111 protein-coding genes, 1 tRNA gene, 2 pseudogenes and 1 riboswitch (2 of these 115 running past the window's edge) are annotated in these 112,413 nt (G+C 70.8%); of the genes and pseudogenes, 52 read left to right on the top strand and 62 right to left on the bottom strand.

The window, feature by feature from the left end:
• The 3 genes from ACY34M_RS27895 to ACY34M_RS27885 form a co-directional block, all read right to left on the bottom strand.
• Window positions 1-1,218 carry the 5' portion of a polyamine aminopropyltransferase gene (locus ACY34M_RS27895; RefSeq protein ID WP_462722487.1) on the bottom strand. The gene continues 306 nt to the left of window position 1, outside the view, so 1,218 of the gene's 1,524 nt are visible here — the first part of the coding sequence; the start codon lies at window positions 1,216-1,218; its stop codon lies off the left edge, out of view.
• A gap of 89 nt (window positions 1,219-1,307) precedes the next feature.
• Window positions 1,308-1,832 (bottom strand): DUF2617 family protein, encoded by a 525-nt coding sequence (locus ACY34M_RS27890; protein ID WP_462722486.1) that lies wholly within the window; start codon window positions 1,830-1,832, stop codon window positions 1,308-1,310.
• Between the two features lie 332 nt (window positions 1,833-2,164).
• On the bottom strand, window positions 2,165-2,449 hold the full coding sequence (locus ACY34M_RS27885; RefSeq protein WP_462722485.1) for a hypothetical protein: 285 nt from the start codon (window positions 2,447-2,449) through the stop codon (window positions 2,165-2,167).
• A gap of 135 nt (window positions 2,450-2,584) precedes the next feature.
• Here ACY34M_RS27885 and ACY34M_RS27880 point away from each other — a divergent pair, with 135 nt between their 5' ends.
• Window positions 2,585-3,778, top strand: coding sequence for a pyridoxal phosphate-dependent aminotransferase (locus tag ACY34M_RS27880; protein WP_462722484.1), 1,194 nt, complete (start codon window positions 2,585-2,587; stop codon window positions 3,776-3,778).
• A 104-nt stretch (window positions 3,779-3,882) separates the two neighbouring features.
• Here the strand turns inward: ACY34M_RS27880 and ACY34M_RS27875 are convergent, their stop codons facing one another.
• The 3 genes from ACY34M_RS27875 to clpB form a co-directional block, all read right to left on the bottom strand.
• The gene (locus tag ACY34M_RS27875; protein WP_462722483.1) at window positions 3,883-4,422 is read right to left on the bottom strand and encodes a YbjN domain-containing protein; all 540 of its coding nucleotides are present in this window, start codon (window positions 4,420-4,422) and stop codon (window positions 3,883-3,885) included.
• Window positions 4,423-4,550: 128 nt separating this feature from the next.
• Window positions 4,551-6,227 (bottom strand): recombinase family protein, encoded by a 1,677-nt coding sequence (locus ACY34M_RS27870; protein WP_462722482.1) that lies wholly within the window; start codon window positions 6,225-6,227, stop codon window positions 4,551-4,553.
• A 174-nt stretch (window positions 6,228-6,401) separates the two neighbouring features.
• The gene (clpB, locus tag ACY34M_RS27865) at window positions 6,402-8,999 is read right to left on the bottom strand and encodes an ATP-dependent chaperone ClpB (RefSeq protein WP_462722481.1); all 2,598 of its coding nucleotides are present in this window, start codon (window positions 8,997-8,999) and stop codon (window positions 6,402-6,404) included.
• Between the two features lie 119 nt (window positions 9,000-9,118).
• Here clpB and ACY34M_RS27860 point away from each other — a divergent pair, with 119 nt between their 5' ends.
• Window positions 9,119-9,535 carry a pyridoxamine 5'-phosphate oxidase family protein gene (locus ACY34M_RS27860; protein ID WP_462722480.1) on the top strand — a complete coding sequence of 139 codons (417 nt, stop codon included), beginning with the start codon at window positions 9,119-9,121 and terminating at the stop codon, window positions 9,533-9,535.
• Window positions 9,536-9,653: 118 nt separating this feature from the next.
• Here ACY34M_RS27860 and ACY34M_RS27855 read toward each other — a convergent pair whose 3' ends face one another.
• Window positions 9,654-9,998 (bottom strand): hypothetical protein, encoded by a 345-nt coding sequence (locus ACY34M_RS27855; RefSeq protein WP_462722479.1) that lies wholly within the window; start codon window positions 9,996-9,998, stop codon window positions 9,654-9,656.
• Window positions 9,995-10,189: a hypothetical protein gene (locus tag ACY34M_RS27850; RefSeq protein ID WP_462722478.1), complete on the bottom strand. Its 195-nt coding sequence runs from the start codon at window positions 10,187-10,189 to the stop codon at window positions 9,995-9,997. The genes ACY34M_RS27855 and ACY34M_RS27850 overlap by 4 nt, the downstream gene beginning before the upstream one ends.
• A 140-nt stretch (window positions 10,190-10,329) precedes the next feature.
• On the opposite strand from ACY34M_RS27850, the gene ACY34M_RS27845 reads away from it, so the two are divergent.
• Together ACY34M_RS27845 and ACY34M_RS27840 are read left to right on the top strand one after the other, a co-directional pair.
• Window positions 10,330-11,313 (top strand): helix-turn-helix transcriptional regulator, encoded by a 984-nt coding sequence (locus ACY34M_RS27845; RefSeq protein WP_462722477.1) that lies wholly within the window; start codon window positions 10,330-10,332, stop codon window positions 11,311-11,313.
• Window positions 11,310-12,311, top strand: a complete 1,002-nt coding sequence (locus ACY34M_RS27840) for a helix-turn-helix transcriptional regulator (RefSeq protein WP_462722476.1) — start codon at window positions 11,310-11,312, stop codon at window positions 12,309-12,311. The genes ACY34M_RS27845 and ACY34M_RS27840 overlap by 4 nt, the downstream gene beginning before the upstream one ends.
• A gap of 80 nt (window positions 12,312-12,391) precedes the next feature.
• On the opposite strand, the gene ACY34M_RS27835 is transcribed toward ACY34M_RS27840, so the two are convergent.
• Entirely contained in the window at window positions 12,392-13,516 is a 1,125-nt protein-coding gene (locus ACY34M_RS27835) for a sugar ABC transporter substrate-binding protein (RefSeq protein WP_462722475.1), read from the bottom strand.
• Window positions 13,517-13,732: 216 nt separating this feature from the next.
• On the opposite strand from ACY34M_RS27835, the gene ACY34M_RS27830 reads away from it, so the two are divergent.
• Entirely contained in the window at window positions 13,733-15,448 is a 1,716-nt protein-coding gene (locus tag ACY34M_RS27830; protein WP_462722474.1) for a fibronectin type III domain-containing protein, read from the top strand.
• Window positions 15,449-15,476: 28 nt separating this feature from the next.
• Here the strand turns inward: ACY34M_RS27830 and ACY34M_RS27825 are convergent, their stop codons facing one another.
• From ACY34M_RS27825 to ACY34M_RS27800, 6 genes are all read right to left on the bottom strand, one after another.
• The gene (locus ACY34M_RS27825) at window positions 15,477-15,995 is read right to left on the bottom strand and encodes a GNAT family N-acetyltransferase (protein WP_462722473.1); all 519 of its coding nucleotides are present in this window, start codon (window positions 15,993-15,995) and stop codon (window positions 15,477-15,479) included.
• Window positions 15,996-16,052: 57 nt separating this feature from the next.
• Window positions 16,053-16,244, bottom strand: coding sequence for a hypothetical protein (locus ACY34M_RS27820; RefSeq protein ID WP_462722472.1), 192 nt, complete (start codon window positions 16,242-16,244; stop codon window positions 16,053-16,055).
• Window positions 16,241-16,855, bottom strand: a complete 615-nt coding sequence (locus ACY34M_RS27815) for a hypothetical protein (RefSeq protein ID WP_462722471.1) — start codon at window positions 16,853-16,855, stop codon at window positions 16,241-16,243. The genes ACY34M_RS27820 and ACY34M_RS27815 overlap by 4 nt, the downstream gene beginning before the upstream one ends.
• Window positions 16,852-17,721: a hypothetical protein gene (locus ACY34M_RS27810; RefSeq protein ID WP_462722470.1), complete on the bottom strand. Its 870-nt coding sequence runs from the start codon at window positions 17,719-17,721 to the stop codon at window positions 16,852-16,854. The genes ACY34M_RS27815 and ACY34M_RS27810 overlap by 4 nt, the downstream gene beginning before the upstream one ends.
• Before the next feature lie 104 nt (window positions 17,722-17,825).
• Window positions 17,826-18,341 carry a hypothetical protein gene (locus tag ACY34M_RS27805; RefSeq protein ID WP_462722469.1) on the bottom strand — a complete coding sequence of 172 codons (516 nt, stop codon included), beginning with the start codon at window positions 18,339-18,341 and terminating at the stop codon, window positions 17,826-17,828.
• Between the two features lie 49 nt (window positions 18,342-18,390).
• Window positions 18,391-18,750: a helix-turn-helix transcriptional regulator gene (locus ACY34M_RS27800; RefSeq protein ID WP_462722501.1), complete on the bottom strand. Its 360-nt coding sequence runs from the start codon at window positions 18,748-18,750 to the stop codon at window positions 18,391-18,393.
• A 579-nt stretch (window positions 18,751-19,329) separates the two neighbouring features.
• Here ACY34M_RS27800 and ACY34M_RS27795 point away from each other — a divergent pair.
• The 7 genes from ACY34M_RS27795 (at window position 19,330) to ACY34M_RS27765 (ending at window position 22,292) form a co-directional block, all read left to right on the top strand.
• Window positions 19,330-19,467 carry a hypothetical protein gene (locus ACY34M_RS27795; RefSeq protein WP_462722468.1) on the top strand — a complete coding sequence of 46 codons (138 nt, stop codon included), beginning with the start codon at window positions 19,330-19,332 and terminating at the stop codon, window positions 19,465-19,467.
• The gene (locus ACY34M_RS27790) at window positions 19,464-20,018 is read left to right on the top strand and encodes a hypothetical protein (protein ID WP_462722467.1); all 555 of its coding nucleotides are present in this window, start codon (window positions 19,464-19,466) and stop codon (window positions 20,016-20,018) included. Before ACY34M_RS27795 ends, ACY34M_RS27790 begins: the two co-directional genes overlap by 4 nt.
• On the top strand, window positions 20,015-20,191 hold the full coding sequence (locus tag ACY34M_RS27785) for a helix-turn-helix domain-containing protein (protein ID WP_462722466.1): 177 nt from the start codon (window positions 20,015-20,017) through the stop codon (window positions 20,189-20,191). Before ACY34M_RS27790 ends, ACY34M_RS27785 begins: the two co-directional genes overlap by 4 nt.
• Window positions 20,192-20,434: 243 nt before the next feature.
• Window positions 20,435-20,836 (top strand): hypothetical protein, encoded by a 402-nt coding sequence (locus tag ACY34M_RS27780; protein ID WP_462722465.1) that lies wholly within the window; start codon window positions 20,435-20,437, stop codon window positions 20,834-20,836.
• A 43-nt stretch (window positions 20,837-20,879) separates the two neighbouring features.
• Window positions 20,880-21,485, top strand: coding sequence for a phage tail tube protein (locus ACY34M_RS27775; protein ID WP_462722464.1), 606 nt, complete (start codon window positions 20,880-20,882; stop codon window positions 21,483-21,485).
• A 115-nt stretch (window positions 21,486-21,600) separates the two neighbouring features.
• Entirely contained in the window at window positions 21,601-21,891 is a 291-nt protein-coding gene (locus ACY34M_RS27770; RefSeq protein WP_462722463.1) for a hypothetical protein, read from the top strand.
• A gap of 65 nt (window positions 21,892-21,956) precedes the next feature.
• Entirely contained in the window at window positions 21,957-22,292 is a 336-nt protein-coding gene (locus tag ACY34M_RS27765) for a hypothetical protein (RefSeq protein ID WP_462722462.1), read from the top strand.
• Window positions 22,293-22,309: 17 nt separating this feature from the next.
• Here the strand turns inward: ACY34M_RS27765 and ACY34M_RS27760 are convergent, their stop codons facing one another.
• The gene (locus ACY34M_RS27760) at window positions 22,310-22,732 is read right to left on the bottom strand and encodes a hypothetical protein (RefSeq protein WP_462722461.1); all 423 of its coding nucleotides are present in this window, start codon (window positions 22,730-22,732) and stop codon (window positions 22,310-22,312) included.
• 42 nt (window positions 22,733-22,774) lie between these two features.
• Here ACY34M_RS27760 and ACY34M_RS27755 point away from each other — a divergent pair, with 42 nt between their 5' ends.
• Genes ACY34M_RS27755 through ACY34M_RS27720 form a run of 8 tightly spaced genes read left to right on the top strand, consistent with a single transcriptional unit; the run spans window position 22,775 to window position 29,641 of the window.
• Window positions 22,775-23,365, top strand: coding sequence for a hypothetical protein (locus tag ACY34M_RS27755; protein ID WP_462722460.1), 591 nt, complete (start codon window positions 22,775-22,777; stop codon window positions 23,363-23,365).
• A 34-nt stretch (window positions 23,366-23,399) separates the two neighbouring features.
• Window positions 23,400-24,389 (top strand): hypothetical protein, encoded by a 990-nt coding sequence (locus ACY34M_RS27750; protein ID WP_462722459.1) that lies wholly within the window; start codon window positions 23,400-23,402, stop codon window positions 24,387-24,389.
• Window positions 24,390-24,428: 39 nt separating this feature from the next.
• Complete coding sequence (locus tag ACY34M_RS27745) at window positions 24,429-25,268, top strand: hypothetical protein (RefSeq protein ID WP_462722458.1); 840 nt, start codon at window positions 24,429-24,431, stop codon at window positions 25,266-25,268.
• Window positions 25,255-27,651, top strand: a complete 2,397-nt coding sequence (locus ACY34M_RS27740) for a hypothetical protein (protein ID WP_462722457.1) — start codon at window positions 25,255-25,257, stop codon at window positions 27,649-27,651. The genes ACY34M_RS27745 and ACY34M_RS27740 overlap by 14 nt, the downstream gene beginning before the upstream one ends.
• 49 nt (window positions 27,652-27,700) lie before the next feature.
• Complete coding sequence (locus ACY34M_RS27735) at window positions 27,701-27,865, top strand: hypothetical protein (protein ID WP_462722456.1); 165 nt, start codon at window positions 27,701-27,703, stop codon at window positions 27,863-27,865.
• On the top strand, window positions 27,862-28,509 hold the full coding sequence (locus ACY34M_RS27730; protein WP_462722455.1) for a hypothetical protein: 648 nt from the start codon (window positions 27,862-27,864) through the stop codon (window positions 28,507-28,509). Before ACY34M_RS27735 ends, ACY34M_RS27730 begins: the two co-directional genes overlap by 4 nt.
• An 8-nt stretch (window positions 28,510-28,517) precedes the next feature.
• Window positions 28,518-29,378 carry a peptidoglycan-binding protein gene (locus tag ACY34M_RS27725; protein WP_462722454.1) on the top strand — a complete coding sequence of 287 codons (861 nt, stop codon included), beginning with the start codon at window positions 28,518-28,520 and terminating at the stop codon, window positions 29,376-29,378.
• A 14-nt stretch (window positions 29,379-29,392) separates the two neighbouring features.
• Window positions 29,393-29,641, top strand: a complete 249-nt coding sequence (locus tag ACY34M_RS27720) for a hypothetical protein (RefSeq protein WP_462722453.1) — start codon at window positions 29,393-29,395, stop codon at window positions 29,639-29,641.
• A gap of 75 nt (window positions 29,642-29,716) precedes the next feature.
• On the opposite strand, the gene ACY34M_RS27715 is transcribed toward ACY34M_RS27720, so the two are convergent.
• From ACY34M_RS27715 to ACY34M_RS27690, 6 genes are all read right to left on the bottom strand, one after another.
• Window positions 29,717-30,178 carry a heat shock protein transcriptional repressor HspR gene (locus ACY34M_RS27715; RefSeq protein WP_462722452.1) on the bottom strand — a complete coding sequence of 154 codons (462 nt, stop codon included), beginning with the start codon at window positions 30,176-30,178 and terminating at the stop codon, window positions 29,717-29,719.
• A gap of 5 nt (window positions 30,179-30,183) precedes the next feature.
• Window positions 30,184-31,374 carry a molecular chaperone DnaJ gene (gene dnaJ / locus ACY34M_RS27710; RefSeq protein ID WP_462722451.1) on the bottom strand — a complete coding sequence of 397 codons (1,191 nt, stop codon included), beginning with the start codon at window positions 31,372-31,374 and terminating at the stop codon, window positions 30,184-30,186.
• 48 nt (window positions 31,375-31,422) lie between these two features.
• Window positions 31,423-32,100, bottom strand: coding sequence for a nucleotide exchange factor GrpE (gene grpE / locus ACY34M_RS27705; protein WP_462722450.1), 678 nt, complete (start codon window positions 32,098-32,100; stop codon window positions 31,423-31,425).
• Complete coding sequence (dnaK, locus tag ACY34M_RS27700; protein WP_462722449.1) at window positions 32,097-33,956, bottom strand: molecular chaperone DnaK; 1,860 nt, start codon at window positions 33,954-33,956, stop codon at window positions 32,097-32,099. The genes grpE and dnaK overlap by 4 nt, the downstream gene beginning before the upstream one ends.
• A 171-nt stretch (window positions 33,957-34,127) precedes the next feature.
• The gene (locus ACY34M_RS27695) at window positions 34,128-35,102 is read right to left on the bottom strand and encodes a glycosyltransferase family 4 protein (protein ID WP_462722448.1); all 975 of its coding nucleotides are present in this window, start codon (window positions 35,100-35,102) and stop codon (window positions 34,128-34,130) included.
• Window positions 35,099-35,962 (bottom strand): NAD-dependent epimerase/dehydratase family protein, encoded by an 864-nt coding sequence (locus ACY34M_RS27690; RefSeq protein WP_462722447.1) that lies wholly within the window; start codon window positions 35,960-35,962, stop codon window positions 35,099-35,101. The genes ACY34M_RS27695 and ACY34M_RS27690 overlap by 4 nt, the downstream gene beginning before the upstream one ends.
• A gap of 217 nt (window positions 35,963-36,179) precedes the next feature.
• On the opposite strand from ACY34M_RS27690, the gene ACY34M_RS27685 reads away from it, so the two are divergent.
• From ACY34M_RS27685 to ACY34M_RS27655, 7 genes are all read left to right on the top strand, one after another.
• The gene (locus tag ACY34M_RS27685) at window positions 36,180-38,462 is read left to right on the top strand and encodes a (Fe-S)-binding protein (RefSeq protein WP_462722446.1); all 2,283 of its coding nucleotides are present in this window, start codon (window positions 36,180-36,182) and stop codon (window positions 38,460-38,462) included.
• A 177-nt stretch (window positions 38,463-38,639) separates the two neighbouring features.
• Complete coding sequence (locus ACY34M_RS27680; protein WP_462722445.1) at window positions 38,640-40,202, top strand: FG-GAP repeat protein; 1,563 nt, start codon at window positions 38,640-38,642, stop codon at window positions 40,200-40,202.
• 126 nt (window positions 40,203-40,328) lie between these two features.
• Complete coding sequence (locus tag ACY34M_RS27675; RefSeq protein ID WP_462722444.1) at window positions 40,329-41,564, top strand: FG-GAP repeat domain-containing protein; 1,236 nt, start codon at window positions 40,329-40,331, stop codon at window positions 41,562-41,564.
• A 158-nt stretch (window positions 41,565-41,722) separates the two neighbouring features.
• Entirely contained in the window at window positions 41,723-43,189 is a 1,467-nt protein-coding gene (locus tag ACY34M_RS27670; RefSeq protein WP_462722443.1) for an FG-GAP-like repeat-containing protein, read from the top strand.
• Between the two features lie 41 nt (window positions 43,190-43,230).
• Window positions 43,231-44,160, top strand: a complete 930-nt coding sequence (locus ACY34M_RS27665; RefSeq protein WP_462722442.1) for a Yip1 family protein — start codon at window positions 43,231-43,233, stop codon at window positions 44,158-44,160.
• Window positions 44,161-44,310: 150 nt separating this feature from the next.
• Window positions 44,311-45,648 (top strand): DUF1254 domain-containing protein, encoded by a 1,338-nt coding sequence (locus tag ACY34M_RS27660; RefSeq protein ID WP_462722441.1) that lies wholly within the window; start codon window positions 44,311-44,313, stop codon window positions 45,646-45,648.
• A 262-nt stretch (window positions 45,649-45,910) separates the two neighbouring features.
• The gene (locus tag ACY34M_RS27655) at window positions 45,911-47,344 is read left to right on the top strand and encodes a recombinase family protein (RefSeq protein WP_462722440.1); all 1,434 of its coding nucleotides are present in this window, start codon (window positions 45,911-45,913) and stop codon (window positions 47,342-47,344) included.
• 138 nt (window positions 47,345-47,482) lie between these two features.
• On the opposite strand, the gene repSA is transcribed toward ACY34M_RS27655, so the two are convergent.
• The 12 genes from repSA to ACY34M_RS27595 form a co-directional block, all read right to left on the bottom strand.
• A complete protein-coding gene (gene repSA, locus ACY34M_RS27650; protein ID WP_462722439.1) occupies window positions 47,483-48,874 on the bottom strand; it encodes a replication initiator protein RepSA in 1,392 nt (463 codons plus the stop codon).
• A gap of 1 nt (window position 48,875) precedes the next feature.
• Window positions 48,876-49,070 (bottom strand): hypothetical protein, encoded by a 195-nt coding sequence (locus ACY34M_RS27645; protein WP_462722438.1) that lies wholly within the window; start codon window positions 49,068-49,070, stop codon window positions 48,876-48,878.
• On the bottom strand, window positions 49,070-49,255 hold the full coding sequence (locus ACY34M_RS27640) for a hypothetical protein (protein WP_462722437.1): 186 nt from the start codon (window positions 49,253-49,255) through the stop codon (window positions 49,070-49,072). The genes ACY34M_RS27645 and ACY34M_RS27640 overlap by 1 nt, the downstream gene beginning before the upstream one ends.
• A gap of 92 nt (window positions 49,256-49,347) precedes the next feature.
• The gene (locus ACY34M_RS27635) at window positions 49,348-49,530 is read right to left on the bottom strand and encodes a hypothetical protein (RefSeq protein WP_462722436.1); all 183 of its coding nucleotides are present in this window, start codon (window positions 49,528-49,530) and stop codon (window positions 49,348-49,350) included.
• 2 nt (window positions 49,531-49,532) lie between these two features.
• Window positions 49,533-49,829 (bottom strand): SpdD-like protein, encoded by a 297-nt coding sequence (locus ACY34M_RS27630; RefSeq protein ID WP_462722435.1) that lies wholly within the window; start codon window positions 49,827-49,829, stop codon window positions 49,533-49,535.
• A gap of 25 nt (window positions 49,830-49,854) precedes the next feature.
• A complete protein-coding gene (locus ACY34M_RS27625) occupies window positions 49,855-50,010 on the bottom strand; it encodes a hypothetical protein (RefSeq protein WP_462722434.1) in 156 nt (51 codons plus the stop codon).
• 10 nt (window positions 50,011-50,020) lie between these two features.
• Entirely contained in the window at window positions 50,021-50,209 is a 189-nt protein-coding gene (locus ACY34M_RS27620; RefSeq protein ID WP_462722433.1) for a mobile element transfer protein, read from the bottom strand.
• 21 nt (window positions 50,210-50,230) lie between these two features.
• A complete protein-coding gene (locus ACY34M_RS27615; protein ID WP_462722432.1) occupies window positions 50,231-50,911 on the bottom strand; it encodes a DUF2637 domain-containing protein in 681 nt (226 codons plus the stop codon).
• Between the two features lie 71 nt (window positions 50,912-50,982).
• On the bottom strand, window positions 50,983-51,153 hold the full coding sequence (locus tag ACY34M_RS27610; protein WP_462722431.1) for a hypothetical protein: 171 nt from the start codon (window positions 51,151-51,153) through the stop codon (window positions 50,983-50,985).
• Between the two features lie 5 nt (window positions 51,154-51,158).
• Window positions 51,159-51,341: a hypothetical protein gene (locus ACY34M_RS27605; RefSeq protein ID WP_462722430.1), complete on the bottom strand. Its 183-nt coding sequence runs from the start codon at window positions 51,339-51,341 to the stop codon at window positions 51,159-51,161.
• A 91-nt stretch (window positions 51,342-51,432) separates the two neighbouring features.
• Complete coding sequence (locus tag ACY34M_RS27600) at window positions 51,433-52,773, bottom strand: FtsK/SpoIIIE domain-containing protein (protein WP_462722429.1); 1,341 nt, start codon at window positions 52,771-52,773, stop codon at window positions 51,433-51,435.
• Window positions 52,774-52,775: 2 nt separating this feature from the next.
• On the bottom strand, window positions 52,776-53,105 hold the full coding sequence (locus ACY34M_RS27595; RefSeq protein ID WP_462722428.1) for an SCO3933 family regulatory protein: 330 nt from the start codon (window positions 53,103-53,105) through the stop codon (window positions 52,776-52,778).
• Between the two features lie 157 nt (window positions 53,106-53,262).
• Here ACY34M_RS27595 and ACY34M_RS27590 point away from each other — a divergent pair, with 157 nt between their 5' ends.
• Window positions 53,263-54,036 (top strand): GntR family transcriptional regulator, encoded by a 774-nt coding sequence (locus ACY34M_RS27590; RefSeq protein ID WP_462722427.1) that lies wholly within the window; start codon window positions 53,263-53,265, stop codon window positions 54,034-54,036.
• Window positions 54,033-54,596, top strand: coding sequence for a GNAT family N-acetyltransferase (locus ACY34M_RS27585; protein WP_462722426.1), 564 nt, complete (start codon window positions 54,033-54,035; stop codon window positions 54,594-54,596). The genes ACY34M_RS27590 and ACY34M_RS27585 overlap by 4 nt, the downstream gene beginning before the upstream one ends.
• Before the next feature lie 1,576 nt (window positions 54,597-56,172).
• Here the strand turns inward: ACY34M_RS27585 and ACY34M_RS27580 are convergent.
• From ACY34M_RS27580 to dcd, 3 genes are all read right to left on the bottom strand, one after another.
• Window positions 56,173-56,382 (bottom strand): hypothetical protein, encoded by a 210-nt coding sequence (locus ACY34M_RS27580; RefSeq protein ID WP_462722425.1) that lies wholly within the window; start codon window positions 56,380-56,382, stop codon window positions 56,173-56,175.
• A 143-nt stretch (window positions 56,383-56,525) separates the two neighbouring features.
• Entirely contained in the window at window positions 56,526-57,035 is a 510-nt protein-coding gene (locus ACY34M_RS27575; protein ID WP_462722424.1) for a phosphoribosyltransferase, read from the bottom strand.
• An 11-nt stretch (window positions 57,036-57,046) separates the two neighbouring features.
• Window positions 57,047-57,622 carry a dCTP deaminase gene (gene dcd, locus ACY34M_RS27570; RefSeq protein WP_462722423.1) on the bottom strand — a complete coding sequence of 192 codons (576 nt, stop codon included), beginning with the start codon at window positions 57,620-57,622 and terminating at the stop codon, window positions 57,047-57,049.
• Window positions 57,623-58,132: 510 nt separating this feature from the next.
• Between dcd and ACY34M_RS27565 the strand changes: the two genes are divergently transcribed.
• Window positions 58,133-58,206: transfer RNA gene (locus tag ACY34M_RS27565), tRNA-Gly, on the top strand.
• Window positions 58,207-58,256: 50 nt separating this feature from the next.
• Here ACY34M_RS27565 and ACY34M_RS27560 read toward each other — a convergent pair.
• A pseudogene (locus ACY34M_RS27560) lies at window positions 58,257-58,541 on the bottom strand (tyrosine-type recombinase/integrase); the annotation flags it as partial.
• On the opposite strand from ACY34M_RS27560, the pseudogene ACY34M_RS27555 reads away from it, so the two are divergent.
• The 3 genes and pseudogenes from ACY34M_RS27555 to ACY34M_RS27545 all read left to right on the top strand — a co-directional run.
• Window positions 58,539-58,857: pseudogene (locus ACY34M_RS27555) on the top strand (UTRA domain-containing protein); the annotation flags it as partial. The pseudogenes ACY34M_RS27560 and ACY34M_RS27555 overlap by 3 nt on opposite strands.
• On the top strand, window positions 58,857-59,531 hold the full coding sequence (locus ACY34M_RS27550) for a YdcF family protein (RefSeq protein WP_462722422.1): 675 nt from the start codon (window positions 58,857-58,859) through the stop codon (window positions 59,529-59,531). The pseudogene ACY34M_RS27555 and the gene ACY34M_RS27550, both read left to right, overlap by 1 nt.
• Before the next feature lie 58 nt (window positions 59,532-59,589).
• Window positions 59,590-59,898, top strand: a complete 309-nt coding sequence (locus ACY34M_RS27545) for an ankyrin repeat domain-containing protein (protein WP_462722421.1) — start codon at window positions 59,590-59,592, stop codon at window positions 59,896-59,898.
• A 433-nt stretch (window positions 59,899-60,331) separates the two neighbouring features.
• Here ACY34M_RS27545 and ACY34M_RS27540 read toward each other — a convergent pair whose 3' ends face one another.
• Window positions 60,332-60,718 carry a hypothetical protein gene (locus ACY34M_RS27540; RefSeq protein WP_462722420.1) on the bottom strand — a complete coding sequence of 129 codons (387 nt, stop codon included), beginning with the start codon at window positions 60,716-60,718 and terminating at the stop codon, window positions 60,332-60,334.
• Window positions 60,719-61,052: 334 nt separating this feature from the next.
• On the opposite strand from ACY34M_RS27540, the gene ACY34M_RS27535 reads away from it, so the two are divergent.
• Window positions 61,053-61,781, top strand: coding sequence for a hypothetical protein (locus ACY34M_RS27535; protein WP_462722419.1), 729 nt, complete (start codon window positions 61,053-61,055; stop codon window positions 61,779-61,781).
• A 21-nt stretch (window positions 61,782-61,802) separates the two neighbouring features.
• Here ACY34M_RS27535 and ACY34M_RS27530 read toward each other — a convergent pair whose 3' ends face one another.
• The 5 genes from ACY34M_RS27530 to ACY34M_RS27510 all read right to left on the bottom strand — a co-directional run bounded on the left by ACY34M_RS27530 (window position 61,803) and on the right by ACY34M_RS27510 (window position 71,376).
• On the bottom strand, window positions 61,803-62,405 hold the full coding sequence (locus tag ACY34M_RS27530; RefSeq protein ID WP_462722418.1) for a hypothetical protein: 603 nt from the start codon (window positions 62,403-62,405) through the stop codon (window positions 61,803-61,805).
• Between the two features lie 164 nt (window positions 62,406-62,569).
• Window positions 62,570-63,892, bottom strand: coding sequence for an MFS transporter (locus ACY34M_RS27525; protein WP_462722417.1), 1,323 nt, complete (start codon window positions 63,890-63,892; stop codon window positions 62,570-62,572).
• A gap of 170 nt (window positions 63,893-64,062) precedes the next feature.
• Window positions 64,063-65,811 (bottom strand): PucR family transcriptional regulator, encoded by a 1,749-nt coding sequence (locus ACY34M_RS27520; protein ID WP_462722416.1) that lies wholly within the window; start codon window positions 65,809-65,811, stop codon window positions 64,063-64,065.
• A gap of 113 nt (window positions 65,812-65,924) precedes the next feature.
• Window positions 65,925-71,003 carry a DUF5979 domain-containing protein gene (locus ACY34M_RS27515; protein ID WP_462722415.1) on the bottom strand — a complete coding sequence of 1,693 codons (5,079 nt, stop codon included), beginning with the start codon at window positions 71,001-71,003 and terminating at the stop codon, window positions 65,925-65,927.
• 121 nt (window positions 71,004-71,124) lie between these two features.
• Complete coding sequence (locus tag ACY34M_RS27510; RefSeq protein ID WP_462722414.1) at window positions 71,125-71,376, bottom strand: winged helix-turn-helix domain-containing protein; 252 nt, start codon at window positions 71,374-71,376, stop codon at window positions 71,125-71,127.
• Window positions 71,377-71,728: 352 nt separating this feature from the next.
• Between ACY34M_RS27510 and ACY34M_RS27505 the strand changes: the two genes are divergently transcribed.
• Entirely contained in the window at window positions 71,729-71,911 is a 183-nt protein-coding gene (locus ACY34M_RS27505; protein WP_462722413.1) for a hypothetical protein, read from the top strand.
• Window positions 71,912-71,920: 9 nt separating this feature from the next.
• Here the strand turns inward: ACY34M_RS27505 and ACY34M_RS27500 are convergent, their stop codons facing one another.
• Entirely contained in the window at window positions 71,921-73,255 is a 1,335-nt protein-coding gene (locus tag ACY34M_RS27500) for a hypothetical protein (protein WP_462722412.1), read from the bottom strand.
• Window positions 73,256-73,499: 244 nt separating this feature from the next.
• Between ACY34M_RS27500 and ACY34M_RS27495 the strand changes: the two genes are divergently transcribed.
• Entirely contained in the window at window positions 73,500-75,989 is a 2,490-nt protein-coding gene (locus tag ACY34M_RS27495; protein WP_462722411.1) for a polysaccharide lyase family 8 super-sandwich domain-containing protein, read from the top strand.
• Between the two features lie 9 nt (window positions 75,990-75,998).
• On the opposite strand, the gene ACY34M_RS27490 is transcribed toward ACY34M_RS27495, so the two are convergent.
• Window positions 75,999-76,595, bottom strand: a complete 597-nt coding sequence (locus tag ACY34M_RS27490; protein ID WP_462722410.1) for a Uma2 family endonuclease — start codon at window positions 76,593-76,595, stop codon at window positions 75,999-76,001.
• A 116-nt stretch (window positions 76,596-76,711) separates the two neighbouring features.
• Entirely contained in the window at window positions 76,712-80,428 is a 3,717-nt protein-coding gene (cobN, locus tag ACY34M_RS27485) for a cobaltochelatase subunit CobN (RefSeq protein ID WP_462722409.1), read from the bottom strand.
• 54 nt (window positions 80,429-80,482) lie between these two features.
• A riboswitch (cobalamin riboswitch) is annotated at window positions 80,483-80,576 on the bottom strand.
• Between the two features lie 97 nt (window positions 80,577-80,673).
• Between cobN and cobG the strand changes: the two genes are divergently transcribed.
• From cobG to cobJ, 3 genes are read left to right on the top strand one after another with little or no spacing between them, the layout of a single operon-like run.
• Window positions 80,674-82,017, top strand: coding sequence for a precorrin-3B synthase (gene cobG / locus ACY34M_RS27480; RefSeq protein ID WP_462722408.1), 1,344 nt, complete (start codon window positions 80,674-80,676; stop codon window positions 82,015-82,017).
• Window positions 82,018-82,025: 8 nt separating this feature from the next.
• A complete protein-coding gene (locus tag ACY34M_RS27475) occupies window positions 82,026-82,676 on the top strand; it encodes a precorrin-8X methylmutase (protein ID WP_462722407.1) in 651 nt (216 codons plus the stop codon).
• Entirely contained in the window at window positions 82,673-84,172 is a 1,500-nt protein-coding gene (cobJ, locus tag ACY34M_RS27470) for a precorrin-3B C(17)-methyltransferase (RefSeq protein ID WP_462722406.1), read from the top strand. Before ACY34M_RS27475 ends, cobJ begins: the two co-directional genes overlap by 4 nt.
• A 109-nt stretch (window positions 84,173-84,281) precedes the next feature.
• Here cobJ and ACY34M_RS27465 read toward each other — a convergent pair whose 3' ends face one another.
• Complete coding sequence (locus tag ACY34M_RS27465) at window positions 84,282-85,052, bottom strand: cobalt-precorrin-6A reductase (RefSeq protein ID WP_462722405.1); 771 nt, start codon at window positions 85,050-85,052, stop codon at window positions 84,282-84,284.
• 11 nt (window positions 85,053-85,063) lie between these two features.
• On the opposite strand from ACY34M_RS27465, the gene ACY34M_RS27460 reads away from it, so the two are divergent.
• Window positions 85,064-86,221: a cobalt-precorrin-5B (C(1))-methyltransferase gene (locus ACY34M_RS27460; protein ID WP_462722404.1), complete on the top strand. Its 1,158-nt coding sequence runs from the start codon at window positions 85,064-85,066 to the stop codon at window positions 86,219-86,221.
• On the opposite strand, the gene ACY34M_RS27455 is transcribed toward ACY34M_RS27460, so the two are convergent.
• From ACY34M_RS27455 to cbiE, 9 genes are all read right to left on the bottom strand, one after another.
• The gene (locus tag ACY34M_RS27455) at window positions 86,206-87,243 is read right to left on the bottom strand and encodes a hypothetical protein (RefSeq protein WP_462722403.1); all 1,038 of its coding nucleotides are present in this window, start codon (window positions 87,241-87,243) and stop codon (window positions 86,206-86,208) included. The two genes, ACY34M_RS27460 and ACY34M_RS27455, sit on opposite strands and share 16 nt — an antisense overlap.
• Window positions 87,244-87,275: 32 nt before the next feature.
• Complete coding sequence (locus tag ACY34M_RS27450) at window positions 87,276-87,785, bottom strand: SigE family RNA polymerase sigma factor (protein ID WP_462722402.1); 510 nt, start codon at window positions 87,783-87,785, stop codon at window positions 87,276-87,278.
• Between the two features lie 106 nt (window positions 87,786-87,891).
• Entirely contained in the window at window positions 87,892-89,184 is a 1,293-nt protein-coding gene (locus ACY34M_RS27445; RefSeq protein ID WP_462722401.1) for an ABC transporter permease, read from the bottom strand.
• Complete coding sequence (locus ACY34M_RS27440) at window positions 89,181-89,885, bottom strand: ABC transporter ATP-binding protein (RefSeq protein WP_462722400.1); 705 nt, start codon at window positions 89,883-89,885, stop codon at window positions 89,181-89,183. Before ACY34M_RS27440 ends, ACY34M_RS27445 begins: the two co-directional genes overlap by 4 nt.
• Entirely contained in the window at window positions 89,882-91,345 is a 1,464-nt protein-coding gene (locus tag ACY34M_RS27435; protein WP_462722399.1) for an efflux RND transporter periplasmic adaptor subunit, read from the bottom strand. The genes ACY34M_RS27440 and ACY34M_RS27435 overlap by 4 nt, the downstream gene beginning before the upstream one ends.
• A gap of 60 nt (window positions 91,346-91,405) precedes the next feature.
• Window positions 91,406-92,362 (bottom strand): hypothetical protein, encoded by a 957-nt coding sequence (locus tag ACY34M_RS27430; RefSeq protein WP_462722398.1) that lies wholly within the window; start codon window positions 92,360-92,362, stop codon window positions 91,406-91,408.
• 130 nt (window positions 92,363-92,492) lie between these two features.
• Window positions 92,493-92,891, bottom strand: coding sequence for a peptidase inhibitor family I36 protein (locus ACY34M_RS27425; protein ID WP_462722397.1), 399 nt, complete (start codon window positions 92,889-92,891; stop codon window positions 92,493-92,495).
• Window positions 92,892-93,290: 399 nt separating this feature from the next.
• A complete protein-coding gene (cobM, locus tag ACY34M_RS27420; protein WP_462722396.1) occupies window positions 93,291-94,046 on the bottom strand; it encodes a precorrin-4 C(11)-methyltransferase in 756 nt (251 codons plus the stop codon).
• Window positions 94,043-95,287: a precorrin-6y C5,15-methyltransferase (decarboxylating) subunit CbiE gene (gene cbiE, locus ACY34M_RS27415; RefSeq protein WP_462722395.1), complete on the bottom strand. Its 1,245-nt coding sequence runs from the start codon at window positions 95,285-95,287 to the stop codon at window positions 94,043-94,045. Before cbiE ends, cobM begins: the two co-directional genes overlap by 4 nt.
• A 223-nt stretch (window positions 95,288-95,510) precedes the next feature.
• Here cbiE and ACY34M_RS27410 point away from each other — a divergent pair, with 223 nt between their 5' ends.
• Window positions 95,511-97,340 carry a DUF6049 family protein gene (locus tag ACY34M_RS27410; protein ID WP_462722394.1) on the top strand — a complete coding sequence of 610 codons (1,830 nt, stop codon included), beginning with the start codon at window positions 95,511-95,513 and terminating at the stop codon, window positions 97,338-97,340.
• Here ACY34M_RS27410 and ACY34M_RS27405 read toward each other — a convergent pair whose 3' ends face one another.
• Together ACY34M_RS27405 and ACY34M_RS27400 are read right to left on the bottom strand one after the other, a co-directional pair.
• A complete protein-coding gene (locus ACY34M_RS27405; protein WP_462722393.1) occupies window positions 97,341-98,303 on the bottom strand; it encodes a S8 family serine peptidase in 963 nt (320 codons plus the stop codon).
• 68 nt (window positions 98,304-98,371) lie between these two features.
• Window positions 98,372-99,310 (bottom strand): LysR family transcriptional regulator, encoded by a 939-nt coding sequence (locus ACY34M_RS27400; RefSeq protein WP_462722392.1) that lies wholly within the window; start codon window positions 99,308-99,310, stop codon window positions 98,372-98,374.
• A gap of 108 nt (window positions 99,311-99,418) precedes the next feature.
• Here ACY34M_RS27400 and ACY34M_RS27395 point away from each other — a divergent pair, with 108 nt between their 5' ends.
• From ACY34M_RS27395 to ACY34M_RS27375, 5 genes are all read left to right on the top strand, one after another.
• Entirely contained in the window at window positions 99,419-100,654 is a 1,236-nt protein-coding gene (locus ACY34M_RS27395) for an MFS transporter (RefSeq protein WP_462722391.1), read from the top strand.
• Window positions 100,655-100,713: 59 nt separating this feature from the next.
• Window positions 100,714-101,556 (top strand): nucleotide-binding protein, encoded by an 843-nt coding sequence (locus ACY34M_RS27390; protein ID WP_462722390.1) that lies wholly within the window; start codon window positions 100,714-100,716, stop codon window positions 101,554-101,556.
• The gene (locus ACY34M_RS27385) at window positions 101,556-102,380 is read left to right on the top strand and encodes a ParB/RepB/Spo0J family partition protein (protein ID WP_462722389.1); all 825 of its coding nucleotides are present in this window, start codon (window positions 101,556-101,558) and stop codon (window positions 102,378-102,380) included. The genes ACY34M_RS27390 and ACY34M_RS27385 overlap by 1 nt, the downstream gene beginning before the upstream one ends.
• A 38-nt stretch (window positions 102,381-102,418) precedes the next feature.
• Window positions 102,419-103,846 (top strand): IclR family transcriptional regulator domain-containing protein, encoded by a 1,428-nt coding sequence (locus ACY34M_RS27380; protein ID WP_462722388.1) that lies wholly within the window; start codon window positions 102,419-102,421, stop codon window positions 103,844-103,846.
• 72 nt (window positions 103,847-103,918) lie between these two features.
• On the top strand, window positions 103,919-105,244 hold the full coding sequence (locus ACY34M_RS27375; protein WP_462722387.1) for a PP2C family protein-serine/threonine phosphatase: 1,326 nt from the start codon (window positions 103,919-103,921) through the stop codon (window positions 105,242-105,244).
• Here the strand turns inward: ACY34M_RS27375 and ACY34M_RS27370 are convergent.
• Entirely contained in the window at window positions 105,172-105,807 is a 636-nt protein-coding gene (locus ACY34M_RS27370) for an NAD(P)-dependent oxidoreductase (RefSeq protein WP_462722386.1), read from the bottom strand. The genes ACY34M_RS27375 and ACY34M_RS27370 overlap by 73 nt on opposite strands.
• A gap of 100 nt (window positions 105,808-105,907) precedes the next feature.
• Between ACY34M_RS27370 and ACY34M_RS27365 the strand changes: the two genes are divergently transcribed.
• Window positions 105,908-106,336, top strand: a complete 429-nt coding sequence (locus tag ACY34M_RS27365) for a hypothetical protein (RefSeq protein WP_462722385.1) — start codon at window positions 105,908-105,910, stop codon at window positions 106,334-106,336.
• A gap of 10 nt (window positions 106,337-106,346) precedes the next feature.
• On the opposite strand, the gene ACY34M_RS27360 is transcribed toward ACY34M_RS27365, so the two are convergent.
• Complete coding sequence (locus ACY34M_RS27360) at window positions 106,347-106,769, bottom strand: SH3 domain-containing protein (RefSeq protein WP_462722384.1); 423 nt, start codon at window positions 106,767-106,769, stop codon at window positions 106,347-106,349.
• A gap of 343 nt (window positions 106,770-107,112) precedes the next feature.
• Here ACY34M_RS27360 and ACY34M_RS27355 point away from each other — a divergent pair, with 343 nt between their 5' ends.
• Genes ACY34M_RS27355 through ACY34M_RS27345 form a run of 3 tightly spaced genes read left to right on the top strand, consistent with a single transcriptional unit; the run spans window position 107,113 to window position 109,586 of the window.
• The gene (locus tag ACY34M_RS27355; RefSeq protein ID WP_462722383.1) at window positions 107,113-108,081 is read left to right on the top strand and encodes a hypothetical protein; all 969 of its coding nucleotides are present in this window, start codon (window positions 107,113-107,115) and stop codon (window positions 108,079-108,081) included.
• The gene (locus ACY34M_RS27350; protein ID WP_462722382.1) at window positions 108,014-108,505 is read left to right on the top strand and encodes a DUF7144 family membrane protein; all 492 of its coding nucleotides are present in this window, start codon (window positions 108,014-108,016) and stop codon (window positions 108,503-108,505) included. Before ACY34M_RS27355 ends, ACY34M_RS27350 begins: the two co-directional genes overlap by 68 nt.
• Window positions 108,506-108,563: 58 nt before the next feature.
• Entirely contained in the window at window positions 108,564-109,586 is a 1,023-nt protein-coding gene (locus ACY34M_RS27345; protein WP_462722381.1) for an endonuclease/exonuclease/phosphatase family protein, read from the top strand.
• A gap of 125 nt (window positions 109,587-109,711) precedes the next feature.
• On the opposite strand, the gene snpA is transcribed toward ACY34M_RS27345, so the two are convergent.
• The gene (gene snpA, locus ACY34M_RS27340) at window positions 109,712-110,368 is read right to left on the bottom strand and encodes a snapalysin (RefSeq protein WP_462722500.1); all 657 of its coding nucleotides are present in this window, start codon (window positions 110,366-110,368) and stop codon (window positions 109,712-109,714) included.
• A 125-nt stretch (window positions 110,369-110,493) separates the two neighbouring features.
• Here snpA and ACY34M_RS27335 point away from each other — a divergent pair, with 125 nt between their 5' ends.
• The gene (locus tag ACY34M_RS27335; protein WP_462722380.1) at window positions 110,494-111,450 is read left to right on the top strand and encodes a LysR family transcriptional regulator; all 957 of its coding nucleotides are present in this window, start codon (window positions 110,494-110,496) and stop codon (window positions 111,448-111,450) included.
• 114 nt (window positions 111,451-111,564) lie between these two features.
• On the top strand, window positions 111,565-112,413 hold the 5' portion of the coding sequence (locus ACY34M_RS27330; RefSeq protein ID WP_462722379.1) for an aldehyde dehydrogenase family protein. The gene runs 648 nt beyond the window's last position; only the first 849 of its 1,497 coding nucleotides appear in the window; the start codon lies at window positions 111,565-111,567; its stop codon lies beyond the right edge, outside the window.

Genomic DNA, 112,413 nt, shown 5'->3' with positions numbered 1-112,413 from the left:
CAGATCGCACACCACCACGTCGTACGGCAGCGCCCGCGGAGCGCCCCGCAGCCACGCGAACACGTCCTGCGTCACCACCCGCACCCGCGGATCGTCGAGCGCCCGCCCGTTCAGCCCGCTCAGCCCCGGATCGGTCCGGGCGAGGCGCACCACCGCCGGATCGGGGTCCACGACGTCGACGCGCCGCACCCCGCGGTGGCGCAGCACCTCGCGCGCCGCGAGCCCGTCGCCGCCGCCGAGTACGAGGACCCGCGCACGCGGTCCGCCGTGCATCGCGGGTCCGACGAACTGCCGGTAGGGCCGCCCCCGTTCCCGCCCGTCCACCCGCAGCCGTCCGTCGAGGAAGAGCGACGCGGGGCGCTGCCCGCCGCCCGTGAGCACGACTTCCTGCACCCCGGTCTGCATGGCGACCCGCACGTCCGCACCGAACAGGGCATGCCGCGCCGCCCGTTCGAAGTCGCCGACGAGGACCCAGGAGGTGGCGAGCACGCCGAGCACCGTGACGTTGGCGACGATCAGCAGCCAGCGGGCGCGCCGGCTCAGGTCACGCCGGAACAGGCCGAGGACGAGCACCGCCCCCGCCACCGCGTTGATCGCCCCGGTGAGCAGCGCCCCGGTCAGCTGTCCGAGCAGCGGCAGCAGCAGGAAGGGAAAGGCCAGACCGCCCACCAGCGCGCCCACGTAGTCCGCCGCGAACAGGTCGGCGACCGCCCCGCCCGCGTCCTGCCGCCGGATCCGCTGGATCAGCACCATCAGCAGCGGCACCTCCGCCCCGATCAGCACCCCGATGCCCAGCGAGAACGCGACGAGCAGCCAGCGCGGCCCGTCCACCCAGGCCCCGCCCCAGCTTCCGGTCCACGCGAACACCGCGTACAGCGTCATGGCGCTGCAACCGCCGACGAGCGCGAGCAGCGCCTCGATCAGCCCGAAGCCGGCCGCCGCCCGTGGCCGCAGCCGTTTGGCGGCGAGCGAGCCGAGCCCCATCGCGAAGACCATGACGGAGAGCACGACGGAGGCCTGGGTGACCGAGTCGCCCATCAAGTACGAGGCGAGGGCCACCAGTTCGAGTTCGTAGACGAGACCGCAGGCCGCGCAGACGAAGACGCCGACGAGGACGAGGAACCGGCCGGTGCTCGGCTTCACCGGGAGCGGGGACCGGACCGGGCCGCCCGGGGGCCTGCGGACTGGAGTCGGTGCGGGCGGGTGCGGTTCGATCACGCCTGGAACGCTACGTCACGGTTTGATTCCGCCCTGTCACCCACACGTGTGGAACAGGCGGACCGCACGCATACCGGCGGACCGCGCCGCTACAACGCCGCGGCCACCGGCATCCGCACGCCCACCCTGGTGCGGGTGGCGACCAGTTGGCCGTCCTGCGGGTAGGCGTGCCAGGTGCGCCAGTGCACCTGGCCCTCGTGCCGCTGCGCGAGCATCGCGGTGAAGGCGTGCGGGCTGCCGGGGAAGACGCCCGCCAGTCCGTTCGGATGGTCGGCGACCAGTGCGAGCAGTTCCTGGGCCCGGCCCGCGAACTGGCCTGCCGTCAAATGTTCGACGCGGGCCGCGAATTCGTACTCCCAGTCGCCGAGGCGCTTGGCGACGCCGAGCGGCAGCGGGGTGCTGCTGCCGGGGATGCACGCCACGGTCTCCGAACAGGTGCCGTGCCCCTCCTCCAGCAGTACCTGGTGGGAGGCGCCGAGCAGCCTCAGCTGAAGCCGTGCGTCGTCGATGTCGAGGTCGAGCGTGGCGAGGGCGGGCAGGGGCTCCCGGCCGAGGGCCCAGGCCAGATCGGCCGCACTCGTGTCGCTGTAGGCGGTGTTCAGGGTCGTGAGCATGGGTCGGCTCCGCTAGCACGCAAAGGGAGGTGGGGCCGGCTGAGTCAAAGGGGCCGGCTCGTGCCCACGAACGCGATAACTACGTAGAACGAGGGCTGCGTTGACGATTAAAGGGAATCATGGGGGGCGTCGCCACCACAGCGTTTTTACCCAACTTCGGAGGGTTTCCATCCCCCCGAGGGCAGCTCAGCTCAACTGTTCAACTTCCACGACCACCTTTCGCGCCCGGCGCACACCCTTCGGGGGCATACCCGGACAAGCGTGCGGCCCGCGCGGACCGACTGCCCCGTGTCAGTCGCCTCCACGCGGGCCGCACGCCCGGACGGGATGCGTCAGCTTCCGCCGCCCCCGCAGCCGCCCCCGCCGCCGCACGACGAGCCGCCCCCGCAGGAGGAGCCCCCGCCGCACGAATGGCCGTGATGCCCGCCGCCGGAGTCGCCGGAGGAGCAGCTGCTCCCGCCGCCGCTCGCGGCACCGCCACCGGCCCACCAGCTGCCCTTGCCGGCCCGGTTCTTCTTCAACGATGTACTGGGTGAGCGTCCACTGCCCGCCCTGGCCGTACCGAGCACGATGGCGACCACCAGCGCCACGAAGACCACGATGAAGAACGTGTCCATCACCGGCCCTCCTTTCTCTTCCCCCGTCTCCCCCGAATCCCCCGAGGGGCCCGCCCCGTGCGGACGTGACAGGGGGATGCCCCCGCCCGGAGCACGCCAAGCAGGAGTTGAGGAACTCCAGAGGTTCGGCGCAGGATGGCCGCCATGACCTCCAGCGCACGCCCCCTGCTCAACCGCCGCCTCGCCGAGTTCGGGACGACGATCTTCGCCGAGATGTCCGCGCTCGCCGTGCAGACCGGCGCCATCAACCTCGGTCAGGGCTTCCCCGACACCGACGGCCCCGAGCAGGTGCGCGAGGCCGCGGTGCGGGCGCTGCGCGAGGGGCACGGCAACCAGTACCCGCCCGGCCCCGGCATCCCCGAGCTGCGCACCGCGATCGCCGCCCACCAGCAGCGGCGCTACGGCATGGAGCTCGACCCCGACCGCGAGGTCCTGGTCACGGCGGGCGCCACCGAGGCCATCGCCGCCTCCCTGCTCGCCCTCGTCGAACCGGGCGACGAGGTGATCGCCTTCGAGCCGTACTACGACTCGTACGCGGCGAGCATCGCCCTCGCGGGCGGCACCCGGGTGCCCGTGACGCTGCGCCCGCACGAGGGATCGTTCCGCCTCGACCTCGACGAGCTGCGCGACGCGATCACCCCGCGCACCCGCCTCCTGCTCATCAACACCCCGCACAACCCCACCGGCACCGTCCTCAGCCGCGCCGAACTGACCGCCATCGCGGAACTCGCCGTCGAACGCGACCTCCTGGTCGTCACCGACGAGGTCTACGAGCACCTCACCTACGGCGACGCCGAGCACATCCCGCTCGCCACGCTCCCCGGCATGCGCGAGCGCACGGTCACCATCGGCTCGGCCGGCAAGACGTTCTCGTTCACCGGCTGGAAGGTCGGCTGGGTGACCTCGACGCCCGAGCTCGTCACGACGGTCCGCTCGGCGAAGCAGTTCCTCACCTACGTCTCCGCGGGCCCCTTCCAGTACGCCGTCGCGGAGGCCCTCGCCCTGCCCGACACGTACTTCTCCGACTTCCGCGCCACCATGACGGCCAAGCGCGAGCTGCTCGCGACCGGCCTGGAGGACGCGGGCTTCACCGTCTTCCGCCCCCAGGGCACGTACTTCATCACCACCGACATCCGCCCCCTCGGCTTCGAGGACGGCTTCGACTTCTGCCGCGCCCTCCCCGAACGCTGCGGCGTCGTCGCCGTCCCGAACGCCGTCTTCTACGACGACCGGGCCGCGGGAGCCCCCTTCGTCCGCTTCGCCTTCTGCAAGCAGGACGACGTCCTGAGCGAGGCGGCGGCACGCCTCGCCAAGGTGCGCACCCGGTAGGACGGTGCGGCCCCCACGTCCTAGGCAGCCGCTCCGGACGACCGAGAGCCCGGCCCCTTGCGGGGTCGGGCTCTCGGGTGTGCGTGGCGCGGAGGCGCACCGACTCACTCGGAGTCGTTGCCGTCCTCCGGCTTCTCGGCGGAGTCGACGTCGGACTCGAGGCCGAGCTGCTCCACCACCCAGCGGTCGAACTCGATCGCGGCGCGCACCCAGCTGACCGTCGACGACACGAAGTGCTCGAGCGAGACCCCGGTGCCGATCAGCATCTGCGCCTCACCGATGAGACGGACGGTGCCGTCGTCGTGGGTGTGGCTGTAGACCTTCGGCCACAGGGTGCGGCGGTTCCAGTCGTCGATCGACTCGAGCAGCTGCGGCTTGATCTCGATGCCGTGCGGCCGGTCGTAGAACGTCCGCACCGAGAAGACCTGCTGGTCCCCCTCGCCGCGGAACATGAAGTACGTACGGAACTCCTCCCACGGCGCCGCGAGGTCACCCTCTTCATCGACGACGTACTTGAGCTCCATCTGCTCCAGCAGCTGCTTGACCAGCTCCTGATCGGGAACGACGGGACCGGCCGGTCCCGCTCCCTCTTGCGGGTCGGGCTGTCCCCCGAAGTTGGGAATCGAGGACGGGTCGATAGACAAGATTCCTGCTCCTGACACTGTGGTTTCGGCCCATCGTACGGACCGTCCCTTGCGGCCAAGGGTGCCCGGTGCGATGCCTTGGCGGTGCCAGCCTTGCATCTTTGGGCCGATTCTGAAATGTCCGCCGGTTACGCGCCCGGCCGCTCCCGGGCGACGTCCCCGCCCGGCCTCCGAAACGGCCACAGCTCCGCGCTCAGACCCCGCTCCGCCCGGAGGCCCGCGAGGAACGCGCGCACGCCTGCTTCGGGGTCGTCGGCGAACCGGGTGGGGACGCCGCCGCGCTCGACCGAGGGAAGCAGATGCTCCGGCAGGTGGCCGAACAGCTCCTGGCCCGTCCGCTGCCCCCGCACGAAGTACGTGACTCCGGTGTCTCTCAGCAGTTCGGCGCGGCTCGCCCACCCGTCAAGCCTCTGCCACCGCTGCCCGTAGGTCTCGCCACAGGCCTCTACGATCCAGCGTGGCCGGATCACGGGCTCCCTTTCCAGAACCTCCAGAGTCCGCGACGTTTCGTCCAGCTTCCGAGTCAGCGCCGCGACGGCGGCCGGACTCTCCGCGGCCGCGACAGCGGCAGCAAGGTTGTCGATCGCCTTCCGTAGTTCGGTGATCGTCGCCGATCGGTCGCGCCCTGGCACCAGGGTGCGCTTCATGATGTCCCGGTCACCGAGGCGGTTCAGGAAGTCCTGCTCCACGCGTTCGTGCAACGCCGCCACCTGCCAGGACCCCGGCAGGTCGCATCGCGGACCGTCCGCGGTGGTCCTGCAGTTGTAGTACTCGAGGCAGGAAGTCCCGCCGCCCTTCAACTTGTTCCGCTGCACCCGCACATGCATGGGTGCACCGCAGAAGCAGCGGACGACGCCTGCCAGCGGAGTCCTCGACTGTCTTCCGGCCGACACCGCCGCGGACATGACTGCACTGTGTTCGGTCGTGAGAGCCCCCTGAAGCGCGGTGAACTCTTCTTGAGTGAGGAGCGGGTCGGCCCACCTCACCGCCGCGCCGTCCGCCCCGACGACAGGCCGGGACCGATGCATCATCGCTCCCATGAGCGCCTCTGAACGCAGCATGTTGCGCAACGGCGTGACGGCCCAGAAGCCTCCGCTCTCGGCCTTGCGTTCGTGCTCCGGACGCTCGGCGTTCTGCACGCGACGCTGATGGTCGCGGGCCGTCGGCACACCGCGCTCGTTCCAGTCGCGGACGACGGCGTACACGGTGCACGATCCGCTGACGAGGCGTTCAAAGGCCTCGCGTACAAGGGGTGCCGTCACCGGGTCCGGGACAAGATGCTTGCGGCGTTCGCCTTTGAACTCGAAGGCGACGGCGCGATATCCATACGGCCAGATCCCGCCGTTCCACAGTTTGTTGTCACGAAAGTAGGCGGTACGGCCGAGCTGCTTCTCCTGCACAGCACGGCGGTACTTGGCCGCCTGCGCTGCCTTGATGCCGGCGACCATCCGGCCGTCCTCGGTGGTGATGTCGAAGGAGGGATCATCGAGCACGACGACGCTCTTCCCGTTCTTCAGCACCCAGTCGACGAACTGCCACCAGTGCATGTCGTCCCGCGTGATGCGGTCCTGGCTCGTGACCATGAGCGCGTCCCACTCGTGGACCAGAGGTGCACGCAACCATTTGCCGAGACTTGCCCTCTGGTCCAGGTTGACCGCCCCGGACACCGTCGAGTCGACGACCCTGCCCACTTCTTCGTACGCCCCGGTGCACAGGGCCACGCTGAGCTCCTCGTCCTGGCGGAGAAGAGCGGACGACGATTCGGTGTCGCGGCTGATGCGTTGGACTGCGAGAACACGGCGCACGGGCGGACTCCCCCTTGAGGTGCAGCGGATCTCGCGACCATGCAGGAATCCGCATCAACGGGGAGTCGAACATCAGGTATTGCGCCCGTTCGAGCGACGTCGACCATGCGGACACGGCTGCGCGCAGTCCCCGCCTCGTAGTGCGGGAACTGCGCGAGCAGCCGCCTCAGTTCGTCACAGCGTCTTCCCCGTGGCAGGACCCACGATCAGGCCCTCGCCGAACGCGTCGACGCGGACCGTGTCGCCGTCCTTGACCTCGCCGGAGAGGATCTCCTTCGCGAGGCGGTCGCCGATGGCCGTCTGGATCAGGCGGCGCAGGGGGCGGGCGCCGTAGGCCGGATCGTTGCCCTCGTCGGCCAGCCAGGACAGGGCCTCGTCGGAGACGTCGAGGGTGAGGCGGCGGTCGGCGAGGCGCTTGGCGAGGCGGTCCAGCTGGAGGTTGGCGATGCGCTTCAGCTCGTCCTTGTCGAGGGCCGAGAAGACGACGAGGTCGTCGAGGCGGTTGAGGAATTCGGGCTTGAAGGAGGCCCGGACCACTTCGAGGACTTGTTGCTTCTTCTCCTCCGCCGAGGTCAGGGGCTCCACCAGGTACTGGCTGCCCAGGTTCGACGTCAGGACCAGGATCGTGTTGCGGAAGTCGACCGTGCGGCCCTGGCCGTCGGTGAGGCGGCCGTCGTCGAGGACCTGGAGGAGGATGTCGAAGACCTCGGGGTGGGCCTTCTCCACCTCGTCCAGGAGGACGACGGAGTAGGGGCGGCGGCGGACCGACTCGGTGAGCTGGCCGCCCTCCTCGTAGCCGACGTAGCCGGGCGGCGCGCCGACCAGGCGGGCGACGCTGTGCTTCTCGCTGTACTCCGACATGTCGATGCGGATCATGGCCCGCTCGTCGTCGAAGAGGAAGTCGGCGAGGGCCTTGGCGAGTTCCGTCTTGCCCACGCCCGTCGGGCCCAGGAAGAGGAAGGAGCCGGTGGGGCGGTCGGGGTCGGCGATGCCCGCGCGGGTGCGGCGGACGGCGTCGGAGACCGCGCGGACCGCTTCGGTCTGGCCGATGAGGCGCTTGCCGAGTTCCTCTTCCATGCGGAGGAGCTTCTGTGTTTCGCCTTCCAGGAGGCGGCCTGCCGGGATTCCGGTCCAGGAGGCGACGACGTCGGCGATGTCGTCCGGGCCGACCTCCTCCTTGACCATGGTGTCCTTGGAGGCTTCCTCCTCCGCCTCGGAGGCCTCTTCCAGGTCGCGCTCCAGCGTGGGGATCTCGCCGTAGAGGAGCTTGCTCGCGGTGTCGAAGTCGCCGTCGCGCTGGGCGCGCTCGGCCTGGCCGCGCAGTTCGTCGAGCTTCTCCTTCAGTTCACCGACGCGGTTGAGGGACTGCTTCTCCTTCTCCCAGCGTGCGGTGAGTCCGCGCAGCTCCTCCTCCTTGTCGGCGAGGTCGCGGCGGAGCTTGTCGAGGCGGTCGCGGGAGGCCGGGTCGGTCTCCTTGGCGAGGGCCATCTCCTCCATCTTGAGGCGGTCCACCGAGCGCTGGAGTTCGTCGATCTCGACCGGCGAGGAGTCGATCTCCATGCGCAGGCGGGAGGCCGCCTCGTCGACGAGGTCGATGGCCTTGTCGGGGAGGAAGCGGGAGGTGATGTAGCGGTCGGAGAGCGTGGAGGCCGCGACCAGGGCGCTGTCGTTGATCTGGACCTTGTGGTGGGCCTCGTAGCGGCCCTTGAGGCCGCGGAGGATCGCGATGGAGTCCTCGACCGAGGGCTCGGCGACCAGGACCTGCTGGAAGCGGCGTTCCAGGGCCGGGTCCTTCTCGATGCGCTCGCGGTACTCGTCGAGCGTGGTCGCGCCGACCATGCGCAGTTCGCCGCGGGCGAGCATCGGCTTGAGCATGTTGCCCGCGTCCATGGCGGAGTCGCCGCCGGCGCCCGCGCCGACGACCGTGTGCAGCTCGTCGATGAACGTGATGATCTGCCCGTCGCTCTCCTTGATCTCGGAGAGGACGGTCTTGAGGCGCTCCTCGAACTCGCCGCGGTACTTGGCGCCCGCGACCATCGCGCCGAGGTCGAGCGAGACGAGCCGCTTGTCCTTGAGCGACTCCGGTACGTCGCCCTTCACGATGCGCTGGGCGAGGCCCTCGACGACGGCGGTCTTGCCGACGCCGGGTTCGCCGATGAGCACCGGGTTGTTCTTGGTGCGCCGCGACAGCACCTGTACGACGCGGCGGATCTCCTGGTCGCGGCCGATGACCGGGTCGAGCTTGCCCTCGCGGGCCGCCGCCGTGAAGTCCGTACCGAACTTCTCCAGCGCCTTGTAGGACCCTTCGGGGTCGGGTGTGGTCACCCGGCGCCCTCCCCTGCTCTTCGTGAATGCGTCGACCAGCTTCTTCGCACTGGCCCCGTTCTGTGTCAGCACGTCGCCCGCGGCGCCGCCCTTGTCCGCGATGCCGATGAGCAGGTGTTCCGTGGAGAGGTACTCGTCGCCGAGATCCTTGGCACGCTCGGAGGCGTCGGCGATGACGGCGAGCAGTTCGCGGTTGGGCTGCGGCGGCGCGACGGTCGATCCCGTCACGCTGGGCTGCGAGGCGAGTACCCGCTCCGCGCCGGTCCGCACCTGCGCCTGGTCGGCGTCGACGGCGGCGAGGAGGTCGGTGATGTTCTCGTTGTCCTGGCCTTCCAGCAGGGCCAGGAGCAGATGCGCCGGGGTCAGATCCGGGTGGCCCCCGGACACGGCCCGGCTGCTTGCCGCGTTGATCGCGTCGCGGCTCCGGTTCGTCAGCTCGGCGTCCACGTACTTGTCCTCCTCAACCCTCGACCATCTCGCTGGCTCTGCCTTGTCCAGCGTACATAAAGTTGAGTCTATTCCACTCAAGGTCGGTCGCGGCAGTCCCGGGGGATAGGTTCCGGGGCATGGCCAAGCGCATCGACCTCGACAGCCCCGGAGCCGGCTTCCTCGACTTCTGGCGGGAACGGCATCTGTGCACCCTGACGACCCTGCGCCCGGACGGCAGCCCGCACGTCGTGCCGGTGGGGGTGACGTACGACGCCGAGGCACGGGTGGCCCGGATCATCACGGGCAAGGACACCCGGAAGGCCGCCCACATCCTGCGGGGGGCGGTCCCGGCACGCGTCGCGGTCTGCCAGGTCGACGGGCGGCGCTGGGCGACATTGGAGGGCACGGCCGTCGTGCACACGGACCCGGAGCGCGTCGCGGACGCGGAGCGCCGCTACGCCGAGCGCTACCGCACCCCGCGCGTCAACCCGGACCGGGTCGTCATCGAGATCGCGGTGGGCCGGGCCACGGCGAACCTCCCCGAGAGCACCTGACCCCGCGGCCGTCGCACAACCCCGAAAACGACTGCAGCGGCGCCACCGTGTCAGGTACACGGTGACGCCGCTGCAGGGGGGAAGCACCTGCGCGATCTACAACGACGGGGGCATCGCGTCAGGCACTGCGGGGGGTGGCTGAGGTTCTGGGGTGGGACTGCGAGGCCTCGGGCTGTGCCTCGCCGACCAGCTGATGGTCCCGCTGGTCGAGGTTGACGAAGATCATCCCGTACCGGACGACCGTCCGCACCGGCTGTGGGGCGCCGCGCGGTCGGCGCAGACACCGGTACGCCCGGATGTCGTCGCCCTCACGGACCACGATGATGGGCTCCCCGAACAGGGTGACCATGAGCGAGTCACCGGAGTTCGGGATCGCGGTCACGAGGTCGATGGTGTGCCAACCGGAGCGGTAGGCGATCGCCATCTCCCTGCGTAATGACCGGTCGTCGGGCGGAGTGATCATTCCCCGCCGCCTCCGGTCACGGGAGCGACTCCCCATGCGACGTCGTCAGTGCCGGCCACGGTCGTGACGCTCTGCGTACCGACCTGACCTGATCCCCAGGCGACGTCGCTGGGCGTGACGGCGCCGGCGGTGCCGAGCGCCAGCGCCAACGCACCAGCCGCGACCGCCGCGCCGAGCACTGAGCGAAGCATTCTCTTACTCATGTCGGCTTCGTCCTAACTTGATGGCTTCTTCTCCCCCGCACCACAGACGATGACTCATTCGGGCACATGGAAACCACAGCGGCGATGCATCATGTTCCTGCACGTTCAGGACCCTGGGGGGTGGAGAATTGCCAACGAGTAGCCCAAAAGCGACACATCCTCATCCGGTCACTGAGCTGTGCCCGGAGGGCGAGCGCCTTTACGCCATCGCTCTGAGCGCCGGCCGTGTGGCACGCGCCGAGATCGAGTCAGCTCCCTGCCTGCTGGAATTCGCTCTCTTGCACCCGGACCCGGACGATGCGGACTGGCTGCGACCGGTTCCGCCCTCCGTCGTACTGTCTCAGCGACTGCAACCCATCGAGCGGGAAATCCATGAACGACGACAGCTCTCCGGAGAACTAACCGCAGTTTTCGAGCCGTTCATGGCGATCAGTGCGCAGATGCCCGCGACGACGCACGCCATCACCGTGCTCGAAGGCGGCGGACGGATCAAGGCGGCGCTCGACAAGGCCATCGCCGAAAGCCGCACCGAAGTGCTGACCGTGCAGCCGGGCGGCGGCCGCAGCGAGCATCTGCTGAGCGAGGCACTGGAGCGCAGCAGGCCCCTCATCGAGCGCGGCATATCGATGCGCACGCTGTACCAGCACACGGTGCGATACAGCCAGAACACCTTTGCGTACATGGACAAGATGGCGGGTGCCAGGGTAGAGATCAGGACGCTCGAGGAACTGATCGAGCGGCTCATCATCTGTGATCACGACGTAGCCTTCATCCCCGCCCAGGCCGGCGACAGCATGGCCCTAGAGCTGCGCCATCCCGGCCTCGTGCAGTACCTGATCAACGTCTTCGACCACATGTGGCGGCGCGCCACCCCGCTGCAGGAAGACGTCCCGTACGAGTCGACTCCCGAAGGAATCACCGGTGTCCAGCGCTCCATCGCCAAACTGCTCATCGAAGGGCATGTCGACGAGGCCATCGCCCGTCGGCTCGGCATGAACGTGCGCACCTGCCGTGCCCACATAGCCAAGATCGCCGCGGCGCTCGGCAGCGGCAGCCGGGCGCAACTCGGCTATCTGATCGCCCAGTCCGGGATGCTGGAGCAGGATTCGTGACGACCGAATCGCACATCGAGCACCACGCGGAAGCCCATGTCCACGGCGCGGAGGAGCTGTGCCGGGAGGGCTCGGAGCTGTACGCCCGCGCCCTGCGCGAGGGCCGGGTCGAGAAGGGCGACGCCGAGCCGACGCCGTGCCTGCTCCACTACGGCCTCCTGGTCCCGGCCGACGACGACACGACGACGCTGCGCCCCGTGGCCCCGGCGGTCGCGCTGCCGCGCCTCCTCGACACGTACGAGGAGGAGATCGAGCGGCAGCGGCGGCGCAGCTCGCGGCTCGCCGATCAATTCGCGCCACTCATCGCGCTGGAGTCGCAGCGCGCGTCGATCCCCAGCACGCCCATGTTCCGGGTCCTGATGGGGTTCCAGCGGATCAACGCCGCGATCGACGAGGCGGCGGACGAGGCGTCCAAGGAACTGCTCACCATCCAGCCGGGCGGCAGACGTCCCCCGCAGGGGCTGGCCGCCGCGCTCCCCCGCGAGCAGCAGCTGCTCAGCGGCGGCGGCCGGATGCGCACGCTGTACCAGCACACGGCCCGGCACTCGCCCGCCGTCACCGCGCACTACGAGCAGCTCACCGGGGACGTCCAGGTGCGCACCCTCGACGAGGTCACCGAGCGGCTCGTCATGCTCGACCGCACGGTCGCCTTCATCCCGGCGAACCCGGACCGCACGGTGGCGCTCGAGGTCCGGCACCCGGCGCTGATCAGCTATCTCGCCACGACCTTCGAGCGGCTGTGGCAGCTGGCGACGCCGATGTTCCCGCAGGCGGCCGTCGAGGAGCTGACGACGGACGGGGTGACGGCGCGCCAGCGCACCATCGCCACGCTGCTCATCGAGGGCCACACGGACGCGGTGATCGCGGAGCGCCTCGGCATGAACATCCGCACGGTCCGTGTGCACATCGCGAAGCTGGCGGCGACGCTGGGCAGCGACAGCAGGGCGCAACTGGGCTACCTGATCGGCCAGTCGGGCATCCTGGAGGAAGCCGACTAGGGCCGTGGAGGTTCCTGTGGCGGTCCCTGTGACGGTTCCTGTGGCGGTTCCTGTGGCGGTTCCTTTGGAGAACCGGTCGGCTACTTCAGACCGGCCTCCGCACACGCCTGCTCGTACTTCGGCGTGCAGATCTGGGACACCTTGAAGACCTTGTCCTTGACGACGGTGCTCTTGATGTTGTCCTTCGTGAGCGCGACGACGCTGACGCTCGCCGTCCTGATCTGCTGGGTGGTCGGGCTGTCGGTGCGGTCCATCGCCAGCGCCTCGAACTCGATGTCGCGGCCCTGCGAGACCCGCACCGCCATCTCGGCGGCGGTCTGCGCCTCGTCCGGGTACGGCTTGTAGACGCTCATGTACTGCTCGCCGGCGAGGATCCGCTGCACGGCGGCGAGTTCGGCGTCCTGTCCGGTGATCGGCGGCATCTTGCGGACGCCGACCTCCTTGAGGGCGGCCAGCACGCCGCCGACCATCCCGTCGTTGGCGACGTACACGCCGGAGATGTTGTCGACGCCCAGCGCGTTGATGGCCTGCTCCATGTTGGCCTTCGCGTTGGACGGCTTCCAGCCCGCGGTGTCGTACGACTTCGCGACGCTGACGGAGTTGCCCAGCTCCACGCGGGCGGCGCTCTTGAACTGCCCGGCGTTGGGGTCGGTGGGCGAGCCGTTGATCATCACGACCTTGTCCTGCTTGGTGGCCTTGGTCCCGCCGAGGGCGGTGACGAGGGCCTTGCCCTGGGTCTGCCCCACCAGCTCGTTGTCGAAGCCGACGTAGGCGTCCACAGGTCCCTGGGCGAGTCGGTCGTAGGCGATGACGTGGATCCCCGCGCTCTTGGCCTTGCGGACCGCGGGGGCGATGTTCTCCGCGTCGACGGCGTCGACGACGACCGTGTCGACCTTCGCGTCGATCATCTCCTGCATCTGCTTGCGCTGGAGGGCGGCATCCTGCTCGGCGTTGGCGTAGACCACCTCCCCCTTGCTCCCGGTCAGCTTCGCCACCTGACGTTCGAACATGGGGTGATCGAACTTCTCGTACCGGGCGGTCTCCTTCTCCGGAAGCAGCAGACCGATCTTGACTTCGTTGCCCTTGGTGGTGGACGCGCTGGGCCCGTTGTCGTCGCCCGGCAGCACACCACCGCAGGCCGAGACCGAGACCACGAGGACGGATGCGGCGCCGGCCATGGCGGCACAACGCATGCGCGTGTTCATGTGCGGATACCTCCCTGACGTGGCCGCGACGATGCGACCGAGGTGGCTCGAAGCCAACTCGTCCGCACATGCACCGTCAAGAGGTGAAGCCACAACGCAACGAAACCGGGTCCATTACTTCCTGACATGAAGCCGGTTACTGCAAATACCGGACACCTTCGCAAGCGGTCACAGGATTTTCACAACCCTGCTACCGCCTCAGTGGTCCTGATCTGCATGACCATCGCGAGATCCGGCCCCCGCCGGGGGACCCCGCGCGCCGTACTCGGCGCCGCCGCCGCGACCGCCCTCACCGGCGGCCTGCTGTGTGCCACCACGACCGTCGCCGACGCGGTGACCGTCACCTGCTCCACGAACGTCTTCAAGCGGACGTTCTACGCGAACACCACCTTCTCCGGCACGCCGAAGAAGACGGACTGCGACTCGAAGATCGACCAGGACTGGGGTACGGGGGCGCCCGCCACCGGGCTGCCGGCGAACGACTTCGGCGTGCGCTGGTCCGTGACCCGGGACTTCGGCTCCGGCGGGCCGTTCACCTTCACCGCGGCCACCCGCGACGGCATCCGCGTCTACGTCGACGGCGTCCGCAAGGTCGACGTCTGGAAGAACGTCTCCACCACCCAGAACAAGACGCTCAACCTGACCGTGCCCTCCGGCAGGCACACTCTGCGCATCGACTTCGTGAACTGGACCGGCTCGGCCAACGTCAAGTTCGCCTACGCCCCGAGGACTTCGGCCACGTACGACAGGACCGCGCCGCTCACGCCCACCGGCGCGAAGGTGACGTACGGCACCAGCACCCGCAAGGCGACGCTGAGTTGGGCGAAGAACGTCGAGATGGACCTCGCCGGGTATCGCGTGTACCGCCGCCCCGCCGCCTCCACCACCTGGACGAACGTCAGCGGCGACCTCACCACGACCACGTACACCGACGCCCCGCCCGCCGACGGCCGCACGTACTTCTACCGCGTGCGCGCCGTCGACAAGGCCGCCAACCGCTCCGCCGCCACCGCGGAGCAGTCCGTCACCACGTCCGCAGCGGACACGACCCGCCCCGCCAAGGTTGAGAACGTCACGGTGACCTCCACGACGGCGGGCAACAACCTTCGCTGGACGAGGAATTCGGACGACACCGAGCACTACGAGGTGTGGGTGCAGACCCCGGAGGGCACCGCCCCCGACGGGCCCCGCCTCGTCCTCGGCTCCTCCGACTCCTACCTCGACGAGCGCGCGGCGGCGGGCGTCCCGACCCAGTACAGGGTGTACGCGATCGACGCCGCGGGGAACATCTCCCCGGTGTCCGCGACCGCGACGGGCACCCGCCCTGCGCCGTCCGGCCTCGCCGCGCCCGGCGTCCCGGCCGCCGACCTCATGGACAGCACCACACGGCTGACCATCCCCGCGGCGGACAACGGTCAGGGCTACCGCGTCTACCGGCGAACCGACCCCGCCGGCGCCTGGACACTCCTGACGGCCGCCCGACCGACCTCGGCCCGGGTCTACGACGACACGACAGCCCCGGACGGAAAGGCCTGGTACTACGTGACCGCCGTCGACAGCGACGGCCTCGACTCCGCCCCGTCGCCCACGGTCGCCGTCGACCGCCTCACCCCGGCCACCGCCGAGGCGCTCGCACCCCCGGCCCTGCGTCTGTCCGCCCCGTTCACGGAGTGCACCGCCAACGACTGCGCAGGCCACGGGTACGGACAGGAGGTGACCGTCACCGCCGCACCCGGCGTCGTTCAGTCGGGGCACGTGGTGTCCGGTTACCGCTGGCAGGTCTCCGGTCCCGGCGGCTTCGTGCAGACGACCACGGGCGACAAGCTGACGTGGCGACCTCAGTCCACCGGCCTCTACACCGTGTACGTCGAGGCGCGTGACGCCTATGGGCGTTACGGGTCCGCCTCGGACATCTCCTTCAAGGTCGGCTGAACCCCACCCCCACCCGGGGCGGTCGGGGTCAGCCCTGGAACTCGGTCAGATCGATCGCGTAGAGGCGCAGCCCCTCGGTCTCGCCGGCGGGCGTCATCCCCAGCTTGTGGACAACCTTCGCCGAGGAGGTGTCGGTCTCCGAGGTGACGGCGACGACCCGGTCGATGCCGCGGTCCTGGAGCGCGAACTCCAAGGTCGCCTGCGCCGCCTCGGAGGCGTACCCCTGGCCCCAGAACGCGCGGCCGAGCCGCCACTGGATGCCGATGTGCCCCGCCACCTGCGACGGGGATTCGGGGACGTACAGACCGACGGCGCCCGCCAGCTCGCCGGGGCCGAGGAGCTCCACGGCGAAGACCCCGAAGCCCTCGTCGTCCCACTCCTCCTCCCAGCGCTCGATGTCCTCGGCGGTCTCGTCGAGCGAGCGCGGGACGCCGTCGCCGATCCGGCGCATCACGGCGGGGTCGGCCTGGATCTCGGCGAGCGGGGCGAGGTCTTCGTCGGGGTCCCAGCGGCGCAGGAGGAGGCGGGGGGTACGGATCTCGGTCATGGCTCCATCCTGCCTGTACGGGCGGGGTGCGTGCGCGGGCCGGGGCGCGGCGTCCCGTCAGTCCTTGCCCTGGCGCGACCGATGGCTGAACGGGTCGGGGAACGGTGTCACGGGGTCGGGTCTGTGGCGCTCGACCCGTTCCCGGCGGTCGGCTTCCTCCGCGCGGGCATGCCAGAAGCTCAGCCCGCCGGCCAGGAGCATCGTCAGCACGAGCGCGACCGTCAGCATCACGTTCAGGCGCCTGCTCACAGCTCCCCCAGCACTGTCTTCGCCACGGCCACAGCCGCATCGCGCGCGCGGTCCGGGCTGCTCGGCTCGGCCGTGCAGTCGACGGTCAGCACGTCCCTGCCGAGCAGAACGGTCACCTCTGTCCGCACTCGATCCCGTTCACCGTGGCCGTGTCCCCGGCCACGGCCGGACGTGCTCTCGACAAAGGCCCGCTCCCCCAGTCCCGCCACCGAGCGCGGAGCGCTTCCGTCGCCCGCGGCGTACTCCCTCGCCCAGTCGAACGACTTCCGCGCCTCGTCCCAGCCGCTGTCGCGCCGCGTGACGCCATGCCGCTCCAGGCCGACCCGGACCGCCCCGTAGCGGCCCTCCTTCTTCCACCCCTTGCCGCTCGACACCTCGCACTCGGCCTCGTTGCGCACCTCGTGGCGCGGATCGGTCCGATGCTCCGCGCGGGGCAGCGGCACGATCCGGGCCCATTGCTCCGCGTCGACCAGGGCGCAGAGATCGCGTGGAGCCGCGTCGGCCGCGCCGTCCGAGCCCGCCACCACGCCGACGACCAGCCAACCGACGACACCGGCGGCCGCGATGCCCGCGCCGATCGCCGCGCGTGTCCAACCTCTGAGCGGGTTCATGCGTCCGGCAGCTCTCTCATGATCGCCTTCACCACGCGCACGGCGCCGGGTATCCCCTCGGCCAGCGAGGGGTCGCCGGACTGCCGGCGGAACAGCGTGTCCAGCTTCTGAACGGCTGCGGCCAGCTTCTCCACCTGCTGGAGGATCGCGGTGATCCGAGCCGACGCCTCGGCATCGCGCTCCGCGGCGATGACCATCGCACGCCATTGCAGAGGCTCCAGCCTGCGCTCCAGCTCGAGCCACTCGAAGAACTTGCCGTCCCTGACCGCCCGGCAGGCGCAGATCGCCTTGCATCCGAGCAGCACGCGTCTGGCCAACTCGCCCTCGACGCTGTTCAGATCACGCTTGAGTACGTAGCTGTGGTGCATGCGGCGCAGCACCTCCGCCTTGGAGGTCAGGCCGCGCACCATCGCCTTCCCCCGGTTCGGCACGTCGTCGTGCCACAGCGGGGCGCTCCTGAAGTACGCGTCGTCCCCGATCTCGAACCGGTGCAGCGGCTTCTGCTCCGGCCAGGACAGCGACGGGTCGATCATCGCGAGTTCTTTCAGGCGCCGCTCGTACTCCGACACATACATCTCGACGAGTTCGTCAAGGGCCTCGCCGCCCGCCTCCTGCACCGCCACAGCCCGCACGGCCACCGCGTCCTGCGGCGCGGCCCCGCTCCCGTCCCCGTCCTCGACAGCCGCGGCGTCCTCCTCCAGCCGCCCCAGAACGGAACTCGTCAACACCCTTGCCGCAGCCGACAGTTCACGCACCCGCTTCCGGTCCGGATGTTCCGCGGCCACCTCCAGCAGGCCGCCGGCTGCCCGCCGCAGGTCCCGCGCGAGCCCTTCCACTCTCGCCTCCACGCTCTCCCGCTCACTCATCCGCTCTCACTTCCTCAGACTCGACCTCGACTGCACACTCACCGGCTCCCCGCCCGTCGCTGGAACCCTGTGACGGGGGAGAGCCCACCGGGGCAGCCGCCCGCCTACGGTCGATGGCGCCCCCGCGACCTGAGCCGGTGCGGCATCAGTTCGCGGACTTCCGCCTCGGCCGCGCCGACGACCGGTAAAGGGAACTCGTCACGCGCCCCGTTCTCGGTCCGGTCGCCGTGGCCCGCGTGGGCTTCGCCGTCCACGCGCTCCCCGTCGGTCCGCCCTCCCCGGTCGGACTGCGCGGCGTCGGCGGCGCGGTCGTGCTCGCTCTCGTCCGCGCCGCCGTTCTCCGTCGCCTCCCCGTTCTCGGCGACGCGCAGTCGTGGGCCCGGCGCCCGCGGCGGCGCACCGGGATCGGTGTCGTGGCCGAGGCCGGGTGCTCCGTCCTCCCCTGACACCAGCCGCGCATGCTCCTGCCAGCCGAGGCGGAACCAGTCCGCCCGCTCCCGCTCGGCCTCCTCGACGGTGACGACACGGAGGGCCGCGGGGCCGAACTCCGCCATCTTCCGGCCGAGTTCCACGACCAATTCAGCGGCGCGGCGCCGCGCTTCGGGCTCTTCGCCACCCATACGCCCCTGCCCCTTCGTCCCCCCATGGACCTCATCACTGACCAGCCAGTCAGCCGCCTTCCGGCAGGAACTGCTTCGCCACCCGGACGAAGGTGTCCCGCAACTCCGGCGGCACTCCCATGCGTCGGGCCGCCTCCTCAGGTGACAGACGCACCCCGTCGGCCTCTCCATTCCCTTGCGGGCTTTCGCCAACCGGCAGGTCCGTCTCGGTGAGCCGCCCCGACCGGATCAACATGTCCCGAACCGGTACACCCAGGGCCACCGCGAGCCGCCGCATGGTCTCCAGATCCGGCATGCTCTGCCGCTTCAACAGCCGGCCGACGGCGGCCCGGTGGACCCCGGCATCGTCCGCGAGCCGCGATTTTCCGCCACCTCGCGGGCTGTCGATGGTGTAGCCGCGCTTCCGCATCAGGCCCTCGACCCAGGCCGCGAAGGCGTCCAGGCCGGGCGGTTCACCGCCGGGCCCCTGGTCAGACCCCTCGACCGGACTTTGCTCCGGTTCCCGCTCGATGTGGGCTCGTGCCCACGAGCCACCGCTCATGACGCTGATCTCCCCTCGTCGCGGGGCACAGCGTACCGAGCGCGCGCGCATCAAAGCTGTGCGCGCACGCACACAGTTCAGGGGATCTGTACAACAGGCGTCCCGGAGCGACCAGTTGGTGCCCTGAACGACCACCCCTCCCTGTGTCTCGTACACATCGGACCAACTTGCGCACGCGCACGCAACATGCCACTGTCGTCACGCGTTCGCATGTGTCGAACAAATATTCCCATACGTGGGGAGGCGCTGCACGTGTCAAGCCCGATGATTCTTTCAATTTCCTTGCTGACCAGGGTTTTCACCCGTCACGACGAGGAACTCGACTGGCGCAGATCTGCCGCCTGTGCCGAACTACCCCAGCATCACGTCTTTACACGGAGCCCTTCCGAGGCCGCCCCTACGTTGCGAGCCTGCAACAAGTGCCCGATCCGGCTGGAGTGCGAGGCCGTGGTGGACCCGGCCCACACCTGGTTCGACGGCGTCTGCGCGGGACGCCTGTGGCGCAACGGGCGCGTGGTCGACCACCAGGAACAGGATCACCAGGAACCGAGCGAGCACAGCGAGGAGAGCGAGCCCCGGCCATGACCCGTACCGACCACGACACCCGCGAAGCCCTCCGCTGGCTGCGCACCCTCGCCGAGCGATTCCCGCTGCTGCTCGCCGAGTTGGCCCCGGCCCCCGCCGCCGGGACACCCCGCCCCGGCGCCTCCGGAGGAAGCCGCGACGGCGGCCGAGCCCCGCTGCGGCTCTACGTCTCCGACACCCTGCGCGACGTCACCGACGGCGTCGTCGAACTGGAGGAGGCGGTCCGCGAACGGCTCGGGCTGCGCCCCACGCGCCCGTCCCCCGCCCCCGTCCCCGTACGGCTGCGGCGCCTCGCCGAACTCCTCGACCAGGTCACCGACGTACCCGACCTGTACGCGCACGTGATCAGCGAGACCCGCCGGATGGCCGGCCGCTGCGCCCGCGCGAGCGGCGACCCCGAGCAGCTCGTACGGATCCCAGGCCGCTGCCCCGCCTGCGACTCGGTCTCACTGCGCGCACTCCCGGAACGGGCCGTGGTGATGTGCGTGAATCCGGCCTGCCGCCACGTACTCGACGAGGCGGACGAGAAGGGCGAGGGGAGCGTCGGATGACGTACGTGACCGGCGAACTGGCCGCCGCCGAGGCGGGCGTCGCGCCCGCGACCATCCGCAAGTGGGTCCAGCTCGGGCACCTGCCGCCCGCCGGGAAGCAGGGCCGGCGGACGCTGTACCGGCTCGAGGACGTGTTCGCCGCCGAGCGGGTCGCGCACGGCAGAAGAAAGTGACTTCACCCTGATCCACAAGGGCCCGTCGACCTGTGTCGGCGGGCCCTTCCACATGCCACAACCACAGCCACCACCAGGCCAGTTGCGGGATTCGGGGCCCCGGATCACACTTTAAGCAGCGGCAGAGCTGCGCCCGGAGACCGGGCGGCGGTCCTGCCGCTTTGTGTTGCCCGGATTCCCTCGTCGCGGTCGCGATCCGGGCGCGAACGCCGCGCGACTCCCCGTATCCGAAGGAGCGTCCATGTGGCCGTCCTGAACTTTCCCGACGTCGAGATGCTCGTCGTCGACTTCCTCAAGAACCGCACCGAAATGTCGGGCGTGACCGTCGACAACCGGCCGCCCGCCGGGTTCGACGGCACCCAGAAGACCGTCCTGGTCTCCAGGGCCGGCGGCGCCTGGGTCGACGACCTGGCGCTCGACCACCCACTGGTCGACCTGGAGGTGTACGCGGCCGACAAGACGGTCGCACACGGCATCTCGCTCGCCGCCCGCGCCTGCGCCGTCGAACTGGAGGGCACGACGTACGGCACCGCGCTCGTCACCGACGTCGCCGAGGCGGACGGGCCGCGCTGGCTGCCCGACTACAACCGCCCGGCCAGCAGCCGGTACCTCACGACGCTGCGCCTTTCGATCAGCCCCGCGTAGCCCACCACACCCCTCAACCCACCGTCACGTACAAGGAGTTCGCATGCCTTCTCCCAACACCAGCTCACAGATCCGCGTCGCCGGCACCGGCAAGGTGCTCGTCGCCCCGTACGGTGCCAGTCCGGCCGTCGTCGGCCCCATCGACACCAAGGCGGCCTGGCCGACCGGGTGGACCGAGCTGGGGTACACCTCCACCGACGGCGTGAAGCTGGCCAAGAAGGACAAGATCGACCAGGTCGACGGCTGGCAGTCGGTGAGCGCGCTGCGCTACATCTACTCCGACCGCGAGCTGACGCTGAAGTTCCAGCTCATGCAGTTCAACAAGACCACGCTGCCGTTCTTCATGGGCGGCGGGTCGACGGCCGCCGTCGCCACCACCGGCGCGGAGGCGGGCACCTTCAAGTACGACCTGACCTCCAACCCGTCGGCCGACGAGCGTCAGCTCGGCTTCGAGTTCACCGACAGCAAGGGCGGGTCGCCGGTCGTCTACCGGCTGCTCGTGCCGCGCGGCCAGGTCACCGAGACCGAGGAGATCTCGATGACGCGGACCGGTGCGCTGAAGCTCGGCGTCACCTTCACGGCGTTCGCCCAGGACGACACCTCCCAGCCGCTGGCGACGTGGCTGATGAAGGACGACGCGTACGTGTAACCGGGCCCGGGGCCGGGGCCGCACGGCCCCGCCCCTCCTCTTCGCGGCCCGGCGCCCGCCCCGCGCGGGCGCCGGGCCGCGCCCATCCCGCTGATCTCACCCAAGGAGCGCACCCATGCCCGGTTTCGACGTCAACGCCGCCCGCGCCCAGCGCCTGGAGGCGCTCGGCCGCACCTGGTCCTTCCAACTCGACGACGACACGTTCGAGTTGCCGACGGAACTGGGCCGCGCGATGGCCCGCAAGCTGCGTGATCTCGACGACAACGACATCGACGGCCTGTTCCGACTCCTCCTCGGCGACCAGCAGTTCGCCCGCTTCGAGCAGCACGACGTCACCATGCAGGACATCGCCGCGATCCTGGAGGCGTACGGCAAGGAGACCGGGCTCGGCCTGGGGGAAGGCTGAGCCTCGGCGAGCTCGTCGAAGAGCACGCCGGGGCCATCGAGGCCGACCTGCTGCGCCACTACGGCGTGGACCTGCTGGACTGGCACCGCGGCGAGCTGTCCTCGCGGCGGCTCGCGGTGCTCGTCGAGCACCTGCCGCGCGACAGCGCGCTCGCGCGGGAACTGCACGGCGAGTCGGCCGAATGGTCCGTGAGCGACTATCTGCTCGCGCACGCCGTGGACCAACTCCAGGAAGCCAACTGGATGTTCGCCACCGTCAATCGTGACGAGGACAACGAACCGCTCGATCCCCCGACCCCCGTACCACGGCCCGGTCAGCAGGCCCCGCCCGATACGGACACGCCGACGGTGGCGCCGGACGCACTGCCCACCCCACAGGAGATGCGGCGCTTCTTCAGCTGAGATCTTCGCCAGAGCCATTAGCTGGGAGCTACGGCTCCGATCACAATGGCGGCCACGCCGAGAACCAGATAGGTGAGCGGGATCCCCCATCCGCGCATACGCGGATATTTCCCTGGAGGGTAAAAGAACACCGCGTACTCCGGATCGTAGTCGACGGCTACAAGCTCCCCGACTTCAAAGATCCGGCCATCAAATTTCCGCGGACGACCCCCTGTCCATTCACCTCCCCCGCCGGGCTGCGGAACTGCCCCTTTCCCTCCGGTCGCACGAAACTGGTAGCAGGTGCCGGTCGGTGTCTCAAAGGAATCAAGGATCTCTACATCTCGGGTCACTTTCCTCCGGTACTCACCAAGAAGAGACAGGGCGAGGGTGATGCTCCAGGCTATTCCGCCCACGCCGCCGCAAATAAGGAGAATCCTATATACAACCCCTGGAATCATGGGCAGATGCTACCAAGGCACACCATACAAAGGTAGAGAGAAATGCCAGAGAAGAGTCCCGCCCAACTGGACAAGGAAATCCAGGAACTTCGGGCAAGCATTAAATCCGCAGCCCTCAAAGGCAGCAAGGGTGACCTTGCGACTCAACAGTGGGTACAGAACGAAACGGCACCCAAGCTCTGGGAGAAACACAAGGAAGAAATCGTCACACTTTCCATCGCATACGTTTTTGCCAAATTCGAACTACCCGCACTTTTCAGCCTGGAACCAGCCGTGGAACGACTGTTCGCCAAATGGGGCATAGAACGCGGAAAGCTCGGTTTCCTGAAGAAGCTGAGCGCTGCGGAAATGAACCGGCGAGATCAGGAAATCCAGCAGGCCAAGGACCGGCTGGTTCGCATGGAAAGAGGGATGGGCCGACTCCAGGACCTCACCACGAGTGCCCACAGGAAGATCGGCAACTCCAACGTGCGCATCAACGCCCTGGAAAGGCGAGTCTCCACGGCGTCCAGGGCGGACACCCGCTCCCGCCAGCAAGTACGCGCCAGCGCCTCACCAAATCTCAGTGGTTCCACGACTCAACTGCAACGTCTTGAGGCTCGCGTCGACGCCCTGACCGTCGCTCTCGGATGACCCGGACAACCGTCCCGCAAGGAGGTGATCGCCCATGAATCTCAAGCAGGCGCTCACGAACGCCAGTACCGGCATCAGCCGGCTCAGCAGCCGTTCGACCAGCGCGAGCACGGCAGTGACGCGGCTCAAGACATCTGTCACGCAGAGCCAGAGCGCCGTCAACAGGCTCGGCACGGGTGTGCGTTCGGCCAACACGTCACTCGGCAGGTCCAAGACGTCCACCGACCGTTTCAAGTCGTCCCTGGACAAACTCAGGTCGTCCGCCACCAAGTCCCAAACCGCACTACGCAATGTGAAGCGCCAGTCCGACGCCGTAGAGAAGTCCGTCGGCAAGGCAGGCAAGTCCGCCACCGGTGGCGGGAAGTCGATGACCGGGCTCGGGAAGGGACTGAAGGGGGCGACGCTGGCGCAGAAGGGGCTCAACATCGCCATGAAGGCGAATGCCTTCGGGCTGATCATGACCCTGCTCGCGCCGATCATCAGTCAGTTCATCAACATGGACAAGGTCGCCAAGGTCCTCGCCAAGGGCGTGAAGTGGGCCTGGAATGCCATATCCGGCGCCATCAAGTCCCACTCCGGGCCCATCAAGGCCGTCATGAAGGGCATCATCAACGCCTTCACGGCCCTGCCCCGCGCCTACATCGGCGGCATGAACGCCATGATCGGCGGTCTGAACAAGATTCACGTGAAGATTCCGGGCTGGGTGCCGGTCGTCGGCGGCAAGGAATTCGGGATCAATCTGCCGAGGATTCCGAACATTCCGACGCTCGCAGAAGGTGGCGTCATCGGCGCGCGGACCGGCGGACGGCTCGCCGTCGTCGGTGAGGCCGGGGAGGACGAGGCGGTCATCCCGCTGTCCAAGCTGAGCGCGATGCTCGGGCACCACCCGGGCGGCGGGGCGGCCGTGGAACGGCTCGCCGCAGCCGTCGAGAAGCTCGCCGACCGACCCGTACACATTCAGGTCGACTCGCAGACCATCGCCCGCGCCGTGTTCCTGGGCCAGCGCCAACTTGCCCGCCGTTGACGGCAGATGACCCGACAGACACTGAAAGGGGTGTGAATCGTGGGCAGCAATCTGTGGATCGGCGCTCCCGGATCCCTCTACGAGATCGATCAGGCCACCACGTCCTTCGACCGCAGCGCCGACCTCGGCGTGGCCGAGTTCAAGTCCCTCGGCGGCCTCGTCACCGTCACCCGCACCGCGTCCACCACCCGCCGTACGAAGCTGAGCTGGGACCGGTTGCCGCCCGCCGACGCCCGCGCGCTCGACCGGCTGGCGCGGCGGATCGACGGTCCTGGCCCGCTCGTCCTCATCGACCCGGTCGCCGGCAACGTGCTCGGCGCCGCCCAGGCCGCCGGGCGCGGTGTGGCGGGCGCCGGGGACGTCAGCGGGCTCGACCAGTGGTTCAAGGTGTCGACGACCGGCACCGTCGTCGAGGTCGCGGCCGCGCCCGGCACCTTCGCGTTCACCGCCGCCGACGCGACCAGCAAGCTCGCCTGGCGGTGCGTGCCGTGGCAGGGCAACTTCCCGGTGGCGCCCGGCACCCGCATCTCGTTCCGCGCGCCGAGCGCCATGGCCGCGCTGGGGACGGTCGGCGTGAACATCGACTTCAAGAAGGCCGACGGGAGCTATCTCTCCGGGCCTTCCACGACCGGCCCGTACGTCGCCGCGACCGTGCCCGCCGGGGCCGTCTACGCCACGCCCTGCGCGATGCCCGGCACGGCCGGTACGTACTCGCTGGCCGGGGCCTGCCTCTCGTACGCCGACGGGGCCGCCCACACCGTCCCCGGCGACGGCCTCCCGCAGCTCGCCGTGACCACGTACACCGATACCCCCGGCCTCCCGCTGCCCTACCGCAGCATCAACCTCGAACTCGTGGAGGTGTCCCGTGCAACAGGCTGACCCGGCCACGGAGGCCGCGCTCGGCACCGGCGAGCGCACCGCCACGCACACCACCCGGCTCGGCGGCCAGGATGTCAGCGATCAGGTGCAGTCCTGGGAGCTGGAACGTTCGTACGCGACCGATCTGCCGGCCGCGATGCGCGCGTTCTCGGGGAGCTCGTCGGCGCAGCTTCAGCTCCAGCTCGGTGGCAGTGGAGCCGAGTTGGCGCCGGAGCTGTACTCGGCGTGGGCCGACCGGGCCACCGGCGACCTCGCCCGCCCCGGACAGAGTGTCGTCCACGAGACGGGAGTCGGGGCCGGTGGCACTCTGCCGTCGTTCCGCGGCACCCTGCGCAACCGGTCCGCCGCGTCCGGCACCGACACCGTGCAGCTCACCGCGCTCGACGGCGCCGAGCGGCTCCGCTCGCCCGCCGAACTCCCGCGCCCCTACACGGGGTTGTACTGGGGGCGGCCCGTCGCCACCGCCACCTGGTGCGTCGACGAGCTGCTGCGCCAGGCCGGGTTCCTGACCAGTCCGCCCGCGCGGGCCCCGCAGTTCGTCGCGGGCGCGCCGCTGACCCTCGTGCACGCCACCCTCCACGGCGGCTTCGCGACGTCGTACGGCATGCCGGAGGACCTCCCCGACCCGCGGCACTACACGTGGGCGAGGACCGGGGCCCCGCACGAGATGGCCCTCGTGCCGCGCGGGCTCCCGGCGGGCGAGACCGGCGTCACGGCCTCCTGGTTCCCCCGCAGCCGCGTCACCGTGCCGGGCAGCAGGCTGCTCGCCGAGGCGTGGGTGAACACGGCCGTCGGCATCGGCTCCACCGTCCGGCTCGACCTGGAACTGAACCGCACCGGGACCGCGAACGGCACGCTGTCCCTCGCGCTCGACTTCACCAAGGGCACGGTCACGGCGTGGTCGCTGAGCAGCGACGCGGCGGTGCCGGGCGGCGGGCTCACCTGGAGCCAGAACGCCACCGCGATGAAGGCGCAGCGCGGCGTGTGGCACATCGGCGCGTACGTCGATGTGTACGCGTCGACCGGTGGCCGGGCGCTGCCGCAGGTCACACCGCTGCTCACGGCGCCCGACGGCACCACGTGGGTCGGCGGCGTCGGCGCGTTCACCGCGGCGAACGGTCCGCAGCCCGTCGCCGAGCTGCGCAAGATCAGGCTCACCACGTCGATGGCGACCGAAGGCGTACAGGTCACGAGCGGCCTCGCCGCCGTTCCCGGCGTCGCCGAGTTCACACAGGCCGGGACCTGGGACAAGACCGCCGACCTGGACGACGCGATCCTGCCGTTGCGCACCATCCCCAAGGTGTCCGGTTCGCAGTGGGAGGCCATCGGGCAGATCGCCAAGGCGAGCATGTCGACGGCCGAGCTGGACGAGCGCGGACGCTTCCGCTGGCGCAACTTCACGCGCTTCGCGACCACGCCGACCAGCCCGGATCTGACGCTCACCTCGGTGCGGTCCATCGCCGCGCTCACGGTCACCGAGGAGATCGACGCCTGCCGCAACTACTGCGTGCAGCCCGCCGCGGACTGGAGCGCGGTGCGCACCGTCGCGGGGGACGTGATCACGGACTCGGTGGTGCGGGAGATCCCCGCGGGCGGCTCGCTCACCGTCAACTACATCTTCGGTGAGGACGAGTTGGACGTCGGCCCGCCCGACACCGACGACGACTCCGTCGCCACGGCCGGCTCCTCGTTCCGGGTCGCCACGCAGAACGCGGCGGGGACCACGGCCGTGAAGGGGGCGGTCGACGCGCTGGTGCGGCGGGAGAACGGGGTGATCGTGCTGCGCCTGACCAACCGCACGGCGTCCCGGCTCTACACGGTCGACCAGAAGGGGGCGCCGTCCATCCGGATCATGCCGATCCGGCCCGACCGTGATCCGGTGGAGCGCCAGGCCGTCTCGTACGTCGCGGGCAGCGACAGCGAGAAGTGGTACGGGCGCCAGGAGTTCTACGGAGACCAGTCGGAGTGGGTGCAGGACCTGGGCGCGGCGAAGGATCTGGCGCAGGCGATGCGCTCGGCCGGTGAGCTGCCGGTCCCGGTCCTGGAGGACGTGCAGGTCCTGTACGACCCCCGGATCCAGCTCGGTGACGTCGTGCGGGTCGTCGACACGTCCGGGGCGGCGCTCGACACGCTGGCGTGGGTCGTCGGGATCACCGCGTCCGCGGCGGCGGGTGGCGGGGTTCAGCAGACCCTCAGCCTGCGCGGTGTGGCGGCGAACGGAGTGCCGGCCGACACGGGCCTCGCCCCGGACACCCCGGCCCTCCCGCCGGCGCCGGACCTGTCCCGCACGTACGCGTCGGTGTCCACGTCCTACGCGACGCTGGCCGCCATGCGCTCGGCGAACCCGACGTGGTCGGACGTCCGCCGAGCCGCAACACCTTGACGCCCCGGATCCCGCACCCACCCGACCCGTCCACCCCACGGAGTGCACCGTGCCAGACGCCCCGGACGCCCCCACCCCCGTAGAACCGCCGGAAGCCCTGCTCCAGGAGATCGCCGCGTACCAGGAGCCGGACCCCGTCGAGCAACCGTCACCGGGCGATGCCCTGTTGACCGTCACCGTCGATCCCGTCCCGCCCCAGGAGGACACCCCGTGACCACCCAGTACACACCGATCAGCTCGCTGCCCTACCCGCAGGCCACCGACCCGGCCGACCTGCCCGCCCACCTCAAGGCCCTGGCCGACGCCGCCGACGCCCGCCTCGTGATGCGCTTCCCCGACACCGCGACCCGCGACGCCAAGGTGCCCGCCCCGGTGGCCGGCATGATCGCCTGGATCGGCAGCCCCGGCCGGATGATGTACTACACCGGCTCCGCGTGGGTGCCACTCGCCCCGGTCCCGGTGTACCGGGTCAACGTCGACGACGGCGACACCACGTCGACCTCGTACGTCGAGACCCTCGCCAACGCCTCGGGCGACCCGATGGCGGCGACGTTCACCGTCCCGGCCTCGGGCCAGGTCATCGTCACGGTGGGCAGCTACATCAGGTCGTCCGCCGCCTACTCGTCCTACATGTCGGCCAACATCCGCAACGCGTCCAACACCGTCGTCCTCGCCGCCGACGACAACCGCTCCGCCGCGTCGTCGCTCAACAGCCGCAGCTCGGTCTCCGCCCAGTTCCTCGTCACCGGCCTCACCGTCGGCACGACGCACACGGCGACCCCCGCCTACCGCTCCGGCAACGCCTCGAGCACGTCGTACTTCGACACCCGCTTCATCCGCGTCGACCCGATCCCGTAGGAGCACCGGTGGCAACACCCCTGAGCGCTCACGCCTTCGCCCGCGCCCTGCGCGACGAGGGCGTGAGCGTGCGCGAACACTCCAACTGGCAGACCCACAACCGCAATCACAAGGGCGCGTGGGGTCCGGTCAACGGCGTCATGCTGCACCACACCGCAGGCCGCGACAGCCTCACCCTCTGCCGCGACGGCACCGCCACGCTGCCGGGCCCGCTCTGCACGGGCCTCGTCGCGAAGGACGGCACCGTCCACCTGGTCGGCTACGGCCGCACCAACCACGCGGGGTCCGGCTCGGCCGCCACGTACGCGGCCGTACGCGCCGAGCGCGTCCTGCCCTCCCCACCGGGGCCGGACTCCGTCGACGGCAACATCCATTTCTACGGCTTCGAGATCGAGAACCTCGGCAACGGGCAGGACCCCTACCCCTCACCCCAACTCACCGCCGTCGAGCGGCTGGCCGCCGCCCTGTGCCGCGCCCACGGCTGGACGGCGGCGAGCGTCATCGGCCACAAGGAGTGGACCCGGCGCAAGATCGACCCGACGTTCTCGATGAGCGGCATGCGCACCCGGATCGACGCCCGGCTCGGCGTCCGCCCCGTGCCCACTCCCGCCCCGCACTCCCCGTACGCGGAGTTCCCCGGCGCCGCCTTCTTCGTGCCGGGCCGCCGCGGCGCGCTGATCACGGCGGTCGGGCGGCGGCTCGTCGCGGAGGGCTGCGGCCGGTACCGGGTCGGGCCCGGACCGGTGTGGACGGAGGCCGACGTGGCCTCGTACGCGGCCTGGCAGCGCAAGCTCGGCTATGCGGGCGCGGACGCCGACGGCGTTCCCGGCCGCACCAGTTGGGACAAGCTGCACGTGCCGCGCGCATGAGAGGAGACGGAGGAGTGGGTGAACAGGTCGATGTGGCCCTGGAACTGGAACGCCTGCGGCGCTCCGTCGATGTCGGATTCGCCGCCACCCAGGGCAATCTGGCGCTGGTGCTGCAGCGCGCCGACCAGACGGACAAGACGCTGGGCGAGCACGAGGACCGCCTCGACGCCCTCGAACGCTCCCGCTGGCCGCTGCCCTCCCTCGCGGCGCTCACCTCGTGCGCCGCGCTGGTGATCGCGGTGTGGCAGTCCGCGGGGAAATGAGGACGCCCGAAGTGGGGCACACGAAGGGGCCCGGAGGTCTTGTGACCTCCGGGCCCCTTCACGCGTGAGTGCGGGCTACTGCTCCGACGACCGCTTCGGCCGCCACACCACCAGCGCGCTCGTCTGCTGGACCTCCTGGTACGGGACCAGGTCCCGGCGGTACGAGGCGTGCACCGCCGCCTCTCGCTGCTGGATCGCGGAGGCCGCGCTCTCCACTGCCGCGGAGAGTTCGGCCACTCTGGACTGCAACGCGGTGACCTGGTTCTCCAGCTCGATGATGCGCTTGATGCCGGCCAGGTTGATGCCTTCGGCCTGCGACAACTGCTGCACCGTACGGAGCAGTTCGATGTCGCGGGCCGAGTAGCGCCGGCCGCGCCCGGCCGTGCGGTCGGGCGAGACCAGGCCGAGGCGGTCGTACTGGCGCAGGGTCTGCGGGTGCAGGCCGGACAGCTGTGCCGCCACCGAAATGACGTACACCGGCGTTTCGTCGGTCAGTTCGTACGGGTTGCTGCGCCGACGACCCGGCTGCCCGTCCATCACACTCACGCTCCCTTCGCGGCCTTGAACAGTTCTGCCCGCACGTCGGTGTCCTCAGTCGCCTTGCGGAACGACTCGAGGGCCGAACGGGCATCCTCCGAAAGCTCCCGGGGGACGGCCACCTCGACCGTCACCAGCAGGTCTCCGCGCGTGCCGTCCTTGCGGACGGCGCCCTTGCCGCGGGCCCGCATCGTCCGCCCGTTCGGCGTGCCCGGGGGCAGCTTCAGGGTGACGGCGGGGCCGCCGAGCGTGGGCACCTTGACCTCGCCGCCGAGCGACGCCTCGGTGAAGGTCACCGGGACGGTGACCGTGAGGTTGTCGCCCTTGCGGCCGAAGACCGGGTGGGCGTCGACGTGCACGACGACGTAGAGGTCGCCCGCGGGGCCGCCCCGCTCGCCGGGTGCGCCCTTGCCGCGCAGGCGGATGCGCTGGCCGTCGGAGACACCGGCGGGGATGCGCACCTGCATGGTGCGGGAGGACTTCGCCCGGCCGCTGCCCTTGCAGGTGTCGCAGGGGGTCTCGGCGATCAGGCCGCGGCCCTTGCAGTCCACGCACGGGTCGGTGAGCGAGAAGCCGCCACCGCCGCCCCGCGAGACCTGTCCTGTACCGACGCAGGTCGGGCACACCCGCGGCGTGCCGTTCGCGTCGCCGGTGCCGGAGCACGCCTTGCAGGGGGCCTGGGACGACATGCGCAGCGGGACCGTGGCCCCGTCCACCGCCTCGGTGAAGCTGAGCGTCACCTCGGACTCGATGTCCTGGCCACGGCGCGGCTGCGTACGCGTGCCCGCGCCCGCGCCGCCCCGGTTGAACAGGCCGCCGAACACGTCGCCGATGCCACCGCCGAAGCCGCCCGGACCGCCGCCCTGCCCCTGGGGGCCGCCTCCGAAGAGGTCGCCCAGGTCGAAGTTGAACGATCCGCCGCTGCCGGCGCCGCCGGGTCCCGGACGGAACCCGCCGCTGCCGAACAGGGCGCGCGCCTCGTCGTACTCCTTGCGCTTCTTGGGGTCGCCGAGGATGTCGTTCGCCTCGGAGATCTCCTTGAAGCGCTCCTCCGCCTTGTCGTTGCCCTTGTTGGCGTCGGGGTGGTTCTCGCGGGCGAGCTTGCGGTACGCCTTCTTGATCTCGGCGTCCGTGGCGTCCTTCGGGACGCCGAGGACCTTGTAGTAGTCCTTCTCGATGAAGTCCTTGGTGCTCATCGGCCTCGACGTCCCTCCTCACTCACTTCGATCAGTACGTGCCCTGCGTCAGCCCTCGTCCGGGCCACCGGTGTCCTTCTCGTCGTCCTTGGTCTCGGACGACTCGTCGGACTTGCCCTGCGCGCCCGGCTGCGGCTCGGCCACGGCCACCCGCGCGGGGCGGATGGTGCGCTCGCCGATCCGGTAACCCGGCTGCAGGATCGCCACGCAGGTCGTCTCGGTGACGTCCGGCGCGTAGCTGTGCATCAGGGCCTCGTGCACGGTCGGGTCGAAGGGCTCGCCCTCCTTGCCGAACTGCTGAAGGCCCATCTTCGCGGCGACCGTCTCCAGGGATTCGGCCACCGACTTGAAGCCGCCGACGAGCTCGCCGTGCTCACGGGCACGGCCGATGTCGTCGAGGACGGGCAGCAGCTCGGTCAGGAGGTTCGCGACGGCGATCTCCTTGACCGTGACGCGGTCCCGCTCCACACGGCGCCGGTAGTTCTGGTACTCGGCCTGGAGCCGCTGGAGGTCCGCGGTGCGCTCGTTGAGCGCGGTGCGCACCTGGTCCAGCTGCGCCGTCAGGCCCACATCTGCTGCGGACTGAGCGGAAGCGGTGGAGTCCCCGGCCGGGGCCGCCCCCTCCTTGTCGGAGGGGGCGGCCTGCGGCTCGGCGTCCTCGGGGGTGGCGCCGGAAGGGACTTCAGGCTTCTCGCTCTCGCTGAAACCCGGGGTCTCTTCCGTCACGCGGCACCGTCCTTGCGGTCCTTGTCCTCGTCGACGATCTCGGCGTCGACGACGTCGTCGTCGGCCTTGGCGTCACCCTGCGGGGCGTCGCCCTGCGGAGCGTCACCGGCGGCCTGCGCGCCCTGGGCGTCGGCGTACATGGCCTGGCCCAGCTTCTGCGAGACGGCGGCGACCTTCTCGGTCGCGGTGCGGATCTCGGCCGAGTCGTCGCCCTTGAGCTTCTCCTTCAGCTCGGTGACGGCCTCCTCGACCTCGGTCTTGACCTCGGCGGGAACCTTCTCCTCGTTGTCCTTGAGGAACTTCTCCGTCTGGTAGACGAGCTGCTCGCCCTGGTTGCGGGACTCGGCGGCCTCGCGGCGGGCGTGGTCCTCGTCCGCGTACTTCTCGGCCTCCTGGCGCATCCGGTCGACCTCGTCCTTCGGCAGCGAGGAGCCACCGGTGACGGTCATCTTCTGCTCCTTGCCCGTGCCGAGGTCCTTCGCGGTCACGTGCATGATGCCGTTGGCGTCGATGTCGAAGGCGACCTCGACCTGCGGGACGCCACGCGGGGCCGGCGGCAGACCGGTCAGCTCGAACATGCCGAGCTTCTTGTTGTACGCCGCGATCTCGCGCTCGCCCTGGTAGACCTGGATCTGCACCGACGGCTGGTTGTCCTCGGCCGTCGTGAAGATCTCGGAGCGCTTCGTCGGAATCGTGGTGTTCCGCTCGATGAGCTTGGTCATGATGCCGCCCTTGGTCTCGATACCAAGCGACAGCGGGGTCACGTCGAGGAGCAGGACGTCCTTGACCTCGCCCTTGAGGACACCGGCCTGGAGGGCGGCGCCGATGGCGACGACCTCGTCCGGGTTCACGCCCTTGTTGGCCTCGTTGCCGTCGGTCAGCTCCTTGACCAGGTCGGCGACGGCGGGCATACGGGTCGAACCACCGACGAGAACGACGTGGTCGATCTCGGAGAGGTTGATGCCCGCGTCCTTGATGACGTTGTGGAACGGCGTCTTGCAGCGCTCCAGAAGGTCGGACGTGAGCTGCTGGAACTGGGCGCGCGTGAGCTTCTCGTCCAGGTGCAGCGGGCCCTCGGCGGACGCCGTGATGTACGGCAGGTTGATCGTGGTCTCCGTGGAGGAGGACAGCTCGATCTTCGCCTTCTCGGCGGCCTCGCGCAGGCGCTGGAGCGCCATCTTGTCCTTGCCCAGGTCCACGCCGTGGCCGTTGTTGAACTGCTTGACCAGGTAGTCGACGACGCGCTGGTCCCAGTCGTCACCGCCGAGCTGGTTGTCGCCGTTCGTGGCCTTCACCTCGACGACGCCGTCGCCGATCTCCAGGAGCGAGACGTCGAAGGTGCCGCCACCGAGGTCGAAGACCAGGATGGTCTGGTCGTCCTTGTCCAGGCCGTAGGCCAGGGCCGCGGACGTCGGCTCGTTGACGATACGCAGGACGTTCATGCCCGCGATCTCGCCGGCTTCCTTCGTCGCCTGCCGCTCGGAGTCGTTGAAGTAGGCCGGGACGGTGATGACCGCGTCCGTGACCTTCTCACCGAGGTAGGACTCCGCGTCGCGCTTCAGCTTCTGCAGGATGAACGCGGAGATCTGCTGCGGGTTGAAGTCCTTCCCGTCCAGGTCGATCTTCCAGTCGGTGCCCATGTGGCGCTTCACCGAGCGGATGGTCCGGTCCACGTTCGTGACCGCCTGGCGCTTGGCGACCTCGCCGACCAGCACCTCGCCGTTCTTCGCGAAAGCGACGACGGACGGCGTGGTCCTGGCGCCCTCGGCGTTCGCGATGACGGTGGGCTCACCGCCCTCCAGAACGCTGACGACGGAGTTAGTCGTGCCCAGGTCGATGCCGACCGCACGTGCCATTTCGATTCCTCCAGCTACCTACTTGAGTGGAACTGGCTCAAGACTGCAACACCCTCCCCCTCGGCGTCAACAGACCTGAGTCCCGCTCACTCAAGTTTTATCCTGCCCTTATCGGCAGACCACTGGAAGCACCTCTCTGACCTGGGCTTTTATCGGACGGTGTGGAGAAAATTACGCTGCGAGCGAGGCGTAGACCCGCTCGGTCCGCTCGGTCCAGACCGCTTCCCCGTACCGCTTCGCGTACACCGCGCGGCAGTGCTCGCGCAGCGTCGGGAAGATCTTGGCGGCCACGTCGAGCGCGTCCGGCAAGTGCGCGTCCAGGGTGGTGACCGTGCCGGTGCCCTCGGACCGTACGGCACGCGGCACCGCCGACACCCCCGCCGCGTCCAGGGCCAGCACCGGCAGCCCCGCCGCGAGCGCCTCCGCGTACACGAGCGGCACCGCACGCCGGGTTCCCCGCCCCGGCAGCACGATGCCCCGGTACCCCGGAAGCGCCCGCCTCAGCGCTCCCCGCCCCACGGCCCCGCACCACCGCACCGACGCCGGCGCCGCCGCCCGGCACCGTCCGTCCAGGGGCCCCGCCCCGACCATGTCGAGCCGCTCACCCGCGGGCCAGCGGCGCAGGAGTTCGAGCGCGCCCGGCTCGGGTGCGAGCCGCCCGACGCACACCCACGCGTCCCCCGCCTCGACCGGCGGCTGTTCGACGGTGGGTACGAAGTCGGGCACCACGTCGAGGCGTTCGCGGGGCAGCCCGGCGCGCACGCACGCGTCCCTGCCCTCCTCCGAGCCGACCACGAGGCGGTCGGCCCGCCGCAGCAGCGGATCCTGCCGCGGACCACCGCGCGCCGCCCACGCGAACTGGAGCGCGGCGAACCGGGATCCGCGGTGGGGGACGTGCCGCAGGGTGGCGACCACGGGCCCCGTCCACCCGGTGATCCAGGCGCGGCCGAGGGCGGGGAACAGGTGGTGCACGTGCACCAGGTCGGGGCCGAACGCGCGGAGCGCGGAGAGGGGGTCACGGCCGCGCCCGTTCGCCGAGACGAGGCGCACCTCGTGTCCGGCGCGGGTGAGCGCGGCGACCTGGTCGAGCACGGCCTCGTCGGCGCCGCCGGGGGCGCCGAAACCGTGCACGACCGCGATCCTCACGACCGGGCCTCTGCCGTGGCGGCCGTACTCCCGGCCGCACCCACGGGGGTCGTGACCACGCCGAAGGCGCTGCCCGCGTCGACGAGGGCCGCGTCCACGATGTCGAGCAGCCCGAGCCCGGCGACCCATCCGGTCAGCTCCCGCAGGGGCCCCGCGTCGGGCACGGGCCCCTCGGGGCCGTAGGCGCCCTCCTCGTACGGGAGGAAGCGGAGCGGCGACGGGGAGCCGGAGCGCTCCACGACGACGCCCGCCAGATCGGCGACGGCGGTCTCCTGCTCCCCGCTGACGTCGAAGGCGCGGCCGGCCGCGGCGGGCTCGGCGAGCAGCCTCAGCAGCGCGTCGACGGTGTCGGCGACGTGCGTGAAGCGGAGCCGCCGGGTGCCGTCGCCGTGGAGGGTGAGCGGCAGCCCCGCGACCGCCTGTTCGGCGAGGCGCGGCACGACGGCGCCGCGCGCGGGCGACTGGCGGGGGCCGACGGTGTGGTGGAGGCGGGCCACGGTCACGCCCGTGCCGTGCACCTCGTCGTGGGTCTCGCCGCCGGAGACCAGAAGCAGGCGGCGGCCGTGCTCGTGCGCGGCGCCCGCGACGGGGCGGGCACCCCCGGTGGCCAGGTGGACCACCGCGTCGCAGCGGCCCGCGAGCTCGGCGACGAGCCGGGCGTCGAGGGCCGAGCCGCGGACGAAGCGGAGCCGTGGGCTGGGCCAGGCGGCGGCGAGGTTGGCGCGGTCGCCCGTGGACAGGTCGTCGAGGACGACGACGGTGTGTCCCTGAGCGAGCAGCGCATCGGTGAGGTGCGAGCCGACGAAGCCCGCGCCTCCGGTGACCAGAAAAGTGGAGGGTGTCGTCAACGGTGCGCTCATCCCCATAAGTTATTCCGTTATGTCCAAATATGGGGTGAATAACACGATCCGCTTTGGCACTCCCCCGCGACCCCCCGCACCCCCGTACGGCCCAGCACAGGGTTACCTGGGCGACACAGATCACCAACCCGGCGACTACATTGCGAACGGGTAAGTGGGTAGTCTCAGACGGACAACCTAAGTTACCGCTTAGTAATCAGTACCCAGGAGCCCCCAAATGCAACTCGCCGCGATCATCGTGTCGCTGGCCCTGATCGTGGTCGGCGTGGCTCTGTTCGTCCGAGCCATCGCGCAGATCTACCGCTACGTGCGGCTCGGCCAGAACGTCCCCGCCGGGACGCGTACCGACGAACCCGTACAGCGCACCGTCACCGTGGCCAAGGAGTTCCTCGGCCACACGCGCATGAACAAGTGGGGCATCGTCGGCTTCGCGCACTGGTTCGTCGCCGTCGGCTTCTTCTCGCTGCTGCTCACGATCGTGAACGCCATCGGCCAGCTGTTCCAGGCCGACTGGCTGCTCCCGATCATCGGCGAGTGGGCGCCGTACAACATCTTCGTCGAGTTCATCGGCACCATGACGGTCATCGGCATCGCGATCCTCATCGCGATCCGCCAGCTGTCGAAGCCGAACAAGGCGGGCCGCAAGTCCCGCTTCGCGGGCTCGAACTTCGGCCAGGCGTACTTCGTCGAGGCCGTCATCCTGATCGTCGGCGTCTGCATCTTCATGCTGCACGCGCTCGAGGGCGCCCAGCACCACGTGGACTCCTACGAGGCCTCCTTCTTCGTCTCGTACCCGGTGGTCAACTGGCTGGAGGGGATGGACGTCTCCACCCTCCAGAACCTCACCTACTTCTTCGCCGGTCTGAAGATCGCGACCTCGTTCATCTGGATGATCACGGTCGCCCTGAAGACCGACATGGGTGTCGCCTGGCACCGCTTCCTGGCCTTCCCGAACATCTGGTTCAAGCGTCAGGCCGACGGCGACGTCGCGCTCGGCGCGCTGCAGCCGATGACCTCCAAGGGCGAGCCGATCGACTTCGAGGACCCGGGCGAGGACGACGTCTACGGCGTCTCCCAGGTCGAGCACTTCTCCTGGAAGGGCCTGCTCGACTTCTCCACCTGCACCGAGTGCGGCCGCTGCCAGTCGCAGTGCCCCGCGTGGAACACCGGCAAGCCGCTCTCCCCGAAGCTGCTCATCATGTCGCTGCGCGACCACGCGCACGCCAAGGCCCCCTACCTGCTCGCCGGTGGCGGCAAGGACATGGAGGGCAACGAGCAGGCCACCGAGGAGCAGCTCAAGGACGTGCCCGCCGCCGCCCTCGCGGAGGCCGAGCGCCCGCTGATCGGGACGGCCGAGGAGAACGGCGTCATCGACCCGGACGTCCTGTGGTCCTGCACCACCTGCGGCGCCTGCGTCGAGCAGTGCCCGGTCGACATCGAGCACATCGACCACATCGTCGACATGCGCCGCTACCAGGTGATGATCGAGTCCGCGTTCCCGTCCGAGGCGGGCACGATGCTCAAGAACCTGGAGAAGAAGGGCAACCCCTGGGGCCTGGCGAAGAAGCAGCGCCTGGAGTGGCTCAAGGAACTCGACTTCGAGGTGCCGGTCGTCGGCAAGGACATCGAGGACCTCACCGAGGTCGAGTACCTGTACTGGGTCGGCTGCGCCGGCGCCCTGGAGGACCGCGCCAAGAAGACCACCAAGGCCTTCGCCGAGCTCCTCAACATCGCGGGCGTCAAGTTCGCGATCATGGGCGGCGACGAGAAGTGCACCGGTGACTCCGCCCGCCGCCTCGGCAACGAGCCGCTGTTCCAGCAGCTCGGCCAGGAGAACGTCATGTCCCTGAACATGGCGTTCGGCGAGGAGTACGACGACGACGGCAAGGTCACCGACGAGTCGAAGAAGCCGAAGACGGCCAAGAAGATCGTCGCGACCTGCCCGCACTGCCTCAACACGATCGGCAACGAGTACCCGCAGATCGGTGGCGACTACGAGGTCATCCACCACACGCAGCTGCTCCAGCACCTCGTCGACGAGGGCAAGCTGACGCCGGTCACCCCGGTCGAGGGCATCATCACCTACCACGACCCGTGCTACCTGGGCCGCCACAACAAGATCTACACGCCGCCGCGCGAGATCATCGCCAGCGTCCCCGGAGTCCGCAACGAGGAGATGCACCGCCACAAGGAGCGCGGCTTCTGCTGCGGCGCCGGTGGCGCGCGGATGTGGATGGAGGAGCGGATCGGCAAGCGCATCAACAACGAGCGTGTCGACGAGGCCCTCTCCCTCAACCCGGACATCGTCTCCACCGCCTGCCCGTTCTGCCTCGTCATGCTGACCGACTCGGTCAACGGCAAGAAGAACGACGGCAAGGCCAAGGAGTCCGTCACGGTCGTCGACGTGGCCCAGCTCCTGCTCGACTCCGTGAAGACGCCGGTCGACCCGGCGGGCGAGGCGGAGTCCGAGGACGCGCCGGAGCCCGAACCGGTGAAGTAACGTCCCACGCAAGCGACTTGAGGGCATCCCGTGTCACACGGGGTGCCCTCTTTTCGTGCGCCGCCCCGTACAACCCTTGCGTCGGATCCCGTGTCAAACCGTGCACCGGACAAGGAACGGGCCCTTTCCGGTCATCCCCCCGCGCTGCCCGGTCTTCCTTCAGCCAAGGAGCCGCACGTGCGCAAGAACCGTACGGCCGCCCTCGCCGCGGCCTCGTTCCTTCTTCTCACCGGTACGTTCATCGCCGCCGCCCCGTCCGCGTACGCGGGCACACCGGGCAGCACCCGCGCGGACGACCGCAACACCGACTTCAACGGCGACGGCTACGACGACGTGCTCGTCGGCGCCCCCGGAGCCGCCGTCGGCGGACACGCCGGGGCCGGGATCGTCACCGTGCAGTACGGCGGCGCGAGCGGGATGGGGACCTCCCGCTCCGCCGTCCTCAGCCAGAACACGGCCGGGGTGCCCGGCGCCGCCGAGGCGGGCGACGCGTTCGGGCAGGCCGTCGCCACCGGGGACCTCGACGGCGACGGCTACGACGACGCGATCGTCGGCGCCCCCGGCGAGGACCTCGGCACGGTCACCGACTCGGGCGGCGGCGTCGTCCTGTGGGGCACGCCCAAGGGCCTGACCGGCAGCGTCAGTACGGGACTCGAGGCCGACGAGCCCGCGAAGGGCGGCAAGTTCGGCTCCGCGCTCGCCGCCGCCCGGTTCACCGACGGCGGCGACGGCGACCTGCTCGCCGTCCTCGACACGGTCGGCCTCGCGATCTTCCGCTACGAGGCCGCACCCACGGCCAGATCCACCGGCGGCGCGGCGGCGAAGCACCTGGTCCGCGACTCCCGGACCGACTTCGCGCCCAAGGCGCCGAAGGCCGCGGCCCCCAAGGGCAAGGCGCCGAGCGCCACCGCACGGGCCGCCACCCTGGCCGCGCCGACCGGGAACCAGCCCAAGTCCCTGACCACCGGCGACTACGACGCCAACGGCTTCGCCGACCTCGTGGTCTCCGGCGTCTCGGTCGGCGACCAGCCCGGCCACGGCTGGTCGTACGTCATCCCCGGCACGGCCGCCGACGCCGAACCGCTGCCGACGCTCACGCTGCGCGGCGGCCCGGTCGCCGCCTCCGGAGACGTCAACGGCGACGGCAAGGACGACATCGTCACCGGCGAACCGAACAGCCCCGACGACGGCGGCGAGTGGACGACCGGCGGCATGGTCGGCGTCCACTACGGCTCGGCCACCGGCCCCACCGGCGAACCGCAGTGGTGGACGCAGGACTCCGACGACGTGCCCGGCACCGCCGAGAAGGGCGACGGCTGGGGCGCCGACCTGTCCGTCGGCGACACCAACCGCGACGGGTACGCCGACGTCGCGATCGGCGCGCCGGGCGAGGACATCGGGACCGTCGCCGACGCGGGTTCGGTGACGGTGATGCGCGGGACCTCCCTCGGCCTGCGGACCACCGATGTGCGGGCCTTCAACCAGAACTCGGCGGACGTGCCCGGCGCGGCCGAGAAGGGCGACAAGTTCGGCGGCCAGGTCTCCTTCACCGACCCGAACGACGACGGCCGCTTCGGCCTCCTCGCGGCGGCGCCCGGCGAGAACGCCAACGACGGTGTGGTGTGGGTGTTCTCGGCCGGATCCGGGGGCATCACGGCGTCCGGCTCGTGGACGTACGGGGCGGGCTCACTGTCCGCACCGTCCCTGGCCGCCCGCTTCGGCGCGGCGATCGACGACTGACCGACGGCTAGGCGCCCCGCCCCCGCCACGTGACGAACGCGGCACCCCGTACCCCTTATCGACCGTACGGGGTGCCCGGCATCATGAGGCAGTTGTCAACTCACGGGACGGGCGGGGGCGTTGTCGATGTCGATACGGGGTCACAGACGGAGCGGCGGTGCGCTGTGCGCCGTGCTGCTCGCCGCCGCGCTCACGGGGTGCGGCGGCGACGAGGGGCCCGGCGACGCGCACCGCCCCGTGGCCGTGGCGGACAAGCAGCAGCACAGCGCGCCGCTGCCGATCCCGCGCGGCAAGGGCAGCAAGGTCCCGAGCGACTTCAACGGCGACGGCGCCCCCGACCTCGTCCTCGACGACCTCGCGCACGACGGGCTCGGCGACGACCCCGGCATCGGCGTCGTCTACGGCCGCAAGGACCACGGACTGAACCCGGGGACACGGCAGTTGCTGACCCCGGCCAAGAACGCGGCGCGGACCAAGGGGCGGGCACCGGCGACGTTCGCCTCGGAAGCGTCCTGCGACCTCGACCGGGATGGCTTCGCCGACCTGATCGTGTCGACGGACCCGCCGTACGACGGGCAGGGCATGCCGCCCGTCCCGCTCCAGATCCTCTTCGGCTCGCCCACCGGGCTGACCGGCAAGGGCGTCACGCTGAAGATCCCGGCGCGGGCCCGGTTCGGCAACGACTGGCCGGACCAGCCGGTGTGCGGCGACTTCGACGGCGACGGCAGAAACGATGTGGCGGTGCACGCGAGCGGGAACCGGCTCAGCGTCCTGCCCGGCCCGTTCACCCGCTCCGGCGCCCCGCGCGGCACCGCCCGCTCCGTGCCGGCCTTCGGGAACGTGCCGACCGGCCCCGCCGCCGACCTGAACGGCGACGGCGCCGACGACGTCCTGGTCCGCGCCCACGCGGGCACCGCACGCTCGACGCTCCTCCTCGGCGGCCGGACCGGCTTCACCAAGGGCACCGCGTACCCGGCGGGCAAGGACACGGCGCTCGGCCGCTTCGGCGTCGCCGTCCTCACCACCGACGGCCTCAGGATCTACGGGCGCGGGGGCACGGCCGCCCGCACGCTGCGGGTCACCGGCGACCGGCTCGACGCGGGCGACTTCACCGGCGACGGCAAGGCCGGACTCGCGGTGTCCGACGCCTCGGACCGGGTGCGCCTAGTCCTCGTCCGGTCCGGGAAACCGCGCACGGCCCCCGCCAAGGGACACGTCGTGGCGGTCGCCGACTACGACAGCGACGGCCGGGACGACCTCGCCCTCCAGCACACCACGGACAGCGGCACGGACACGGTGACGATCCTCTCCGGCACCGGAAAAGCCCGGTCGGCCTTCTCCACACGGGACTTCACCGGCTGACGAAACAAGTTTCACGTACAACCATTCGGCCCCACCAACGGTCTCCTGTGAGCCGACCGCGGACCTGCGTCCGGGACAACTCCCGGCGAACACCCCGCGAACGGCACACCGTCGACGGAACGCCCGCCAGGCGTCCCCTTCCCGCAGGAGCCAACCGAATGGCCAAGCACAGACGCACGCCCGCCCCGTCCCCGACCCGCCTCCGCCTCACCCTGGCCACCGCCACGGCGGCCGCGCTGACCGGCGGCCTCTTCGTCGCCACGGCGGGATCCGCGACCGCGGCCACCCCCGGGGTCGCCGCGTCCGACGCGGACTTCAACGGGGACGGAAAGGCGGACGTCGCCGTGTCCGCGCCCGTCGCGTACGTCAACGGGAAGAGCGGGGCCGGACAGGTCAGCGTCCTGTACGGCGGCGGCAGACACACCACCATCAGCCAGAACTCGACCGGTGTGCCCGGCACGGCCGAGGCCGGCGACGCCTTCGGCGCCGCCACCGCCTACGGCGACTTCAACAGCGACGGCTACGACGATCTGGTCGTCGGCGCCCCGGGCGAGGACGTCGGCACCGACAAGGACGGCGGCACCGCGGCCATCCTGTGGGGCTCCGCGAACGGCCTGTCCGGCGGCAAGACGCTCACCGACCCGCGCCCCACGAAGCACGACGCCTTCGGCGCCCGCCTCGCGGCCGGTGACTTCTACGGCATCGGCACGGACGACATCGCCGTCGCCACGCCCAACGCGGCCACCATCGACGTGATCGGGATGGGCGGCGACCAGAGCTGGAAGACCGTGACCGCACCCGTGCAGAGCGGCTCCGGCGGCATCGGCATCAAGAATCTGCACTCCGGCGACATCAACGGCGACGGCCGCGACGACCTGCTCGTCAACGGGTTCGAGAACGACTCCGAGATCGGCTACAACGCCAACTACTACCTCCCCGGCAGCGCGTCGGGCCTCAAGGCGTCCGGGGCCGTGAAGCTGCCCGCCGGAATCATCACCGACGTCGGCGACGTCGACGGGGACCAGCGCGGCGACATCGTCTTCGGCCTCCACTGGGACGACGACATCGCCCACGCCCAGCTCGGCGGCGCGGTCCTGATCGCGCACGGCACGGCCTCGGGCCCGGACGTCTCCGGCATCCAGACCATCGACCAGGACACCGCGGGCGTCCCCGGATCCGGGGAGAAGGGCGACGCCTTCGGTGCGGAGCTCGACCTCGGCGACATCAACGGCGACGGCCACCTCGACCTCGTCGTCGGCGCCCAGGGCGAGAACCTGGACGGCGTCACCGACGCCGGCTCCGTCACCGTCCTGTACGGCGCGGCGGACGGCTCCGGGATCACCGGCGCGGGCGCGAAGTTCTACAGCCAGAACACCCCTGGTGTCCCCAACTCCAATGAGAAGGAGGACTACTTCGGCTCCGACGTCCACGTCGACGACCTGGACGACGACGGCCGCGGCGACGTCGTCGTGGGCGCCGCAGGCGAGAACGGCGGCAACGGCGCCGTCTACGCCCTGACGTCCCGCACCGACGACACGCTCTCGTCCTCCGCCGGGATCTACACGTCCACGCTCGGCATCTCCTCGAGCGGGACCCCGCTGCTCGGCATCAACTTCGCCGACTGACCCCCTTGGCCGACTGACCCCCTTAAGGGTCCCCGTAAGGGATGTCACAGCTCAGCCGCAATGCCGGGCCCGGAGCCCCTGGCCCGGCATTGCGTTCATGGAAACCAGGTACGTTCGACTACGTGGCTGGATTCAGGAACGGACGCGGCCGGGACAACCGCGAAGCGCCCCAGGGACACCCTCCGTACGGGCCCCCTCAGCAGCAGCAACACGGATACGGGCAGCAACAGCGGCAGCAGTGGCCGCAGGCGAACGGCGGGCACGGCGAGCCGGAGTACTTCGGCGACCCGAACGCGCCGCGCGCCCACGACCCGTACGCCGCGAACAACCCCGGTCACACCCAGGCGTTCTCGGTGAACGACGACCCGTACGCGTACGGCCAGGGCTCCACCTACCAGGCGGGCGCGCCGGGCCCGGCCGGGCCGGTCGGCCCCCGCCTGCACTGGAAGCCGCTGCTGTCCGGAGTCGTGCTGCGCCCCTCGGCGACGTATCTCCAGATGCGTGACTACGCGATGTGGGGCCCGGCCCTGATCGTCACGTTCCTCTACGGACTCCTGGCGATCTTCGGCTTCGACGGCGCCCGCGAGGACGTCATCAACGCCACGATGTCCTCCGCGATCCCCTACGTCCTGACCACCGGCATCGCGATCACGATCAGCTTCTTCGTGCTCGGCGTCGTCACCCACACCCTGGCCCGCCAGCTCGGCGGCGACGGCGCCTGGCAGCCCACGGTCGGCCTGTCCATGCTGATCGCCTCGCTCACCGACACCCCGCGCCTGGTCTTCGGCATGTTCTTCGGCGGCGACGCGATGTTCGTCCAGGTCATCGGCTGGGCGACCTGGATCGCGGCGGGCGCGCTGCTGACCACGATGGTCTCCAAGTCGCACGACCTGCCCTGGCCGAAGGCGCTGGCTGCCTCGGCGATCCAGCTGATCGCACTGCTCTCGATCATCAAGCTGGGCACGTTCTAGCCCTCTCCGGCACACGAAATGAGGGGCCCCACGGGGCCCCTCATTTCGTCTGTCGTGGCACGCGAGGCGGTGCCGGGCTGTCCCGATGGCGGGAGCGGGCGCCTTGAGTGAAGCTTGCCGTCCGGGCTGGTCACTGGAGGGTGATGCGGGATGTCGGATCTTGAGGAGCTGGCGACGGAGGCGTTCGTCTACGGCTTTCCGATGGTGTTCAACCTGGAAGAGGTGGACCGCTTCACCCGTGCGGGCATGGGCTCGCTCCCCGCGGCCCCCTTCAACCGGTTCAGCCACGCCACCGGCCTGGCCGGACCGAAGGACACCTTCGTCAGCGTCAACAACGACACCGTCTACTCCATCGCCCAGATCGACCTGAGCGGCGGGCCGCTCGTGCTGAGCGTGCCCGACACCGGCGGGCGGTACTACGTGTTCCAGTGCGTCGATGCGTGGACCGACAACTTCGCCTATGTCGGCCGGCGCGCCACCGGAACCGCCGCCGGAACCTACGTCCTGACCGGTCCGGGTTGGCGCGGTGACGTACCCGCAGGCACCACGCGGATTCGGGTACCGACCGCCGTGGCCTCCCTCGTGGGCCGCTGGGCCTGCGAGGGCCGGGACGACCTCGCCGCCGTCCGCGACCTCCAGCAGGCCACCACCCTGGAACCCCTCGACACCGGCACCGGCACGCCACCACTCGCCGGACTGCCCGCACCGCACCACGACGTCGGCGGCGCCGCGCTGCGGTTCTTCGAGAAGCTGCGCACCTGGATGCGGGCCTTCCCGCCGTCCGCCACCGACCAGAGCTACCAGCAGCGGTTCGCCCCGCTCGGCCTCCTCGACGACGACAGCCCCTACGCCGCTCCCCCGCCCGAGCTGGAGCAGGCGCTGACGGCCGGGTATCTCAAGGGCAAGGAACGGGTGGAGTACGCCACCACGCACGGGAGCAGCCCCGAGCAGAACGGGTGGAAGCTCACCTACGACGCCTTCAACTACAACCTCGACTTCTTCGAGACCGGCACCCTCGACACCCCCCAGTGGGTCATCCCGGACCGAGCCACCGCCCGGACCGTCCGCGCCGCGTCCGCCCGCGCCGGACTCTGGGGCAACCACGCCTACGAGGCCGCCTACGCCATGACCTGGAACGACGGCGACGGCAACCCTCTCGACGGGACCCGGTCCTACGCCCTGAGATTCGAGACGACCCCGCCCGTGGACGCCTTCTGGTCGATCACCATGTACGACCTGCCCGACTACTACCTGGTCGACAACCCCATCGACCGCTACTCCATCGGCGACCGCACCCCCGGACTGCACTACGACCAGGACGGCTCCCTGACCCTCCACCTCCAGCCGGAACGCCCCGCCGATCCGGCCGCCGCCGCCAACTGGCTCCCCACCCCGCCCGGCCGCTTCCGCCCGGTCCTGCGCATGTACCAGCCACGCCCAACCGTCTTCGACGGCACCTACACCCTCTCCCCGATCATCAGGAAGTAGCCCCGCTGCTGTACGAGGTGTGCACCGGAGCAAGCATGCTCAGACGTCTGCCCGGCACCACCTGCCGCAGTCGGCCGGGCAGCCCGGACACGAAATGAGGGGCCCCGCGGGGCCCCTCATTTCATTGCTCCGCGCGCCGCTCAGGCGTCGAGCACCTGTCCGTCCCGCTGCACGACCGGCGGTTCAACGCTCCAGGCTGACTTGACTCCATGACGGTAGTAGCCTTGCTGTGCTTTGGACCACAGGGGGAGGCACGGTCATCGTGGCGCGCAAGGTGGGGATCTACACCCGAATCTCTCGGGACGACGAGGGCGACTCGATGGGCGTCGCCCGGCAGCGACAAGACTGTGAGCGCCTTGCCGATCTCCGTTCCTGGCAGGCCGTGAAGGTCTACGAGGACAACGACGTATCAGCGTTCAAGCGCAACGTCGTGCGCGACGAGTTCGAGCTGATGCTGAAGGATCTCCGCGCCGGACTCATCCAAGGCATCGTCGCGTACGACCTGGACCGCTTGGCCCGACAGCCGCGCGACCTTGAACGGCTGATCGAGATCTACGACGAGCGGCCGAAGGCCGAGTTCGCCACGGTCACCAACGACGTGAACCTGGCGACGCCTGACGGACGGACGATGGCCCGCATCATGGTCGCGTTCGCCAACAAGTCGTCCCATGACGCGTCCCGCCGGATCAAGCGCAAGCACCTGGAGTTGGCCCAGCAGGGCAGGGACAGCGGAGGCCCGGCGCCGTACGGATGGCGCAAGGACGACCGCACGAAGGTCGACCCCAAGGCCGCGCAAGCGATCCGGGAAGCTCAGCAGGAGATCTTGGCCGGAGTCCGCATCGGCACGATCCGTACGCGGTGGCAGGAACAAGGACTGGGCAACCCGCGCGCCGGCACGAAGCGCATGGCCCACCACCACGTCGAGCACATCCTGACCAACCCCCGACTGGTCGGCTACCGGACCTACCACGGCGAGATCCTGAACGGGGACGACGGAGAGCCCATCAAGGGCGAGTGGGAGCCGATCAACACCTTGGCCGAGTGGGAGGCGGTGTGCGCGGCGATCACTGAGCGGAAGCAGCAGCGGCCGGGGCAGATGCTCGCCCGGAAGTACCTGCTCTCGGGTATCGCACGGTGCGGGCTCTGCAAGACCAAGATCCGAGGTCAGGTGAACCCGCGCTGGAAGCCTGATTCGAAGGCCGCTACGTTCTCGTATCAGTGCTCGGTGGTCAACGGCGGGTGCGGGAAGGTAGGCCGCGTAGGCGATCCCGTGGACAAGCTGATCGCGGAACTCGTACTCGCAGAGCAGCGCGACAAGGCCTCAACACAGAGCGTTCCAGCCGAACAACAGTGGCCCAGGGAAAACGAGTTGGACGCAGTGCTGGCCGATATCGGCCAGCTCCTGGAGGCCGAGAAGTCCAAACAGATCACCGTGTCCACGCTGCTTCAGCTTCTCCCCGCCAAGGAGAAGGAGCGCGACGAGCTGAAGTTGGAGCGAGCCCGCTTCTACAAGGACCAGAAGCAGGCGGAGGCACGAGAGGCAGCAGGAGACCTGTCGGTGGCCGAGTTCTTTGATCTCCCCATCGAGCGACAGCGAGAGATCGTGTTGCAGAGCCTGTCAGCCGTGATCATCCATCCGGCAGGGCGGGGACGACGCATCTTTGATCCCGCCCTGATCGATCCCATCTGGCGGTAGCCCTACGGCCGGCCGTGCAGCAAGCGCACACGGCGAACCCACTCCTCATCCCGAGCAGGCGAACGCCGAAGATGCTTCTGTAGCCACTCTTCGCGGGACATGACCTTGGGGCGTTCGGTCTCACACCGCTTCTTCGTCTCAGTGCTCCGTGCCATCTGAGTCACCCCCTGCTGTCTCCTCTCGTGCGAGTTCGCGGTTCTGCTCGATGTCGCGGCGGACGTTGGCCGCGATCCAGGACTCACCGGGGGTGTGGCCGTGGCCGGCATACGTCCAGTGGGCGAGCGTCAGCGTGGTCGCCTCGTCGATCTCGTCGGGATCGGGCAGGCCGAGTGCGGCGCGGTGTTGGGCGGCGCGGTAGTCGGCGCGGACCTGGCGCAGGGCGCCGAGAGTCGTCGAGTAGCGGCGGGACTTGGTGGAGAAGTGGCCACGGAAGCCGAGCATGTGAGCCCAATCGCGCAGCTTGCGATCCGGGTAGGCGTCGTGCAGGTCCAGGCACGCTTCGATGAGGCGGCGCGGATGGTCGGGCACGTCGAGCAGGACCAGGGCTTCCTTGTTGCCGATGCGGCGGTCCACGGTGCCCGTCGTCTCGGCGGCCTTCGTCGCGTACTTGGCCACGTAGGAGGCGACCGCCTGCTCTGTGATCTCGGAGCCGTCGCCGAAGGCCTTAATGGTCTGCACGTCGAGGCGGTCGCCCCAGCACAGGACACGGGCCGGGTGGTCGCCGGAGGCGTCCAGGTCGACGCGGACGCGAGCAGCCGCGCTACGGATCGCGTCGGTGAGCAGGGCGACGGTGGCCCAGTGCGGAGGCGGATCGTCGGGCCCGCTCGGTCCGTCGAAGCGGATCACGGCGTGGAAGTGGATGGCGCCGCGCTTTTGGTACTCGGCGACCTTGCCGAAGGAGAGCCGGGACTGTTCCTTGGCCGCCTTCTGGGTGAGCCCGGCGCGGGCGGCGATCTCGCGGCGCAGGTAGATCGTGAAGTAGCGCCACAGCTCGGAGGCGTGGTTGTTCCACAGCACCGCGCCCGCGTAGTCGTAGCTGTCGGGGTCGAGCGGGGTGCCCAACTCGGGTGCGTCCTCGGGGTGTCGGGTGCCGCAGCGGCAGGGCCGGGTGCCGGGCCGGTTGTGGACCGGACCGAAGCTCGGCGCGGTCAGCGTGGCGAAGACACGGGGGTGTTTGCGGACCGTGGGCGGGGTGCCCTTGGCCGGGTCGCCGACGAGTCCGGCGCGGATCAGGTGGTAGGTGTCGCCCGCGTACGTCCAGGCGCACGAGGGGCAGCGGGAGGCGCGGCGGTTGCCGCAGGCGATCCGGAGCTTGCCGCCGGGCTCGGTGTCGGTCGAGTACGAGTACAGGGCCTGGCCGGTGGCGCGGTCGCGGGTGACGGTCGAGCCCTGGAGGTGGATGGGGTCGGAGCAGCCGCCGGTGCGGCGGATCTGGTCCTGGATGCGGTCGAAGCCGGGGGACCCGGCCACCCTCAGCACGTCGGCGAGGGTGGCCGGGTCCAGGCCCGCCATGGTGGCGGCGTCGGTCATGTCAGCGTCCCGCCCGGTTGTGCGCGGACCCGTGGTTGGCGGCGTAGCCATCAACGAGGGCTTTCACCTGTGCGTCGCCCTTGGCGGTGGCCGAGGCGCCGCAATGGCAGACCGCAGAAGCGGTGGCCGGAGTGGAAGGAGAAGGCTTGCTGACGTGCAGGCCCGGTCGCTCGGGGGTCGGTGTCAGGTCGGCCATCACGCCACCGCGATCCGGGCGACGCGCGGCAGGCGAGCGGTGCCGGTGCCGTCACAGGTCGTGCAGTGAGCCGTGATGGTGCGCAGGTGGCCGTGGCGGTCGCGGCCGCCCAGGGTGACCTTGGCGGAGGCGAAGCCGTCGCAGTCTCGGCAGGCGCGTGCGCGGGCAGGGGTGGGCTGGGTCATGATGGTTCTTCCCTTTCGGGTCCGTGGGATCTGGAGGGGTGGAGCCGTCCGGGGCGGCGGAAGTTTGGCGACCGAGGCCGCCCCGGAGGGCGTTACTTGATGCGACCGGCGCGCGTACGCGTGGCGTTGAAGACGCGCTTGTCCCTCTTCGTCGCGGTGCCGTCCTGGATACGTCCGGCGATCTCGTGCAGGATCCGGCCGCCCTCGTTCTTGGCCTCGTAGATCTGCCGTTCCTGCACGTCGGGGTCTACCTCGGGACGCTTGAAGATGCGCATGGTCAGTGCTTCCTTTCCTGGTTGAGGATCGAGCGAATGACGAGTGCGACGATCGCGAGCGATCCAGCAGTGATCGCGACCGCGAGGAGCATGGAGACGAGCACGGTTCCGACCACGAGGACCGCAGCCGTACCGCCACCGACGAGAAGCGCCAGCGAGCCGGGAGTGAGCTGCACCGTGGGCCGGGTCGAGGCGACCGGGGCGAGCGCCGGGGGCGACTGGTGCTCGACTGCATTCCCGACGAGCGGGGTGATCTGGCCGGTCGGCTGGTCGTTGACCGGGACTTTCGGCGTGAGCACGATCTGAACCTCCTTTCAGGGTTGATCAGTTGATGAGGGAGCCAACAGCCGGTCCGAGGAAGCTGTGGGCGACGAGGTAACCGCCGAGCAGGAGCAGAACCACGAGCCAGATCGGCGGACGGATGAGCTTGATGCCGAGGTAGCCGACGACGATCACGGCGAGCCAGAGCGGGACATCCACGAGATCTCTCCTAGACCGAGCAGCGGTGGGTGCGGGCGGCGAGTTCAGCGGCGGAGCGGTCGTTGTACTCCGTGGAGAAGTCGCAGCGGGGCGCCGTGCAGGCGGCGGCGTGGCGGTCCCTCCCGCGTCCGTCGTGGAAGCTGGCGACCTTCACCGGGCCGAACTGACGGACATCGCGGAAGCGCCGATAGGCGGTCATGAGGGTGGTGCTCCTTCCTGGTCAGGTGAGCTGGAGCTGTGCGGCGATGGAGTCGACGACCGGGGCCGGGAGCCCGAGTTGGGCGCGCAGGCTCGCGGCCGGGATCGGGCTGCCGGTGGTCTGGTGGTGCTTGTCGGCGAGCTTGCGGGCGTGGTCCAAAAGCGCCGGCGGAACGCTCACCGGGTCGGACTTGGGCTCCGGGGCCGGTTCGACGGCCGGGAGTTCGGCGGGCTCGACCGGCTCCGGGCGCACGTCGAGTTCGGGCGCGGGGTCGGGACGGTGCACGTCGACCGTGGCGGGTTCCTCGGTCGGCTCCGGGGCGGGCACTTCGGCCGGCCCCGGGGTGTGGACGAGGAGCGTGCCGCCGAGGAAGGCGAGTGCGGGCCATCCGGCGACGACGATGCGCAGCCAGGCCGGAACGTGAGCCAGGTCGAGGAGACCGGCGGTCGCGATGTTGGCGCCGAGCGAGGCGAACAGCGCGATCACGAACCAGGCCCACGCGGCACGGTCCCCGCGGGCGGTGCGCAGTCGGCGCCAGGCCGCGACGAGGAGCAGGTCGACGCTGATCGGGTAGGCCCAGGCCTTCCAGCCGGACTGTCCGGCGGCTTCGGCCAGGTCGTGCAGGTGGGAGAAGGACAGGGCTCCGGCGATCACGGCTTGGATGAGCACGGCGTCCAGACGGATCGAGCGGTTCACCGTCATCACCTCCTAGCGGGTTGGGCCCGAGCGGGGCGGGGAACAGATCTCCGGCCGCCCGGCTCCGGCAGTTCGGATCAGTCGGCGGCTTCGCCGCTGCCCCAGCAGGTCAGGCAGAGAGCCGCCTGCCGGTCGTCGGTCTCACGGCGCTTGCGGGCGGAGCCGACACGGACGGTTTCGGCGACCTCGCCCTGTCCCTTGCAGTCCGGGCACTTCGCGGGCGGCGCCTTCTTCTTCCTCGTGGCCATGGCGGTCAGCCGCCGTGGCGGGGATAGCCGTGACCGGCGGGCGGCGCGAGGGTGTAGCCCAGCGCGCTCCAGACGACCTCGGCGAAGTAGCGGTCGTGGCCCTGGCGGTGCCGGTAGGCGAACAGCGCGCGGCGCAGGTCGCGGGTGCGCTCGGAGTCGTCGCGGTGGGTCTCGGGGTTGTGGTTCACGGGTCGTACTCCCTTCCAGCGGGCGGAATCGGGCATGGGCGGGGTAGGGACCTGGCGCGAGGCGGTCACGCCGACCGGAGTTGCGGCAGCGTCAGGGGATCGCGGGGGCCGTGGTCGGCATGGGCGGGATCGTCGACGCGGGAACCGGCGCGGGTGCCGGGCGGAACGGATCGAGGGCCGGAAGGTCCGGGATCAGGTGGGCGAACTCGCGGCAGACCGCCACGGTTTCGTCCACGGAGGTCAGCGGGGTACGGATGCGGCCCCAGCCACCGGAGGAGTCCGCAGCCACGGCCTGTCCGGGCCGGTCGGCGGGGATCGTGCACGCCACCGGGACAGATTCCGGGGCCACGTCGTTCAGCCCCATCTCGGCGGTCTGCTTGTCGTTGACCCGATGGACCACGCGGCCGGTGAGCTGAGCGCGGAGCATGGTCGCGCCCTTGCCCAGCTCGGAGCCGAAGCGCTGCCCGCAGATCTCCAGGTAGATGCCGACTGCGCGGGAGAGCTGGGCCAGCCGGATCAGGCCAGTCACGATCCGCTCCCGACGCTCCTCATCCTTCTTCGAGGAGATCAGGAACAGTTCGGCGATCTCGTCGACCAGGGTCACGATGGGTGCCGGGTGCAGATCCTCGGGCAGGTCCCACAGGTCCGAGACGCCGTGCTTGGCCAGCAGGTCGAAACGGTCCTCCATCTCCGCCACCAGCACATCGATCAACGAGGCCGCATCGTCCGGGTTGGTCGCCAGCGCCGACAGGCGAGGCGCATACCGGGACTGCTCGACACCGCGCTTGCAGTCGATCCCCACCAGCGCGACCGGCAGTTGGGCCAGCCCCTTGATCAGGTTGCGCTGATACATGGACTTGCCGGACTGGTTCGCACCCAGGGTGAGCGCGTGCGGGATCTCGCGATAGTTCCGCTCGAAGGCCGCGCCGTCGTCCCGCAGGGCGACCGGGACCACCAGGCCGTGAGGCGCGGACTTCTTCGGCATCTGCACCCTCTTGAGCAGGTCGAAGCCGGTCATCCGCAGCTCGACATAGCCGGGCTTCGTCGAGATCACGTGGACGGCGTGGACGCCCCAGGCGTGCCGCAGCCGCTCCGAGGCGGCCGCGATGTCGGCGGGCTCCAGACCGGCCGGGAGGCGGAGCAGCACCCGCAGGCCGGTCGAGGTGCCCCGCAGGCGACGGATCTTCGGCGCCACCGGCTGAACCTCACCACGGGCGATCCGGCGGGACATGAACGCCCGCAGACCGGACGGCTGCACCGTCAGCCCGCACACGTCCATCGTGTTCTTGTACGAGAACGAGAACCGGCCCCAGGCCATCGGCAGGCCCACCATCGCCCAGTACGCGCGAGGCGCCCGGACCTTGGCGTAGCCGACGCCACCGGCACCCGCGAGGGCGCCCGTCGCCTCAAGCAACATGGTCAGGTCGGCCATGATCAGGCCACCGTCGTGAGCGCGACCGCGCGGAAGGCGATCCCGTGCCGCTTCTCGCCGTTGAACGTGTTCTCCCAGTCGCGGGCCTTCAGGCCGATCACGTTCACCGGCGTACCGGGCGCCAGGCCCTCGGGGATGCCCGTCTCGGGGATGGTCACCTGGTACAGGTTCCCGTCGCCCTCGTCCGAGACCAGCAGGCCCACGGTCGACAGCGGGGCGTTCGTCTCACGGTCCATGGCCCGCTCCCCCGTGGCCTTGTTCGCCAGCTTCGGTTCCGGAGCGGTCGCCACGAACACAACGGCGGTCGAAACGTCGATCTTGAAGGAAGGCATAGCTGTCCCCTTGAGTTCAGACTCGGCCCATTTGGACCGCTTGCTCAACTTGTTGGTACAAGCTGACACCCATGAGAGTGCGGCACCGAGAGTGAGACGTCAAGCACTTCGCGCGAACATGTACCAACAAGTTGAGCGAGTGCGTCATGATGGGGGCATGAGCAAGCAGCCGAAGTACCGACAGGTAGCCGACGCACTGCGTCGCGAGATCGACAACGGCACGTATGGGCCCGGATCTCGGCTGCCTTCTGAGGCTGAACTTGCCGGGCGCTTCGACGCCTCACGGAACACGGTCCGATCCGGCTTGAACCTGCTCGTGAGTCAGGGACTCATCGCGTCCAGCCAAGGGCTCGGCTACGCGGTTCGGAAGCACGAGGTGTTCGAACTCAATGCCTCGCGCTTCGAGAACCTCACCTTCCCGCAGAACGGCGACGCGTTCTCAACAGACGTAGCCAACGCAGGCCGGCGCCCTCACCAGACCTTCCGCGTCGAGCTGACCACCACGCCCGAGTACATCGCTCAACGCCTGAAAGTCGAGACCGGATCCCGCGCTGTGCTGCGGTTCTGCCACCGGTTCGTGGATGACGTGCCGTGGTCGACCCAGGCCACCCACTATCCCGATTGGCTGCTGGCGAAGGCTCCGCGCCTAGCCGAGCCGGGGGACATCGCAGAGGGCACGACTCGCTACCTCGCGAGCGCGGGAATCGAGCAGCTCGGCTACTGGGACGAGATCGCAACCCGCATGCCCACTCCCGAGGAGGAGCGACTGTTGGAGATTGGCGCCGGGGTTCCCGTGCTCCTCTGGACTCGCACTGGCTACTCCAACGACCGCCCGATTCGATGCACCATCACCACCATGCGCGGTGATCTCAACCGCATGAACTACGAGATCGGCGATCTGGCCGGACGAAACGAGAACGAGCCCCAGTGATCATCACCAACGCGACGCCAGACGATCTTGCCCACCTCCTCGCCTTTCGAGAGGAAGCCGCGGACTGGATCAGCCGACTTGGCAGCGATCAGTGGAGCCGACCGTATCCCGCCAACCGCCTCTTGAAGACCATCGAACAAGGCACGGTCTTCATGCTGCGTGATGGAGAGAAGACCGCCGGGACCATCACGCTCACACCCGAAGCCGAAGAGGGGTTGTGGACCGATGAGGAACTGGCCGAGCCCTCCCTGTTCATCAACAAGTTGACTGTTTCGCGCGACTTCGCGGGGCAAAACTGGGGCGGACGAATGCTGGATTGGGCAGGCGAACGAGCGTACAAAGCTGGCGCCAAGTGGATTCGCCTGGACGCGTGGACGACCAACGAGCCGCTACAGCGCTACTACCTGAGCCAGGGGTTCGAACATGTGCGGACCGTCCTTCAGGGCAACGCCGTCAACGGAGGACCGCGTGTTTCTGGGTGGCTGGCCCAACGCCCCAGCCGAGAAGCCGAGCACGGTCTCACCGATCAGACGACCAGTCCACGGCCTCTGAACGCCTGAGTTGTTACAGGTTTCTCTACCTCATCAAGCCCGCCCGTTCCGGGCGGGAAGGGGGTGGGGAGACCACGAAGCCGCTGGCGTGATCGCTCGATCGAACCGGGGAACGGCAGACACCCGCAGCCCCAGCAGAACGCACAGCCCAGCACCAGCGCACACAGGCACCCGAAGCCCCAACACCCCACGCAAGCACCGCAGTCACCACAGGCCCGGTCACTGATCCTTGACGGCGCGGGGCCCCATGGGGCGGGGGCTCTTGCCCCTTCGGGCATCCGGCGCGCTGGCCAATCGGCATCCAGCCGCTCGCTACGGATCACACCCCCACAGGCCCGAGCTACGGGCCTGCGCGGGCACGGGGGCTCGGGGCTTGCGCTCATGCCTTCGGCCCGCGCCGCCCCGGCCCCCGGCCCCGCGCCACAAGTGCACTGTCACGGGATGATCCGCTTCACGCTTTGACCGCTAAAAACGTGCGCCGGACCGAGCCCAACACCCCACCCCAGCAGGCCCCAAGCCGCCCGGACCAACCCGGCCCCGGCGACCAGGAGCAGCACGGGACGAGGGGCGCAGAGCCACGAGCGATCAGCAGGCAGGGCACACCGGGTGAGGGGAAGGCCCGACCCGAGCGCACCAGCAGCACGAGGCGGGAGATGCAGTGTGGTGAGGGGGCGGGTTCACAGACGATGCCTCCGGCGGGGGATCGGCCGGCACCGGGGGGAGGGGGACACGCTGCCGGGTGCGGATCCGCGGGTGGTTGCGAGTGCTCCCGTCCCGTCCACCGTCGACCCAGGCAGAGCCGAGCAGACGTGGTTCATGGCGTCCAGGTCGTTCGTACAGTGGCGCGCTCCACCTGGACGCCATGAACCACGCCCGCTCCACGATGTGTGGGTCGACGGCGGACGGGACGGGAGCTGGGTTGGGTAGTGGGCTGGGCCGGGCAGTAGAGCGCCTGTGTCGCATGTTCGTGGGCGGACGCAAGCGCTCTACAAACAGCGGTTGCTAACTGCGGTGATGCCACCAGAAGAGGGCCAGCGCTCCGACCCCGCTCAGACTCGCCTTGACCACTGTCCTCGTGATCTCGTCGGAAGCGGAATACAGAAGGCGCCGAAAATCCCGCCGCGCGGACCGTTCGTGCAGGTCACGGGATATCCGTTGGTGAGATCGGTTGAGCCTGCCGATCTTCGACGTGGGCCGATGTCCGACCTGGCAACTACACTTCCTTTTGCTGGGACTGCGAATGTTGACCTCCAAGGTTGATGGTCCCAACGGTGTGAGCGGCCTCCTGCTGAACCCAGGGGGCCGCTGCCATTTCTGGCAGAGGCTCCGTGGCCGCATGAGCCAGTCTGACGCACGGCACTGACAGTCGTTGCCCGCCTCGGTCAAGGCGCGCCGGACCCGGAAGCGGCGCACTGCGGCGTTTCACGTGAAACCCCAAGTCATCTTCGCTCAAGGCCACTTGAGGCTCCTTGGCGATGCAGCTCGGCGAGCCGAACAACGGGTCGCTGACCATGATTTCCGTCTATCTCATCGCCGCTGACGTGCCCCATCTCGACATCTCGAAGAAGTACTTGAAGTGCTCCGTCTACGCGACGACCACCAGGTGCAGGCGGTTGTAGACCGAGTAGAACTTCGTCTCCTCCAGGAACTGACTCCCGTAGACCAGGAAGATGTCCATCTCCCCGTGCCGCTTGATGACCATCTCCCGGTACCGCTTGCAGAACCAGTCGCCCTTGCCGTGGCGGATGAAGTCGGCGCCCTTCTTGGTGAGCTCCTTGGAGCTCATGTACTGCACGCACGTCTTCTCGCCATGCTGTCGGTCTCGATCTCGGGCAGCGCACCTACGCTCCCGACCAGCCCCCCTTGCACGGCCTCTCAACGCCACAGGCCCCCCGGCGAATACCGAGGGGCCTGTCGCAGCGTGGGGATCGTCACACGTCAGAGCGCTTCTTTGTTCTCCTTGGGCGCCTCACCAGACGTATGTACTGGAGGCAAGACACTCCACGGGAAGTTGATCCAGTCGTCCGTCCGCTTCCACACGTACTCGCACTTCACGAGTGAGTGGGACTTCTCATAGACGACGGCCGAGCGGACCTCCGCGACGGTGTCGAGGCAGAAGTCGTGGACGAGCTTCAGCGTCTTGCCGGTGTCCGCGACGTCGTCCGTGATCAGGACCTTCTTGTCGCTGAAGTCGATCGCGTTCGGCACGGGCGCGAGCATGACCGGCATTTCGAGCGTGGTGCCGACGCCCGTGTAGAACTCCACGTTCACCAGGTGGATGTTCTTCACGTCCAGCGCGTACCCGAGCCCGCCGGCGACGAAGACGCCGCCGCGCGCGATGCTGAGGATGATGTCCGGCCGGTAGCCGTCGTCGGCGATGGTCTGCGCGAGCTCGCGCATGGCGACGCCGAACTTTTCGTACGTGAGGTTCTCGCGGACATCACTCATGTTGCTGCTGCTCACACCTGGGTCCGATGGAAATTGAGGAAGGAACGGGAGGCGGTCGGGCCGCGCTGTCCCTGGTAACGCGAACCGTAGCGCTCGCTGCCGTAGGGGAACTCGGCGGGTGAGGACAGCCGGAACATGCACAGCTGACCGATCTTCATCCCCGGCCACAGCTTGATCGGCAGCGTCGCGAGGTTCGACAGCTCCAGCGTCACGTGACCGCTGAAGCCGGGGTCGATGAATCCGGCCGTGGAGTGCGTGACGAGGCCGAGCCGGCCGAGCGAGCTCTTGCCCTCGAGCCGCGAGGCGAGGTCATCGGGCAGGGAGATGACCTCGTACGTCGAGGCGAGCACGAACTCACCGGGGTGCAGGATGAACGGCTCGTCGCCCTCCGGCACCACCTCCCGCGTCAGCTCCGACTGCTCGACGCTGGGGTCGATGTGCGGGTACTTGTGGTTCTCGAACACCCGGAAGTAGCGGTCGAGCCGCACATCGATGCTCGACGGCTGAACCATGGATTCGTCGTAAGGATCGATCCGGACCCGGCCGGCGTCGATCTCGGCCCGGATGTCCTTGTCTGAGAGAAGCACGTAGCGAGGATACGCAGTGGGCGCGGGCCCGCCACAATCGGCGGGGCCCGCGCCCACTGTCGTTGGTGCCGCTTACCGCTCGTCCGGTCCCACAGGGACGGCGTGCCGAAGTCGAGCGCACCGCGGACACCGAATAAGCCGGCTCGGACCAAGGCGGTCGGCCTGCTGCATCGGGAACGAAGCGGTGGCGAACACGTGCCCTTCGGCACATCGGACGACGGTGCGATCCATCGAGTCCATCAAGTCCCGGAGTCCCTTCCCCACGGAGCCATTGGGCCAGTTTCCTGACCGACGACGAAAAGCAACATTACGGGATGAAAGGGACGCCAATCCAGGCGGCACCCCGTGGTGAATCGTCTTCGGCCGGAGCCCCCACCGTACGCTTCAACTCCCTTCACTCGCAGTCACTTCCACCCCGCACAACGAAGCCGGGCCCCGGAGGCTTCAGCGCCCGGGGCCCGGCATGGGGTACAGTGTCGCCAGTACGGATCGCTTCAACGGCCGTACCGCGCGGGTGTAGTTTAATGGTAGAACATAAGCTTCCCAAGCTTAGAGCGCGAGTTCGATTCTCGTCACCCGCTCCACATCAAAGGCCCAGGTCATCGACCGGGGCCTTTTTGCTGTGCGGATTCGCTCAGTCGTCGCGTGCCACATCCGTGCCAGAAGCTTGATCATCCGGCTTCCGTGCCACAGCCCGCCGGGCGCGTCGCACACTCCGGTCGAGCATGCCCGCGACCTCCTGTTGCCGCTCCCCCTCGGAGTGCTGATAGATCATCGCGGCCTTCTCCGACGACTGCCCGGCCCGCACCATCGTGTCCTTCAGCATCGCGCCGGATCGGGTCGACAGGGTGTGCCCCGTGCGGCGCAGGTCGTAGAACCGCAAGTTCTCCGGCAGGCCGACGACGGTACGGGCGACACGCACGTCGAGGGCACACGGATCGTGGACCCGACTCCGGGACCCGCCGGTCGTGGCGGTGGGTCGCGGAGTGCTGTACGACGCCGGGTACGAGATCGACCACATGAAGGAAGAGATCTTCGCGCGAGCACCGTCCGCAGACGAGGTGAAGCTCTTGCAACTCCCGCCGGGTGAGCCTGTCGTAGAGCTGCATCGAACGACTTACACCGCCTCTGCCACAGTGGTCGAGTTCGCCATCGGTGTGCACGCGGCTTCGCGCTTCGCCTGGAAGTACGACTTCAAGGTCCCGGACTCCGCGAAGGGCGAGAAAGGGCAGTAATGATCTCGACGCAGGCATGGGACGACGCGCGGCGCCTGTGGGACTACCACCAGATGGGCCACACCCTGCGGCCCTGCTCAGTCGCAATCGGCCTGGGCAGCCATGACCTGGGTGTGGCCGACACGGCGGTGGACCTGTACAAGCGCGGCCTGGCCCCGCTGCTTGTGTTCACCGGAGCCACGAGCCCGACCACGCGCGAGCGCATGCCACGCGGCGAGGCAATCCACTACCGGGAACGGGCCCTGGAACTCGGCGTGCCCAGCTCCGCCGTGCTCGTCGAGCCTGAAGCGAGGAACACCGGCGAGAACATCCGCTTCTCCAAGGCCGTGCTGGAATCGGCCGGCATCCCTGTCTCCTCCGTGCTTCTGATCAGCAAGCCGTACGAGGAGAGGCGCGCGTACGCCACGGCCCGGAAGCTGTGGCCCGAGGTCGAGATCCTCAGCGCCTCCACCCCGATGACGCTCGGCGAGTACGTCGATTCCATCGGAGACGCCCGCAAGGTCATCGACATGCTCGTGGGCGCCCTTCAGCGACTGCTGATCTACCCGGAACAGGGCTTCATGATCAGCCAGACCGTGCCGGACGACGTGCTCCAGGCGTACGAGCGGCTGTGCCACGGGGGCTTCACCAGCCGCCTCCTGACCACGGATCAGCAATCGGGAACGAAGTTGTGAGGTCATCTTGAATGCCGACGGGTTCGAACCTTGCACGCCCGCCCACCAAGCGGTGGAGATGAGCGACCATGCCACGCTCACACGCCTCCTCGACGAGGGGGCGGACGTGAATGAGGTTTGTTGCGGATTGACGCTTCTCATGCACGCCATCGACCTGGAAGGCGACTCGGCCCTTCAGTCGGGACACCCGATCGACAGTGCTCTTACCGCGATCGTCCTTGCCTATGGCGCCGACCCTGCCGCAATCTCCGAAGTCGGCAAGAGCCCCATCGAGCTGGCCCACTCCTACAACCACGACATGGCGATCCGCCTGCTGACCCGATTCCTCACAGTCCGTGGGCGAGACGCCGGACCGGCAGGCACTTAGTTCAACCGACCTGGGCCCAGGAGCTGTTACAGGTTTCTCTACCTCATCAAGTCCGGCTGCGCTCCGCTCCGCCGGGCGGGCTTCCCGGCTCCGCTGCCCTTCGCGCTCATGCCTTCGGCCCGCGCTACGGGCGCTGCGCCGACGCGCGCCCACGCGTGGATAGACCGAGGCGATGAGTCGAGCACCGCGACTCACTTACGCGGGCCACAGGCAAAGGCGATGCCTCCGGCGGGGGATCGGCCGGCACCGGGGGCCGGGGGCAGCACTGCCGGGTGCGGATCCATGGGTGGTTGCGGGGAGTTCCCGTCCCGTCCACCGTCGACCCAGGCGAAGCCGAGCAGACATGGCCCCTGGTGTCCAGGTCGTTCGTACAGTGGCGCGCTCCATAGGAGCTGGGGTTGGGTAGTGGGTTGCGTGAGGATGCGTCCGCAGGTCAACGCCCGTGAGGGATGACCACGACCTGTACATCATCTTCGTAGATCACGCGCCCTGGATCAGTCGACTTCACCGCGCGACAGTCCACGTCGTGCACGGCCAAGATCTCTAGGTAACCCGCCACGCGCACGATGAGATGGTCCGCCGAGGACTTGAACCAGGCCGTGGCTCCGGGGTTAACAACCGGGTCGTACACGCTCTGGTCGACGGTCGATGGATCCGGGTATGCCGCGTCGTACCAAGCATTGTTCTCGCGTCGGAACCGTTCCTGCTCAGCCGTTAGCCGTCCTTCACGGGCGAGGTTATTGACCAGTCCAAACACACCCTTGAACTGACCTCGTTCGTCGGGCATGGTCGACTGGAAACGCACATACTCGATGGCCATCACGCGATAGTGCCACGCAATACCCGGTCTCAGGAGGGCTCCCCGGCCCGTGCCACATCCGTGCCAGGTCGACCGGGGGAACCACGGGGAACGGCAGGCATGAAGTCGGCGGCCACAAGGGGGCGTTAAGGCGCTCCCCCGCAGGTCAGGCGCCCAACTCCCCCTAGATCACCCGAGCTTCCCAAGCTTAGGGCGCGAGTTCGATTCTCGTCACCCGCTCCACGACAAAGGCCCAGGTCATCGACCGGGGCCTTTTTACTGTGCTGGACGTACGTACAGGGAAGCGACTCCGGTGAGGCTTGATGGCTGCGTCCGGCGTCGCAATACTGGAAATGTGGGCAATGAACCCCCAGACCGGTCAACCTTCAGCGATGTCATCGGGCCATGGGCCGACGGCGGCGGTAGTGAACGTCGGCGGGAGGCCGACGACCGTGACGCCGCTGCCGACGAGCGGGAAGCCATCGCCGATGAGCGCGAAGTCATCGCCGATGAGCGCGAAGTCATCGCCGATGAGCGGGAGGCCCTCGCGGACGGGCGCGAGCGAGAGCTGAACGCCCGGGAGGAGAGCACGGACAGACAGGCCCGCCACGTCGGCGAGCCGGCGCCCACCTTTCTGCAGCGGTCCCAGGAAGCGAGCGAAAGGGCGCGCGCGCTGCTCACCGCCAGCGAGGCCCGACTGGCGCGCGCCGAGGCCAACATGGCGCGCGCGGAGGCCCTCGACGCCCGGAAGCAATGGGCCCTTCAGCAGGAGATCGTCGTTTCGGGCCGGTTGCTCGACCCCGCGAGTCAGTCGCGGGAGAACCATCTGGACATCTTCGTGCAGCATCTCCACGCGCGGTACCTCACCGCGGCGAGCAAGCTGGCCGACGCACACGACATGGTGGCCCAGCATCACGAACGCCTCGCCCGGGGCGAGACGTCGACCGCGGAAGAACACCGCGGCCGCGCCCGCAGGGCACGCCAGGCGGCACTGCACATCCGCACGGCCGCCCACCAGGCCACCTACCCGGAGGACAGCGCCCCGTCCGCCGAGCTGCCGCCCGACGGTGACCACATGCCGTGAGGGGGCCCAACTCCCTCCGGGTCAGCGGAGCTTGATCCTGCGGGCCATGACGCGCAGGCCCGCGCCGGTCGCGACCAGCGTTGCGGCCATCGCACCGAGTACGTACGTCCTGGTGTCCCGGCCCGTCTCGGCCAGCTGCGGACCGTGTGAGGGAGAGGCTGCCCGCGGCGTCGGTGCTGTCACGGTCGGCGGCGGGGAACCCGGGGTGCCGGACGACGACTCCTCTGCCCGTGGACTGGACGTGCTCGTGGCGGGGGGCGTGGACCGGCTCGGGCTCGCAGACGCGGACGGAGTCGAGGGCGCGGCCTGAGCCGTGGACTGGCTCGGGGCCGGGGAGGGCGTGTTGGCGATCGGAGTTCCCGCCGCCGATGTCGGCGACGGGAACTCCTCCTCGCCATAGCCGGAGGGCTGCTCCTCCTCGCCATAGCCGGAAGGTTGCTCTTCCTCGCCATAGCCGGAGGGTTGTTCCTCGTCGCCATAGCCGGAGGGCTGCTTCTCCGCTCCATAGCCATGGGGCTCCTCGCCGTATCCGGAGGTGCGCGCCCCGCCGTTCGGTGCCGGATTCCCGTCGTCGACGGACATGGCGAGAGCCGGGGTCGTGGCACAGCCGATCGCGACTGCCACGACAACCCCGACCACCGTCCTTCGCAGAGCGACCCGCGAGACTCCGCGGCCGAGAATTGTGACCTTTTCGTACATAAATAAAAGAATCGGGTCATATGACAGCGTGCACAAGGCAACGCGCCGACAGGCCGCCGGGCCACCCGATCGGCCAGGTCCCGATCGGATCAGATCGTGTCGAGGTCCCGGGTGCGGGTCTCCGGGAGCGCCAGGACGCACAGCAGCGAGAGCAGCGCCATGCCGCTCATGAACCAGCCGCCCACCGACGCGCTGTAGTTCTCGGCCAGGGCCGTGACGACCAGGGGAGCCGCCGCGCCGCCGAGTACGCCTCCGAGGTTGTAGGAGAAGCCGGCGCCCGAGTAGCGCAGCCGGGTCGCGAAGAGTTCGGGCATGTAGGCGCCCGCCGGGCCGTAGATGATGCCCATGCAGAGCAGGGCGCCGCTCAGGGCGACGGCGATGAGGACGTAGTTGCCGGTGTCGAGGAGGGGGAAGAGGACCGCACCCCAGACGACGCCGAACGCCGCGCCGCCGATGATGAGTTTGCGGCGGCCGACCTTGTCCGACCAACGGGCCACGGCGTAGGTGGAGATGCCGAGGACCGTGACGGCCACGAGGGTCAGGAGCAGCATGTCGTTCTTGGGGACGCCCAGGTCGCCGGTCGTGTACGTCATGCAGTACGTGGCCGCCGTGTAGAACATCACGTAGACGACGGTGATCATGCCCGCGCCGAGCAGCATCTCCTTGGGGTGCTTGCGGAAGGCCTCGGCGAGGGGCGCCTTCGCCGTTTCGCGTTCCGCGGTGACCTTCGCGAAGGCCGGGGTTTCGGCGATCTTGAGGCGGATGCCCAGGCCCACCGCGACCAGGACGAACGACAGCAGGAACGGGATGCGCCAGCCCCAGCTGTCGAAGGCCGCGTCGTCCAGGAGCGACGACATGAGCAGGAACGTGAGGGTGGCGGCGAAGTAGCCGACGGGCGAGCCCATTTGGGGGGCCGAGGCGTACAGGCCGCGTTTGCCCTTCGGGGCGTGTTCCACGGCGAGGAGGGCCGCGCCGCCCCACTCGCCGCCGAGGCCGAGGCCCTGGATCAGGCGGAGCAGGACCAGGAGGACCGGGGCCATCACGCCCAGGGTGTCGTAGCCGGGGAGCAGGCCGATCAGGCCCGTCGACAGGCCCATCATCAGGAGCGAGACGACCAGGACCGTCTTGCGGCCCACGCGGTCGCCGAAGTGGCCGAAGATCGCGGCGCCGAGCGGCCGGGCCGCGAAGCCGACGGCGAAGGTGGACAGGGTGGCCAGCGTGCCTGCGGCCTCGGAGAGGTCGGGGAAGAAGGCCTCGTTGAGGACGAGCGCGGCCGCGGTTCCGTAGATGTAGTAGTCGTAGAACTCGATGGCCGTGCCGATGAAGCTCGCCGTGGCGATCCGGCGCATGCCGGACGGGGGCGTGGCGGGGACGGTGCCGCCCGCGGTGGCGGGCGAGGCGGATTCTGGCATGGGCCGGCCTCCGGAAGGGGCGGTGAGGGTCAGGGACTCCGTCGCGGAAAGCGGATGCGAACTCCGAACTGCGAACTGGGTGTGAACCTAAGGCGGCAGGCGCGCCCCGCCCCTTGTCCGCTCGGACAGCGCTCGGGGTCCCGGGGTGTCCGCCCCGACAGGGTTCCGGCTCAGGCGCCGGGGAACGCCGGGTCCGTGAGGTGCCGCGCGTCGAGGTCGAGGCGGAGCTGGAGCGTCGCGGCGAGCCGGTGTTCGGGGTCGTCGAGGTCGAGGCCGGTCAGCGCGACGGCTCTGCGGACCCGGTAGCGAAGGGTGTTGGGGTGCACGTTGAGGCGCTTGGCGACGGCGGCGACGTCGCCGAACGCGTCGAGGTAGAGGAGGAGGGAGCGGGCCAGGTCGGTGCCCTGGTCGCGGTCGCGGGCGACGAGGGCGGCCACGGCGGGGAAGCGCAGCTCCGGTGACCGGTCGAGGAGTTCCAGGGTGTCGCGGACGAGCAGCGCCGGGGCGAGCCGGCTGTGGGTGCCGACGGTCGTCTCGGGTGTCCGGGCGAGGAGTTGCAGCGCGCGGTGGCCGCGGAGCTTGACGGACGGTACGTCGGCGAGGCGTGCGGCGCGGCCCGCGACGACGGCCTGCACCCCGGTGCCGGTGAGGCGGCGCAGCGTGGCCACGAGTTCGTCGGCCCACCGGACGAGCGGGCCCTCTTCTTCATACGCCGCCGAAGACACCGCAGAGGACACGGCCGAAGACACGGCCGAAGACACGGCCGAAGACACCGCCGAAGACACCGCCGGAGGCGTCGGCAGCACCGCGTAGATCTGCCCGCACGCCTGCGCCACCAGCGCGTTCTCCCGGTGCGCCGCCACATGCACGGAGACGATGCCCGCCGCCTCCGCGCGCCGGGCGTCGGCCCGCACCGCGTCTCCCCCGTCGGCCGGTTCGCGCAGGTCGACGGCGACCACATCGGCCCCGGCCGCCGGGTCGATGCCCAGGTGGGCGGCGAGCGCGGCGGCGTCGAAGCGGCCGGTGAGCAGTCCGTGGCTGAGCTCCTCGCGGGAGGCGAGCCGGGCGCCCGCGTCGCCCTGGAAGTAGTGGTCGACGAGCCCGGCCGCGGCGATCCGGGCGGCGCCGCGCAGCATCTGGGGTGCCCGTTCGGCGAGCGGCCGGTCGCCCTCCTGCACCCAGATCGTGCCGAGCGGTCGGCGTCCGGCGTTGATCCCAATGACCAGGCGGCGCCGGGCGCCCATCTCCGGTTGTTCGTCGACGGTGACGACCTCGTCGCCCGTGCGGACCCGCTGGTGGACGCCGAGCCTGCGCAGCAGCGCCAGGTACGGCTCGGGGCAGCTGCGGCCGAGGATGGTGGCGCGGCGCAGTTCGTCGGCCTCGTCGACCGGTCCCGCGTAGGCGAGGACGCGGTGCGCGCCGTCCTCCAGGCTGACCAGGCCCTGGGTGAGGGTGGCCACGGTCTGCGCGAGGGAGAACAGGTCACCGCTGCGGCTCGGGGCGAACTCCCCCGCGGGGGCGGCGAGTACGGCGCGCATCTCGGCCTCCGCGCGGTCCCAGCGCAGCCCTCGCGGCAGGCCGATCACGGCGATCCCGGCGTCCTCGGCCGCCGTGCGCAGCGCCTGGGGCAGCCCGTCGCCGCCGACCCGTACGGCGAGCGCGCCCGCGCCCGCGGCACCGGCCGCCGCCACCATGTCCACGGCCTCGGCCTCCCGCACGCCGACCGCGAGCACGAGGGCACCGGCCACCGCGTCGAGCGGCTCGTCCGGTTCGGCGATGACCACGTCGTGGATCTCGCCGTCGTCCGGACCGCACCACACGGGCCGCGGTTCCAGCACGTCGGCGAGGCGCCGCAGCACGGCGTGCGCGTCGGCCCGGCCGCCGTCGGGGGCCCTGGTCTCCAGAGGTCTGTCGTCCACGGGGGCAGCGTAGACACGAACCCTGTCCCTCAGACATGAGTTCGCCCCACGTCGAAGCGGCGGCCCCCGGCGCATCGCATCGCCGGGGGCCGCCGCCCTGTGCCGGGTGAGGATCAGCCGCGGCCCCTGCGGGCCATCGCGCGGACCGTGAGGCCGGCCGCGAGGGCGAGGACCGTGAGCAGGGCGCCCAGGACCGTCCAGTCGCGGAATCCGGTGTCGGCGAGGTGACCACCGCCGCCACCGGGCTCGTGCGGCTTCGGCGGGGTCTCGTCGAAGGTGTTCGTGACGTCGACCGTCGTCGCGTCGTCGACCGTGACCTCGCCGTCGTCGCCGCCGTCGGACGCGGTGTACGTCACCGTGTCGCCGCCGGGCACGTCCGTCTCCTTCACCGTGCAGGTCGCGCCCTTCGGGACGGCGACGGTGCGCGCCTCGCCGTCCTTCAGCCGGAAGGCGCTGTCGGCGGCGGAGAGCGGGACCGCTCCTTCGTCCGTGGTGCAGGAGAGCGCGAAGTCGTACGGGCCCGCGCCGCCGTTCACCACGTGCTTGGTGACGGTCAGGTCGGCCGCCGGGAAGGTGTTCGTGACCTTGATGGTGGCCGGGTCACCGGAGCCGTCCGCCGTGATCACGACCGGGTCGTCGGCCGAGCCGTGGTCGACGGTCGCCTTCTCGGCGCCGCCGGTGTCCACCTCCTCGGCCCAGCACCGGGTGTTGACCGGCAGCGGCCTGACCGTGACGGGCTTGTCGGCGCCCACCTCGTACGTCCGGTGCAGGACTCGCTGACCGGCGTCTCCCGACGCGGTCGGCAGGGCGCAGGAGACCTCGACGTCGAAGGTGCGGTCGCCCGCGTACCGGGCGCCGTCCCCGTCGAGCGCCTTGACCAGGTGCAGCGCGCCGAACTCGTACGTGTTGGAGATGCGCGCGCTCTGCACGGTGTCGGTGTCGATGTTCGGCTTGATCGTGATCTCGACCGGGTCGGACGCGGGGTGGTCGGACTGGCCGCCGTGGGCCGAGGTCTCCCAGACCTTGCACTCGGCGCCCGCCGGGATCCCCTTGATGTCGACCGGCTCGTCCACGGAGACCCGGTAGTCCTTGTCGAGGACCACCCGGGGCAGCCTGCCCTGCGGATGGATGGTGCAGGTGACGTGGTACGGGTACGTGACCTTCTTCAGCGCGTCGTCCAGCCGGTCGGGGTGTTTGCCGAGCCGCTTGACCAGCTTCAACTCACCGTAGGCGAGGGCGACTCCGACCTTGATCGGCTCGTTCTTCTGAAGGACGCGCGGGGAGCCCGCGCGGTCGGTGGTCTCGTTGTGGGCGTAGGAGTTCCAGGCGATGGTCGGGTCGCCGTTGCGGGCGACGTCGAGCGGGGTGTCCATCGCGTACGTGATGTCGACGGTGCCACCGGGCTCCAGCGGCCGCGGGAACCTCAGGTCCATGTCGGCGCCGACCGCCTTGCCGCTGTAGGCGTCGTCCCACGTGTCCGAGGGGCACTGGTCCGCGCTCGAACCGGCGCCGCCCATGTCGAGGTCCTTGGTGCACAGCGGCTCGTCGTTCTCGTACTTGGTGGTCATCTCGCCGGGGCTGCCGCCGTCGAGCTTCGGCTCGGAGGCGAGCGTGGGGCGCTTGTCCCAGGCCGTCTGGCGGTCCTGGTCGAGGACGACGCCCTTGTCACCGGCGACCGGGAACCGGTCGATGATGCGCATGTTCGTGCCGTCCTCGGTGCCCGCGTTCCGCAGGCGCATCAAGTAGTGGTACCGGTCACCGGGGTTGACCAGGGCGATGCACGGGTTGGCGGTGTACCTGCGGCCGGTGGAGTCGGTCGTCATCAGGCACGAGTCGTCGCCCACGTCGACCGTCTTCTTGGTCTTGGTGTTGTACCAGCCGAGGTCGTCATTGCCGGAGACCCACTTGCGGGCGCTGAACGCGGCGCCGGACTTGGCCGTCAGCTTCGCGTCGTCGACGCAGTACAGACCGGAGCCGAACATGGCGCCGTCCTCCTCCGCCTCGCTCGCGTCCTCACAGGCCAGGTCCGGGTCGGACGAGGTGGCGCCCATGGTGTTGGTGACGGTCTCGTCGGCGCGGATGCCCGCTTCCAGCTTCACGTGGATCTCGATGGTGAAGCTGCCGCCGGGCGGGAAGTTCCACGCCTTGCCGTCGTCGTCCTTGGAGAAGTCCCAGGTGAGCCCGGAGACCCGGTCGCCGTCGGTGGTCCGGGAGAAGACGGGCATCGGGACGGCGACGGTGCCGTCCGGCTGCTTCTTGTCGATGATCTTGTACGGCTCGCCGTTGTCGCCCGCGAACGTCTCGTCGAACGCGATGCCCTCGGGGAGGTCGTCCTTGACGACCAGGTTCGGGACGTTCGCCGTACCGGTGTTGGTGACCTTCAGATAGAAGGGGGCGTCCTCGCCGGGGGAGAGCACGGTGTCGGGGGTCTTGTCGACGTCGAGCTTGGGGTCGCCCTTGACCAGGTCGAGGGTGGCGTCGACCGGGTCGATGTCCCGGGGCTTGTCCTCGTCCTCCACCTTGGTGAGGAACTGGCCGGTGGCGGTGTCCTCCAGGTGGTCGGGGATCGGCTTGCCGGTGCTGCGCGAGGCGGGCCGCGGGCTGACGTCGAGGACGAGGATGCCGGAGCAGCCGCTGGCGGCGCACTCGGGCTTGATCACGTAGCCGTCGTTGGTGGTGCTCGTCGAGGAGTACGTGGCGCGGATGCCGGTGACGTCGGCGGCGTTCACACCCGACGGCAGGGCGGCCGAGGAGGCCGGGGCGCCGTCGACCCACTCCCCGTTCACATACGCGTCGATCTGTACGCGGTTGGCCCCGGCCGGCATCTGGTTCGACTTGATGGACACGAGGTCCACGGCGTCGAAGAAGTCCTCGTCCTGGTCGACGATCTTCAGGTACTTGGCCGACATGTTGCCGGTGTTGCGGACGGTGAGCGTCATGTCCGCGTGCTGGCGGGGCAGTCCGGCGACGTACTCGGGGAGCTGGCCGGGGGAGATCGTCTTGTTCAGCGAGGCGCCGTCGGCGGCGGGCCCGGTCTCCATGGTCTTGCAGTCGCCGCCCTTGAAGTCACCGCCCTGGCTGTCCTTGGCCGTGACCGAGAAGCAGTTCTGGAACGTCTCGCCGTTCTCGACACCCTCGCGGCGCTCTCCGGTGACGTTGATGGTGACGCTGTCGCCCGGCGCCATCGCCTTGCCGTCGTCGTAGACCCCGCGCACGCCGGTGGCCCGCGCGAGCACGTCGGCGTCCACGCCCTCGTAGTCGACCCAGGCACCCGTGTCCGGGTCGTACACCTGGAGGGTCACCGGCGCACCGGACGGCGAGACGGAGACGGAGGTGATCTCCAGCTTGTCGAAGGGGCTGGCGCTGCCGGGCTTCCCGTCGGCGTCGGCGGCCGGGTCGGTGATGACCACGTCGCTCAGCGGCAGGTTGCCGGTGTTCGTGAACTTCAGCTGCATGTCGATGGGCTGGCCCGGCGGTACGTCCGTCTGGCTGACGGTCTTGACGCCACTGCCGCTGCCGTTCGGGTTCTCGACGACGAGGTTGGCGCACGCGCTGCCGGCGGCGGTGCCGCTGCCGTCGCTGCGGCCCGCGTCGCCCTTCGTACCGGCGCAGTTGCTGACGCCGTCGGCCACGTCCTGTGCGTCGACGTCGTCGGTCAGGGTGCCGTGCAGGTCGAGGCCCGCGGTGGCGCCCTCTGCGATGGACGGATTGCCGTCCTCGTCGACGCCGGTGTAGACGACCTCGACCTTCTTGACCTGCTTGCAGTCCTCGGGGACCTCGTAGGTCGCGTTCTCCGTGTAGGTCTGCGTGCGGGTGGTGTCGTCGGCACAGGTGACGGTCAGCTTCGCCTCGGTCGCGCCCGAGGGGAAACGCAGGCGCACCTTGTCGACGTCGAGCTTGTCGAACTCGTTGGTCGTGTTCGCGTCCGGCTCGGTGATCGTCAGGGTCTTCACCTTGAACGGCGACTTGTTCGTCAGGTCGACCCCGGTGCTGACCGGCGAGTTCTCCCCGATCACGGCGTGTTCGTCGGAGCCGTGATCGAAGTCGCCGTTGGTGTCGGCGTAGTACTTCTTGCTCGTCTCCAGGACCAGGATGTCCGGCAGGATGTCGTACGTGTCGCAGGCCTGCTCGCCGTCGACGTCGCCCTCCGTGGTCTCCTTCGCCGTCGGGGTCGCGCAGTTGTTGACCGTGATCTTGTCGGTGGGCTTGAGCTGCGAGCCGTCCGAGCGCTTGGTGTCGCGCAGCTTCATGCCGACCTCGACGCTGCCGCCGTTCTCGTCGTACGGCAGCGGGTCGCCGTTGCTGTTGGTGAAGACGACCTCGAAGCCGACCACGTCGTCCGGGTCGACGCCTGCGGGCAGCGGGAGTTCGCCGGGGGCGGTGATGGTCGCGCCGGTGTGCGTCTGGCCGTCGGAGGTGGTGACCACGAGGTGCGCCTGGTCGGCGCCCTTGGGGAACGCGGTCACCGTCGCACCGGTGAAGTCGAAGTACTCGAAGGTCTCCTCGGTGTCGTCGGACACCGACAGCTCGGTGACCTCGGCCGAGGACGAGGAGTTGTTGCGCACGTTCAGCTTGATCGTGGACTCCTCGCCGCTCATCGCGACGGCGGAGCCGTCCTCCCAGTCCTTGGTCGTCACCGGCTTGACCACGCGCGGGATGGAGATGGTGATGTCGGAGTCGGAGGTCTTCGGGTCCGCGTTGTCGGCGTCGGCCTTCGCGGTGTTGGTGATGGTGGTGCCGTCCTCCAACTGTGTGTCGGCCGGCACCCGCATCCCGATCTCCACCGAACCCGCCTGGCCCGCCCGCAGACCGGTCTCGCCGTCCGGGTTCTGCAGCGGCTGCTTGTAGACGATCGTCAGCTGCCGCGTGGCCTCGTCGTAGGTGACGTCACGGGTGCTGTCGGACTTCGGAAGGCTGGTCACCTCCAGGCCTTCCGGCAGGGTGTCGGTGACCGTGAAGTTCACGCAGTCCACGTCCAGGCCGGAGCACTGCCCGCTGATGGTGTAGATGAACTCGTCACCGGGCTCCAGCGGCCCGTCGGCATCGTTGGTCTTGGTGATGCCGACCGAGCTCATGGGGTCGTCGGCAGCGGCGACGGGCGCCGCGAGGGCCTGTGAACCGAACAGCAGGCTGAGCACTGCCGCGAGCACGACCAACAGGCGCAGGCGCAAGAGTCTTCCAACGGTGGGCATGGGCGCGACAGTAAGGAGAGATCCCTTATGCGCCCGTTATGCCACACCAAACGATTGACGGCCTATCAGACATTTCGCCCGAATGGCGGCCCGGCCCCCGCTGCCCAATCGCCGCGGGGGCTCAATTGGGCGGCAGTTCGCGGACGACGAAGGTGCCGCGGGCGGGCACGGTGATCGTGAGGCCACGGTCACGCAGGATGGCCATCGCCCGGCGCACGGTCTGCGTACCCGCGGCGTACTCCTCGGAGAGCGCCATGACTCCGGGGAGCCTCCTGCCCGGCTCGAACTCGCCGCTTCGGATACGACGTTCAAGGATGTCGGCCAGCTGCTCGTAGTGGTATTCGGCGGCCAGCGGGTCGATCTTTTCTGCCATACCCGTGAACATATCGAGCCCGACAGCGTTCGCGCATTATCGATTTCGGTCGGTAACGGTCGACCGAGGTCCACCGTGACTGACCGTGGTTAACCTCACGGAAAAGCCCCCGCGACGCGGGAACGTCCGGGGGCACGGCCAACGCTTAAGCAGGAGCGCTGACGATGACCGACCTTATCCGCCGCAGCCTCACGTGGCTGCTGCTTCTCGTACTTCCGGGGACCGGCCGGCACCGCGCCGGTGACCCCCTCCCCGCACACCGCCGGAGGCACAGGCGCAGGCGTCTCACTCTCGTTCTCGCCGCCGATTACGGCATCGATCTCGACCAGCACGTACGAGGAGCAGCAGCCGCATGAACGACCACGCCCCCGCCCACCGTCCCGTCCGCATGTGCGTCTGGTGCGAGGTGATCACGCATGAACCCGTGCTCGTCGCCGAGGTGCACCAGGGCACCGGGCCCGGGTTCAACGTCTACGCGTGCCCACAGTGCGCTCCGGTGCCCGAAGTCGACACGTCGGGCACCGGAGGGGACTGAGCCGGTTTCTCAGGAGACCTGTACGACGGCCTCGGCGCTCGAACCGCTGTGGGTGGCGTCACCGGCATACGTCACGGTGTACGTGGCGGTGCCCGGGGTCGTCGGGCGGTCGGCGAACTTGAAGGTGCCGTCGGAGCCGACGGTGAACGAGCCGATGACCTTCGTACCGTCGGCGTCGGTCCGCTCGGCCTTGACGACGGCGCCGGACGGGATGGCCTCCGGGGAGGTCAGGGTGCCGGTCACGGTGAGCCGCCGGCCCGCGTCCGCGGTCGTGGGGGCCTGCAACGCGAGGGCGGAGGTCGCCTTGTCGGTGTTGTCGAACACGTGCAGGACGGGCTGCTTGTTGAAGGTCTCGCCGGTCACCGCGAAGAGTCGGCTGCCGTCCGGGGCCCAGGCGAGTCCGGCGTCCAGCAGGTCGTCGCCGCTGTCGCTGAGTTCGTAGGTGCGGTAGGGCGTGCGGGCGCCCTCCCGGTAGAGGGAGATGTCCGGCGAGGCGAAGCCGTCGATGCCGAGCGCGACCGCGCCGTGGGCGGAGACGGCGGTCGACACGGCACGGGAGTTGGCGTAGTCGCCCGCGCCCGTCAGGTCGGAGGTCCGCAGGACCTGGTTGCCGCCGCCACCGCAGGCGAGGACGAGCTCCTGCGCGTCCGGCGTCAGCGTCATGTCCTGGAGGTTGGAGCACCCGCTGCCCGGGTCCCAGCTGTAGGCCGTCTGCCGGGGCGTTCCCGAACTCACGTCGTAGGACGTGATGTTGGTGGGGCTCACCTGCGGATCGCCCGCGATGAGCGTGCCGGGCGCGGACGGCGAGGTGGTCAGCACCGGGGGGTGGCTCCAGTACGAGCCGGTCCCGATCAGGTCGAGGCCGACCGTCGGGTCCGCGCCGGGCTTGAGCGAGCCGAGCGCGCCGCCGTACGGGTGCTCGTAGCCGAAGTAGACCGTGCCGCCGTCGAGGGCGAGTTCGCTGGGCCGCGTTCCGTCGCCGGTGGCGTAGCGCCGGGTTTCGGTGAGCGAGCCGGTGTCGATCTCGGCGATGGCGTCCGCCCCCGCGAGCGCCACGTACAGCTCGCCGGAATCGGCGGAGAGCGCGAGTCCCGAGGCGCCGGCCTCCCCGGTGATTTGTTGGACGGTCCGGCCGTCGTAGTCGGTGACCACGACGTTGCCGCCGTCCGGGTCGCTGAGGAAGACCTGCCGGTGGACGTCGTCGACGACGATGTCCTTGTACGACGCGATGCCCAGCGCGGCACTGCTGTCCGCGAACACCGGGGTCGCGGACACGCCGGCCAGCGGCAGCGCGCAGAGGAGCGCGGCAGTGCCGATGCGTGCCGCACGTCTGTGGGTGTGCAAGGTGGGTGAACCCCTTCGGTAGGCGCCCGCGGCGCGATGGCGGCAGGCGCTCGAACTCATGTGCAACATCCACCACAGCGGGCACGGCCACTCATCTGTCACACACCCGCGCACCGGACCCGTGACGTCGCCTCGTACCGGGACACCGAGGTCGATGCGGACCACTCTTGTCGCGGATCTGCCCGTCTGCTTGACTCCGGCGCGCGTGCCGATCGTGGGCGAACGACGGAGGGACGGACGACCGATGGAGATCACCCGTAGACGTCTGCTGAGCGTTCTCGCCGCGAGCGGGGTGCTCGCCGCCGTGCCCACGCAGTGGGCGGGCGCGGCCGAACTCGCGGACGGGGCGGCCCGGTTGCTGGCCAACACGACCGAGATGTTCGCGGGCACCGCCGCGTCCAACGCCCGCGAGGAGACCGCCGCCAAGCTCGCCGCGATCGAGAGGACGGCCCGGACGAACCTCGCGGCGATGGACGCGGCCTCGGGCGACGGCGAACTCTTCAAGGGCGTGCCGCTCGGCAGCAGCGATCCGAACCTCAACACCACGTACCAGCGCGTCTACGAGATCGCCCTCGCCACCCGGACGCCCGGCATCTCCACTGATCTGTACGGGAGTTCGGCGGTGCGCGGCCGCGTCGTGGACGCGCTGGAGTGGCTGCACGAGCGGTACTACGGCGACCAGTCCACGGGCTATTACGGCAACTGGTTCACCTGGGAGATCGGCATATCGCAGCACGTCAGCCGCACGCTCGTGCTGCTGGGCGACGCGGCGCCCGCCGCGCTGACCGCCACGTACATCGCCTCCATGGACGCCTACCTGCGCAACGGCAAGGACGGCGACGTCGACCTCGACTCCCGCTTCCACACCGGCGCCAACCTCGCCGACATCACCACCAACCGCATCCTCCAGGGCGCCCTGACCGGCGACGAGCCCCGCATCCGCAAGGCCCTCACCGACCAGCTGACCGTCTTCGCGACCGTCGACCCGTACCACCTCCAGCACGGCGTGACGGACGGCCACTACGCCGACGGCTCCTTCATCCAGCACTCCTCCGTCGCGTACACGGGCTCGTACGGAAAGGGCCTGCTCACGCGCGTCATCCAGACGCTGAAGCTGCTCGACGGGACGGGCTTCGCGTACGGCGAGGAGCTGGTCCCCACGGTGCGGAAGTGGGTGCGCGACGGGTTCGCGCCGCTGATCTTCGAGGGCTGGATGATGGAGGCGGTGAAGGGGCGGGCGGTCTCGCGGACGAGCAGCGGCTACGCGGACGCCGCCACGGTCGTCGAGGCGGTCGTCGACCTCGCGTCGCTGTCGACGGGGGCGGAGGCGGTGGCCCTGAAGTCGTACGTGAAGCACATCCGCGCGACGTCGAAGGCGAACCTCGACCCGGCGACGTTCGTCTCCCCGCTCAGCATCGTCCGCTACGCCGACCTCCTCGCGGACACCTCCGTCCCGGCCGCCGACCTCAACCCGCCGGCCCGCTCCGTCGCCTTCAACGCCATGGACCGCACGGTGCACCGCCGCCCGGGGTACGCCTTCACGCTCTCCCGCAGCTCGCGCCGCATCAGCAAGTACGAGTACATGAGCGGCGAGAACCTGATGCCGTGGTTCCAGGGCGACGGCGCGCACCACCTCTACCTGTCCGGGCAGGACCAGACGCAGGCGTTCGGCGTCGACTACTTCACCACCGTCTCCCCCTACGGCCTCGCGGGCGTGACGGCTCCCGTCGAACACCGGGGAACGGTCCCGGAGTTGTACGACGGCAAACTCTTCTACGACAACCCTTCCCATCCCCTGAACTTCACGGCGTCGTCCGAGTCGCAGAACAAGTACGTGTACTTCCCGACCGCCACGCAGGCCTACTCCGGCGGGGCGGTCCTGGACGGCGAGTACGGCGCCGTCGGCTGGGTGGCCTCCGACGACGTGCCGTGGCGGGACAAGCAGGCGGGGCTGCTGCCTCAGGACTTCGTGGCGTACCGGAGCGCACGGGCCACCAAGTCGTGGTTCCTGCTGGACGACGAGATCGTGGTGCTCGCGGCGGGCGTCGGTGACGCGCCGGGCGGCGGGCGGGCCGTGACGACGACCGTCGACGCGCGCATCGCCGCCGCCGGGGACGCGGTGACCGTGACCGAGGGCGACGGCTGGGTTCGCTGGTCGAACAGCACGCGGAACGCGTCAGTCGGCTACGTCCACCTGTCCGGACCGCGGGCCAAGCCCCACCTCGCCACGACAACCCACAGCCGCCGCACCGTCCGCACCACGAACCCGGACACGCCGGTCACGAAACAGGTCTTCTCCCTGACCGTCGACCAGCCGGCCGGCGCCAAGCCGACGTCCTTCGCCTACGCACTCCTGCCCAACGCCACCACCGCGACAGCACGCGACTACGCCGCCATCCGCGTGCTCTCCAACACCCCACGCCTACAAGCGATACGCCACGAAGCCCTCGGCCTGACGGCCACGAACACGTTCACCTCCGGCACGCACCACACGGCCCGTCTCATGGTGGAGGGCCCCGCATCCGTGCTCGTACGTGACCGCGACCAGGTGACTCTCGCCGTCAGCGACCCGACCACCGAACGCGACACGGTGACGCTCGAGCTGCGAGGCCGCGCTCTACGGAAGGCGGGAGGCGACGACGGGGTACGCGTGACTCGGGTGCCGGGCGGGACGAGGGTCGAAGTGAGGACGCGGCACGCGTACGGGCGCAGCTTCGCGGTGGCGCTGGAGTAGCGGGGCGGGTCAGAACTCCGCCGTGTCCAGATCGAAGCCGAGGGGGTCGGGGAGGGGGACGGTGAGGCCGAGCTTGTAGGAGGCCTTCTTCGCGTAGTCGTCTCCCTGAGGTTCCGAGCAGACGGTGGTCTGCCCGGCCTCGCGGTCGATGAGGAGGTAGACGGGAATGCCGGCGCGGGCATAGCCGCGGATCTTCTTGACGCGGTCGCTGCCCGCGGTGGAGTCGGAGGTCACTTCGACGGCCATCAGGACGGCCGACGCGTCGTGCCACTCCTCCTTGTTGTCGAAGGTGCCCTTGGGGGCGACGACGAGGTCGGGGATGACGTGGCCGGTCTGGGAGGCGCCGGGGACGCTGAGGCCGATGCCGGTGTAGTTGCGCAGCCCCTCGCTCTGCTGGCGCAGGGTCACCTGCCGATGGACCTCTGAGACGTACTCTTCGTGCTCACCGTTCGCCGGAGGCGTCAGGTGGATCTCCCCTTCGATCAACTCCACGCGCCACCCCTCGGGGGTTGCCGCGCTGACCTGAGTGAAGGCCTCCTCGATGTCCCGTGCGTCGAGACGCCCGGAACGCACGGGCGGGTTCTCCGGGACCGGCAGAGCTGCCATGACAGACCTCCTCCTTCGCTCAGCGCGACGCTCCCAGCGTAGGCCGAGGCCGATCCGGAGAACCCCCGATCGTTCACCCGAACGGGCATTCAGGCACGTTTTGCCTGCTCAGCGGACTACTCGTCCGCCTCCAGGTCGCCCTCCGTCTCCAGGTACACCTGGCGGAGGGCCTCCAGCGTCTGCGGGTCCGGCTTCTCCCACATGCCGCGGGACTCGGCCTCCAAGAGACGCTCGGCGATGCCGTGCAGGGCCCACGGGTTGTTCTCGGTGAGGAACTGGCGGTTCGTCTCGTCGAGGACGTACGTCTCCGTGAGCTTGTCGTACATCCAGTCGGCGATGACGCCGGTCGTGGCGTCATAGCCGAACAAGTAGTCCACCGTCGCCGCGAGTTCGAAGGCGCCCTTGTAGCCGTGGCGGCGCATCGCCTCGATCCACTTCGGGTTCACGACGCGGGCGCGGAAGACGCGGGACGTCTCCTCGACCAGGGTGCGGGTCTTGACCGTCTCGGGGCGGGTGGAGTCGCCGATGTACGCCTCGGGGGCGGTCCCGCGCAGGGCGCGCACGGTGGCGACCATGCCGCCGTGGTACTGGAAGTAGTCGTCGGAGTCGGCGATGTCGTGCTCGCGGGTGTCGGTGTTCTTCGCCGCCACCGCGATCCGCTTGTACGCCGTCTCCATCTCGGAGCGGGCGGCCTTGCCCTCCAGGCCGCGGCCGTACGCGTAGCCGCCCCACACCGTGTAGACCTCGGCGAGGTCCGCGTCCGTGCGCCAGTCCTTGGAGTCGATCAGCTGGAGCAGACCCGCGCCGTACGTGCCGGGGCGCGAGCCGAAGATCCGGGTCGTGGCGCGACGCTCGTCGCCGTGGTCCTCGATGTCCTTCTGGACGTGCGCCCGTACGTGGTTGATCTCGTCGGGCTCGTCGAGCGACGCGGCGAGCCGCACCGCGTCGTCGAGGATGCCGATGGTGTGCGGGAACGCGTCACGGAAGAAGCCGGAGATGCGCAGCGTGACGTCGATCCGGGGGCGGTTCAGCTCCTCGTACGGGATCGCCTCCAGGCCCGTGACGCGGCGCGAGGCGTCGTCCCAGACCGGGCGGACACCGAGGAGGGCGAGGGCCTCCGCCACGTCGTCGCCCGCGGTGCGCATGGCGCTCGTGCCCCAGAGGGAGAGGCCGACGGAGGTGGGGTACTCGCCGTTGTCCTGCTTGTAGCGCTCGATGAGGCTGTCGGCGAGCGCCTGCCCCGTCTCCCACGCGAGGCGGGACGGGACGGCCTTCGGGTCGACCGAGTAGAAGTTCCGCCCGGTCGGGAGAACGTTGACGAGTCCGCGCAGGGGGGAGCCGCTCGGCCCCGCGGGCACGAACCGCCCGTCCAGCGCGCGGACGGCGTTGTCCAGTTCGGCGGTGGTGGCGTCCAGCCGGGGAACGACTTCGCGAGCGGCGAAGTCGAGAATGGCAGCGACAGGTGCTTCAAGCCCCTGCGGCGGGTGACCATTTTCAAGCCCCTGCGGCGATTGAGCAGCGGGGTCCGGGGCGGAGCCCCGAGGCGTGGGGGCGGCTGAGGCGATCGCCTGCGGTACCGCCGCCGGGTCCCAGTCCGCCGACTCCATCGCCTCGACCAGGGCCCGGGCCACGGCCTCCGCCTCGTCCGCCGACGTACGGGTAGCCGCCGACTCGTCCAGGCCGAGCGCCTCCCGCAGACCCGGCAGGGCCTGGTTGCCGCCCCAGATCTGGCGCGCCCGCAGGATCGCCAGGACCAGGTTGACCCGCGCCTCCCCGGCGGGCGCCGCGCCGAGGACGTGCAGACCGTCGCGGATCTGCGCGTCCTTGACCTCGCACAGCCAGCCGTCGACGTGCAGCAGGAAGTCGTCGAAGCCGTCGTCGTCGGGCCGGTCCTGCATACCCAGGTCGTGGTCGAGCTTCGCCGCCTGGATCAGCGTCCAGATCTGGGCCCGGATGGCCGGGAGCTTCGCCGGGTCCATCGAGCTGATCTGGGCGTACTCGTCGAGGAGTTGCTCCAGGCGGGCGATGTCGCCGTACGAGTCCGCACGGGCCATCGGCGGCACCAGGTGGTCGATGAGCGTGGCGTGGACGCGGCGCTTGGCCTGCGTGCCCTCCCCCGGGTCGTTGACCAGGAACGGGTAGACGAGCGGCAGGTCACCGAGGGCCGCGTCGGGCGCGCAGGCCGCGGACAGGCCCGCGTTCTTGCCGGGCAGCCACTCCAGGTTGCCGTGCTTGCCCAGGTGGATCATCGCGTCGGCGCCGAAACCGCCGTCGGACGCGGGGGCCGCGATCCAGCGGTACGCCGCCAAGTAGTGGTGCGACGGCGGGAGATCGGGGTCGTGGTAGATCGCGATCGGGTTCTCGCCGAAGCCGCGCGGCGGCTGGATGAGGATCAGGAGATTGCCGCGGCGCAGGGCCGCGAGGACGATGTCGCCCTCGGGATTGCGGCTGCGGTCCACGAACATCTCGCCGGGCGGCGGGCCCCAGTGCCGCTCGACGCTCTCCCGCAGCTCCTCGGGCAGCGTCGCGTACCAGCGCCGGTAGTCGGCGGCCGGGATGCGCACCGGGTTCTTCGCGAGCTGCTCCTCGGTCAGCCACTCCTGGTCGTGGCCGCCCGCTTCGATGAGCGCGCGGATCAGTTCGTCGCCGTCGCCGGAGACGAAGCCGGGGATGGCGTCCGTGTCGCCGAAGTCGTAGCCCTCGTCGGTGAGGCGGCGCAGCAGCGAGACCGCCGAGGCGGGGGTGTCGAGGCCGACCGCGTTGCCGATCCGCGAGTGCTTCGTCGGGTACGCGGACAGGACGAGCGCGAGCTTCTTGTCCGCGGCAGGGATCTGCTTGAGGCGCGCGTGCCGTACGGCGATCCCGGCGACGCGGGCCGCGCGCTCGGCGTCGGCGACGTATGCCGGGAGCCCGTCCTCGTCGAGCTCCTTGAAGGAGAACGGGACGGTGATCAGGCGGCCGTCGAACTCGGGCACCGCGATCTGCGTCGCGGCGTCGAGCGGCGAGACGCCCTCGTCGTTCTCCTCCCAGGCCGCGCGGGACGAGGTCAGGCACAGGGCCTGCAGGATCGGCACGTCGAGCTGGGTGAGCGCGCCCGCGTCCCAGGACTCGTCGTCGCCGCCGGCGCTCGCCTCCGCGGGCTTCGTGCCGCCCGCCGCGAGCACCGTCGTGACGATCGCGCCGACCGGGCGCAGGGCCTCGATCAGCTCCGGCTCGGGCGTGCGCAGCGACGCGACGTACAGCGGCAGCGGCCGGGCGCCCGCGCGCTCGATCTCGTCGCAGAGCGTGTGCACGAACGCCGTGTTGCCGCTCATGTGGTGGGCGCGGTAGTAGAGCACGGCGACCGTGGGGGCGTCGCCGTGCTGCGTCTGCGCGGAGGCCGGGCGCTCCAGCTCGCCCCAGCCCGGCGCGGCCAGCGGCGGCTCGAAGCCGTGGCCGGTCAGCAGCACCGTGTCGGAGAGGAAGCGGGCCAGCTGGTCCAGGTTCCCGGGGCCGCCGTGCGCCAGGTACTTGTGGGCCTCGGCCGCGATGCCGACCGGCACCGTGGACGTCGCCATCAGCTGGGCGTCGGGCGCCTGTTCACCGGTGAGGACGACCAGCGGGATCCCGGCGGCGGTCAGCCGGTCGATGCCGTCCTGCCAGGCGCGGACGCCACCGAGGAGGCGTACGACGACCAGGCCCACGCCGTCGAGGAGGCCCGGCAGATCCGTCTCCACGTCGATGCGGGAGGGGTTCGCGAAGCGGTAGCCGACCGGGGCGTCCGCGGCGTTGGCCGCACGAGCGCTGAGCAGGTCGGTGTCCGACGTCGACAGGAGCAGGAGCTGCTGAGGCATGCGTCGTCTGGCCTTCCTCGGGGTGTCCGCGCCCCGGGTGGTCGTGTGTGAAGGGAGTTCCTGGCTCGCTCTCCGGCTGGAGAGTTCACAGTGGCGGGACCGCGCCGGAATCGCACCGGGCTTCCTCCCCTGTCGCCGTCGCCGGCGATGGCCGACCGGGTCCGGTCAGCCACCGAGCATCGTACGGTGCCGGGCGACGACCTGGTACGGGGTGGTGGAAAGAGCCCATAGGTATGCTCCCCGGCATGTCCCCCTCCCCCATATCCACCCCGGGCCCCGGCTCGGGCGACGCCTGCCCCGGCGCTTTGCGTCTGCACAGTGCCGACGACGGGTTCCTCGCGCGGGTGCGGATCCCCGGCGGGGTGCTCGGTGTGGTCCAGGCTCGGGCGCTCGCCGATGCGGCGGGGCGGCTCGGGGATGGGATGCTGCACCTTACGTCGCGGGGCAATGTGCAACTGCGAGGGTTGCGGGACGGGTGCGGGGGCGAGCTCGCGGAGGTGCTCGGGGCGGCCGGGCTGCTGCCCTCGGCGGCGCACGAGCGGGTTCGCAACGTGGTGGCTTCGCCGCTGTCCGGGGTCGACGGTGGCGGATACGTGGACGTACGGGACTGGTTGACCGGGCTCGACGAGGCGCTGTGTGCGAGTTCCGTCACGCCGGAATTGTCCGGGAGGTTTCTGTTCGCCCTGGACGACGGGCGGGGGGATGTGGCCGGGCTCGGGCCGGATGTCCTGGTTCGCGGGCTGCCGTCCGGGGAGGCGGAGGTGTCGCTCGGCGGGGATCGGTTCCGGGTTCCGTTCGACGGGGCGGTGGGGGTGGCGGTCGCGGCGGCGGAGGTGTTCGTCGCGGTGGCGCGGGAGGCCGGGGGGCGGGTGTGGCGTGTCCGTGAACTGGGCGCCTCTGCGGGGGAGTTGTCGCGTCGTCTGCACGCCCACCCGTGGTTGACGCCTCGGGGCTCCGCCCCGGCCCCCGCTGCTCAATCGCCGCAGGGGCTGGATTTTGCCCACCCGGAGCCGACGCCACGGGGCTCTGCCCCGGCCCCCGCTGCTCAATCGCCGCAGGGGCTTGATGGTGCCGCCTCCCTCGCCTTGGGCAATCTGCCGCCTTGGGCGGCAGGGTGGGCAAGGCGGCGCACGGTGCCGCGCATCCCTGACGGCGGCGTCGGCCGCGGTGGCCGACCCGTGGTCACTGTTCCGTTCGGGGCCGTTGAGGCGCGGCAGTGGGAGGCTCTGGTCGCGGTTGCCGAGGGGGCGCCGCAGCAGGAGCTGCGGCTCACGCCGTGGCGCAGCATCGTCGTACCCGGTGCCACACAGGCACAGCTCGCCGCCACCGGACTCGTCGTCGACCCCACCTCCCCCTGGACCCGCGTAGCGGCCTGCATCGGACACCCCGGCTGCGCCAAGTCCCACGCGGACGTCCGCGCCGAGGCCACCGCGCGGATCGACGACGCGCACCCGGACCTGCCCACCTACTGGTCCGGCTGCGAACGCCGCTGCGGCCACCCCGCCGAACCGTACGTCGACATCGTGGCCCTGCCCGGCGGCGGCCACACCACCACCGTCCCCTCCGTCCCCCATCACACCGAGAGCTGAGAGCAACCGTGTTCGACTACGAGAAGGACGGCGCGGCGATCTACCGCGAGTCCTTTGCCACGATCCGCGCGGAAGCAGCGAGCGGACTCGCGGCGCTGCCCGCCGACGTCGCCCAGGTGGCGGTCCGCATGATCCACGCCTGTGGCCAGGTGGATCTCGTACAGGACATCGGCCATTCCACCGACGTCGTGGCGAACGCACGGGCCGCGCTGCGCGCCGGTGCGCCCATCCTCTGCGACGCCCACATGGTCGCCAGCGGCGTCACCCGCAAGCGGCTGCCCGCCGACAACGACGTCGTCTGCACCCTCCGGGACCCCCGGGTGCCGGAGCTCGCGGCCGAGTTGGGGACCACCCGCAGCGCCGCCGCGCTCGAACTGTGGCGCGACCGGCTCGACGGCGCCGTCGTCGCGATAGGCAACGCGCCCACCGCGCTCTTCCACCTCATGGAGATGATCGCGAAGGGCGCACCGAAGCCCGCCGCGGTCCTCGGCATACCCGTCGGCTTCGTCGGCGCCGCGGAGTCGAAGGACGCCCTCGCCGCGAACGAACTGGGCCTCGACCACCTCGTCGTACGGGGCCGGCGCGGCGGCAGCGCCATCACGGCCGCCGCCCTCAACGCGATCGCCACCGAGGCGGAGATCATGGAGGACCGGGCATGACCGGCAAGCTCTACGGCGTCGGGCTCGGGCCCGGCGATCCGAACCTGATGACCGTCGCCGCGGTGAAGGCGATCGCCTCCGCCGACGTCATCGCCTACCACTGCGCCCGCCACGGGCGGTCCATCGCGCGCTCGATCGCCGCGGAGCACATCCGCGAGGAGCAGATCGAGGAGCGGCTGATGTATCCGCTCACCGTCGAGACGACGGACCACCCCGGCGGCTACCGGGGCGCGCTCGACGACTTCTACGCCGAGGCCGCCGCCACCCTCGCCGCGCACCTCGACGCCGGGCGCACGGTCGCGATCCTCGCCGAGGGCGACCCGATGTTCTACGGCTCGTACCAGCACATGCACAAGCGGCTCGCCGAGCGGTACGACACCACCGTCATCCCCGGTGTCACCTCGATCAGCGCCGCCGCCGCGCGCCTCGGACAGCCTCTGTGCGAGGACAAGGAGACGCTGACCGTCATCCCCGGCACGCTCCCCGAGGACGAGCTGTCCGCGCGGATCGCCGCCGCGGACTCCGCGGTCGTGATGAAGCTGGGCCGCACGTTCACCAAGGTGCGGGCAGCGCTGGAGAGTTCGGGGCGGCTCGACGACGCGCGGTATGTCGAGCGGGCCTTCATGGAAGGTGAGCGGACGGGGGCGCTCGCCGACATCGACCCGGCGTCGGTGCCTTACTTCTCCGTCGCCGTACTGCCCTCCCGGATCGACGCCGAGCCCGCGCAGGACCCCGACCACGGCGAGGTCGTCGTCGTCGGCACCGGCCCCGCGGGCGCGCCCTGGCTGACGCCCGAGTCGCGCGGCGCCCTCGCCAACGCGGACGACCTCGTCGGCTACACCACGTACCTCGCGCGCGTACCGGAGCGTCCCGGGCAGGTGCGGCACGGTTCCGACAACAAGGTCGAGTCCGAGCGCGCCGAGTTCGCCCTCGACCTGGCCCGGCGCGGGCACCGCGTCGCGGTCGTCTCCGGCGGTGACCCCGGTGTCTTCGCGATGGCCACGGCCGTCCTCGAGGTCGCCTCCGAGGAGCGGTACTCGGGCATTCCCGTACGCGTCCTGCCGGGCGTGACCGCGGCGAACGCGGCGGCGGCGAAGGCGGGTGCGCCGCTCGGGCACGACTACGCGACGATCTCGCTGTCCGACCGGCTCAAGCCGTGGGAGGTCATCGCGGAGCGCCTGCGGACGGCTGCCGCGGCGGATCTGGTGCTCGCCCTCTACAACCCCGGGTCGCGCAGCCGGACCTGGCAGGTGGGCAAGGCGCGGGAGCTGCTTCTCGAGCTGCGGCTGCCGGACACGCCCGTGGTGCTTGCGCGGGATGTGGGTGGGCCGGAGGAGAGCGTTCGGGTTGTGCGGCTTGCCGATCTGGATCCGGAGGTCGTCGACATGCGTACGTTGCTGATCGTGGGGTCGTCGCAGACTCAGGCGGTTGTCCGTGCGGACGGCCGGACGGTGGCGTGGACACCTCGGCGGTATCCGGAACCCAGTACGGGGTGACACTCACGGGGCTCCGCCCCGGACCCCGCGCCTCAATCGCCGGCGGGGCTCAAAAACCTGGGGCTCTGCCCCATACCCCGCTGCTCAATCGCCGCAGGGGCTTGAAATATCAAGCCCCTCCGGCGATTGAGGAGCGGGGGGCGGGGCGGAGCCCCGTGGCGTGGAGCCAGTGGGCCGCGGCCTCGACGGTGGCGGCCACCGGGATTCCCTCGGGGACCGGGGGGCGGCGGACGACGACCACCGGGATGCCGGCCTCACGCGCGGCGACCAGTTTCGGGGACGTCGCGGCGCCGCCACTGTCCTTCGTCACCAGGACGTCGATCGCGTGGTCCGCCAGGACCGCCCGCTCGCCGTCAAGGGTGAACGGCCCCCGATCCAGCAGCACCTCCATGCGCAGCGGAAACGGCGGCTCGGGCGCGTCCACGGACCGTACGAGGAAGTGCGCGTCGTTGACATGGGCGAACGCGGCGAGGCCCATCCGGCCGGTGGTGAGGAAGACGCGGCCCGCCCCCCGTACGGACTCCGCCGCCTCCTCCAGGGAGCCGACCTCCCGCCAGTCGTCGCCCGCGCCCGGCACCCAGCCGGGCCGCCGCAGCGCGAGCAGGGGAACATGGGCGGTGGCGGCGGCCCGCGCCGCGTTGAAACTGATCGTCTCGGCGAAGGGATGGGTGGCATCGATGACCGCGCTCACGGCGTGCTCGCGGATCCAGTCCGCCAGCCCGTCGGCGCCACCGAACCCGCCGATCCGCACCTCGCCGACCGGCAGCCGGGGCGCGGCGACACGGCCCGCGAGCGAGCTGGTCACGCGGACCTGCGGGTGCAGGGTCTCGGCGAGGCGCCGGGCCTCGGTCGTCCCGCCGAGAATCAGCACGTGCGGCATCGGGGAACTCCATGAGCGAATCGACTGAGGCGAAGGGTGGGCGCGGGGCCCAACTCAAGCACACCGGCCTGCGCCCCGGCTGGACGACCGGTGCCTGCGCGACCGCCGCGACCACGGCCGCGTACACGGCGCTGCTGACCGGCGACTTCCCCGACCCGGTGACGATCACCCTGCCGAAGGGGCAGACCCCGGCCTTCGCGCTCGCCGTCGAGGAGCGTACGGAGTCCACCGCGACGGCCGGTGTGGTCAAGGACGCGGGCGACGATCCCGACGTCACGCACGGCGCGCTCGTCCGGGTCACGGTGCGGGCGCTGCCTGCGGGCTCCGGGGTCGTCTTCCGGGCGGGCCCGGGGGTCGGCACGATCACCCGGCCGGGGCTTCCGCTGCCCGTCGGCGAACCGGCGATCAACCCCGTGCCCCGCGAGATGATCCGCGAGCACGTGGCGCGGGTCGCGGACGCGCACGGCGGCAGCGGCGACGTGGAGGTCACCGTCTCCGTCGACCACGGCGAGGAGATCGCCCGCTCGACATGGAACCCGCGGCTCGGGATCCTCGGCGGCCTCTCCATCCTCGGCACGACCGGGATCGTCGTCCCGTACTCGTGCTCGGCGTGGATCGACTCGATCCGGCGGGGCGTCGACGTGGCGCGCGCCGCGGGACGCACGCACGTCGCGGGCTGCACGGGATCCACGTCCGAGAAGACGGTCGTGCGTGAACACGGGCTGCCCGAGGACGCGTTGCTCGACATGGGCGATTTCGCCGGGGCCGTCCTCAAGTACGTCCGGCGCCACCCCGTGGACCGGCTGACCGTCTGCGGCGGCTTCGCCAAGCTGTCGAAGCTGGCGGCGGGCCACCTGGACCTGCACTCGGGGCGTTCGCAGGTCGACAAGGGCTTCCTCGCCGAACTGGCGCGCAAGGGCGGGGCGTCACAGGCTCTGGCTCAGGAGGTCGCCGAGGCCAACACCGGTCTCGCCGCCCTCCAGCTGTGCACGGCGGCCGGGGTCCCGCTGGGTGATCTGGTGGCCGCCGAGGCCCGCGAGCAGGCGCTGCTCGTGCTGCGCGGCGCCCCGGTCGCGGTGGACGTGATCTGCATCGACCGCGCGGGGAACGTGGTGGGGCGCAGCGCCCCCGCGGGCCCCGGCCGGGCCGCGGGTCACGACAGCCGCTGAGCGTCCTCGATCACGGACGGGTCCACCCACGGCTGCCACTTCGTGCTCGTGGCGAGGGCCGCCACCTGCTCCGCGCTCAGCGGCGGGGCCGACACGTCCGCCGGGCCACGCTTGCCGTCCGTGCTGTTGGAGACGGTGACGACGACACGGGTGCCGTCCTCGCGCAGCACGTCGCTGGTGCGCCGCACCAGCGTCCCGGACCTCTCCTCGTAGGTGATCCGCACCGAACCGTCCGCGAGGTTGCGGGCGTCGCAGGAGGTCTGGCGGACGCCGCTCTCCCGGCGGGCCGCGCAGGAGTAGAAGTCCCGGAGCTGTGCCTTGGTGACCCGGCCGAGCTTCTTGCTCTGCCCCGCCGTCTGCTTCTTCCCCTGCTTCTCCCCCTGCTTATCTCCCTGCCCCGACGCCTCCTTCGCCGCCGCCTTGTCCTGAGGGGTGGCGCCGCTCTTGTCCTGTTTTCCCCTCCCGCCTTCCGCGCTCTCCCGCGCGGCGTCCTTGCCCAGCGCGTCGACGGTCGTGAGCTGGAAGTTGCCCTGCACGCTCACCGTCGCCTCCGCCCGGCCGCCCCCGCCGGTCACGAGCAGCCGCCCGCCCGCGCCGACGGCCTGTTCCTTCCCGGTCGGGCCGTCCCACCACCGGTAGCCGCCGGTGGCCGGTGCGCCGGGCAGCAGCGTCTTGAGCACGGCCACGGACGCCTTCCCGGTGAGGGCCTTCTTTCCCTCCGGCCGGAGGATCTTCGCGGCGGCCGGGGTGAAGTCGGGCAGGGTGACGGCCGTCCCGGGGTGCCGGGCCTCGGGCGCCCCGTCGCCGCCCGGCAGAATCCCGCCCGTCAGCACGCCCGCGGTGAGGCCCGCCGCGAGGGTGAGGCCCGCCGAGCCCCACAGGGCCCGCCTGCGCCGCCTCATGCGGCGCCCCCTGGCCAGGCCGCCCGCCACCAGGTCCACCTGCGGGGCGGGGAGTTCACGGCCGTACGCCTCAAGGAGCCGTCCCACGCGAGGGGCGACATCCTGCTCTTCCCCGTTCATCGACGAGTCCATGACTGATCGGTCCCTTCCCCTCAGTGACTGACGAGCGCGTCGTACTCGCCGCCCAGCGACGTGCGGAGCTGCGCCAGTGCGCGCATGCTGCGGATCCGCACGCTGCCCGCGCTCATCCCCAGGTCGGCGGCGGCCTGGGCGACGCTGCGGTCCTCCCAGTAACGCAGCACGACCACGGCCCGGTCCTTCGGCGTCAGTTGCGCCAGAGCCCGGGTCAGGGCGATCCGCAGGGCGGGATCGTGGGACGCCGAGGGGTTGTCCGGCAGACGGTCCACAGGCTTCTCGTACGTCCGATGCAGCCGGACATGCGAGAGGTAGGTGCGCATCAGCATGGTGCGCACGTACGCCTGTGGACTGTCCGCCTTGCGGACTCTCCCCCAGGACACGAAGACCTTGCCCAGTGTGGTCTGCACCAGGTCCTCGGCCAGATGCCAGTCGCCACAGACGAGAAAGGCGGCCCGGAAGAGGCGCGGGCTCACGGCTCGCATGAAGGACTCGATCTCCGCATCCCTACGAGCTGATCCACCCATGGGTCTCCCTCTCCCCGACATCGCGTCCGCCCCCACATCAGTCATGACGCCTCGGGCCGCCCGGCGCGTTACGCGTCCGGCCGAAGTACCCGGACCGCGAAGGGCCCTAGCGGCGCAATGCCTCGGCCGGCTGGATGCGGGAGGCGCGCCAGGCGGGATAGAGCCCGGCCACGAGGCCGGTGACCAGGCCGATGACGGGGGCGGCCGCCACCGTCGTCGGATGGACCACGGGCGTCCAGTCGCGCGCGACGGCGACGCCCACCACGGTCAGGGTGCCGAGACTGGTGCCGATGAGTCCGCCGAGCGCGCCCAACGCCCCTGATTCGGCGAGGAATTGGAGCGTGATGTGGCCGCCGCGCGCACCGAGTGCCCGCCGCAGCCCGATCTCACCGGTCCGTTCGAGGACGGCGACCAGGGTGGTGTTGGCGATGCCGACCGCCCCGATCACCAGACAGATCGCGGCGAGCAGCAGGAAGAGCTGCTGGAGGTCCGACGTCACGTGGGAGCGCAGGGTCTTGGGGTCCGGTGGCGGCTGGGCCTTGAAGTACTCGGGGTGGTCGGGGCGCAGCGCGGTGGGCACCACCTTCGCGACCTGCTGCGCCGCGCCGATCTTCGTGGCGATGAGCATCTTCGCGCCGCCCGCCTCGGGTTCGCCCCACAGTTTCACCGCGGTGGACCGCGGGACGACGACCGACAGCAGCAGGTCGGCCTTGCGCTTCACGTCGTCGATGATGCCGACCACGGTGAACGGCTGGTCGCCGATGAAGATCGCGGGGTGCGTCTCCAGCGTCGTGATGCCGAGCCGTGCGGCCATGCCCGCCCCGATCATGACGACGGGCTGCGCCGTGCGCTCCGCGTAGGCGTCGTACACGCGGCCCTGCGCCACGTGCGGGACGGCTGCCTCGATGACGCCGGGCGACGCGGCGACGATGTCCGCGCGTTCGCCGGACGCGGCGTCGCCGACGGGCGAGGCGCGGATCGTCGCGTCGGTGCTGCGGGTGTCGACCGTCCAGTACACCCCCGCGTGCTCGACACCGGGCAGCCGCTCGGCCTTGGCGTCGGAGTCCTTCGGGAACGCGAGGTGCACGAACTCGTTCTGCTCGATGCCGATGTCCTCCACGTCGACCTCGGTCGCCGTCAGGATGTTGAAGCGCGAGTCGATCTGGGAGGACGTGGTGGCGGTCAGCCCGAGGATCGCCACGAAGGTGCCGACCCCGAGGACCGTGCCGAGCGCGGTGAGCGCCGAGCGCGCGGGCCGCTGGAGCATGCCGGCGACGGACTCGCCCAGCAGGTCGCGCGGGGCGAGGACGGAGGGGGCGACGGGCCCGGCGCTCCGGCGCCTGCCGAGGCGGAGCCATGGCCGGCGGGCGGTACGTCCGCGTGATCCGCGCCGGTTCACGCGGCGGCCACCTGCTCGTGGAGGACCCCGTCGCGGATGGCGACGGTCCGGGCGCCCCGTGCGGCGACGGTGGGGTCGTGGGTGATGACCAGGACCGTCATCCCCGCGCCGTGCAGCTCCTCAAGGAGTCCGAGCACCGATTCGGCGTTCTTGCTGTCGAGGTTGCCGGTCGGTTCGTCGCAGAGCAGCAGCGAGGGCCGGGAGACGAGGGCGCGGGCGATCGCGACGCGCTGGCGTTCGCCGCCGGACAGCCGGGTGGGCAGGGAGTCGAGGCGGTGTCCGAGGCCGACCCGCTCCAGTGCCTCGCGGGCGCGGTCCGCGCGCTCGGCGCGCGGTGTGCCGTTGTAGACCATGGCGAGGAGGACGTTCTCGGACGCGCTGCGGTGCGGCAGCAGATGGAAGGACTGGAAGACGAACCCGATGCGCCGGCCGCGCAGCGCGGTGCGGGCGCCGTCCTTGAGCGTGCCGACGTCGATGCCGTCCAGCAGGTACGTGCCCTCGGTGGCGGCGTCGAGCAGGCCGACGATGTTCAGGAAGGTCGACTTCCCGGAGCCGGACGGCCCGATCACGGTGACGAACTCGCCCTCCTCGATGCGGATGTCGCAGGGCCGGAAGGCCGGTACCGGCGGCGGGCCCGGGTAGGTCAGGCCCACCTGACGGAACTCGATGACGGGGGCTTCCGCCCGCCCGGCGGGGGTCACCGGCCGGCCCCGGTGCCGGCCGGCTTCACTCCGGTGACCACCTCGTCGCCCTCGGCGAGCCGTGCACCGGCGGCCGGGGTCACCGCCACGTATCCGTCTCCCGAGGTGCCCGTCCGTACCTCGACCCGGCGCTGTGCGCCGCCCTTTTGACGGACCGTCACCACGGTGCTGCCGTCGCCCGCGGAGGAGATCGCCGTCACCGGCACCACCAGCGCCTCGCCCTTCGTGGACGCCGCCTCGACGGTGAGCCGGACGTCCTGGCCGACCGTGTCCCCGGGCAGCGCCTTGTCCGGGGCGACCACCATCAGATAGCCCTGCGGCGCGCTGTCGGCGCCGGAACCGGATCCGGAGCCTTCGCCGGAACCGGCATCGGACCCGGTGGCGCCCTGCGCCGCCGCGCCGTCCTGCTCGGCGGCCATGGTGTCCGCCACCGAGCGGACCGAGGCGCTCGTCGTGAACCCCGTGGCCTCCGCGCGGATCTCCACCTTCTGCCCGGCTCTGACCAGCCCCTTCTGGGACTCCTGAAGGTAGCCGTCGACGGCGAGGCGGCCCGCGGAGACCGTCATCACCTTGCCGGTGGCCGTCGACCCGAGCACCGCGTGCACGCTGTCGACGCGGGCGGGGAAGCCGGACAGGTACACGACCTCCGATGCGGGCAGCATGGGCCCCGCCGCCACCTGCGCGCGCTCCAGCCTGCTCCGGGCCCGCGCGAGATCCTCCGCGGCCCGGTCCACGGCCTTGCGCGTCTCGTCGTCGGCGTGCTTGTCACGGGCGTCCTCGGCGTCCTCCCACGCGCGGACGGCCGCGGTGACGGCGTCCTGGGCGGCCTGCACCGTCGCGGCGCCGTCCTCCTGCGCGGACACCGGGCTGTAGCCGATCGACGCGTAGAACGCGGCGAGGGCGCTCTTGGTCCCCGCCCCGAACGTCCCCGTGGTGTCACGTCCCGTCGCGTGCCCCAACCCGGCGAGTGCGGACTGGAGTTGGGCGACGTCGGCGCCCTTGGAGCCCGGCTTGAGGTCGCGGTAGACGGGCACCTTGCCCTTGAGCGCGAACACCGGTCGGCCGGAGATCTCGGTCAGGACCTGCCCGGCCCGGATCCGGGTGCCGACCGGCTTGGGCGCCTTCGTGACCACGGAGCCGGTCGTGCCCTCGGTGCCGCCACCGGCCGGTGCCACGTCGACGGTCTGCCCGGCCACCACCGTGCCCCGCAGGATCACGGAGTCCTTCAGCACCCGCTTCTCCACGGGAGCGGTCAGTACGGCCTCGGCCGGTGCCTTCGCGTCGGCCGCGGCCTGGGCGGGGGACTTCACGACGAACGAGGCCGCGATGCCGGCCCCGGTCAGCAGCACCGCCGCCACGGCCACGACCGCCACCCACCTCCGCCTCCGCGACAGGCCCCCGTCCGCGGCGGAGGGCTCCTCGGGGGTCGACTGGCGTGCGTGTTGCGCTGGTTGGGACACGGCACCTCTCCAGGCCGATCGATCTCTTCGACTGCTTGACGCCTCGGGAGGGCCCCGGCGTTACGAGACCTCGGCCATCAGCTTCAGCTGGTTCTCCTTGGTCCTCTTCGCCTCGGCGAGGGCCTGCGCGTCCTGCTCGATCATCTGGTTCTGGTAGGCGACCTCGACCGTGTACCAGGTTCCGACGACGTTGTACTTGGCCTTGCAGGCGACGTCCGCCGACGCGACCCGGCGCTCCTTGGCGGTGGCGACGGTGGTCTTCTGCCACTGGGGGTCGTCGCCCGCCTTCATCGGGTCGGCGTAGCTGTAGCCCTGCTTCTTCATGCAGTCCGACCACTTCGCGAAGGCGGCCCGGACGCGTGCGTCGTTGTAGGACTTGGCCCAGCTGTCCGTGTTGACCTTGGCGGCGGTCTCGTCCCCGCCGTAGGACTGCGGCCCCGAAGCCCCGAGCTTCTTGCGCGCCTCCCCGATGCAGCCACCGGCCGGGACCTTCTTGCCCTGGTAGTCCTGGCCGCCCTTCGCGGCGGCGGAGCCCGGCTTGACCTTCGGGTCGTCGGAGCCGGTCAGCACCGTGTTGGCCGTCCGGCTCAGCTCCTGCGGCTTGGTCCGCTGGGCCGCCTTCTCGGAACCGGCGGGCTTGTAGCCGTGGGTGGCGACGGCGTCGGCGTCCGTCATGCCGTACCGGAACTGCGTGCGGCTCTTCGGGTGGAACGCCTGCTCCGCCGCGGGCACCCGGTACGTGATGCCGAAGCGCTGCATGCACCTCTCGCGCAGCGTGAACTCGGCCTGTTGCATCTGGTCGAGCTGGTCGTCGCTCATCAGGTACGCGTCGATGGGCAGCGACTTGTCCGTGACGGACGTCAGCTTCGGCACGGAGGAGACCTTCGGGGTGCCGGTGCCGCCCCCGGACGACGCCTTCGCGGACCCGTCCGCGTCGTCGCTGCAGCCGGCCACCAGCGCGACGGCGACCGTCGCGCCGAGCAGGGCCAGGGGAATGCGGAAGGTGCTGGTGCGCATGGTGATGGACGTCCTTGACCTGTTTGAGGTGCGACGAAGAGGGGACTCGCTAGAATTCCGGCCGCGGAGGTGCGCTGCCCAGCTGCATTGGGCAGCGCACCTCTTGCTCGACGTGCTCGGAGCGGTCGGCCTAGTAGAACTTGCCCGACGCGTTGTCGTTCTTCACCGAACTGTTCAGGTTCGCCGCACCACCGGCCGCGATCGGCTGGGACGCACCCGTGTAGTTGCTGTTGTAGTAGATGCGGATTCCGTTGTAGAAGTCCCAGTTGTCGACGGAGGCGGTGTTGTTCTTGACCGGGAGACCGGCACCGGCGCTGCCGTTGGCGCTCGCGCTGAAGTAGTAGCCCGCGTAGTTGGGGATGTCGAAGTACTGCCGGTAGAAGGCGCCGGAGTAGTTGCTGTTGTAGTACAGGCAGGCGTAGCCGCTGGTGCAGGACTCCGCCGCCATGGCCGTACCGGACGTACCGAGGGCGGTGCCGACGCCGGCCAGGGCGACCGCCGAGGCGACGGCCAGGGATCTGAGGCGCATGGGCTTCCTTCCGGGTGTCTGGAAAACAGGACACGAACAGCCGTCAGCGGTCGCGACTCAGCCGCCAACTACCCTTGGGAAAAAGGGTTGTTGACCACGTTCGACTGACTCGAATCGACCACCGCGACCCGGCCCGAAACCTAACTCCACCCACGCCCCGGCAGCGAGATCCACTCTCCCCGTGGCCGGAAACCGGCTGCCCGCCCCGCGGTGATCGCCCCCGCACGGCCGCCGCGCACCCGAACGAGCACGTCAACAGCCTCGGTCCAGACCAATTTCGGGGAAACGCCGAATTCGTGCCCTCTGCATGAATCGGGACAGATGATCACTTATCGCGCGGCGGAGGGATTTCCTCCACCAAATAACTCGCCCGCAATCTTGACCGATTTCGAGCGCCGGCTACGCCCCGGAACAGTCGCGGTCCCGCTCCGTCGAGTACAGGTGGCTGTCGCGGAACTGGGAGGCGCCCAGGGTGCGGCCCACGATGATGACCGCCGTGCGCAGCACGCTCTCCGCCTTCACCTGGTCCGCGATGTCGGCGAGGGTGCCGCGCAGCACCAGCTCGTTCTCGCGGCTGGCGTAGGCGACGACCGCGGCCGGGCAGTCCGCCCCGTAGTGCGGGAGCAGCTCGGAGACGATCCGGTCGACGTAACGGGCGCCCAGGTGCAGGACGAGGAGCGCGCCGCTCGCGCCCAGCGTGGCCAGGTCCTCGCCCGCGGGCATCGGCGTGGCCTGCTGCGCGATACGGGTCAGGATCACCGTCTGGCCGACCGTGGGCACCGTCAGTTCCCGCTTCAGCGCCGCTGCCGCCGCCGCGAACGCGGGGACGCCGGGGACCATCTCGTACGGGATGCCGCGCGCGTCCAGGCGGCGCATCTGCTCGGCGACCGCGGAGAACACCGACGGGTCGCCGGAGTGCAGCCGGGCGACGTCGTGGCCGGCCTCGTGCGCCGCCACGAACTCCCGCTCGATGGCGTCGAGGTCGAGGTCCGCCGTGTCGACGAGCCTGGCGTCGGCCGGGCATTCGGCGAGGAGTTCGGCCGGGACCAGCGACCCCGCGTACAGGCACACCCGGCAGTCCGCGAGCGTGCGGGCGCCGCGCACCGTGATCAGGTCGGCGGCGCCGGGGCCCGCCCCGATGAAATAGACCGTCATGCCTGTCCAACCCCTGTCTTCGTTACGGACCATTGCGTGACCGGCATCGCCTGCCGCCACCCGGTGAAGCCGCCGACCGGCACGGCGTGCGCGACGGACAGTTTCACCAGCTCGCCGCCGTGGCTCCGGTACCGGGTGGCGAGCAGCGCCTCGGATTCGAGGGTGACCGTGTTGGCCACGAGACGGCCGCCCGGCGCGAGCGCGTCCCAGCAGGCGTCGAGCAGTCCGGGCGCCGTGAGGCCGCCGCCGATGAACACGGCGTCGGGGGAGGGGAGTTCGGCGAGGGCGGCAGGGGCCGGTCCGGTGACGACCGTCAGGCCCGGCACTCCGAGCCGCGCCGCGTTCCGCTCGATGCGGGCCGCGCGCTCCGCGTCCCGTTCCACGGCGTACGCACGGCAGGAGGGGTGCGTGCGCATCCACTCGATGCCGATCGAGCCGGAGCCGCCGCCGATGTCCCACAGCAGTTCGCCGGGGGCGGGCGCGAGCGCGGCGAGGGTCGCGGCGCGCACATGGCGCTTGGTGAGCTGGCCGTCGTTCTCGTACGCGGCGTCGGGCAGGCCCGGCGTCGCGCCGATGCGCAGGGCGTCGGGGGCGCGACGGCAGTCGACCGCGATCACGTTCAGCGGGTCGCCGGGCACGTGCGTCCAGGCCTCGGCCACCCCTTCGTACGAGGTCTCCTCCTCGGCTCCGAGGCGTTCCAGGACGGTGAGGCGGCTGGGCCCGAAGCCCCGCTCGGTCAGCAGGGCCGCGACCTCGGCGGGGGTGTCCGCGCCCGCGGACAGGACGAGCACCCGGCGGCCGTGGTGCAGCGCGGCCGCGAGCCGGTCCGCCGGGCGGCCGACCAGCGTGACCACCTCGGTCTCCTCGACGGCCCAGCCGATCCGCGCGCAGGCGTAGGACACGGAGGACGGGTGCGGCAGAACGTGCAGCGCGTCGGCGCCCACCGTCTCGGTCAGCGTGCGGCCGATCCCGTAGAACATCGGGTCGCCGCTGGCCAGGACGGCGACGCGGCGGCCCGCGTGGCGTGCGAGGAGGCCGGGTACGGCGGGGCGCAGCGGCGAGGGCCAGGCGACGCGCTCGCCCGCGCACTCCGGCGGGAGCAGGTCGAGCTGCCGGGGGCCGCCGATGACGGCGTCCGCGGTGCGGAGGGCCTCGCGTGAGGTCCCGGGGAGCCCCGGCCAGCCGTCGGCGCCGATTCCGACGACGGTCACCGCGGGTATGGCGGGGTCGGGGGAAGTCACGGCCTGGTACCTCGGTGCGTCAAGAGCGTCATCGTCGGAGCCGCACTCTATCGGGCGACACCGGCGGGACACCTCACAAGCCCCTGCGGCGATTGAGCAGCGGGGTCCGGGGCAGCGCCCCGAGGCGTGGGCGACGCGCCGCGAGCCGGTACGGTCCCCGCCCCCGGCAACCCGACCGTGTTACCTCAAGACCGGTTGACCCATCGGCGGGAGGCAGGACGACATGGCGGGACACGGAGCGGCACGGGCCTGGGCCGTGACCGCCATGGTGGTCGGGGCCTCGGCCCTCCCCGGTACGACGCCGGAGGCCTCCGCGGCGGAGGACGACGCGGCGCGCCCCGCCGTCGTCTGGCCGGTGACCGCGACCCCGCACATGACGGCGGCCTCGCTCGGCTCCGGGTCGACCGCGAAGCCGGTCTTCGACGACGACGCGCTCGCCGGTCTCCTCGCGCCCGGCGGCCGGCTCCGCGAGGTCGTCGACGCGGGCAGGGACCGCGACGTCAGCTGGGTGCTCGACCCGGATCTGGTGATCGCCGCGCAGGAGATGTCCACCGGCTACCGGGTCGCGAAGAACAGCGACTCCACCAGCCCGCAGGACACCACGGAGGGCACGGGCCAGGACGCGGCCCGCACCTGGCTGGCCGCACTGCGCGACGCCGTGGAGGGCCGCGAGGTGTGGCTGCTGCCGTACGCCGACCCGGACCTCGCCTCGCTGGCCCACCACCCCGGCACCGACACCGACGACCTCACGGAGGTGGTGTCCGGGCTCGCGGCCGACGCGAAGAAGCGGGTCGACCGGATCCTCGGCACCGGTGCCCGCACCGGGCTCGGCTGGCCCGCCGACGGCGCCCTCGACTCCGACGTCACCGCGCTCGGCGCGAAACTGGGTGTGACGCGGGTCCTCGCCTCGGGCCGGGGGCTCACGCCCGCGGACGACACCCCGGTGACCGTGGGCGGCGGCAACGACAAGCTGACGGCGCTGCCCTACGAGGCCGACCTCACGAGCGCACTCGCCCGCCTCAAGGACGAGGAGCCGTCCCCCACGCCCTCCCCCTCCGCCCCGGAGCCGTCGCGGTCGCCGTCGCCGTCGCCCGACGACACCACGTCGTCTCCGAGCCCGAGCCTCTCCGCGAGCCCCGACACCGCCGACAAGGCCACCGTCAAGCACGTCACCGCGCTCCTGAAGGCGAACGCCCGCCCGGTCGTCGTACCGCCCCGCAATCTGTCGGGCACGGCGGCGGACGCGCTCGGCTCCGCCATCGACTCCGGCACCAAGGACGGCTGGCTGGACCTCCAGGGCATCCGCGGGGCCGACGACGACCCGGTGGAGGGCGCGGCCGGGGCCCCGTCCGCGTACCCTTCGCGGCTGCGCGGCAGCGAGCTGAACAAGGACCAACTGACGGACGCGGCAGGCGATCTGGACACGCTGGCGACCCTCACCAAGGTGCTCGCCGACCCGAAGGCCACCACGGAGTCCGTGCACGCGGCGATGGCCCGCGCCCTGGCCACCGCGTGGCGGGCCGAGGAGGACGCGGCGCAGCGGACGTTCCAGGGGCGCACGAGCGACTTCCTGTCGACGTCCGTGAAGTCGCTGCGCCTGGTGCCGAAGACCACGGTCACCGTCACGTCGGGCGACGCCTCGATCCCCGTGACGCTCGACAACGCGCTTCAGCAGGAGGTCTCCGGGCTCGAACTGCGCGTCAAGTCCAGCGACGCCGAGCGTCTGAGGGTCAACGACGACGAGATCTCCGTGTCGGCCGAGGGCTCGGCGAGCCACACCTCGCAGATCGACGTCACCGCGAAGGCGAACGGCAAGGCGCGGCTGACGGCCCAGCTCTACACGACGAGCGACGGCAAGCCGTGGGGCGAGGAGATGACCTTCGAGGTCGACGTGACGTCGGTGTCCTCCGGGTCGATCGCCGTGGTGGCGACGGGCGTCGGGCTCATCGTCCTGGCCGCCGTGTTCCGGATGCGCCGGGTCCGCAGACGCAACGGGAACGGAACCGGGAGCGGGAACGGGAACGGCCAGGACGGGACCCCGCGGAGCGACTGATTACGAGTCCTTGTCCGCCTTCTTCACCGCCGCCTCCGCGTCCACGATGCCGAGGCCGAGCCTGGCGTTCTTCTTCGGGTTGACGGCCGTCCCCCGGATCGTGGAGATGATCTCGTCGGGGTCGAGCCCCTGGTGGTGCAGGAGCGCCGCGAGCGCGGAGACGTAGGGCGCCGCCATCGACGTGCCGGAGAGCTTCCCGTAGCCGGACGTGTCCTTCAGGGTCTCCTTCGTCCTGTACGTCGGGAGCGTGGAGAGGATGTCCTCGCCGGGCGCCGAGACCGCCTGCTGCGCGCCGAAGTTGGAGAAGTCGGCCGCCGCGCCCTTCTTGGTGCTCGCCCCGACGACGAGGACCGGGGTCTCCACCTTGTACGGCTGGGTGTCCGCGCCGTCGTTGCCGGCCGCGGCGACGACGACCGCGCCCTTGTCGTGGGCGTGCTGGATGGCCTGGTTGAGGATGCCGCCCTGGAGCAGCTTCGTCATCAGGACGCCCTCGCCGAGGGAGAGGTTGATGACGTCGGCGCCGTGGTCGGCGGCCCAGACGATGCCCTTGGTGATGTTGCCGTTGGAGCCGCTGCCGTTCGCGCCGAGCACCCGCACCGGCATGATCCTGGCGCCGGGAGCGCCGCCCGCGACGCCGACGCCGTTGTCGGTGTGGGCGGCGGCGATGCCGGAGACGTGCGTGCCGTGGCCGTTGAGGTCCTTGGGCTCGTCGTCGCCGTCGACGAAGTCGTGTCCGTCGACGAGCCTGCCCTTGAGGTCGGGGTGGTCGAGGGCGACGCCGGAGTCGACGACGGCGATGGTCGTGTCGTCGCCCTTCGAGGTGTCCCAGGCGGCCGGCAGCTTCATCGCGTCGAGGGCCCACTGGTCCTTCCGCATGGGGTCCGGCTTGCTGTCGTCCCCGCACGCGGTGACCAGCAGGAGAGTGGCGACGGTGGCGGCTACGAGCGGTGTACGGATGCGCATGCTTCCGAGCCTGTGGGCAGCCGCCACCGCACGCATGTGATGGCCATCCGTGTGGGCTAACGCCCCCGTCAGCGGGCCCAGTCGGGGCTCCAGAAGTCGCCGGAGCCGTCCTCCTGACGCTCGTACCGGTCCGTCAGATACGTCAGGAGCACCGCGAGGCCGGGGTGCCGGTTGTCCGCCCGCCACAGCAGCGACAGCGGGTAGAGCGGGGTGGGGCGGCGTACGGGGACGAACCGCAGCTCGATGCCGGCGGGCCGGGTGAGCGGGGTGCGGGTGCCCATGATGGTGGCCACGTCGTCCGCCGCCGCGACCGTGCGCAGCAGATGGCCGCCGCCGAAGGTGGTGCCGCCGACGTCGATGGTGAGCCCGAAGGCGCGCTCCAACTCCTCGTAGTACGCGGCCCATTCGGAGCCCTTCGCCATGCCGGGCATCCAGATCCGGTGTCCCGCGAGCTCGGCGGGCGTGACCTCGCGCCGGTCCGCGAGGGGGTGCGCGGCGCCGGTGACGAGGATGGCGGGCTCGTCGATGACGCGGGCGCTGCGCACCTCTGCGGGCAGCCGGTCCGCGGGCACGGCGCGGGTCCAGAACGCGGCGTCGACGCGCCCTTCGCGTACGGAGGCGAGCGCGGCCCGGCCGCCGTGGCCGTGGGCGACGACGTCGAGGGCGAGCCCGGGGTGGGCCTGGTGGAAGTCCTGCACGACCCCGTTGGTGATCACGTTGGCGGCGAGCACGTCGACGCGCAGCGGGCGCCGTCCGCCGCGCACGGAGTCGGCGGCCCGCCCGGCGACCGCGAGCAGTTCGCGTGCGTGCGGCAGGAAGGTCTCGCCGTCGAGGGTGAGCCGCGCCCCGCGCGGGGTGCGCGTGAACAGGCGCACGCCCAGCTCCCGCTCCAGGGCGGCGACGCGCTTGGAGGCGGCCTGCTGGGTGATGCCGAGTTCGGCCGCGGCGATCTGGATCTGGCCCTCGTCGGCGACGGCGACGAAGGTGCGTACGGTCTCCTGGTCCACCCGCCTATACAACCATTGGTTGTGCGGATGATGGCGCCGGTTGTTTGCCGCGGCGCGTCCCCGGCCGCTTGGATCGCCGGGTCACGACGGCAGACGGGAGGGCGGGACGTGCGGCTCGGGCGGGATTTCGGGTGGCTGTGGGCCGCCTTCGCGGTGAGCACCGCCGGTTCGTGGCTCGCCATCGACGCGTTCCAGCTGATCGCGGTCCTCGTGCTGCACAGCGGAGCCGCGCAGGTGTCGATCCTGGCGGCGGCCGGGTTCGCGGTCGGCGCGCTGCTCGCGGTGCCGCTCGGCCCGTGGATCGAGTTCCGGCACAAGCGGCCCGTCCTTGTCCTCACGGACCTGGTGCGCTGCGCGGCCCTGCTCACGCTGCCCCTCGCGTACGCCCTCGACGCGCTGACCTTCGCGCAGCTCGTCCTGGTCTCCGTCGTCGTGGCCGCCGCCGACATCGTGTTCCGGGCGGCGAGCGGCGCCCACCTCAAGGCGCTCGTCCCCGAGGAGAGGCTGCTCCCCGCGAACGCCCGCTTCGAGGCGACGCAGTGGACCGCCACGGCCGCGGGGCCGCCGCTCGGCGGGCTGCTCATCGGCGCGTTCGGGCCGCTGACGACGGTCCTCCTGGACGCCGTCAGCTACGTCCTCTCGGCGCTCGGCGTCCGCGCGATCCGCACCCCCGAACCGCGCCCCGCGCAGCGCGCCAAGGGCCGGATCGGCGCCGCCGACATCGCCGAGGGCTGGCGGCAGCTGTGGCGCAGTCCGTGGCTTCGCGCGCTGTTCCTCAACACGACCCTGGTGAACTCGCTGATCATGGTGAGCGCCCCGCTCATGGCGGTGCTGCTGCTCGACGAACTCGGCCTCTCCCCCGTCCAGTACGGCCTCGTCCTCGGCCTCCCCTGCCTCGGCGGCCTGCTCGGCTCCCGGCTCGCCACGCCGCTCGTCGGGCGGTACGGGGCGCACCGCGTGCTCATGGTCAGCGGGACGGTGCGGGTGCTCTGGCCGGTGGGGCTCGCCTTCGCGGGGCCGGGCGTCGCGGGGCTCCTTGTGGTGTTCTGCGTGCAGTTCTGCCTCGTCACGTGCGTCGGCGTGTTCAACCCCGTGATGGCGGCCGAGCGGCTGCGCAGGACCGGGCCCGACGTGGTGGCGCGGATGCTGTCCGCGTGGACGGTGACCGGGCGCGCGGTCGTCGCGGTGCTCACGCTGGCGTGGGGCGGCTGCGCGGCGCTGATCGGGACGCGCGGGGCGATCGCGCTCGCCGGAGTGCTGCTGCTCGCGACGCCCCTGCTGCTGCGCGGCCTGCGCTCCCCGGCGTGTACACCCGGCCCCGCGGCGCCCACGCTGCCAGAGTGACCACGGACAACCGCCCCATATGCACCGGATTTTCCGGTTCATGACGTCAGGGAGCTTTCGTGGCACACGTACACGTGATCCTCAATCAGAAGGGCGGCGTGGGTAAGTCCACGCTCGCCGTGAACCTCGCCGCCGTCACCGCCGACGTGCTCGGCGCGGGCGCCCCGGACGCCGAGCGCCCGCCCGTCGTCGCCGTCTCCATCGACCCGCAGGGCTCGGCCGTGTGGTGGTCGGAGCGGGTCGGCGAGGGGCTCCCCTTCGACTTCGTGCAGGCCCACGACGACCTCTCGGGCCTCGCGGCGCTCTCCCGCATCCCGTCCGCCGAGCACGTCTTCGTCGACACCCCCGGCTGGCTCGACCTCGCCGACGACGACGGCGCCGACCCCCTCGGCAAGGGCGCGGCCGCCGACGCCCTGCGCGCGGTGCTCTCCAACGCCACCGACGTCATCGTCCCCATCGAGCCGGAGCCGCTCGGCTTCCAGCCCACGCAGCGCACGGTGGAGCGGGTCGTGAAGCCGCGCGGGCTGCCCTTCCGCGTGGTCATCAACAACTGGGACCCGCGCGACGGCAAGGCCGACCTGGCGCAGACCCGCAAGTTCGTCGAGGCGCAGGACTGGCCGCTCGCGCGCACCGTCGTACGCCACTACAAGCTGCACACGCGGGCCAGCGCGGACGGCCTCGTCGTCACGCAGTACGGCGCCAACCGGGTCGCGCTCCAGGCCCGCGAGGACTTCTTCCGGCTCGCCCTGGAGGTCGGCCTCGCGGCGATCCCGGCCCCGGCCCGCAGCAAGAAGTCCTCCCGTTCGAAGCCCGCCGCGAAGACCGCCACGGCGGCCAAGACCACCGCGGCCGCGAAGACCGCCAAGAACGCCAAGGCCACGAAGAAGAAGGTGAACGTCTGATGGGGCGCCGTACCGACCTGTCCTCGCTCCTGTCCTCCGAGAAGGCGGCCGCCGAGGAGCAGGCCGCGGCGCCCGCCCAGCGCAGACGCCCCGACACCAAGCCGCTCACCGTCCCCATCGCCGACCTCACGGAGAACCCGGACAACCCGCGCCACGAACTGCGCGACCTGGACGGGCTCGCCGAGACGGTCCGCGAACGCGGCGTCCTCCAGGCCCTCGGCGTCGTCTCCGCCGCCGTCTTCCTCGCCGCGCGCCCGCACCACAAGGAGGCCGTGGGCAAGGCCCCGTACGTCGTCCTGCACGGCCACCGGCGGCTCGCGGCGGCCCGGATGGCGGGCCTGGACGAGGTTCCGGTCCTGGTCAGGGACGACGCGACGCGCTCCGACGAGGACGCGCTGATCGAGAACGTGCAGCGCGACGACCTCACGGAACTGGAGCAGGCGCAGGCCATCCAGGGCCTGATCACCTCCTACGGCTACTCGCAGCGCCAGGTCGCCGCCCGGATCGGCAAGACGCAGGGCTTCATCTCGCAGCGGCTGTCGCTGATGAAGCTGCGCGAGGACATCCAGGAGGCGCTCGCCGACGGCCGGGTCTCCATCGAGGACGCCCGCCGCATCGCCCGCCTCCCGAAGGAGGAGCAGGTGCTCCCCGGCGAGCCGGACGCCGCCGCGACCGTCCCGGCCGCCCGGAAGGAGAAGCGCGGCCGCGATTACGGCGTAATCAAGATCGACAGCCGGGGGACCCCCGACGACGTGGTCGAGGCGCTGCGCCGGCATCTGGCCCCCGCGACCCTCGACCGGATCGTCGAACTGCTCGGCCGATAGCCGCCTGCCCGGGAGCCGCGGTCGCTTACCGTGGCCCCGTGCTCGAAGTACCGACCGTGCCGTCCCCGCCCGTGCCCCCGCAGCCGCCCGCCGAGGCCGTCGCCCCGCTGATGCGCGGCCTCGACGTGCTGCGCAGCCTCACGGACGCCGAGTACGCCGGGGGCGCGGACGGCACGCTCGCCCTCGCCGAACTCGCCCGCGTCACGGGCCTGGCCCGCTCCACGGTCGACCGGATCTGCGCGACCCTCGCCCACCTGGGCTTCGTCCGCCTCGACGGACGCGACGCGGCGCTCGCCCCGCCCCTGATGGCCGTCGCCAACGCCTGCCTGGACGCGCTGCGGGTGCCGGGGCTCCTCGGCCCGCTCGCCGACCGGCTCGCGGACGAGCTCGACGAATCCGTGTCGATCGCGGTCCCCGACGGCGACCACATCCGCTTCGTCCACCAAGTGCTGCGCAGGCGCGCCCTGTCCATCAGCTTCCGCGTGGGCGACGCGCTGCCGGGCGCCGGGTGCGCGCCGGGCCTCGTGTTCCGGAAGGGCCTGGAGCGCGCCGTCGACGACCAGCTCGTGGAGCCGGGCCTCGTCGCGGTGGCGGCCCCCGTGCGGGGTCCCGACGGCTCGGTGGTGTGCGCGGTGAGCGTGGTGAGCCACACGAGCCGCCATACGGCGGAGGAGCTGCCGGGGGCGGTGCGGGGGCCTTTGGAGAGGGCCGTACGCGAGATGGAGGCAACGCTGGCGCATCAGCCACACATGCAAGCCCCTGCGGCGATTGAGCAGCGGGGTCCGGGGCAGAGCCCCGCGACCGAGGAGGAAGCTCCCGCCACGATCCAATCGCTCGCCAGAGGCCTCCGCGTGCTCACCGCCTTCGACGCCGCCCACCCCGCCCTCACGCTCACGGAGATCGCCGAGGCGACGGGCCTCGCCCGGGCCACGGCCCGCCGCGCCCTCATCACCTACGAGCACCTCGGCTACGTCACCCACGAGGACCGCACGTACCGGCTCACGCCCCGCGTCCTCGCCCTCGGCTGCGCGCCGCTGTCCCGCACCACGCTCCCCCGGATCGCCGCACCGCACCTCGCGGCCCTGTCGGAGCGCCTCGCCGAGTCCGTCGGGCTCTCCGTGCCGGACGGCGACTGCGTGCGCTGCACCGCGCGGGTGACGCCGCGCCGCGTCATGCGCGTCGACATCGGCGTCGGCTCCCGGCTGCCCGCCGGGGACACGGCCGCGGGGCGGCTGCTGCGCGACGGCGGGGAGTCGGCCGTGGCCGACGGCCCCGAGGACGGGCTGCGGTCGGTGGCCGTGCCGGTGCGGGACCGGTCGGGCCGGGTCGTGTCCGCGCTCGACGTCACCGCCCACCAGGGGCGCGGGGACGACGAGACGTGGGCGGCGGAGCTGCGGGAGACCGCGGCGCGCATCGCCGCCGAACTCCACGTCACCTCCCGCTTCGTGGCCGTCCCCGCGCACTGAGACCGAGGTCTCACCGCCGTACGGACCTTGGTCCCTACACGTCGCGACGAATGCCCCGCATCCTCAAACGTGATGACATCCCGTGGCTCCAGCAGCTTCTACCAGTCCTCCATCCGTGGGGCGGCGCCTTCGGCCGTACGCCCCACGGGCGGCTGGCGTGCCGTGGGACTGCTCGTCGCGGTGCTGGCGCTGATCATCGCCACCCTCGACGTGTCGACGCCCGAGGACTTCCGGGCCCGCGCCCTGCTCGGGCTCGTGCCGATCTTCGTGGCGCTGCTCGCGCCCGTGTCGGTGACCGCCGTCGTCACCGGTCTCCTGATCGTCGTCTACATCGGGCTGCAGGCCGTGTCGCCGCTGCCGACCAGCGGCAACTGGGCCGTGCTCGGGCCGCTGATGATCGGCACCGGCGGGCTCCTGGGCGTGCTGATCGCGCGCCGCAGGGAGGAGCAGCGCAGCCGTGTGCAGGCCCTCACGGACATCGCCGAAGCCACCCAGCGCGCGGTGATGCGCCGACTGCCCGAGCGGTTCGAGGACCTGCGGATCGCCGACTTCTACCAGCCCGCCGCCCGCGCGGCCCGGGTCGGCGGCGACTGGTACGACTTCCAGCCCTCGCCGCACGGGGTGCGCGCCGTGCTCGGCGACGTCAGCGGCAAGGGGCTGCCCGCGGTGTCCGCCTCGGCGTGGCTGCTCGGCGCGTTCCGGGAGGCGGCGTACCACGAGGAGCGGATCGAGGAGGTGGCCCGGCGCCTGGAGATCGCCATGCAGCGGTACAGCGCCTGGACCCGGATCACCCACGACGAGGGCCTCACGGACGCGTTCTCCACCGGGCTGCTGCTGCACTTCCCGCCCACCTCGGACGAGTGCGTCGACGTGGTGAACTTCGGGCACGAGCCGCCGCTGGTCGTCACCGCCGACGGCCGCGTGCACACCCCCGCTCTGCCGGCCGGACTGCCCCTCGGGATGGGGATGCTGGGCGCCGCGGCGCCGCGCGTGGCCCGGATACCGTTCGGGGTCGGGGACACGATGATCCTCTTCACCGACGGCGTGACCGAGTGCCGCGACGCGGACGGCACCTTCTATCCCGTACGGGAGCGGCTGCCGCACCTGGTGGCGCCGCACGGCGGGAAGGAGCCCCCCGAGGCGCTGCTGCACCGGCTCGCGGAGGATCTGCGCGCGCACCGGTACGGCCCGCCGAGCGACGACGCCGCGATCACCGTGATCCGCAGGACCGCGCGGCGCGCGCCGTACGAGAACGAGGCGGACGCCGAGCTGTACCAGTACCGGCCGAAGGAGTCGGCGGCCCCGGCCGTTCAGGGAGCCGTGACTCAGTACGCCACCGACATGCGCTTCCTGGAGTGCGCGTCGCGCTCGATCTCGTCGACGAAGGCCAGCGCGTAGTCCTCCGCGCTGATCCGGCTCTCGCCGTCGGCGTCCGTCATCAGCCGGTCGCCGCCGACCCGGAACTCCTCGGTGCGCTCCCCCGGTCCGATCTCCGCGGCCGGCGAGATGTACGTCCAGTCCAGGTCGTCGACCGTGCGCAGATAGGTGAGCACGTCGCGGTGTGCGAGCGCCTCGCCGCGGTACGCGTCGGGGAAGCCCGGCTGGTCCACGAGCGCCTCGCCGGGCGCGACCTCCAGGCTGCCCGCCCCGCCGACCACCACGAGCCGCGCCACCCCGGCTCCGCGCACCGCGGCGACCAGCGCCTGATTGAGCGAGAGGAACGGCTCGACCGGGTCCGAGCCGTCGCGGGGCGGCGCGAGGGCCGAGGCCACGGCGTCGTGCCCGCCCGCGAGCACCGTCAGCCGCTGCACGTCGTGGACATCGGCCGCCGCGCCCGTGCAGCCGACGACGGGCACGTCGCCGGAGCGGCTGACGGCGGTCACGCTGTGGCCGCGGCCCAGGGCCTCGGCGGCGATACGGCTGCCGACCATGCCGGTGGCGCCCAGGAGCAGGATGTTCATGGGCTCAGCGAAACACGGTGTTCCCCGGGGCGCATGTTGCGAAGGAGGCGCCGCGAGCGGTCAATGGAAGGGCGGGGGGCCTCGCAGAAAGGAGCCCGTCATGGCTCAGCACGCGGCACCCGCACCCGGCCGGCGCACCGGCACCGGGGGCGCGGCCTTCTCCCCGACCGACGCGGCCGTCGTGGTCCCCGCCGTGACCGGTATCGCCTACGGATTCTGGGCGTCGAGCATCGACCGTCACGGCGGCGAGGTCACCGGCGGCAACATCGCGCTCGGCTTCGTCACCGGCATCGTCGTGATGGCGCTCTGCTTCGGCATCCACCAGTGGTCCAAGCGGCAGGCGGGCCGGCACTTCGTCGCCCGGGCCGGGGCCTGGGGCGCGTTCGCCGGTATCGCCGTCGGCTTCCTCAACAGCCTCGCGCAGCACGCGCTCCTGTGGTCGGTGGTGCTCGGCCTGATCGTCGCGGCGGCCACGTTCGCGGGCACGTACTACCGGTACTACTCGGCGAGCGAGTACGCGCCCGTATAGAACGTACGTACTAATACGTGACGCCGAACTCCCGGTACTCGCGGTAGTACCAGCCGCTCGGGCCGTGGTCGTGACCGTGCCGCGGCCCGTCGGCCGGCGCCCCGGACGTACAGTTCGGCACGGCGCGGCCACCGGTGTCGACGTACGCGGCGCTGGCCCAGCCGCGGGCGCCCGTGAACCAGTACCAGGTCGAGGTTCCGTGCACCGACGAGCCGTCGGTGGCGCACTCGACGCGGTCCTGGCTGCCCGGCGCGAGCCGGTACACGACGGAGGCCGACGTGCTCGGCCCCGAGCGCAGATTGAGATCGGAACGGGAGACGACGGTCCCCCAGACGACGTCGCTGTTCGCACTGGCCGGTGCCGCGGCGGTCACGGCGAGCAGACCGCCCGCCAGGAGCCCGGCGGCAGCCAGGGCCGGAGTGGTTCGGCGCATGATCGGCCTCCTAGGGTGAGCCCCAGGGCCCTTCTGACGGATCTTGCCGGAGTCGCGGGCCCTGGCACGCACATCTGCGGCGTTGTCGTCGGTTGCCAACTTCCCCAAGCTCTCGGCTTCGCTCGAGCAGGGGAGGCCCCATTCGCGTTGTCGCCCTCCTCCGCCTTGCAGCTGCACGCACCAGACCCCGCTCGCGGAGCCGGATGGTGCGGCCCTCCGGGTCCAGCCTGATCCGTCAGAAGGGCCCTAGATCTCCACATCCCCACATCCAGGAAACACCCGTTCGGCCCAGTGCTCCACCGGAGCGCTCGCGCCCCGCGCGGCCGGGGCCTTGCCTGACAAGGTGACCCGAAAAGCGCCCCTCACCGCCGCCGCCTCCACGGTGCTGCTCGTCGTCGCCTGTCTCCTCGTCCCGCTCGGCACGCTCTCCACGTGGGCGAAGTACGAGATCGGCGACAGCGACCGGTACGTGTCCGCGATGGCGCCACTGGCCGGTGACCCGGACGTGCAGGACGCGGTGGCCGACGCGGTGACCACCGAGGTCATGCGGAACCTCGACGTGGGCGCGCTCGAATCGGTCGTCGAGGACTATCTGCACGGCGCGGTCGTCTCGTTCGCGGACACCGACGCCTTCCGCGGCGCCTGGAACACCGCGAACCGGGCCGCCCACGACGCCGTCCAGCAGTCCCTCGACGAGGGCACCACAGGGCCCGTCACGCTCGATCTGGCGCCCGTCACCGCGCAGGTCAAGAAGCAGCTGGAGGCGGACGGCGTGCCGTTCGCCGGGCGGATCCCGGTCACCCACACCGAGGTCACCCTGCTGTCCGCCGGCGACCTGGCCGGGCTGCGGAAGGGGTTCCACCTGTTCCAACTCGCCGGTCTGTGGCTGCCGGTGGCCGCCGTCGTGTGCGCCGCCGCGGGGCTCGTGCTCGCCGCGCGCCGCCGCCGGGCGCTCGCCGCGACCGCCCTCGGCGTGGCCCTGGGCGCGGCCGCGCTGCTCGTGGCGCTGCCGATCGCCCGCGCGCTCACGCTCTCCGACATCTCCGGCGCCGCGAACAAGGCGGCGGTCGGCGCCGTGTACGACGCACTGACCGCGTCGATGCGCACCGCGTCGTGGGTGCTGGTGGCGGTGGGCCTGGTGGTGTCGCTCGCCGTGTGGCTCGGCAGGCACCCGATCGGCCGCGTACGGAGTGCCGCCGCGCCGCTGCGGCGCGAGCATGCCGGTGACACGAGGAGGCGCCCGTATGACGCACACACCACCGGAGAGCGGGACGGCGGACTGGTCCGAGGCTCACCGAACGCCCGCCCCTGACCCCACCCGCGGCCGGGGCCCCCGCACCGACTGGGCGGCCGGCGGCACCCTGTTCGCCGGAGTCCTGATGCTGGTCAGCGGCTGCCTCGGCGTCCTCAACGGGATCGCCGCCATCGCCAAGGACGACGTCTACAGCCGGATCGGCGACTACGTGTACGCCTTCGACCTCACCACCTGGGGCTGGATCCACCTGGTGGTCGGCGCGCTCGTCGCGGTCACCGGCTGGGGTGTGCTCAAGGGCAAGGACTGGGCGCGCGGCGCGGGCATCGCCTTCGGGGCGCTCTACGTCGTCGAGTACTTCCTGTTCCTGCCGTACGCGCCCGTGTGGTCGGTCATCTCCATCGGCATCGGCGTCTTCGTCATCTGGGCGCTGGCCTCGGACCACGGCCGGGCCTCCGACTCCCCGGCCGCCAAACCGGCCTGACGGTCCGGGGCCCGGCTAACCTGGACAGTTCCCAGCGGACAGGTACGGGGGCCGGGCCTTGGACCAGCGGCAGCAGCACATCACGGACGAGGCGCCCGGCGCCCCGCGGGACGAGCCGCGGGACGCCGGGCGCCGCCGCGTGGGGCGGACGGGGGCGTGGGCGGCGGCGCTGCTGCTCGCGGCGGTCAGCGTGGTCGTCGGCTGCCGGGCCGCGGACCGCGACGCGGTCACCCCGGTACCCCAACTCCTCGCTTTCCTGCCCTGGTTGCTCGCGCCGACGGTCGCCGCGCTGCTCCTCGCGCTGCTGTCGCGCTGGCGCACGGGTCTCGTCTGGGGCGTCGTCGTGCTCGGCGCGCTCGCCTGGTTCATGGAGCCGTACGGGCGGGACGCCCCCGAGCCGGACGGCCCGCCGGTCTCCGGGGTACGGGTGCTGGCGTCCAACGTCCAGTTCAGCCGGGGCACCCCCGCGCTGATCGACACGGTCACCCGGCACCGCCCAGACCTCGTGTTCGTCGCGGAGTGCGGGCGGCCCTGCCGGGACGCGCTGGACCGGGAGTCGCTGCGCACCCGCTACCCGTACCGGCAGTCGGTGGCGGCGGACGGCTCCGCGGGCTCGACGATCCTCAGCGCGTTCCCGCTGAAGCCGGCGCCGAAGGTGGCCGGGACGATGGGCATGCCGGCCGCCACGGCGGACGTGCGGGGGCACGCGGTGCGGCTTCAACTCGCGCATCCGATGCCGCCGTTGGCCGACCAGGTGAACGTGTGGAAGAGGGAGCTGGGGCGCCTCGCGGACGCGGCGCGGGCCACCGAGGGCCCCGCCGTCATGGCGGGCGACTTCAACGCGACGCAGGACCACGCGGCGTTCCGCCGCATCCTCGACGCGGGCGCGCTGCACGACGCGGCCCGCCCGACCGGCCACGCCCGCACCCCGAGCTGGCCGTCGGCGGCGCCGGGCCCGCTGGGCACACAGATCGACCACGTACTGGTGAGCGACGACTTCTCGGCCGACAAGTCCCGCTTCGTCCGCCTCGCGGACACGGACCACCGGGCGCTCCTGGTGGACCTCACGCTGCACGGCTGAACCGCACGCGTTTTCACCGGGCCACCGTCCATGGGGAGGCGGACGGCGGCCCGGTGTGAGAGGCGGCGGCCCACTGCGGTCAGGTCGCAGGTGGGGAAGAGCCGCGCGCCCCGGCTATCGCGGGGTCATCGCAGTTCGAGCTCCGCCTTGCGCAGGGCCTTGGCGAAGCCGTTGGCCCACAGGGACTCCACTTGCGCCTTCTCGTTGGCGTCCGGGTTCGCGTTGGTGCACGAGGGGCCGGGGCCGCCGCCCGACATCAGCTCGCTGCACGGACCCTCGTAGTGGTCGGGCAGCCCGAGCACGTGACCGGTCTCGTGCGTGGTCACGCGCGTGGAGTCGTACTCCTGGTTCTGCGCGTAGTCCAGGAAGACGTAGCCGCTGCCGTGCCCGTCCGTCGAGGCGTACGAGCCGCGCGAGTCGTTGCCCTCGCGGTACGAGAAGTCGCCGCCGCCGGAGGAGGCCTGGAGCTTCACGTTCGACACGGACGCGTTCCAGATCGACGCGCTGCTCGCTATCTGCTGCTGGAAGGTGGGGGCCTGCGAGGCGTCGTACGTGACGGTGACGGACGCGGCGTGCGGGTTCGCGGCCCGCTTCTCCGCGACGGACTTCACGACGGCCTGGAAGAAGGCCTTGTTCGCCGCGGCCTCCTCGGAGGAACCGGCGTAGTGCTGCGCGCCCCGGTCCGGGGCGGCGGCCACGGGGCCCGCGGCGAGGGCGGTGACGGTGAGACCCGCGCCGAACGCGCACGCGAGAAGACGGATGACTGTGGGGGGTGGTGTCATGTCCATGCATGCGAGTCTGGGGCGGACGGGACGCACGGGATAGATGCCATTCGGCGATAACTCCGTGCTATCACCCCGCCGTTGCCCCTGGTGCGACGCACAGTACCCGCCTACGCTCGACGCCCATGGAGCTGGAGGTGCGGCACCTGCGCGTCCTGTGCGCGATCGAGGACACGGGCAGCCTGCACAAGGCGGCCCGGCAGCTGGGCATGACCCAGCCCGCCCTCAGCACCCAACTGCGCCGCATCGAGGACCACATCGGCGGCCACCTGTTCACCCGCGAGCGCACCGGCTGCCGGCCCACCCCGCTCGGCCGCATCCTGCTCACCCGCGCGAGACCGCTGGTGGACGAGTTGCGGGCGCTCGTCGACGAGACCCGCGCCGTGGCCGCCGCCACCGACACCCCCGGACCGCTGCGCATCGGCTCCACCGCGAGCCGCGCCCTGCCCGGCTGGCTGCGCCGACTGCGCACAGGACCCGCACTGCGCGGCGCGGAACCGTCCCTGCGCATGGACGTCTCCGCGCACGCCCTGCTCCGCCTGCTCGCCGACGGACGGCTCGACGTGGCGTTCGTGCACGAAGTCGAGGGCAGCCCGCTGCGGATGCCGCCCGGACTGCACTGCCGGGTCCTCGTCGAGCGCGAACCGCAGTTCGTGTCCATGCCCGCCGACCACCCCGCCGCCCGCCAGCCTGTCGTCCGCCTCGCCGATCTGGCCGAGGACCGCTGGATGATCGACCCGACGGTGGACGGCGAATGGGACGGGCTGCTCAGGGCGTTCCGCTCGGCGGGCGTCAGCCCCCGTGTCCTGCACGGCGACTACCTCACCGCCGCCAACCTCGTCGCCACCGGCGAGGTCGTCACCCTCTGCCAGCCCACCTCGCGCTCCCGCCCCGACATGGCGGTCCGGCCGCTCGCCGGCGACCCCGTCGCCGTACGCCTGCTGCTCGCCGCCCGCTGCGAGGCCGTACTCGACCTGGTCGAGCCGCAGTTGGCGGAGGCGTACTGGGAGGAGGTCCGGCGGACGCCCGCCTACCGGGACCGGCTCCCGGACGGCAGCAGCCCGGTCAGCAGCCCCCTGTGAGCAGCCACCCATAAGCAGCTCCCTATAGCCGGTATTGGCAGATCGCCCGTTGTTCACCTGCGGTTCTGCGGCCAGGGTTGCCGTGACGATCCCACCGGCTGCGAAGGAGCAGGCATGGCTGTGGCACCGGGCGAGACACGGTTCGACACGCGGTTCGACGTGGCAGGGCATCTGACGGGAAATCACATCGGGGGCCGGTGGGTCGCGGCCCAGTCGGGGCAGCGCCGCGCCGACCTGAACCCGGCCGATCTCACCGACGTGATCGGCGAGTTCGCGGAGTCCGGCGGCGCCGATGTCGACCTCGCGGTCGACGCGGCACGGCGGGCCTTCGCCCCCTGGCGGGACATCGGCCCCATCAAGCGGGCCGCCGTCCTCACCAGGGCGCTGCACATCCTGGAGGAGCGCGCGCAGGAACTCGCCCACGCGATCACCCGCGAACAGGGCAAGCTGCTCAAGGAGGCCACGGGCGAGGTCCAACGGGCCATGGCTGTACTGGAGTTCACGACGGGGCAGGCCCGGCTGCTCGGCGGTACGACGGCCCCCGCGGAGGAGCCGCGCACCTTCGCGTACACCTTTCGCAGGCCGATCGGTGTGGTGGGGCTGATCTCGCCGTGGAACTTCCCGCTGGCGATCCCGATGTGGAAGGTGGCCCCCGCGCTGCTCGCCGGCTGCACCGCCGTCCTCAAGCCCTCCCCGCTGACGCCCCTCACCTCCGCGCTGCTCGTCGACGTCTTCCGGCAGGCGGGCCTGCCGGACGGGGTGCTCAACCTCGTGCAGGGCGACGCGGCGGCAGGCGAGGCGCTCGTCGCGAACCCGGCCGTCGCCGGCATCAGCTTCACCGGCTCGCTGCCCATCGGCACCGCGATCCACACCGGCGGCGCGCACCGGCTGCTGCGCACCCAGCTCGAACTCGGCGGCAAGAACGCGGTCGTGGTCTGCGACGACGCCGATCTCGACAAGGCC

The sequence above is a fragment of the Streptomyces sp. EDA2-14 genome (assembly GCF_054963755.1).
This window is presented reverse-complemented; position numbering and strand designations above follow the sequence as displayed.

What these genes read in the sequence shown, in the direction of transcription:
- ACY34M_RS27890 (WP_462722486.1), bottom strand. Translation starts at nt 1,832, where the DNA reads ATGCTCACGACCCTGAACACCGCCTACAGCGACACGAGTGCGGCCGAT.
- ACY34M_RS27885 (WP_462722485.1), bottom strand. Translation starts at nt 2,449, where the DNA reads ATGGACACGTTCTTCATCGTGGTCTTCGTGGCGCTGGTGGTCGCCATC.
- ACY34M_RS27880 (WP_462722484.1), top strand. Translation starts at nt 2,585, where the DNA reads ATGGCCGCCATGACCTCCAGCGCACGCCCCCTGCTCAACCGCCGCCTC.
- ACY34M_RS27860 (WP_462722480.1), top strand. Translation starts at nt 9,119, where the DNA reads ATGGCCAAGCGCATCGACCTCGACAGCCCCGGAGCCGGCTTCCTCGAC.
- ACY34M_RS27855 (WP_462722479.1), bottom strand. Translation starts at nt 9,998, where the DNA reads ATGATCACTCCGCCCGACGACCGGTCATTACGCAGGGAGATGGCGATC.
- ACY34M_RS27850 (WP_462722478.1), bottom strand. Translation starts at nt 10,189, where the DNA reads ATGCTTCGCTCAGTGCTCGGCGCGGCGGTCGCGGCTGGTGCGTTGGCG.
- ACY34M_RS27835 (WP_462722475.1), bottom strand. Translation starts at nt 13,516, where the DNA reads ATGAACACGCGCATGCGTTGTGCCGCCATGGCCGGCGCCGCATCCGTC.
- ACY34M_RS27830 (WP_462722474.1), top strand. Translation starts at nt 13,733, where the DNA reads ATGACCATCGCGAGATCCGGCCCCCGCCGGGGGACCCCGCGCGCCGTA.
- ACY34M_RS27825 (WP_462722473.1), bottom strand. Translation starts at nt 15,995, where the DNA reads ATGACCGAGATCCGTACCCCCCGCCTCCTCCTGCGCCGCTGGGACCCC.
- ACY34M_RS27815 (WP_462722471.1), bottom strand. Translation starts at nt 16,855, where the DNA reads ATGAACCCGCTCAGAGGTTGGACACGCGCGGCGATCGGCGCGGGCATC.
- ACY34M_RS27810 (WP_462722470.1), bottom strand. Translation starts at nt 17,721, where the DNA reads ATGAGTGAGCGGGAGAGCGTGGAGGCGAGAGTGGAAGGGCTCGCGCGG.
- ACY34M_RS27805 (WP_462722469.1), bottom strand. Translation starts at nt 18,341, where the DNA reads ATGGGTGGCGAAGAGCCCGAAGCGCGGCGCCGCGCCGCTGAATTGGTC.
- ACY34M_RS27800 (WP_462722501.1), bottom strand. Translation starts at nt 18,750, where the DNA reads ATGCGGAAGCGCGGCTACACCATCGACAGCCCGCGAGGTGGCGGAAAA.
- ACY34M_RS27790 (WP_462722467.1), top strand. Translation starts at nt 19,464, where the DNA reads ATGACCCGTACCGACCACGACACCCGCGAAGCCCTCCGCTGGCTGCGC.
- ACY34M_RS27785 (WP_462722466.1), top strand. Translation starts at nt 20,015, where the DNA reads ATGACGTACGTGACCGGCGAACTGGCCGCCGCCGAGGCGGGCGTCGCG.
- ACY34M_RS27775 (WP_462722464.1), top strand. Translation starts at nt 20,880, where the DNA reads ATGCCTTCTCCCAACACCAGCTCACAGATCCGCGTCGCCGGCACCGGC.
- ACY34M_RS27770 (WP_462722463.1), top strand. Translation starts at nt 21,601, where the DNA reads ATGCCCGGTTTCGACGTCAACGCCGCCCGCGCCCAGCGCCTGGAGGCG.
- ACY34M_RS27760 (WP_462722461.1), bottom strand. Translation starts at nt 22,732, where the DNA reads ATGATTCCAGGGGTTGTATATAGGATTCTCCTTATTTGCGGCGGCGTG.
- ACY34M_RS27755 (WP_462722460.1), top strand. Translation starts at nt 22,775, where the DNA reads ATGCCAGAGAAGAGTCCCGCCCAACTGGACAAGGAAATCCAGGAACTT.
- ACY34M_RS27750 (WP_462722459.1), top strand. Translation starts at nt 23,400, where the DNA reads ATGAATCTCAAGCAGGCGCTCACGAACGCCAGTACCGGCATCAGCCGG.
- ACY34M_RS27715 (WP_462722452.1), bottom strand. Translation starts at nt 30,178, where the DNA reads ATGGACGGGCAGCCGGGTCGTCGGCGCAGCAACCCGTACGAACTGACC.
- dnaJ (WP_462722451.1), bottom strand. Translation starts at nt 31,374, where the DNA reads ATGAGCACCAAGGACTTCATCGAGAAGGACTACTACAAGGTCCTCGGC.
- dnaK (WP_462722449.1), bottom strand. Translation starts at nt 33,956, where the DNA reads ATGGCACGTGCGGTCGGCATCGACCTGGGCACGACTAACTCCGTCGTC.
- ACY34M_RS27690 (WP_462722447.1), bottom strand. Translation starts at nt 35,962, where the DNA reads ATGAGCGCACCGTTGACGACACCCTCCACTTTTCTGGTCACCGGAGGC.
- ACY34M_RS27685 (WP_462722446.1), top strand. Translation starts at nt 36,180, where the DNA reads ATGCAACTCGCCGCGATCATCGTGTCGCTGGCCCTGATCGTGGTCGGC.
- ACY34M_RS27675 (WP_462722444.1), top strand. Translation starts at nt 40,329, where the DNA reads ATGTCGATACGGGGTCACAGACGGAGCGGCGGTGCGCTGTGCGCCGTG.
- ACY34M_RS27670 (WP_462722443.1), top strand. Translation starts at nt 41,723, where the DNA reads ATGGCCAAGCACAGACGCACGCCCGCCCCGTCCCCGACCCGCCTCCGC.
- ACY34M_RS27665 (WP_462722442.1), top strand. Translation starts at nt 43,231, where the DNA reads ATGTCACAGCTCAGCCGCAATGCCGGGCCCGGAGCCCCTGGCCCGGCA.
- ACY34M_RS27660 (WP_462722441.1), top strand. Translation starts at nt 44,311, where the DNA reads ATGTCGGATCTTGAGGAGCTGGCGACGGAGGCGTTCGTCTACGGCTTT.
- repSA (WP_462722439.1), bottom strand. Translation starts at nt 48,874, where the DNA reads ATGACCGACGCCGCCACCATGGCGGGCCTGGACCCGGCCACCCTCGCC.
- ACY34M_RS27645 (WP_462722438.1), bottom strand. Translation starts at nt 49,070, where the DNA reads ATGGCCGACCTGACACCGACCCCCGAGCGACCGGGCCTGCACGTCAGC.
- ACY34M_RS27640 (WP_462722437.1), bottom strand. Translation starts at nt 49,255, where the DNA reads ATGACCCAGCCCACCCCTGCCCGCGCACGCGCCTGCCGAGACTGCGAC.
- ACY34M_RS27635 (WP_462722436.1), bottom strand. Translation starts at nt 49,530, where the DNA reads ATGCGCATCTTCAAGCGTCCCGAGGTAGACCCCGACGTGCAGGAACGG.
- ACY34M_RS27620 (WP_462722433.1), bottom strand. Translation starts at nt 50,209, where the DNA reads ATGACCGCCTATCGGCGCTTCCGCGATGTCCGTCAGTTCGGCCCGGTG.
- ACY34M_RS27615 (WP_462722432.1), bottom strand. Translation starts at nt 50,911, where the DNA reads ATGACGGTGAACCGCTCGATCCGTCTGGACGCCGTGCTCATCCAAGCC.
- ACY34M_RS27610 (WP_462722431.1), bottom strand. Translation starts at nt 51,153, where the DNA reads ATGGCCACGAGGAAGAAGAAGGCGCCGCCCGCGAAGTGCCCGGACTGC.
- ACY34M_RS27600 (WP_462722429.1), bottom strand. Translation starts at nt 52,773, where the DNA reads ATGGCCGACCTGACCATGTTGCTTGAGGCGACGGGCGCCCTCGCGGGT.
- ACY34M_RS27595 (WP_462722428.1), bottom strand. Translation starts at nt 53,105, where the DNA reads ATGCCTTCCTTCAAGATCGACGTTTCGACCGCCGTTGTGTTCGTGGCG.
- ACY34M_RS27590 (WP_462722427.1), top strand. Translation starts at nt 53,263, where the DNA reads ATGAGCAAGCAGCCGAAGTACCGACAGGTAGCCGACGCACTGCGTCGC.
- ACY34M_RS27575 (WP_462722424.1), bottom strand. Translation starts at nt 57,035, where the DNA reads ATGAGTGATGTCCGCGAGAACCTCACGTACGAAAAGTTCGGCGTCGCC.
- ACY34M_RS27550 (WP_462722422.1), top strand. Translation starts at nt 58,857, where the DNA reads ATGATCTCGACGCAGGCATGGGACGACGCGCGGCGCCTGTGGGACTAC.
- ACY34M_RS27545 (WP_462722421.1), top strand. Translation starts at nt 59,590, where the DNA reads ATGAGCGACCATGCCACGCTCACACGCCTCCTCGACGAGGGGGCGGAC.
- ACY34M_RS27540 (WP_462722420.1), bottom strand. Translation starts at nt 60,718, where the DNA reads ATGGCCATCGAGTATGTGCGTTTCCAGTCGACCATGCCCGACGAACGA.
- ACY34M_RS27525 (WP_462722417.1), bottom strand. Translation starts at nt 63,892, where the DNA reads ATGCCAGAATCCGCCTCGCCCGCCACCGCGGGCGGCACCGTCCCCGCC.
- ACY34M_RS27515 (WP_462722415.1), bottom strand. Translation starts at nt 71,003, where the DNA reads ATGCCCACCGTTGGAAGACTCTTGCGCCTGCGCCTGTTGGTCGTGCTC.
- ACY34M_RS27510 (WP_462722414.1), bottom strand. Translation starts at nt 71,376, where the DNA reads ATGGCAGAAAAGATCGACCCGCTGGCCGCCGAATACCACTACGAGCAG.
- ACY34M_RS27505 (WP_462722413.1), top strand. Translation starts at nt 71,729, where the DNA reads ATGAACGACCACGCCCCCGCCCACCGTCCCGTCCGCATGTGCGTCTGG.
- ACY34M_RS27495 (WP_462722411.1), top strand. Translation starts at nt 73,500, where the DNA reads ATGGAGATCACCCGTAGACGTCTGCTGAGCGTTCTCGCCGCGAGCGGG.
- ACY34M_RS27490 (WP_462722410.1), bottom strand. Translation starts at nt 76,595, where the DNA reads ATGGCAGCTCTGCCGGTCCCGGAGAACCCGCCCGTGCGTTCCGGGCGT.
- cobN (WP_462722409.1), bottom strand. Translation starts at nt 80,428, where the DNA reads ATGCCTCAGCAGCTCCTGCTCCTGTCGACGTCGGACACCGACCTGCTC.
- cobG (WP_462722408.1), top strand. Translation starts at nt 80,674, where the DNA reads ATGTCCCCCTCCCCCATATCCACCCCGGGCCCCGGCTCGGGCGACGCC.
- cobJ (WP_462722406.1), top strand. Translation starts at nt 82,673, where the DNA reads ATGACCGGCAAGCTCTACGGCGTCGGGCTCGGGCCCGGCGATCCGAAC.
- ACY34M_RS27465 (WP_462722405.1), bottom strand. Translation starts at nt 85,052, where the DNA reads ATGCCGCACGTGCTGATTCTCGGCGGGACGACCGAGGCCCGGCGCCTC.
- ACY34M_RS27460 (WP_462722404.1), top strand. Translation starts at nt 85,064, where the DNA reads ATGAGCGAATCGACTGAGGCGAAGGGTGGGCGCGGGGCCCAACTCAAG.
- ACY34M_RS27455 (WP_462722403.1), bottom strand. Translation starts at nt 87,243, where the DNA reads ATGAACGGGGAAGAGCAGGATGTCGCCCCTCGCGTGGGACGGCTCCTT.
- ACY34M_RS27450 (WP_462722402.1), bottom strand. Translation starts at nt 87,785, where the DNA reads ATGGGTGGATCAGCTCGTAGGGATGCGGAGATCGAGTCCTTCATGCGA.
- ACY34M_RS27430 (WP_462722398.1), bottom strand. Translation starts at nt 92,362, where the DNA reads ATGCGCACCAGCACCTTCCGCATTCCCCTGGCCCTGCTCGGCGCGACG.
- ACY34M_RS27425 (WP_462722397.1), bottom strand. Translation starts at nt 92,891, where the DNA reads ATGCGCCTCAGATCCCTGGCCGTCGCCTCGGCGGTCGCCCTGGCCGGC.
- cobM (WP_462722396.1), bottom strand. Translation starts at nt 94,046, where the DNA reads ATGACGGTCTATTTCATCGGGGCGGGCCCCGGCGCCGCCGACCTGATC.
- ACY34M_RS27410 (WP_462722394.1), top strand. Translation starts at nt 95,511, where the DNA reads ATGGCGGGACACGGAGCGGCACGGGCCTGGGCCGTGACCGCCATGGTG.
- ACY34M_RS27405 (WP_462722393.1), bottom strand. Translation starts at nt 98,303, where the DNA reads ATGCGCATCCGTACACCGCTCGTAGCCGCCACCGTCGCCACTCTCCTG.
- ACY34M_RS27385 (WP_462722389.1), top strand. Translation starts at nt 101,556, where the DNA reads ATGGGGCGCCGTACCGACCTGTCCTCGCTCCTGTCCTCCGAGAAGGCG.
- ACY34M_RS27375 (WP_462722387.1), top strand. Translation starts at nt 103,919, where the DNA reads ATGACATCCCGTGGCTCCAGCAGCTTCTACCAGTCCTCCATCCGTGGG.
- ACY34M_RS27370 (WP_462722386.1), bottom strand. Translation starts at nt 105,807, where the DNA reads ATGAACATCCTGCTCCTGGGCGCCACCGGCATGGTCGGCAGCCGTATC.
- ACY34M_RS27365 (WP_462722385.1), top strand. Translation starts at nt 105,908, where the DNA reads ATGGCTCAGCACGCGGCACCCGCACCCGGCCGGCGCACCGGCACCGGG.
- ACY34M_RS27360 (WP_462722384.1), bottom strand. Translation starts at nt 106,769, where the DNA reads ATGCGCCGAACCACTCCGGCCCTGGCTGCCGCCGGGCTCCTGGCGGGC.
- ACY34M_RS27350 (WP_462722382.1), top strand. Translation starts at nt 108,014, where the DNA reads ATGACGCACACACCACCGGAGAGCGGGACGGCGGACTGGTCCGAGGCT.
- snpA (WP_462722500.1), bottom strand. Translation starts at nt 110,368, where the DNA reads ATGACACCACCCCCCACAGTCATCCGTCTTCTCGCGTGCGCGTTCGGC.
- ACY34M_RS27335 (WP_462722380.1), top strand. Translation starts at nt 110,494, where the DNA reads ATGGAGCTGGAGGTGCGGCACCTGCGCGTCCTGTGCGCGATCGAGGAC.